General features: G+C 69.0%; 91 protein-coding genes, 1 tRNA gene and 1 riboswitch (1 of these 93 running past the window's edge). Of the genes, 56 read left to right on the forward strand and 36 right to left on the reverse strand.

Annotated elements, in window-relative coordinates; genetic code table 11:
- Positions 1–145: 145 nt before the first annotated feature.
- Entirely contained in the window at positions 146–610 is a 465-nt protein-coding gene (locus tag ACFO8M_RS18380; RefSeq protein ID WP_387978228.1) for a GNAT family N-acetyltransferase, read from the forward strand.
- Here ACFO8M_RS18380 and ACFO8M_RS18385 read toward each other — a convergent pair.
- On the reverse strand, positions 607–1,914 hold the full coding sequence (locus ACFO8M_RS18385; RefSeq protein WP_387978230.1) for an NUDIX domain-containing protein: 1,308 nt from the start codon (positions 1,912–1,914) through the stop codon (positions 607–609). The genes ACFO8M_RS18380 and ACFO8M_RS18385 overlap by 4 nt on opposite strands.
- A 144-nt stretch (positions 1,915–2,058) precedes the next feature.
- Between ACFO8M_RS18385 and ACFO8M_RS18390 the strand changes: the two genes are divergently transcribed.
- The 3 genes from ACFO8M_RS18390 to ACFO8M_RS18400 are packed head-to-tail and all read left to right on the forward strand — an operon-like array spanning position 2,059 to position 3,074.
- Positions 2,059–2,541 (forward strand): DUF2975 domain-containing protein, encoded by a 483-nt coding sequence (locus ACFO8M_RS18390; RefSeq protein WP_387978232.1) that lies wholly within the window; start codon positions 2,059–2,061, stop codon positions 2,539–2,541.
- Positions 2,541–2,756, forward strand: a complete 216-nt coding sequence (locus ACFO8M_RS18395; protein ID WP_387978234.1) for a helix-turn-helix domain-containing protein — start codon at positions 2,541–2,543, stop codon at positions 2,754–2,756. The genes ACFO8M_RS18390 and ACFO8M_RS18395 overlap by 1 nt, the downstream gene beginning before the upstream one ends.
- Before the next feature lie 21 nt (positions 2,757–2,777).
- Complete coding sequence (locus ACFO8M_RS18400) at positions 2,778–3,074, forward strand: hypothetical protein (protein ID WP_387978236.1); 297 nt, start codon at positions 2,778–2,780, stop codon at positions 3,072–3,074.
- 172 nt (positions 3,075–3,246) lie between these two features.
- Here ACFO8M_RS18400 and ACFO8M_RS18405 read toward each other — a convergent pair whose 3' ends face one another.
- On the reverse strand, positions 3,247–3,909 hold the full coding sequence (locus tag ACFO8M_RS18405; RefSeq protein WP_387978238.1) for a hypothetical protein: 663 nt from the start codon (positions 3,907–3,909) through the stop codon (positions 3,247–3,249).
- A gap of 177 nt (positions 3,910–4,086) precedes the next feature.
- On the opposite strand from ACFO8M_RS18405, the gene ACFO8M_RS18410 reads away from it, so the two are divergent.
- Positions 4,087–7,035 carry an AfsR/SARP family transcriptional regulator gene (locus ACFO8M_RS18410; protein ID WP_387978240.1) on the forward strand — a complete coding sequence of 983 codons (2,949 nt, stop codon included), beginning with the start codon at positions 4,087–4,089 and terminating at the stop codon, positions 7,033–7,035.
- Positions 7,032–7,457, forward strand: a complete 426-nt coding sequence (locus tag ACFO8M_RS18415; protein WP_387978241.1) for a hypothetical protein — start codon at positions 7,032–7,034, stop codon at positions 7,455–7,457. Before ACFO8M_RS18410 ends, ACFO8M_RS18415 begins: the two co-directional genes overlap by 4 nt.
- Before the next feature lie 41 nt (positions 7,458–7,498).
- Here ACFO8M_RS18415 and ACFO8M_RS18420 read toward each other — a convergent pair whose 3' ends face one another.
- The 8 genes from ACFO8M_RS18420 to mqnB all read right to left on the reverse strand — a co-directional run bounded on the left by ACFO8M_RS18420 (position 7,499) and on the right by mqnB (position 18,870).
- Entirely contained in the window at positions 7,499–8,491 is a 993-nt protein-coding gene (locus ACFO8M_RS18420) for a hypothetical protein (RefSeq protein ID WP_387978243.1), read from the reverse strand.
- Positions 8,492–8,657: 166 nt separating this feature from the next.
- Positions 8,658–14,327 (reverse strand): pullulanase-type alpha-1,6-glucosidase, encoded by a 5,670-nt coding sequence (pulA, locus tag ACFO8M_RS18425; RefSeq protein WP_387978245.1) that lies wholly within the window; start codon positions 14,325–14,327, stop codon positions 8,658–8,660.
- 153 nt (positions 14,328–14,480) lie between these two features.
- On the reverse strand, positions 14,481–14,717 hold the full coding sequence (locus ACFO8M_RS18430) for a hypothetical protein (protein WP_387978247.1): 237 nt from the start codon (positions 14,715–14,717) through the stop codon (positions 14,481–14,483).
- A gap of 22 nt (positions 14,718–14,739) precedes the next feature.
- Entirely contained in the window at positions 14,740–15,186 is a 447-nt protein-coding gene (gene yidD / locus ACFO8M_RS18435) for a membrane protein insertion efficiency factor YidD (RefSeq protein ID WP_387978249.1), read from the reverse strand.
- Between the two features lie 534 nt (positions 15,187–15,720).
- The gene (gene larE / locus ACFO8M_RS18440; protein ID WP_387978251.1) at positions 15,721–16,665 is read right to left on the reverse strand and encodes an ATP-dependent sacrificial sulfur transferase LarE; all 945 of its coding nucleotides are present in this window, start codon (positions 16,663–16,665) and stop codon (positions 15,721–15,723) included.
- Between the two features lie 206 nt (positions 16,666–16,871).
- A complete protein-coding gene (locus tag ACFO8M_RS18445; RefSeq protein ID WP_387978253.1) occupies positions 16,872–17,270 on the reverse strand; it encodes a cold-shock protein in 399 nt (132 codons plus the stop codon).
- Between the two features lie 124 nt (positions 17,271–17,394).
- Complete coding sequence (locus ACFO8M_RS18450; RefSeq protein ID WP_387978499.1) at positions 17,395–18,213, reverse strand: 1,4-dihydroxy-6-naphthoate synthase; 819 nt, start codon at positions 18,211–18,213, stop codon at positions 17,395–17,397.
- A 42-nt stretch (positions 18,214–18,255) separates the two neighbouring features.
- The gene (mqnB, locus tag ACFO8M_RS18455; RefSeq protein ID WP_387978255.1) at positions 18,256–18,870 is read right to left on the reverse strand and encodes a futalosine hydrolase; all 615 of its coding nucleotides are present in this window, start codon (positions 18,868–18,870) and stop codon (positions 18,256–18,258) included.
- Between the two features lie 277 nt (positions 18,871–19,147).
- Between mqnB and ACFO8M_RS18460 the strand changes: the two genes are divergently transcribed.
- The gene (locus ACFO8M_RS18460; protein ID WP_387978256.1) at positions 19,148–19,927 is read left to right on the forward strand and encodes a DUF3027 domain-containing protein; all 780 of its coding nucleotides are present in this window, start codon (positions 19,148–19,150) and stop codon (positions 19,925–19,927) included.
- Positions 19,928–20,123: 196 nt separating this feature from the next.
- Here ACFO8M_RS18460 and ACFO8M_RS18465 read toward each other — a convergent pair whose 3' ends face one another.
- A complete protein-coding gene (locus tag ACFO8M_RS18465; protein WP_387978258.1) occupies positions 20,124–20,453 on the reverse strand; it encodes a DUF2530 domain-containing protein in 330 nt (109 codons plus the stop codon).
- Between the two features lie 221 nt (positions 20,454–20,674).
- On the opposite strand from ACFO8M_RS18465, the gene sepH reads away from it, so the two are divergent.
- From sepH to dacB, 6 genes are all read left to right on the forward strand, one after another.
- The gene (gene sepH, locus ACFO8M_RS18470) at positions 20,675–21,697 is read left to right on the forward strand and encodes a septation protein SepH (protein WP_387978260.1); all 1,023 of its coding nucleotides are present in this window, start codon (positions 20,675–20,677) and stop codon (positions 21,695–21,697) included.
- Between the two features lie 346 nt (positions 21,698–22,043).
- Complete coding sequence (locus ACFO8M_RS18475; protein ID WP_387978262.1) at positions 22,044–23,372, forward strand: MFS transporter; 1,329 nt, start codon at positions 22,044–22,046, stop codon at positions 23,370–23,372.
- Between the two features lie 313 nt (positions 23,373–23,685).
- Positions 23,686–24,345 (forward strand): RNA 2',3'-cyclic phosphodiesterase, encoded by a 660-nt coding sequence (thpR, locus tag ACFO8M_RS18480; RefSeq protein ID WP_387978264.1) that lies wholly within the window; start codon positions 23,686–23,688, stop codon positions 24,343–24,345.
- Positions 24,346–24,458: 113 nt separating this feature from the next.
- Positions 24,459–26,375 carry an outer membrane protein assembly factor BamB family protein gene (locus ACFO8M_RS18485; RefSeq protein ID WP_387978266.1) on the forward strand — a complete coding sequence of 639 codons (1,917 nt, stop codon included), beginning with the start codon at positions 24,459–24,461 and terminating at the stop codon, positions 26,373–26,375.
- Positions 26,376–26,511: 136 nt separating this feature from the next.
- The gene (gene glmS / locus ACFO8M_RS18490; protein ID WP_387978268.1) at positions 26,512–28,380 is read left to right on the forward strand and encodes a glutamine--fructose-6-phosphate transaminase (isomerizing); all 1,869 of its coding nucleotides are present in this window, start codon (positions 26,512–26,514) and stop codon (positions 28,378–28,380) included.
- A 143-nt stretch (positions 28,381–28,523) separates the two neighbouring features.
- Positions 28,524–30,080 (forward strand): D-alanyl-D-alanine carboxypeptidase/D-alanyl-D-alanine endopeptidase, encoded by a 1,557-nt coding sequence (gene dacB / locus ACFO8M_RS18495; protein ID WP_387978270.1) that lies wholly within the window; start codon positions 28,524–28,526, stop codon positions 30,078–30,080.
- Positions 30,081–30,196: 116 nt separating this feature from the next.
- Here the strand turns inward: dacB and ACFO8M_RS18500 are convergent, their stop codons facing one another.
- Positions 30,197–31,363 (reverse strand): DUF418 domain-containing protein, encoded by a 1,167-nt coding sequence (locus tag ACFO8M_RS18500; protein WP_387978271.1) that lies wholly within the window; start codon positions 31,361–31,363, stop codon positions 30,197–30,199.
- Positions 31,364–31,441: 78 nt separating this feature from the next.
- Here ACFO8M_RS18500 and ACFO8M_RS18505 point away from each other — a divergent pair, with 78 nt between their 5' ends.
- The 3 genes from ACFO8M_RS18505 (at position 31,442) to ACFO8M_RS18515 (ending at position 33,996) form a co-directional block, all read left to right on the forward strand.
- Positions 31,442–32,038 carry a TetR/AcrR family transcriptional regulator gene (locus tag ACFO8M_RS18505; RefSeq protein WP_387978273.1) on the forward strand — a complete coding sequence of 199 codons (597 nt, stop codon included), beginning with the start codon at positions 31,442–31,444 and terminating at the stop codon, positions 32,036–32,038.
- A 100-nt stretch (positions 32,039–32,138) separates the two neighbouring features.
- Positions 32,139–32,510, forward strand: a complete 372-nt coding sequence (locus ACFO8M_RS18510) for a holo-ACP synthase (RefSeq protein WP_387978274.1) — start codon at positions 32,139–32,141, stop codon at positions 32,508–32,510.
- 28 nt (positions 32,511–32,538) lie between these two features.
- Positions 32,539–33,996, forward strand: coding sequence for an NAD(P)H-hydrate dehydratase (locus ACFO8M_RS18515; RefSeq protein ID WP_387978276.1), 1,458 nt, complete (start codon positions 32,539–32,541; stop codon positions 33,994–33,996).
- Positions 33,997–34,121: 125 nt separating this feature from the next.
- Here ACFO8M_RS18515 and ACFO8M_RS18520 read toward each other — a convergent pair whose 3' ends face one another.
- Positions 34,122–34,613, reverse strand: a complete 492-nt coding sequence (locus tag ACFO8M_RS18520) for a cysteine dioxygenase (protein WP_387978277.1) — start codon at positions 34,611–34,613, stop codon at positions 34,122–34,124.
- A gap of 345 nt (positions 34,614–34,958) precedes the next feature.
- Between ACFO8M_RS18520 and ACFO8M_RS18525 the strand changes: the two genes are divergently transcribed.
- Positions 34,959–35,915: a C40 family peptidase gene (locus ACFO8M_RS18525; RefSeq protein ID WP_387978279.1), complete on the forward strand. Its 957-nt coding sequence runs from the start codon at positions 34,959–34,961 to the stop codon at positions 35,913–35,915.
- A 67-nt stretch (positions 35,916–35,982) separates the two neighbouring features.
- Here ACFO8M_RS18525 and ACFO8M_RS18530 read toward each other — a convergent pair whose 3' ends face one another.
- Positions 35,983–38,064, reverse strand: a complete 2,082-nt coding sequence (locus ACFO8M_RS18530) for a SpoIIE family protein phosphatase (protein ID WP_387978281.1) — start codon at positions 38,062–38,064, stop codon at positions 35,983–35,985.
- A gap of 422 nt (positions 38,065–38,486) precedes the next feature.
- Here ACFO8M_RS18530 and ACFO8M_RS18535 point away from each other — a divergent pair, with 422 nt between their 5' ends.
- The 6 genes from ACFO8M_RS18535 to ACFO8M_RS18560 all read left to right on the forward strand — a co-directional run bounded on the left by ACFO8M_RS18535 (position 38,487) and on the right by ACFO8M_RS18560 (position 47,111).
- On the forward strand, positions 38,487–42,941 hold the full coding sequence (locus ACFO8M_RS18535) for a HAMP domain-containing protein (RefSeq protein ID WP_387978283.1): 4,455 nt from the start codon (positions 38,487–38,489) through the stop codon (positions 42,939–42,941).
- A complete protein-coding gene (locus tag ACFO8M_RS18540) occupies positions 42,938–43,492 on the forward strand; it encodes a response regulator (protein WP_387978285.1) in 555 nt (184 codons plus the stop codon). Before ACFO8M_RS18535 ends, ACFO8M_RS18540 begins: the two co-directional genes overlap by 4 nt.
- 311 nt (positions 43,493–43,803) lie before the next feature.
- On the forward strand, positions 43,804–44,238 hold the full coding sequence (locus ACFO8M_RS18545; RefSeq protein WP_387978287.1) for an STAS domain-containing protein: 435 nt from the start codon (positions 43,804–43,806) through the stop codon (positions 44,236–44,238).
- A complete protein-coding gene (locus ACFO8M_RS18550) occupies positions 44,235–45,587 on the forward strand; it encodes a PrsW family intramembrane metalloprotease (RefSeq protein ID WP_387978289.1) in 1,353 nt (450 codons plus the stop codon). Before ACFO8M_RS18545 ends, ACFO8M_RS18550 begins: the two co-directional genes overlap by 4 nt.
- A gap of 472 nt (positions 45,588–46,059) precedes the next feature.
- A complete protein-coding gene (locus tag ACFO8M_RS18555; RefSeq protein WP_387978290.1) occupies positions 46,060–46,566 on the forward strand; it encodes a tRNA adenosine deaminase-associated protein in 507 nt (168 codons plus the stop codon).
- A gap of 14 nt (positions 46,567–46,580) precedes the next feature.
- On the forward strand, positions 46,581–47,111 hold the full coding sequence (locus tag ACFO8M_RS18560) for a nucleoside deaminase (protein WP_387978292.1): 531 nt from the start codon (positions 46,581–46,583) through the stop codon (positions 47,109–47,111).
- A gap of 140 nt (positions 47,112–47,251) precedes the next feature.
- Here the strand turns inward: ACFO8M_RS18560 and ACFO8M_RS18565 are convergent, their stop codons facing one another.
- Complete coding sequence (locus ACFO8M_RS18565; RefSeq protein ID WP_387978294.1) at positions 47,252–49,399, reverse strand: (Fe-S)-binding protein; 2,148 nt, start codon at positions 49,397–49,399, stop codon at positions 47,252–47,254.
- Between the two features lie 189 nt (positions 49,400–49,588).
- On the opposite strand from ACFO8M_RS18565, the gene ACFO8M_RS18570 reads away from it, so the two are divergent.
- From ACFO8M_RS18570 to ACFO8M_RS18585, 4 genes are all read left to right on the forward strand, one after another.
- Positions 49,589–52,669, forward strand: coding sequence for an FG-GAP repeat domain-containing protein (locus tag ACFO8M_RS18570; protein ID WP_387978296.1), 3,081 nt, complete (start codon positions 49,589–49,591; stop codon positions 52,667–52,669).
- Between the two features lie 206 nt (positions 52,670–52,875).
- Entirely contained in the window at positions 52,876–56,460 is a 3,585-nt protein-coding gene (locus ACFO8M_RS18575; RefSeq protein ID WP_387978298.1) for an FG-GAP repeat domain-containing protein, read from the forward strand.
- Between the two features lie 255 nt (positions 56,461–56,715).
- Positions 56,716–58,413, forward strand: coding sequence for an FG-GAP repeat domain-containing protein (locus ACFO8M_RS18580; RefSeq protein WP_387978300.1), 1,698 nt, complete (start codon positions 56,716–56,718; stop codon positions 58,411–58,413).
- Between the two features lie 74 nt (positions 58,414–58,487).
- Entirely contained in the window at positions 58,488–60,191 is a 1,704-nt protein-coding gene (locus tag ACFO8M_RS18585) for an FG-GAP repeat domain-containing protein (RefSeq protein WP_387978302.1), read from the forward strand.
- Positions 60,192–60,245: 54 nt separating this feature from the next.
- Here ACFO8M_RS18585 and ACFO8M_RS18590 read toward each other — a convergent pair whose 3' ends face one another.
- The 5 genes from ACFO8M_RS18590 to ACFO8M_RS18610 form a co-directional block, all read right to left on the reverse strand.
- Positions 60,246–61,325 (reverse strand): LacI family DNA-binding transcriptional regulator, encoded by a 1,080-nt coding sequence (locus tag ACFO8M_RS18590; RefSeq protein WP_387978304.1) that lies wholly within the window; start codon positions 61,323–61,325, stop codon positions 60,246–60,248.
- Positions 61,326–61,357: 32 nt separating this feature from the next.
- Entirely contained in the window at positions 61,358–62,776 is a 1,419-nt protein-coding gene (locus tag ACFO8M_RS18595) for a GH1 family beta-glucosidase (RefSeq protein WP_387978306.1), read from the reverse strand.
- The gene (locus ACFO8M_RS18600) at positions 62,776–63,708 is read right to left on the reverse strand and encodes a carbohydrate ABC transporter permease (RefSeq protein WP_387978308.1); all 933 of its coding nucleotides are present in this window, start codon (positions 63,706–63,708) and stop codon (positions 62,776–62,778) included. The genes ACFO8M_RS18595 and ACFO8M_RS18600 overlap by 1 nt, the downstream gene beginning before the upstream one ends.
- On the reverse strand, positions 63,705–64,640 hold the full coding sequence (locus ACFO8M_RS18605) for a carbohydrate ABC transporter permease (RefSeq protein WP_387978310.1): 936 nt from the start codon (positions 64,638–64,640) through the stop codon (positions 63,705–63,707). Before ACFO8M_RS18605 ends, ACFO8M_RS18600 begins: the two co-directional genes overlap by 4 nt.
- Positions 64,641–65,017: 377 nt before the next feature.
- Positions 65,018–66,355 (reverse strand): ABC transporter substrate-binding protein, encoded by a 1,338-nt coding sequence (locus ACFO8M_RS18610; RefSeq protein ID WP_387978312.1) that lies wholly within the window; start codon positions 66,353–66,355, stop codon positions 65,018–65,020.
- A gap of 516 nt (positions 66,356–66,871) precedes the next feature.
- Between ACFO8M_RS18610 and ACFO8M_RS18615 the strand changes: the two genes are divergently transcribed.
- A complete protein-coding gene (locus ACFO8M_RS18615; RefSeq protein WP_387978313.1) occupies positions 66,872–69,484 on the forward strand; it encodes a glycoside hydrolase family 48 protein in 2,613 nt (870 codons plus the stop codon).
- 307 nt (positions 69,485–69,791) lie between these two features.
- Here the strand turns inward: ACFO8M_RS18615 and ACFO8M_RS18620 are convergent, their stop codons facing one another.
- A complete protein-coding gene (locus ACFO8M_RS18620) occupies positions 69,792–70,283 on the reverse strand; it encodes a DUF1349 domain-containing protein (RefSeq protein ID WP_387978315.1) in 492 nt (163 codons plus the stop codon).
- Between the two features lie 573 nt (positions 70,284–70,856).
- Between ACFO8M_RS18620 and ACFO8M_RS18625 the strand changes: the two genes are divergently transcribed.
- From ACFO8M_RS18625 to ACFO8M_RS18665, 9 genes are all read left to right on the forward strand, one after another.
- Complete coding sequence (locus ACFO8M_RS18625) at positions 70,857–71,294, forward strand: hypothetical protein (protein ID WP_387978317.1); 438 nt, start codon at positions 70,857–70,859, stop codon at positions 71,292–71,294.
- A 206-nt stretch (positions 71,295–71,500) separates the two neighbouring features.
- Positions 71,501–73,348: a molecular chaperone DnaK gene (gene dnaK, locus ACFO8M_RS18630; protein ID WP_387978319.1), complete on the forward strand. Its 1,848-nt coding sequence runs from the start codon at positions 71,501–71,503 to the stop codon at positions 73,346–73,348.
- Positions 73,345–74,157, forward strand: coding sequence for a nucleotide exchange factor GrpE (locus tag ACFO8M_RS18635; protein WP_387978321.1), 813 nt, complete (start codon positions 73,345–73,347; stop codon positions 74,155–74,157). The genes dnaK and ACFO8M_RS18635 overlap by 4 nt, the downstream gene beginning before the upstream one ends.
- A gap of 41 nt (positions 74,158–74,198) precedes the next feature.
- A complete protein-coding gene (gene dnaJ, locus ACFO8M_RS18640) occupies positions 74,199–75,332 on the forward strand; it encodes a molecular chaperone DnaJ (RefSeq protein WP_387978323.1) in 1,134 nt (377 codons plus the stop codon).
- A gap of 421 nt (positions 75,333–75,753) precedes the next feature.
- Complete coding sequence (locus ACFO8M_RS18645; RefSeq protein WP_387978501.1) at positions 75,754–76,161, forward strand: heat shock protein transcriptional repressor HspR; 408 nt, start codon at positions 75,754–75,756, stop codon at positions 76,159–76,161.
- 158 nt (positions 76,162–76,319) lie between these two features.
- Positions 76,320–77,690, forward strand: a complete 1,371-nt coding sequence (locus ACFO8M_RS18650) for a hemolysin family protein (RefSeq protein ID WP_387978324.1) — start codon at positions 76,320–76,322, stop codon at positions 77,688–77,690.
- Positions 77,687–78,706, forward strand: coding sequence for a hemolysin family protein (locus tag ACFO8M_RS18655; RefSeq protein ID WP_387978326.1), 1,020 nt, complete (start codon positions 77,687–77,689; stop codon positions 78,704–78,706). The genes ACFO8M_RS18650 and ACFO8M_RS18655 overlap by 4 nt, the downstream gene beginning before the upstream one ends.
- Positions 78,707–78,904: 198 nt before the next feature.
- Positions 78,905–80,278, forward strand: coding sequence for a hypothetical protein (locus tag ACFO8M_RS18660; protein WP_387978328.1), 1,374 nt, complete (start codon positions 78,905–78,907; stop codon positions 80,276–80,278).
- Between the two features lie 216 nt (positions 80,279–80,494).
- Entirely contained in the window at positions 80,495–82,123 is a 1,629-nt protein-coding gene (locus ACFO8M_RS18665; RefSeq protein ID WP_387978330.1) for a beta-N-acetylhexosaminidase, read from the forward strand.
- A gap of 197 nt (positions 82,124–82,320) precedes the next feature.
- Here ACFO8M_RS18665 and ACFO8M_RS18670 read toward each other — a convergent pair whose 3' ends face one another.
- The gene (locus ACFO8M_RS18670) at positions 82,321–83,256 is read right to left on the reverse strand and encodes a C40 family peptidase (protein ID WP_387978332.1); all 936 of its coding nucleotides are present in this window, start codon (positions 83,254–83,256) and stop codon (positions 82,321–82,323) included.
- Between the two features lie 8 nt (positions 83,257–83,264).
- Positions 83,265–83,435, reverse strand: a riboswitch (cyclic di-AMP (ydaO/yuaA leader).
- A gap of 189 nt (positions 83,436–83,624) precedes the next feature.
- On the opposite strand from ACFO8M_RS18670, the gene ACFO8M_RS18675 reads away from it, so the two are divergent.
- The 8 genes from ACFO8M_RS18675 to ACFO8M_RS18710 all read left to right on the forward strand — a co-directional run bounded on the left by ACFO8M_RS18675 (position 83,625) and on the right by ACFO8M_RS18710 (position 87,176).
- Positions 83,625–83,984 (forward strand): metal-sensitive transcriptional regulator, encoded by a 360-nt coding sequence (locus tag ACFO8M_RS18675; protein WP_387978334.1) that lies wholly within the window; start codon positions 83,625–83,627, stop codon positions 83,982–83,984.
- Positions 83,985–84,001: 17 nt separating this feature from the next.
- Positions 84,002–84,247: a heavy-metal-associated domain-containing protein gene (locus ACFO8M_RS18680; RefSeq protein WP_387978503.1), complete on the forward strand. Its 246-nt coding sequence runs from the start codon at positions 84,002–84,004 to the stop codon at positions 84,245–84,247.
- A 94-nt stretch (positions 84,248–84,341) separates the two neighbouring features.
- Positions 84,342–84,524, forward strand: coding sequence for a hypothetical protein (locus tag ACFO8M_RS18685; RefSeq protein ID WP_387978335.1), 183 nt, complete (start codon positions 84,342–84,344; stop codon positions 84,522–84,524).
- 104 nt (positions 84,525–84,628) lie between these two features.
- Positions 84,629–85,060, forward strand: coding sequence for a YbaB/EbfC family nucleoid-associated protein (locus tag ACFO8M_RS18690; RefSeq protein WP_387978337.1), 432 nt, complete (start codon positions 84,629–84,631; stop codon positions 85,058–85,060).
- Positions 85,057–85,371: a type VII secretion target gene (locus ACFO8M_RS18695; RefSeq protein ID WP_387978339.1), complete on the forward strand. Its 315-nt coding sequence runs from the start codon at positions 85,057–85,059 to the stop codon at positions 85,369–85,371. Before ACFO8M_RS18690 ends, ACFO8M_RS18695 begins: the two co-directional genes overlap by 4 nt.
- Positions 85,372–86,085, forward strand: coding sequence for a WXG100 family type VII secretion target (locus tag ACFO8M_RS18700; protein WP_387978340.1), 714 nt, complete (start codon positions 85,372–85,374; stop codon positions 86,083–86,085).
- A gap of 15 nt (positions 86,086–86,100) precedes the next feature.
- Positions 86,101–86,694: a hypothetical protein gene (locus ACFO8M_RS18705; RefSeq protein ID WP_387978341.1), complete on the forward strand. Its 594-nt coding sequence runs from the start codon at positions 86,101–86,103 to the stop codon at positions 86,692–86,694.
- An 8-nt stretch (positions 86,695–86,702) separates the two neighbouring features.
- On the forward strand, positions 86,703–87,176 hold the full coding sequence (locus tag ACFO8M_RS18710; RefSeq protein ID WP_387978343.1) for a hypothetical protein: 474 nt from the start codon (positions 86,703–86,705) through the stop codon (positions 87,174–87,176).
- A 1,459-nt stretch (positions 87,177–88,635) separates the two neighbouring features.
- Here the strand turns inward: ACFO8M_RS18710 and ACFO8M_RS18715 are convergent.
- The 5 genes from ACFO8M_RS18715 to ACFO8M_RS18735 all read right to left on the reverse strand — a co-directional run bounded on the left by ACFO8M_RS18715 (position 88,636) and on the right by ACFO8M_RS18735 (position 94,429).
- Positions 88,636–88,902, reverse strand: coding sequence for a hypothetical protein (locus ACFO8M_RS18715; RefSeq protein WP_387978345.1), 267 nt, complete (start codon positions 88,900–88,902; stop codon positions 88,636–88,638).
- Positions 88,899–90,539, reverse strand: a complete 1,641-nt coding sequence (locus tag ACFO8M_RS18720; RefSeq protein WP_387978347.1) for a hypothetical protein — start codon at positions 90,537–90,539, stop codon at positions 88,899–88,901. The genes ACFO8M_RS18715 and ACFO8M_RS18720 overlap by 4 nt, the downstream gene beginning before the upstream one ends.
- A 174-nt stretch (positions 90,540–90,713) precedes the next feature.
- Complete coding sequence (locus ACFO8M_RS18725) at positions 90,714–91,613, reverse strand: sugar ABC transporter permease (protein ID WP_387978349.1); 900 nt, start codon at positions 91,611–91,613, stop codon at positions 90,714–90,716.
- Positions 91,610–93,157, reverse strand: a complete 1,548-nt coding sequence (locus ACFO8M_RS18730) for an ABC transporter permease subunit (RefSeq protein ID WP_387978351.1) — start codon at positions 93,155–93,157, stop codon at positions 91,610–91,612. Before ACFO8M_RS18730 ends, ACFO8M_RS18725 begins: the two co-directional genes overlap by 4 nt.
- A gap of 39 nt (positions 93,158–93,196) precedes the next feature.
- The gene (locus tag ACFO8M_RS18735) at positions 93,197–94,429 is read right to left on the reverse strand and encodes a sugar ABC transporter substrate-binding protein (protein ID WP_387978353.1); all 1,233 of its coding nucleotides are present in this window, start codon (positions 94,427–94,429) and stop codon (positions 93,197–93,199) included.
- Between the two features lie 153 nt (positions 94,430–94,582).
- On the opposite strand from ACFO8M_RS18735, the gene ACFO8M_RS18740 reads away from it, so the two are divergent.
- From ACFO8M_RS18740 to ACFO8M_RS18755, 4 genes are all read left to right on the forward strand, one after another.
- On the forward strand, positions 94,583–95,581 hold the full coding sequence (locus ACFO8M_RS18740; RefSeq protein WP_387978355.1) for a LacI family DNA-binding transcriptional regulator: 999 nt from the start codon (positions 94,583–94,585) through the stop codon (positions 95,579–95,581).
- A 14-nt stretch (positions 95,582–95,595) separates the two neighbouring features.
- On the forward strand, positions 95,596–97,149 hold the full coding sequence (locus ACFO8M_RS18745) for a glycoside hydrolase family 13 protein (RefSeq protein WP_387978357.1): 1,554 nt from the start codon (positions 95,596–95,598) through the stop codon (positions 97,147–97,149).
- 115 nt (positions 97,150–97,264) lie between these two features.
- The gene (locus ACFO8M_RS18750) at positions 97,265–97,501 is read left to right on the forward strand and encodes a FitA-like ribbon-helix-helix domain-containing protein (protein ID WP_387978359.1); all 237 of its coding nucleotides are present in this window, start codon (positions 97,265–97,267) and stop codon (positions 97,499–97,501) included.
- Between the two features lie 139 nt (positions 97,502–97,640).
- Positions 97,641–97,886: a type II toxin-antitoxin system VapC family toxin gene (locus ACFO8M_RS18755; RefSeq protein ID WP_387978361.1), complete on the forward strand. Its 246-nt coding sequence runs from the start codon at positions 97,641–97,643 to the stop codon at positions 97,884–97,886.
- A 49-nt stretch (positions 97,887–97,935) separates the two neighbouring features.
- On the opposite strand, the gene fbaA is transcribed toward ACFO8M_RS18755, so the two are convergent.
- On the reverse strand, positions 97,936–98,958 hold the full coding sequence (gene fbaA / locus ACFO8M_RS18760; protein ID WP_387978363.1) for a class II fructose-bisphosphate aldolase: 1,023 nt from the start codon (positions 98,956–98,958) through the stop codon (positions 97,936–97,938).
- A gap of 185 nt (positions 98,959–99,143) precedes the next feature.
- On the opposite strand from fbaA, the gene ACFO8M_RS18765 reads away from it, so the two are divergent.
- Positions 99,144–99,347: a hypothetical protein gene (locus ACFO8M_RS18765; protein WP_387978364.1), complete on the forward strand. Its 204-nt coding sequence runs from the start codon at positions 99,144–99,146 to the stop codon at positions 99,345–99,347.
- Positions 99,348–99,439: 92 nt separating this feature from the next.
- Here ACFO8M_RS18765 and ACFO8M_RS18770 read toward each other — a convergent pair whose 3' ends face one another.
- A complete protein-coding gene (locus ACFO8M_RS18770; protein ID WP_387978366.1) occupies positions 99,440–101,524 on the reverse strand; it encodes a S9 family peptidase in 2,085 nt (694 codons plus the stop codon).
- A 150-nt stretch (positions 101,525–101,674) separates the two neighbouring features.
- On the opposite strand from ACFO8M_RS18770, the gene ACFO8M_RS18775 reads away from it, so the two are divergent.
- Together ACFO8M_RS18775 and ACFO8M_RS18780 are read left to right on the forward strand one after the other, a co-directional pair.
- A complete protein-coding gene (locus tag ACFO8M_RS18775) occupies positions 101,675–102,574 on the forward strand; it encodes a hypothetical protein (RefSeq protein ID WP_387978368.1) in 900 nt (299 codons plus the stop codon).
- Positions 102,571–104,427: a YhgE/Pip family protein gene (locus ACFO8M_RS18780; protein WP_387978370.1), complete on the forward strand. Its 1,857-nt coding sequence runs from the start codon at positions 102,571–102,573 to the stop codon at positions 104,425–104,427. The genes ACFO8M_RS18775 and ACFO8M_RS18780 overlap by 4 nt, the downstream gene beginning before the upstream one ends.
- A gap of 51 nt (positions 104,428–104,478) precedes the next feature.
- On the opposite strand, the gene ACFO8M_RS18785 is transcribed toward ACFO8M_RS18780, so the two are convergent.
- Positions 104,479–105,225, reverse strand: a complete 747-nt coding sequence (locus ACFO8M_RS18785; RefSeq protein ID WP_387978372.1) for a TetR/AcrR family transcriptional regulator — start codon at positions 105,223–105,225, stop codon at positions 104,479–104,481.
- An 81-nt stretch (positions 105,226–105,306) separates the two neighbouring features.
- On the opposite strand from ACFO8M_RS18785, the gene ACFO8M_RS18790 reads away from it, so the two are divergent.
- On the forward strand, positions 105,307–105,708 hold the full coding sequence (locus ACFO8M_RS18790) for a VOC family protein (protein WP_387978374.1): 402 nt from the start codon (positions 105,307–105,309) through the stop codon (positions 105,706–105,708).
- A gap of 433 nt (positions 105,709–106,141) precedes the next feature.
- On the opposite strand, the gene ACFO8M_RS18795 is transcribed toward ACFO8M_RS18790, so the two are convergent.
- Positions 106,142–107,389, reverse strand: coding sequence for a glycoside hydrolase family 27 protein (locus tag ACFO8M_RS18795; RefSeq protein ID WP_387978376.1), 1,248 nt, complete (start codon positions 107,387–107,389; stop codon positions 106,142–106,144).
- Between the two features lie 237 nt (positions 107,390–107,626).
- Between ACFO8M_RS18795 and ACFO8M_RS18800 the strand changes: the two genes are divergently transcribed.
- Positions 107,627–107,700, forward strand: a tRNA-Phe gene (locus ACFO8M_RS18800).
- Positions 107,701–107,946: 246 nt separating this feature from the next.
- Positions 107,947–108,882, forward strand: a complete 936-nt coding sequence (locus ACFO8M_RS18805; protein ID WP_387978378.1) for an SAM-dependent methyltransferase — start codon at positions 107,947–107,949, stop codon at positions 108,880–108,882.
- Between the two features lie 26 nt (positions 108,883–108,908).
- Here ACFO8M_RS18805 and ACFO8M_RS18810 read toward each other — a convergent pair whose 3' ends face one another.
- Genes ACFO8M_RS18810 through ACFO8M_RS18820 form a run of 3 tightly spaced genes read right to left on the reverse strand, consistent with a single transcriptional unit; the run spans position 108,909 to position 110,560 of the window.
- Complete coding sequence (locus ACFO8M_RS18810) at positions 108,909–109,877, reverse strand: NAD(P)-dependent alcohol dehydrogenase (protein WP_387978380.1); 969 nt, start codon at positions 109,875–109,877, stop codon at positions 108,909–108,911.
- Positions 109,874–110,110, reverse strand: coding sequence for a helix-turn-helix transcriptional regulator (locus ACFO8M_RS18815; RefSeq protein ID WP_387978382.1), 237 nt, complete (start codon positions 110,108–110,110; stop codon positions 109,874–109,876). Before ACFO8M_RS18815 ends, ACFO8M_RS18810 begins: the two co-directional genes overlap by 4 nt.
- A gap of 3 nt (positions 110,111–110,113) precedes the next feature.
- Entirely contained in the window at positions 110,114–110,560 is a 447-nt protein-coding gene (locus ACFO8M_RS18820; protein WP_387978384.1) for a hypothetical protein, read from the reverse strand.
- 215 nt (positions 110,561–110,775) lie between these two features.
- Here ACFO8M_RS18820 and ACFO8M_RS18825 point away from each other — a divergent pair, with 215 nt between their 5' ends.
- Complete coding sequence (locus ACFO8M_RS18825) at positions 110,776–112,926, forward strand: serine/threonine protein kinase (protein ID WP_387978385.1); 2,151 nt, start codon at positions 110,776–110,778, stop codon at positions 112,924–112,926.
- Between the two features lie 13 nt (positions 112,927–112,939).
- Here the strand turns inward: ACFO8M_RS18825 and ACFO8M_RS18830 are convergent, their stop codons facing one another.
- Both ACFO8M_RS18830 and ACFO8M_RS18835 read right to left on the reverse strand, forming a co-directional pair.
- Positions 112,940–114,142 carry a sulfotransferase family protein gene (locus tag ACFO8M_RS18830; RefSeq protein WP_387978387.1) on the reverse strand — a complete coding sequence of 401 codons (1,203 nt, stop codon included), beginning with the start codon at positions 114,140–114,142 and terminating at the stop codon, positions 112,940–112,942.
- Between the two features lie 352 nt (positions 114,143–114,494).
- Positions 114,495–115,343 carry the 3' portion of a haloalkane dehalogenase gene (locus ACFO8M_RS18835; protein WP_387978389.1) on the reverse strand. The gene runs 18 nt beyond the window's last position, so only the last 849 of its 867 coding nucleotides appear in the window; its start codon lies beyond the right edge, outside the window — the gene reads right to left on this strand; it ends in the stop codon at positions 114,495–114,497.

Below are 115,343 nucleotides of genomic sequence, written 5' to 3' on the forward strand. Positions count from 1 at the left end.
TGAACAGGCGAACCTACAAAGCCACCCTCGACATCGCCATCATCGCCAGCCCTTAACTGAACGGCATTGCCGCTAGGCCGCGGTCAAGGGGCCTGGGCCGCTGAAGCCGATGTCTCCGTGCGCCCGTATCCGTAGACTCCGCTTGGTGGACATCGAATACCGTTCCGCCCGCGCCGATGAAGCACCGCTGGTCTCCGACCTGGCGATGCGCTCCAAAGCGCATTGGGGCTACAGCGCCGACTTCCTGGACGCGATCCGCGACGAGCTGACGTACTCGCCGCAGGTATGCGGCTCCGGCGGGCTCGTCGTCGCCGAGCAGTCGGGTCGACTCCTGGGTTTCTATCGCCTGATCGAGAGCGTCCCGGAATGCCGCCTCGAATCGCTGTTCGTGGACCCGCCCGCCATCGGCACCGGTGTGGGCCGGGCCCTCCTCGAACGCGCGCTTCGCGCCGCCGAAGCGATAGGGGCCCAATCGGTCACGCTCGAAGCCGACCCGAACGCCGAATCGTTCTACGCCAAGTTCGGCGCGGTCCGCATCGGTGAGCTCCCCAGCGAGTCCATCCCCGGAAGGATGCTGCCGCACATGCGGTTCGACCTCCCCGGTGCTTAATCGCGGCCCGAGATGCCAGCGGCCAGGAGCGGACCCGCGACCCGCAGGGTTTCCGTCCGCCTCAAGTGAATCCGGGCCTCGGCCGCGATGGGACCGCCCGCCGCGACGGTCGCTCCGGCGGCGGTCAGATCCGCGAAGGCCACGCCCTCGCCGATCTGCGCCCCTGCCTTGAGCGGCATCCAGACCAGGGCGGCGATGTCCGGGTCGTCCGGTGTGAACGCCACTTCCTCGTCGACGAACTCGGCGAGGAACATGCAGAAGTAGGTGAACGGTCCGGCCGGAAGGTCAGGCCGAAACGGCGTGGTCGGATCGGCATTGCGGACACGCTGCAGGATGAACGGTGCCGGTGCATCGTCCGTGCGCGCTTCGCGCAGCTCGTCACCGTCGATGTCGTGCAAGTAAGTCCGCTCCGACGGCACGAGCCGCACCGGCACGCCGAGCTCCTCGCGGGCTTCGCGAAGCGCGCAGTCCCAGATGTCCTCACCTGGCTCCTGCCCACCGCCGACACCGCCGACGAACCAGTCGGTGCCGCTCGCGTCCACGGCATCGACCCCGTCGGCGGCCAAGGTCGTGAGCACCCTGCCATCGCGCACCAGCAGGACCCCCGCGCAGAACGGCCGCCCGCCGGTGAGCCGACGAACCTCTGCAGTTCCCGAATCGGCTTCCCGCCAAAGCCGTTCATCGACCGAATCGGTGTGTTCGCCAAGCCGGTCCAGCCATGGATGCTGCCCGTACGCCTTGGTCATCGTGCCGCGAAGCCATTGGCGCTGTTCCGCAGTCAGAACCGGCAGCACTGCCGCGAAGTCCTCCTCGTCCTTGGGGCGCAGGCCGTGCGACTTGTAGAACAGTTGGATCTCGGGGGCCAGGTATGGGAGGCCGTCGGCACTGGTGCGGCCGATCTCCGCGATCGGGCGCCGGATGCGCGGGTCGCGGCGCGAGACCCATTCCTCGCCGTCGGCCTCATCGAGCATGAACTGGAAGCACCACGGCTCGTCCGGGCCCCGGCGACACCAGATGTCGTGGACCTCGGGCGGCAGGATCTCGCCAGGCGCCCAGGGCCGCAGCGTTCCTGGCGGGTCGGCGGCCCACCACTCCCAATCGGGCAGCGCGCGCTGCGCCTCGAGCTGGTCTCGGCGGAGCAGCAGCACGTCGACGTCGCCGTGCTCGCGGAACGGCTCGCCGACCGCGAACTCGATCGCGTACCCGCCGGCGATCCACCACGGCGCGTCGACCGCCGCGAGCAGATCCCGGACCTCGTCCGGGGTGGCAGGTTCCCATCGCCCCAAGGGATTCGCTTCAGTCATGTCCACATCCTGCCCGCCAGGGCGCCTGTGCCGCGACCGGATTGCGGCAATCCTTGTCTCCCAGTGCAAGTCGATCGCTCCCGGTTTCGTGCCAACCGGACGACACCTATTGATTTTCGATAGAAATCGATCGATAATCGATGCATGAGCAAATTCTTCACCATCGTTCTCCGCGCCGGCATCGCCGCGCTCTTCCTCTTCAGCCTCTTCGGGCAGGCCATCGTCATCCCGAACTCCGGCGTCGACGAGCTGCGCCGCTTCCTCCCCGAGCGCTACGTCACGGCCTACCTGGTACTTGGCATCCTCGGTGTCGTCTGCGTCCAGGTCGCGATGGCCGCGGTCTGGAAGCTCCTCGCCATGGCCGAACGCGACGCGATCTTCAGCCCGAAGGCCTTCCGCTGGATCGACATCATCATCGGCGCAGCGGTCGCCGCCACGGCCCTGTCGTTCGGCGTCGCCGTGCACCTCATGTTCACGGACATGACCGAGATGGCCTTCATCAGCGCCGGACTCCTCGCCGTCGCCTGCGCTGCGGGGGGCGCCTGCCTGGCGATGCTCATGGTCGTCATGCGCGGCCTCCTCCGCAAGGCCACCGACCTCGAGACCGAGATGGCCGAGGTCGTCTGATGCCGATCATCGTCGACCTCGATGTGCTTCTCGCCGAACGCAACATGTCGGTCGGCGAGTTCGCCGCGGCCGTGGGGATCACGCCCGCCAACGTCGCGGTCCTGAAGAACGGCAGGGCCAAAGCGGTCCGCTTCACCACACTTGAGGCGATCTGTCGCGTCCTCGAATGCCAGCCCGGTGACGTCCTCCGCTGGGTTCCCGACGACGAGGCCTGACGCCGGGGCATCATGGTCCCCATGACCGACGCCCCGATCGAGCTGTGCTGCCTCCTCCGCGCCCTGCCCGGCGCCGAGGTGGCCATGGCCGCATACGAAACCAAGGTGACCGCGCTCGTCCCCGAACACGGGGGCGAGCTCGTGTCACGCGCGATCGGCGACGGCGCGGACGGCAACCCCCACGAAGTCCACGTCTACCGCTTCCCGAACCAGGCCGCCATCGACGCCTACATGGCCGACCCCCGCCGCCTCGCCCTCGCCGAGGAACGCGACCGCACCGTGGCGAGCACGGTCCTGTTCCCCGTCCGGATCGCCTGAGCCGGAGGGCTAGGGCCTGTCCTGTGAATCCGGCCGGGCGGTGTCCGGCCCATTCGCCCGCTCGCTGCGTTGTCGGGCCTTCGAATACAACACCGGTATTCGAAGGCCCCTCCGCCTTGCGAGCGAACAAATGGACTCGGATTCCACCTCGCCTGGATTCACAGGACAGGCCCTAGGCGAGGATCTCGCCGAGGCGCTCCACCGCTTTCGCCTGCGCGGTCTGGATAGTGGCCGTCGCCTGCACCGACAGGTCCTCGCACTCGGTGTCGAGGGTCGCGTTCGGGACCAGGAACTTGAACTCGGTCAAGCGACCCTCCACATTGACCTCCGCAGAGCACAGGTCGTCGTCGGTGGTGTGCGCGAAGCGCTCGTGCGAGCAGCGGGCGATGCGGTCGCGGAGCTCGTCGCCGCCGCTGTCGGGGACGCGGGCCGCGATCAGATCGGCGTGGGTGCGTTCGAGATGCAGCACGTGCTCTGAGCGTGCCGCCTCCGCCGACGTCCAGGCCGCCTGGATCGCGTCCGCCACCGCAGGGTTGCTCAAGCGGTCAATGGTCGGGCTCAGCGACAGCGACTGCAAGCGGCCCAGGTAATCCAGGCGCAGCCACGCCACCCGGTCCGGGTCGGTGCCATCGAAGCCCCGCTGCGCCAGCTCCTCCGCCAGCGCCTGCGCGCGCTCGGCCAGGTCCGCGGCCTGCTCGTACCGCTCGCGGCTCGGGGCCGCCTCCAGAGCGCGGTCGACCCCGTCGCGCACCGCCCCCGCGGGCAGCCTGGCGGCGGCGTGGCGCCCCGCGGCCAGGCGGTCCTCGTAATCCTCGGGGATCTCGATCCGGTTCATCGGCTTTCCTCCTCATGCACGACAAAGGCGCTGACAGAAGGCATCGTGACCGGCCCGCTCACGGATCGGTCACCGATCGGTCATGCCCCGCCGCCGCCGTCTCGAGGAATGCGTCACTTATGGCGTTGTGGGAGACTGGATGTCCCCGTGCCCTGGTTCGAGTGAAGGCGGAACACCATGGAGAACCTCGACGTGCGCCTCCTAGGGCCCCTTGAGGTCCGGGTCGCCGGCGTCCCGGTCGCGATCCCGCGCGGGAACACCGCGACCGTGCTCGCGATCCTCCTCGACGAGGCGAACAGCGTGGTCCCGCTCGAGAACATCGTGCGCGCCGTCTACGGCCTCGACATTCCGCAGGACCCCGAGACGCAGGTCCAGAACACCATCGGCGTCCTGCGCCGCAAGCTCGGCGCCGCCCGCGACCGGGTCGAGACCATCGGCCGCGCCTACCGCTTCCGCATCGACACTGCCGAACTGGACACGTTGCGCTGCAGGGCGAAGGAGGACCGGGCCCGAAGCCTGCGCGTGGACGGACGGCTCGACGAGGCGGTCGCCGCCCTGCGCGAGGCGCTCGGCGAATGGCGCGGCCCGGCGCTCGCCAACCTGTCGGGCAACACCGTCGACGCGATCCGGCGCCGCTACGACGAGCACCGCCTCGCCCTCCTCGAACGCCGCATCGACCTCGACCTCGAGCTGGGCCGCGCCGCCGAGGTCGTGGACGAGCTGCGCCAGATCGTGGCCGTCCACGGCACCCGCCAGCGCTTCACCGCCCTCCTCATGCGCGCCCTGCACGCCTCCGGGCGCACCGCCGAAGCGCTCGAAGCCTATGCGGTCCTGAAGGAACGCCTCGCCGATGAACTCGGCGCCGACCCCGATCAGGTGCTGCGCGAGCTCCACACCGCGATCCTCCGGGACGGTCCGGCGCCCGCCGGTTCCGGCACGCCGTTCGTCGCCTCTGAACCGGCGTTTCCGCGCCGCGTCCCCGCGATGCTTCCGCGCGCCAACACCCGTTTCACGGGCCGCACCGACCAGATGCGCCTGCTGGACGGCTACCTCCAGGCAGCCGAGGGCGCGGCCGGGCTGGCCGTCGTCACCGGTATGGGCGGCGTCGGCAAGACCGCGCTGTCGGTGAGCTGGGCGCACCGGGTCGCGCACCGCTTTCCCGACGGCCAGTTGTACTTCAACCTGCGCGGCTTCGATCCGCTCGCGCCCGGCGCCGACCCGAGCGCGGTCCTCGGCGAGGCCCTCGTCGCCCTCGGCGTCGAGGCCCACCAGCTACCGGCGGGGCTCGACGAGCGGATCGGCCTGTACCGCACCGTCCTCGCGGGCCGCAAGGTCCTCGTCGTCCTCGACAACGCCCGCGACGCCGCCCAGGTTCGCCCGCTCCTGCCCGTCGCCCCCGGCTCGTTCACGCTCGTGACCAGCCGTGACCGCCTCGCCGGGCTCGACGCCACCGAAGGCGCCGACGCCGTCCCGCTCGAGCTGCTCTCCGATGCCGACGCGTGGGCGCTCCTGGTGCGCCGCACCGGGATGGACCGAGCGATTGCGGAGGAGCGCGCGGTCCTGCGCATCGTCGCCTCCTGCGGCCGCCTCCCGCTCGCGCTCACCCTGATCGGTGCGTGGGCGGCGGCCCATCCCCAGTTCTCGCTGGCGTCCCTCGCCGACCGCCTCGACACCACTACGAACGTGTTCCGGGTGCTCACCTCCACCGACCTCGCTTCGGATCCGCGCTCGGTCTTCGCATGCTCCTATCAGGCCCTCGGCGGTCGTGCGGCCCGCGCGTTCCGTCTCTTCGGCCTCCACCCCGGTCCGGACCTCACGGTCGCGGCGATGGCGAGCCTCATGGGCGTGCCCCCCGCCGATGCCGAAGCGGCCCTGCACGAACTCGCCGACGTGCACCTGGTCGACCAGCCACGCGAGGGCCGGTACACGATGCACGACCTCCTGCGCTCCTATGCGGCCGAACGCTTCAAGGACGAGGTGGCCGATGCCGAGCGCGCCGCCGCCGAGGCCCGCCTCATCGACTACTTCATCCATTCCGCGAACACCGCGGACCAGCGTCTCCTGTTCCACGGCAGCACCATCGACGTCGGCGAGCCCGTCCCCGGCGTCACCCCCGAACCCATCGCGGACCTCCCCACCGCCGCCAACTGGTTCAGCACCGAGTACGAGGTGTTGCTCGGGCTCCTGCGCCGCGAGCCCGCGCCGGGAGGTGACGGGAGGTTCTGGCGCCTGGCCTGGTGCACGGCCGGGTACATGCTTGACCGCTCGTTCGGCGCCGACCTGATCGAGACGCAGACGGCGGCGTTCGCGGCGGCCGAGCGCATCGGCGACGGCTTCGGCCAGGTCATTTCCCTCGGCTACCTCTCGGCCGGGATGATGCTGCACGGCGACCAGGAGCAGGCCGCCCGACTCATCGAGCGCGCCTTGGCCCTCGCCGACGATGTCGAGGAGCCGTGGGCGAAGGGCTTCGTGGCCTTCGGGATCGCCGTCCACGCCGCTCGGGAAGGCGACGACGCCGAGACCGTCGAGTACGCCGCCAGGGCCCTCGACCTGTTCGAGGAGGCGGGCGATCGCATCTGGGCGTACCGCGCGAGCTGGGTCGTCGGCTGGCACACCGCCGAACTCGGCGATCTCGACGCGGCTCGGAGACGGTACGACGAGCTGATGGCGGCCTCGCTCGAAGTCGGTGCGCCGCTTGCGGTCGCGCACAGCCATCTCGGGTACGGCCATGTCGCCCAGCTCGACCGGCGTTTCGACGATGCGCTCCGCCACTACGCCCTCGCCCGTGAGGGGTTCACCGAGTACGGGCAGGAGGCGAACGTCGCCTACGTCGACGAGCTCGTCGGCGACGTCCTGGCGTCACTGGGCGATGAAGAGGGTGCGATCGCCCGGTGGAGGGCGGCCGAGGCCGTCTACCGCGAATACCGGGCGCACCACGAGTTCGCGCGCGTCCGCCGACGACTCGAGGCCCCCGGGAGGGGCCAGGCCGCCGTCGAGGGCGGGCTGATCGCCCTGGATTCGCCCGACGGGCACGAGCGGGTCGAAGCGGCCGTGCAAAACGCATTGCACGCGTTCGGGTATGAGGTCTTGGAACCGGCGTCCCCGTTCGAGAGGGCCGATCAGTGAGCGACGCGACCCCCGAGGGCGCTCAAGGATGGCGGCGCCTGTTCAAGTTCGGCCCGCAGCAGTCGGGCCGGGCCGTGGGGCTCGGGGACATCGCCAAGGTGGTCGAGGCCCGGCCGCGACAGGATGCGGCGTCGGCCGTCCCGCCCGGTCTCGACCGGGACCAGGTGACAGCGGTCGTGAGCCTGATCGATGCGCTGCAAGGCTATTCGGAGGCGGTGGTCAGGCTCGGTCCGCTGATCGTCACGAAATGCGGCGTGCAGCTGCGCGCGTACCACCTCACCGAGGACGAGGCCATGCACCTGCAGCGGCACCCGGAGGCCCTGGAGTCGGCGGCGGAGCTGATCGGCCTGTTCGACGAGCTGCGGGACGGGCGCGAGGTGCCGCCGGATGGGCCGCGCAAGGGCCGACACCGCCGTCTTTGAGCCGCGCCCGAAGGCGCGGCCCTTCGCAAAACCCTTGTGGCTTAAGCGGTCTCGGCGTCGAAGTCGGTCGCCAGGAGCGCTTCGACCGCCGGGGCGTACATCGTCTCGGCCGACTGGGAGACGCTGGCGATGCCGACGAACCCGTTCACGCCGTCGACGTCCACGACCAGGACCGCGGTGTCCTCGTACAGGTCCGCGGTGTCGGGGGACGAGGTCCAGGCGTTGCGCCACTCGGCGAGCACGCCGGGGCGGCCGTCCACTTCGACTGCGGTGTAGGTGATCTCGCCCTGCTGGTAGCCCTCGACGGTGTCGAACCCGTCGGCGAGCCAGACCTCTGCGGCGCCCGCAACGGTCGTGTTCAGGTCGGTCGGGTCGTAGGGGGCCGCTGCGCCGTTGAACACGCCGACCCCGAAGTAGGAGATCCAGTCGCCGCCGTGGGACAGGAGGTAGCCCTCGGAGTCGTTCATCAGGCCGTAGGGCTCGCCGGGTCCGTACATCCAGGTCCAGCCCTCGCCGGGGATCGGCGTGACCGAGCCGAGCGAGGCCACCGCGAGGTGGGTGCCGGAGGGGGCGGGCGCCGACTCCTCGTCGGGGTCCTCGCCGCCGCCCTCCTCCTCTTCGGGCGCGGTGCTCTCGGAGGTGGTGCTGTCGTTCCCGGCGTTCAGTTCGCCCGTGTCCTTGTCGTCGCCGAGGAGGAAGTATCCGGCGACGCCGCCGATGATCATGAGCAGGACGACGCCGATGACGAGGATGGTGGTGCCGGCGCCGCTCTTGGCGGGCTCCTGCACCGGCGGGGCGCCGTACTGGGCGTAGGGGTTCGGGTATCCGGCCGGGTCGTAGCCGGGCTGCGCGTAAGGCGACTGGCCCGGCTGGCTCTCGGGCTGGCCCGGGTACTGGGGCTGCCCGGGCAGATGCGAGGTCGGATAGGACTCGCCGCCGGCCTGCCCTGGGGCGTAGCCCCCCGCGGGCGGCTGCGCGCCCGGCTGGGACTGCCCGTACTGGCCGCCGGCGGGGTCTTGCGGGGGGTACGTCATGGACCGATCGTAACCGGCACCCGCGACGACTGTCCCCCTCTGTCTTGTTGAGAAAACGCTGAACCGGGACGGGTGTCGCACCCGCCCCGGTTCCAGGGATCCGTAACTAGTCCCTAGTATTCCCGCCTTGTCAAGGCTGGTTTCGTTAGCGAATCATCACCATTCTTTAGCTTGCGAACACCGCGACCGTGCGGCCCGGAACGGTGAAGGTCCCTGTCGCGTCATCGAACGCGGCTTCGGCGAACGCCGGGTCGGCGGAGTCCTGGAGCACCGGGTGGAGCTCCGAACCCGAACCGGCCGTGTCGGCGATCGTCTGCGTGACCGCGGCCGGGCTCGCGTTGAACACCACGGTGACCGACTTGAACGCGTCGTCGAGGCCGTCGAGGTCGATGCGCATGGTGATCACGCCGGGCGCCTCGTCCTCGGTTCCCGAGAGCGGGAACGAGACCCGCTCGGCCACTTCCTCGGCGTCGCCGAGGTTGAACGCGCAGGTCGAGGACGAGATCTCGAGCAGCTCCAGGTACCGCTGGTTCGCCATCTCGATGTCCGCACATGAGGGCTGCGCGACCGCGGCGATCGCGTCCTCCGCATAGGGCCACTTGGCCTCTGACGTCCACTGCGGCGGCAGGCCGGCACCGAAGCCGTTGCTGGAGGAGCCGAATCCCTCAGTGCCCTCGCAGTTCCAGCGGATGGCGTTGAACCAGTCGCCGGAGTCGTACGAGTCGCGGTCGAGGGACTTCGAGCGGAGCAGTTCCGAACCGGCCGTGGAGAACCCGGTGCCCTGGCTGAGCACCGCCGTCGCCATCGAGAGCACCTGCATCTGCGTGCGCTCGGTGCCGGTCACCTCGGCGTCCAATTTGTAGGCCAATGCGTCGAACAGGATCTCGTTGTCATGAGCGTCCACATAGTTCACGGCCTCACCGGGCTGGGCGGTGTACCCGGCGCCGGTGCCGTTGTAGTCCAGCTCGGCACCGGTGGTCTCGGTGCCGTCCGAGGCGGTGAACGCGTAGTCGGCGAGGTTGCCGACGAGGCCGAGTTTCGTGAGGTCCTGGGCGTGCAGCAGCGCCGCCAACTCATCATCGGTCGCTTCGCCGTCGTTGTCGTCGGTCCACGCGCCGGAGCCGAAGCCCTGCGTGGTCGGGTCCCCGTCGAACGGGCCCCCGCCGCGCACGGCGTCGCGCATCCGGTCGTTGAACGTCCCGATCCCGGTGCCCGCCATGTTCACCTGCGTGGCCTGCTCGAACAGGGCGTCGTTCGCGACCTCCCCGAAGTTCCAGCCCTCGCCGTACAGGAGCATGTCCTCATCCAGAGCGGCTTGCACCGCAAGGAGGTTCGACTTCGGGTGGTGCCCCATGAGATCGAAGCGGAAGCCGTCCACGTGGTAGGCGTCCTGCCACAGCACCGCGGACTCGACGATGAACTTGTCGAACATCGGCCGCTCAGTGGCGGTGTTGGCGCAGCACGTCGAGGTCTGGACCTCGCCGTTCGCGTCGAGCCGGTGGTAGTAGCCGGGTACGATCCGGTCGAGCACCGACTTGTCGGCGGTGCCCGAGGCGGCCGTGTGGTTGTAGACCACGTCGTTCACCACGCGCAGACCGAGTTCGTGCATGGCCTGCACCATCTGCCGGTACTCCAGGATCCGCTGCGTCCCATCGGCTTCCGTGGCGTAGGAGCCTTCGGGGGTGTTGAAGTGCAGCGGGTCGTAGCCCCAGTTGAAGGCGTCGTCGGTGCGCACGGCCCCGACGCAGGCCTGCTGCTCGGTCGAGTTCGCCGCCATCAGGTCCATTTCGCAGTCGACGGTGGCCTGACTCGTCTCGGGGATCGAGGCGATGTCGAAGGTCGGCAGCAGGTGCACATGGGTGAGCCCGGCCTCGGCCAGCTCCGCCAAGTGCTGCACCGAAGTCGAGTCCTCCTGCGTGAACGCCGCATAGGTGCCGCGCAGCGCTTCGTCCATGGACTCGTCGGCGATCGAGAAGTCCCTGACGTGGAGCTCCCACACCTGTGCCGCGGCCGTTTCGACCTCGGCGGGCGCGTCCTCACCGTCCCAGCCGTCCGGCTTGAGGTCGGCGGCGTCGAGGTTCACGATCTGGCTGTGCGTCGAATCCGCCGCCAGCGACAGCGAATTCGGGTCGGTCACCGAGTACGACTCCACCGCTTGGGAAGCGGGGTGCCAGACCTCTAGGGCGAACCGGTAGTACTTGCGGTCCCAGTCCTTGGCGCCCGCGACGGACCAGACGCCGGTGCGCTCGGAGAAGTCCATCTCGTGCACGCTCGGCTCGGTGTCCTCGGGCGAGTCGAACAGCTCGAGGCTCACCGACTGCGCCGAAGGCGCCCAGAGCGACACGGTCGGCTTCTTCCCCTTCCAGGTCACGCCGAGGTCGGCGTCGAGCGCGTCGTCGTACACCGCGTCGAGCGCCCCGGCGGTCTGCACGCCCGTCGCGTACCAGGCCGTCCCGGTGTGATCGCGCTCGACGGCGACGAGCTGCCCGCGCAGGGCCTCCCGGATCGCGTCGCCGTCCGCGTTCACCTTGAACGCCTTGTAGTCCCAGTACTGCGGCCACGCCTGACGCTGTGCCTCGGTCAGGCCGCCGGCGGCGGTGAGGGCGATGCTCTCGTACGACCCGGTGAGCGCCCCGTCCTCGGCGGCGATCGATCCGTCGGCGCTCGAAAGCAGCTCGAAGACCTTGCCGTCGGTCGGGGCGACGTCCATCGCGATCGTGTCTGCGTCGAGCCAGATCGCCTGCTCCGCAGCGAGATCGAGATCCTGCGTGCGGTCCGTTGAGGCCCCGGCCGGGCGCACGTAGCCCTCGGTCGCGGCGGTGATCCACACTTCCTGGCCGTACTCGGCGAAGTCGAGCCGCTGGTCGGTGGGGAGGTCCTTCTCGTCGCCGCGGTGGATCACGTACGAGAGCGCCTCGGCGTCCTCGGTGAGGTCCACTTCGTACACGGCCCCGAACGCGTCGGTGCGCGCGGGCTCGAGTCCGGCGGTCCAATCGGTCGGGTCGGCCGCGCCCTCCCAGGTGTGGAGGGTCCAGCCGTCGAGGTCGCCGTCGGGGCGCTGGTAGTGGATGACGGCCTTGCCGTCGGCGGCGGCCTGCGAGGCGTGCGCCCCAGTGGAAGTCACCCAGGTCTCGCCGAGGGTGGACGGCTTGAGGATGACATCGGATTCGGCGAGCTTGGCGTCCCCGGAGTGGACGATCAAGCCGAGATCGGCGTCGAAGTCGTCAACGGGCACATGCCAATACAGACCCCATGCATCAGTCCCGTCGGGCGCGCGCGGCGCGTCCCACTCGGTGCCTGCGCCCTCTGCGAGCGCGTCACCCCAGAGGTGCAGGCCCCAGTCGGTGCCGTCATCGGGAGCGTGGACGGTGACGTACCCGTTGGCCTCGGCCAGCGAATAGGCGACGTCCCCGGAGCCGGCACTGAGCCAGATCTCCGGTGTCGCACTCGGATCGAACGTGCGGTCCGAGGCGTAGTCCTTGTTCCCGGCCTCGTCGATCACCAGGTAGCCGACGGAACTCGCGTCCTCGGCGAGCCTGAGCGACGCGAAGGACCCGTAGGAGTCCTCGCCCGCGAAGGCGTTCGTCTCGGGCCAGGTGGTCTGCGAGGACTCGGCGATGTCGCCCCAGGCGTACAGGCCCCACTTGGAGGCGTCCCCGTCGTAGTGGACGTTGGCCCAGTTCAGGGAGCTGCCCGCCTGTTCGGGGGTGGCGACGGTGGTGGTCGCCTTGGCGGAGGCGCTGCGGCCCTCGCGGTCGAGGACCACGGCCTTGAACTCGACGGACCGGCCGCCGGCGAGACCGTTGAGGTCGTAGGCGATGCGGTGGTCCGGGCCGGGCGAGGTGCCGACGTAGGTCCATTCGCCGCCGTCCACGGAGGCCGCGAAGGCCACGCGCGCAAGCGGATCGCCGGATACCGTGGCGTCGACGTACGCGGTGGTGGCCGATTCGGCGTCGACCGTGAGGCTCACCGAAGGAGCATCGGCGGCGCCGATCACGTTGTCGGCCTTGAAGACCACGGCCGAAAGCGGGGGCACGGTGATCTGGGCGGCGCCGTCGGCGGCCTCGATCGAGCCCTCGCCGTACACCGACGTGAACGTGTCTGAGTAAGTCTCCACGTCGACGGTCTGCGCTTCGGTCGAGTTCGACACGGCGACAAGGTATTCGACGCCTTCTTCGGACTTGACGCGCGAGAACGAGAAGACCCCGTTCTCGGCGGCACGGCTCACCTGGACGCCGTTCGCAAGGGCCGGGTGCTCCGCGCGGAGCTGCGAGAGTTCCGCGATCGCCTGGTAGATCGGGTGATCGGTGTCGTAGTTGTCGACGGCGTGGGTCGCGTCGGTGCCGATGAGCTCGTCGTCCAGGTAGTCGTCGACCTGCGAGGCGAACATGGTCTGGCGCGAGTAGTCGTCGCCGCCCGAACCGGTGAAGCCCTGCTCGTCGCCGTAGTAGACGACGGGCTGGCCGCGGGTGAGGAACATCAGCTGCTGGGCGAGGATCGCGCGATCGGTCCAGGTGGCCTCGTCCGTGGTCTCGACGATGTTCCGGCCGACGCGGCCGATGTCGTGGTTCGAGACGAACGTGGGCATCGCGAGGGCGTCGGTCCCGTCCGAGGTGAACAGGGCGTCGGACTGATAGAGGGTCGAGAGCCCCTCGGCCCCGGCCGCTCCGGTCGCGAAGCCGGTGGCGGCGCCGTGGAAGCCGAAGTCGAGCACGGCGTCCAGGTCGCCTTGGCGCACGTACGAGCTCGTCAGGTTCGGGTCGCCGGAGTAGACCTCGCCGAACGCGAAGAAGTCGATGCCCTTCGCGTCGGAGGCCTCCCGGATTCCTGCAAGAAATTGCGGCCAGAACTCAAGATTCACGTGCTTCACGGTGTCCATGCGGAAGCCGTCGACGCCGGAGTCGGCGATCCAGTCCGAGTAGACGTCGATCCAGCCGTCCACGACCTCCGGGCGCTCGGTCCACAGGTCGTCCAGGCCGGAGAAGTCGCCGTACGTCGAGGACTCGCCGGTGTAGGTCGAGTCGCCGCGGTTGTGGTACATCTGCGGGTCGTTCAGCCACTCAGGCGATTTCAGCTCGGTCTCGTCGTCCTCGAGCACCGGAGTGTAGGCCGAGGAGTCCGCGTTGACCTCGGGGAACTCATCGGAGGTCGCGTAGTTCGCGTCCTCGAAAGCCCGCCCCTCGGCATCCGTATAGGGAGAGTCCTCTTTCGCCACATAGGCATTCGAGCCCTCGGCGTACTCCACCGCGTCGGCGGTGTGGTTCACGACGATGTCGAGGTAGATCTCCATGCCGCGGTCGTGGGCGGCGTCGATGAGGCTCTGGAGCTGGGCGTCGTCGCCGAGATGCGGGTCGACGGCGGTGAAGTCGGTGCCCCAGTAGCCGTGGTAGCCGGCGCCGGTCCAGTTGTCCGTGACCTGCACGGGCTGGTTCACGACCACGGGCGTCAGCCAGATCGCGGTGGTGCCGAGGCCTTCGATGTAGTCGAGCTGCTGCTCGACTCCGGCGAGGTCCCCGCCCTGGTAGAACATCCGCTGCGTCGGGTCGTAGCCCGTGGTGAGGGAGTCGCCCTCCTTCGGCGAAGCTTGCGAGCCGTCAATTTGACCAGCGGCCCCGGTGTTGTTCGACTCGTCGCCGTCGGCGAAGCGGTCGGTCATGACGAAGTAGAACTGCTCGGCCTCATCAGTGGTGGCCTGGGCGAGGGAGGCCAGCTGGGAATCGGTCGGCTCGTCGCTCCACGAGCCGTCGTCTCCGGGTGGCCGATCAGGGGTGGTGCAGGCGGTCAGTACCAGGGCAGAGCCCAGCACTCCCGCCGCGATGCGGGCGGTACGCGGCATTGCGCTTCTTCCTCCGGGGTTGAACAGGGGGACGGGGCCCGCGTCTCGGCTGCTGAACGTGCGACGAGACGCGCACCCCGTGTGCGCAAGAACATACCACCTATGAAATTTTCTTACAATGCCTTCGCAATCTGTTGCGGCTGCGGATGAGGCCTAGTGGCGCTCGTCCTCCAGGATGCGCGTGGCGACCGGGCCCGTGTACTCGTAGTGGATCGTGCGGGCCGGCAGCGGGAAGGCGGACTTGCCGAACGGCGACGAGGCGCCGATGTGGCCGGACGTGAACTCACCGACCTCCAGGTGTCCGGGCTTGACGGCGCGGCTGCGGATCTTGGCCACTTCGATGTCGGATGCGCTGCCGGACGGCCTGCCGGCGATGTTCGAGTCACTCATGCGCTGGATTTTATCGGTCGGCTCAGCGGCCGAACACCGGATCACGGGTGCCGGGTGTCACCCCCGGTCGGCAGCGCAGCACCCGCCCGAGAGCGAGCCGTCCGCCGACCCACAGGCCGTAGCGCGATACGGCCCGAAAGCCGAAGCCCGAACAGCTCGGCACGAACCGGCACTGCACCGGGACGCGAGGCGAAAGCCACCGCCGGTAGCCCGCGATGAGATGCAGCCCCAACCGCCGGGGTCCGGGCCGATGCCGCTCTCTGGCCGTCGCCAACCGCTCTGGTGTGAGCCGCTCGAACCCGAAGAGCGACAGGCCGAGCGAATGCAACGGGCCCGGGTCGGTGGCGCCGCCGCAGGGCGCCGCGCAGGCATTGCAGGGACCGCCGGGGTTGCAGGAGGCGGCCAGGGGCGCGCCGCATCCGGCCGAGCAGCTCGGCTGGTAGGCGCTGGAGCAGCACGAAACCTCCACAGGACTGTTCTACACGCCGAACCGGGGCGTCGGGAACGATCCGAGGAGACAGGAGGCGGCGGTATGGGCACGTGGTCCAGATCAGATCGGGAGAGTGTCGATTGGGGATGGTTAAGGCCGACCACGATCCGAAGTGGTCACACTGTCCGTTATGGGTTGAACACCCCTATATCAGGAAATTGCCAGGGGCGGTTCAGTGCGCGCTCAGGCTCAAGGCCCACGGTGGGGGCCTCGGGGAATGAGGGGTTCCCGAGGGGTTATGGACCCGGTGAGGCGGATCTTCGGACTCATCCTCCACTGACGATCGCCGCTGGCCCGTCTCACCGGGCACTCTCCAGTTCCGCCCCGCTCGTATTACCGAGCGTTCCTCTTGAATCACTTGATGTCACACCCTGATGTCAGGGTTGTTGACCGGGGGCCCATCGCTCGGAACATATCCGGAATATCCGGATAGTCTCGCCCGTCAGGCCTTCACTGCAGGGCCGCCAAGGCACTGCCATCCGCTCCACCGTCAATGCGGCCAGGACCCTCGGCTCAGCGGAACCGCTCAGGATTCGGCAGCAGCTCGTTCATCGCCCCGGACCGGAAGCCCTGCGCATCGAGCCGCACTTCGGCAAAACCCTCCACCGCCGCGAGCACGCCGGGCCGTTCGGCCACGGCCGCAACGAGTTCGGCGTCGATCTCGACCTTCGCGGTGTCGTCGCCCATATCGCGCACCCGCAGGTTCCGCACCGGGATCGCAGCCTCGGCGAGCGCGCGGCGCAGCGCGTGCTCGGCTTCGGCGACGCGTTCGAGTCCGTCGGCGGTGACCTCGATGCCGTAGGCGATGCGGCTCGCGAGGCAGGCGGCGGCCGGCTTGTCCCAGGTGGGGAGGCCCCAGGCCTTCGAGGCGGCGCGGATCTCGACCTTGGTGAGCCCGGCGTCGGCCAGCGGAGTCAGCGCCCCCGCGTTCGCGGCGGCGCGGATGCCGGGTCGGAATCCGGCGCGGATGTCGTCGGCGTTGGTGCCGGTGGCGACGGCGGCGATGCCGCGGTCGGCGGCGAGCGGGGCGACGACGCTCATGAGCTCGGTCTTGCAGAAGAAACAGCGGTCTCCGGCGTTGGCGCGGTAGCCCTCCCTGGAGAGCTCGTCGGTGGCGGGGGCGTGGTGCGCGACCCCGAGTTCGGCGGCGAACTCCTTGGCGCGATCGAGTTCGATGCGCGGCAACGAGGGCGAGACGGCGGTGGCGGCTTCGACGCGTTCCGGGCCGAGCGCTCGGACGGCGGCGGCGAGCAGGAACGCCGAGTCGGCGCCGCCGGAGAACGCCACCATGAGCGAGGGCAGTGCAGCGAGCCGGTCGAGCAGAGCGGCGACCCGATCGGCGAGTGCGCCGCCGAGGTCGCCTGAAGCATCGGCACGGTCGGTCGACGCATCGACGAGGTCGTCGGCGGTGTCTGCGGCGTCGGTCGCCTGGGGAGTCGCCTGAGCCTGGGAGGTCACCTCACAGAGCCTATCCCGCCACGAGTCGCGGACCGTTTTCTTGGGGCATTCCGGATATGTCCCAACCGATGGGCCCCCGGTCGACAACCCTGACATCGAGGTGTGACATCCGGTGATTCTAGAGGAACACTCGGTAACGCGAGTCGCGGCGAGAAGCGACGTGGGACGGCGCGGAGCGCCGTCCCACGTCGGAAGCGTTGGTGCGTCTACTCGAGGTCGCTCGCGACGGCTCGGAGCATTTCGGCGATCTTCGCGCCGGTCTTGCGGTCGGGTCGCCGGCCGCGCGAGAGCGGGGGCATCACCTGCTGCTCGAGGACGCCGATCATGTCCTGCAGCAAGCTGTTCAGTTCTTCGGGCGAGCGCTTGGGCGTCTCGGCCGCCGGGGCCGCGCCGTTCTGCGGGGTGGCGACGACGTGCAGGCCCATCGCCTGGACTCCGCGGCGCGTGTCGATGATGCTGTACTCGACCTTCGTGCCCTTGGCGAGTTCTTCGACGCCCTCGGGCAGCGCGTCGCGGTGCACGAACACGTCTTTCTCGCCGTCATCGCGGGAGACGAATCCGAATCCCTTCTCGGCGTCGAACCATTTCACTCGACCACTGGGCACCGCTGAACCTCGAACTTCTCGTCTGCAGGGAACTGATGAGTCCGTCAAGCCTAGCGTGGCATGAGACGGACGGGATGGAACGATCGGGTCACGAGCCCGCTACGCCCCACGGTTCCGGTGAACCTTAAGGGATCGCCATCGTGAGCTTCGGGACCAGCCCCAGTTCGGCCGCGCCGCCGAGGAGCCGCTCGACCGCGAGCCGGCCCTCGTTGCCCAGGTCCCGCGAGAACTCGTTGACGTACAGATCGATGTGCATGCGGCACACCTCGTCCGACATCTCCTGGGCGTGCTCGGCCACATAGGCGCGGCTGGCCTCCGGGTGCGCCCAAGCGTGGTCGAGCGAGGCCCGGATCGCCGCGGTGATGGCGTCGGTGTCGAGATGGGACTTCGCGACGATGGCGCCGAGCGGGATCGGGCAGCCGGTGCTCCCCTCCCACCATTCGCCGAGGTCGACCAAGGACTGAAGGCCGTACTCGCCGTAAGTGAACCGGGCCTCATGGATCACCAGCCCGGCGTCGAAGCGGCCGGCCTGCACCGCGGGCATGATCTGGTCGAACGGCACGACCTCCCATGTCACCTCGGGCGAGCCGAGGTCGCGCAGCCACAGGTTGAACAGCATGAACGCGGTGCTGCGGTCCGAGGGAACGGCCACCCGCTTCCCCGCGAGATCGCCGATCTCGATCCCGCCGCCGGTGAGGACGAGCGGACCGCATCCGCGGCCGAGCGCGCCGCCCGCGGGCAGCAGCCGCCACTCGTCGCCGAGGTAGGGCAGGGCCGCGTAGGAGACCTTGGCGACCTCGAATTCGCCTCGCGCGCAAGCGGTGTTGGTGATGTCGATGTCGGCGAACGTCAGCCGCGTCGCCGGTGCGCCGTCGATGAGGCCCGAGGTCCACGCATGGTAGATGAAGGTGTCGTTCGGGCAGGGCGAGTGCGCCAGGTGCAGCGCCTCGGCCCGCACGGTGTCCGGGTTCGGTGCGTTCACGGCCTACAGCTCCCGCATCCCGGTGGTCAGCGTCTTCAGGGCGCCGGTCCAGTCCCATTTCTCGACGTCGCGGTCGCCGATGTAGTTGGAGACGGCGCGGATCTCGGCGAACGGCAGGCCCGCCTGCTGCGCGGCCGTGGCGACGCCGAAGCCCTCCATGGCCTCCCCGATCGCGTCGGGGTAGCGGTGGGCGAGGTTCGCGGCGAGCCCGTCGGAGCCGGTGATCGAGGAGAGGGTCAGGATCTCGCCGCGCACGCCCTCGACGGCGACCGTCAGGACGGTGTTGCAGCCGATCCGGTTGGTGCCGAAGCCGATCTCGTCGATCGGCTGGAACCGCCAGGGGAGGGCGACGCCGAGTTCGGCGGCCACCGAGTCGGTGGCGATGAGCAGGTCGCCGATCCGGGCCCGGCCGCGGAACGCACCGCAGATGCCGGCGTTCACGACCACGTCGTAGGCGCGGCCCATCTGGCTGTTCTCGGCGATGGTCCGGGCGGTGGCGGCCGCGGCGGCGGCCGGCCCGACCCCGCAGACGAGGACGTCCAGCTCATGACGGAGCGAGCGCCCGGCCTCAATGGCTTGGGCTTCCTCCGCTACCGCGCACACGACGAGAATTCGCATGGCCCAAACCTACCGGGCGTCCGGTGCGGACGGCCGCCACAGGCATCGTGGCGATCGCCTCGCGGACAGCGCAAAGCGGGCAGTTTGGGCGGGTCTTGCGTTGTAAGTGTGGGTCCGGCCTCGGTGAAGCTTGCGAGCCGTAAATTGGCGCTGCCTAAACCCTGACGCGGGGGTGCGACACTTCCGGGCCGTTCAGCTGTGGACTGTGGTGTATTCCGCTTCCCTCTCGGTGTACCGACCGCCGGGTACCGCCACTAGCTGACCTATGCTTGAAAGCGTGCCTGACACCTCTACCGCCGCCGCCAAGGCCCGCAGCCGCAAACCGCGCCTGGACCGGGTCCTCGCCGACGCCCTCGACCTGGCCCGCGAGGCCGCCGAAGAGGCCGGCGAGGGAGTCGGTGAGCACCTAGGCGTCGAAGCCGAGACCGAGCGGGTCGTCACCCACTACTTCGACTGCACCCTGTCGGGCTACCGCGGCTGGCGCTGGGCCGTCGTGCTCACCCGCGCGCCGCGCGCCCGCGTCGCCACCGTCTCCGAGTCCGCGCTCCTGCCCGGCCCCGAGGCCCTCCGCTCCCCCGCCTGGGTGCCGTGGGCCGACCGGCTGCAGGGCGGCGAGGTCGGCACCGGCGAAGTCCTGCCGACCGAGGACGACGACGACCGCCTTATGCCCGCCTACCAGCTTTCCGACGACGAGGCTGTCGAGGACCTCACGTTCGAACTCGGGCTCGGCCGCGAACGCGTGATGAACCGCGAAGGGCGCGCCGAGACAGCGCAACGCTGGTACGACGGCGACCGCGGCCCGACCGCGCCGATCTCCGAGGCCGCTCCCGCGGCCGCCCGCTGCGGTACCTGCGGATTCTTCCTGCCGCTGGCCGGTTCGATGCGCCTGGCATTCGGCGCCTGCGCGAACCTGTACTCCTCGGAGGACGCCCGCGTCGTCTCCGCCGACCACGGCTGCGGCGCGCACTCCCAGATCAGCGAATTCGTCGACACCACCCCGCAGGGCGTGGACAAGTCCGAGATCATCTACGACGACGAGGGCTCCGAGGTCCTCTGACCGCAGGCACGGCCGCGCCTTCTTTCAGCGGCCGCGCGTCGGCTTCCAACTGAGCTTCAGGTTCGGTTCCGCTTCGCTCCACCACTGAGCTTCAGGTTCGGTTCCGCTTCGCTCCACCACTGAGCTTCAGGTTCGGTTCCGCTTCGCTCCACCGCTGTGCCTCAGCTTCGGTTCCGCTTCGCTCCACCGCTGTGCCTCAGCTTCGGTTCCGCTTCGCTCCACCGAAGTGACGCCTGTCGGCCACCACCATCGCGGCCGTGCCGAGGAGCCCGATGATCACGCCCGCGAGGGCGCAGGCGCCCCACCATTCGCGGCCCGAGTCCGCCAGTTCCTCGTTGAAGAGCTGCGTCAGCACCAGCGCGACCACCCACAGTAGAGTCCCGGCTGCCGCGATCGGCGTCATCCGTATCTGCACCGCCTCCGGGGCGGGGAGTTCCGGGGTCCGCTTGACGCGCTTGTACGCCTCCCGAGGGGACGCCGACGACCCGGACGAGGCCGGTGGCTGGGAAGTTCCGTCGGTGGACACGCTGCCAATGTACGCTGCGACAGTGCCTGCGACAATCGGTCACACTGACATGAAACAGTGTCGCGTCGACATGGTCGAAGCGGGGCGCCGCGAGAAGCGTTCGAGCCGAGGCGATCCGTTATCGGCACCCCGCCGGTTGTGGTCCGCCGGTAGGGTTGGGCGTACGCTCGGATGAGCTGGCGATGCGGCGCTGACAGAAGACACGCGAGGGGTGGAAAGGCATGAGGCCGGTACGGTTCGTAGCCCTCTCAGAGGACGGTCATGCGCTGGTGCTCGCCGACGAACTCGGGAGGCTGCTCGCGCTGCCGATCGACGAGCGTGTCGCCGCCGTGGTCGACGTCCCCGAAGGCGGCAAGGCCCTCCGCGCCAAAGTAGAGGGTGCGCAGGGCAAGCCCGAGGCTTCCCGGCGTCCCATGCCGCAGCGTCCCGCCGCCGTCAGCCTCTCCCCCCGGGACATCCAGACCCGCATCCGCTCCGGTGAGAGCGCTGAGGACATCGCCGCGTCCGCGCAGGTCGCGGTCGATCGGGTCCTGCGCTACGCCGGGCCGGTGCTCCAGGAGCGCGCGATGCTCGCCCAGGCCGCCCGCCGTTCGCGGCTGGCGACCTCGGAGCGCGGCGAGCGCATGTCCAATGTGGTCGACGTGAAGCTCGGGACGCACGGGGTCGACCCCGAGGCGGTCTCGTGGGACGCCTGGCGCACCGAGGACGGCTCGTGGCTCGTGCAGGCTTCGTGGTCGTCGGGCAAGACGACCGCCAGGGCGCGCTGGAAGCTCGACCGGGCCCGCCAGACGGTGACGCCGGACGACGAGATGGCGCAGTTCCTCTCGACGCCGCTGCCGCAGCAGGTCCCCGGCCACCAGGAGACGATCTCGGAGCTCGGGGTGCGCCCGGGCGATCCGGTGCGGCCTTCGCGCGACCCGATGCACGGGCTGCGCGATCGCGACGACGACTCCTCCCATCCCGACCCGCTGCGGCGCGACCGCCTGCGCGAGGTGCTGGAGCGGCCGCTCGACGACATGGCGGGCCGCGGGAAGCGGACCTCGCAGCTGGGCCTGCCGGGCACGTCCGCGCCGGAGCAGCGCGAGACGCCGGAGGTGCCCTCGCTCGCGGTGCTGCGCCCGGGCAAGCGCTCGTCGGCCGAGGACGACATGAACACGCCGCCGCTCGCGGCGGCGGGCTCGAAGCCCCGCAACCAGCTTCCGGGCTGGGACGACGTCCTGTTCGGCGGAGCCGACCAGAAGTAGAGCGGCGGAGCCGACCAGAAGTAGAGCGGCGGAGCCGACCAGAAGCAGGGCAGCGGAGCCGACCAGAAGCAGCGCGGCTCCACCGACAACCGGCACACGCAAGCGAATCTGACGAAGGCTCGCGATCTGTTCGATCGCGGGCCTTTGTCGTACCCGTATGGGAGGGTGTCCTTTTCACTGGTAGTGGTGAAGGTGGGAACGGGCGGGTACCCGGGGCCACCCGTACGGCCGGCGGGCGGACCTTCGGGGCCGCCCCATTTTCGTGCCCGCGCACCGCCCCCGGAATTGCGAGAAGTCGGTCACGGTTACTGGCTAGCCGACCGGTAAGTAGATATTCTTGCATCTAATGTCCCCGGTCATCAGCAGCCAGCTGCATCGCACGTTCCGTGCTCTCGCCTACCCCGGCTTCCGCATCTACGCCGCCGGGCAGCTCCTCGGCACCCTCGGATTCTGGCTCCAGACCACCGCCGTCAGCTGGCTCGTCCTCGAACTCTCCGGGAACTCCGGCACCGCCCTCGGCTGGACCCTCGCCCTCCAGTTCGGCCCCTACCTCCTCTTCGCCCTCCAAGGCGGCAAGATCGCCGACAGCTTCGACAAGCGCCGCGTCCTCCTCCTGTGCTCCCTCGGCTCCGCCGCCGTCACCGCCGGACTCGCCACCGTCGTCCTCACCGGGCACATCGAGCTGTGGATGGTCTACGTCGGCATGTTCGCCTTCGGCTCCGTCGCCGTCGTCGAAGGCCCCGCCCGCCAGGCCTTCTACTCCGAACTGGTCGACCGCGATGCCCTCCCCAACGCCGTCGGCCTCGGCAGCGCCATCTTCAACATCAGCCGCATCGCCGGGCCCGCACTCGCCGGGGTGCTCATCGCGCTCACCTCCACGGGCACCGTCATCGTCATGTGCGCCGTCATCTTCCTCGGCCCGGCCCTGGCCTGCGCGGTCCTGTTGCGCCGCAGCATCTCCAACCCCGCACGCCGCGACGCCGCGGCCGGCGGGATCCGGGACGCCCTCCGCTACGCGGCCGCCCGCCCCGACATCATCGCCGTCCTCGTCGTCTCGCTCCTGGTCTCGGGCTTCACCTTCAACTTCGCGCTGACCCTCTCGATGCTCGCCCGCACCGAGTTCGAGACCGGCGCCGACTCCTACGGCCTGCTGCTCACCGCGCTCGCGGTCGGCGCGCTCGCCGGATCCCTCGCCTCCGGGCGCCGCTCGACCCGCCCGAGCCTGACGACGATGCTCACCTCCTCGGCGCTCCTCGGCGTCGGCACCCTGCTCGTGGGCTTCGCGCCCACCCTGTGGTCGGCGATGGCGCTGCTCGCCCCCACCGGCTTCGCGATGGTCTACTACGCCCAGGCCGCCAACCAGCGCGTCCAGATGGGCGTGCGCGCCGACTTCCGCGGCCGCGTCCTCAGCCTGTACATGCTGGTCTTCCTCGGCTCGACGGCCGTGTTCGCGCCCATCGTCGGCTCATTCATGGAGGCCTACGGGGCCCGCGCGGGCCTGTGGCTCGGCGGCCTCGTCGGGATCGCCACGCCGGTGGCGCTGGCCCTCGCCAAGCGTGTCCAGATCAAGCGCCGCGCGGCCTTCGACGAGGCGAACGAGCCGACAATGCGCCCCTTCGGCGACGCTTGCGAGCCGTCAATTGGCACTGCGCTGACCGGAAAGGCCATGCCGTAACCGCGTCCGGGAGTGCCGTTCACTCTTGTCCGGTGAATTCCACAGGCTGAGCTGAGCCCGCTCCGCTCGCGGCGCGAATCGTCCGTGTGCTCCCGCGCTACCCGGAACCTCCTGCGCCTCCACCGCCTCAGCAGTGCACACGAGTGTTACTTCTGCGAAATTACTGTCTCGTCCAGTGGGATTTCACTGAATGAACTGCTGAGGTTGCTGCGAGGATAGGTCACATCGTGACAGCCCCGACCGCGCCGCGTCGACACACCTCTCGCCGCAGCTCGTGTCACTGACCCCGAGTAGAGCCCCTGGAGGGAATCCAGTGAGTGCCTCCGCCACAGCGGTCCCGCAGGCCGCGACCCAGGTGCGTACCGAGCGGCTCTTCGCCGCCCTGCCGCTTCCGGACAACGCCGTCGCCGACCTCGCCGAAGTCGTCTCCGATCTCAACATCGCACGCCGCGGCGTCCCCAGCCGCCCGGGCGCTTCCGGTCCTCGGCCCGCCGCGACGCGGCTCGTCCGCTCCGGGAACTGGCACCTGACCCTCGCCTTCCTCGGCGAGGTCCCCGCCGACCGCTGCGCCGAGACCGCTGAGGTCATCGCCGCCGCGGCGAGCGAATCCGAGCCGATGCGGCTGTGCGTCTCCGGCGGCGGCCGGTTCGGACGCGGACGCTACTCGGTGGTCTACGCCGGGCTCGACGGTGACGTCGCGCCCCTGGTCGACCTCGTCCACCGCATCCGCGCCGGGCTCATCGCCGGCGGCCTGCCCGTCGACCAGAAGCAGTACCGCCCGCACGTGACCCTCGCCCGTCCCGGCGACCGCGTCACCAACCAGCAGGCCGCCCAAGACCTGCTGACCCTGCGCCGCTACTACGGCCCCAGCTGGACCGCCAGCGAAGTCGTGCTCTACCGGTCCGACTTCGGCAAGGGCCCGGTCGGCGTCCAGCCCCTCTACACGCCGATCGCGGCCGTCCCGCTCGGTTGAATCCGGAGCCGCCGGTCCCCCCGCGGACCTGCCCGCGCGGCTTAAGGGAGAAACCGCCTCGCGATCTGTGCGAAAGCACGGTTCTCGGCAGCGGTGACCGGTAGAAAGAGGGCATGTCCCACAGCGCCACCGGCACCGGCCGCCACAGCCACGTCGCGCCCCCCGCGACCCCGCGTGCCGGGAGGCCGCTCGCCCGGGTCTTTCTGCGCTCCGCCGGGATCACCGCCCTCGTCTGCTGGGCCGTGCTGCTCGTCTGGGCCTCCTTCGGGAACGGCGTGAGCTCCGGCTCCTCCGGCCTCTACATGATCGTCGGCACCGTCGGCTCCGTGCTGCTCGTCGCCGTCGTCATCACCACCGCTGCCACTCACGCCGGGCTGCGCACGATCATCACCGCGCTTCTCGCGGCGGTGTGCGCCGCGTTCGCCGGCTGGGCCGTCTACTCCTCCATGCCCGAGGCCGGACCGGGCCAGTTCATCACCCACCGCGCGGGCGTCGCGGCCCTCGCCTACGGCTTCGGTGTCGTCGGCGGCGGCCTCCTGGCCCTGTCCGAGTTCGTCGTGGAAGGCTATTCGGGCGGGCGGGCCCCCGCCCCGAAGCAGTTGCGCCGCAAGGTCGGCGTGCTCGCCGCCGCCATCGTCCTCATGCTCGCCGCCGCGTTGGCCCCCGCCATGCAGCTCTGGGCCGAGCTCGCCAACCAGGACGTGCGGGTCGGCGACGCCGCCGCCGCACAGCGCGACCCCGACGCGGGGGTCGACGGGCTCGCCGACCTCGCCGGGGTCGAGCGCTTCACCCACACCCCGTACGGGCTCCTGCGCACCGACCACCCGGCCGAACCGACCCCGCAGGCCGTCACCATGCTCGACCCGACCACGGGCGACGCGGTCTGGTACCACCGCCGCTGGAACTGGCTCTCCGCCCAGCCGCTGGTGCTCTCGCAGGCCCAGGACCTGGTCGCGATCGTCGGGCCCCGTGCCGACGGCAACGGCGACTTCCAGACCCGCATCTTGCGGACCCGCGACGGCGGTGAAGTCGACACCGCCGACTTCGACGGCTCGCCCGGCGTCCTCCTCGCCCTCGCCGAGGACCGCCTGCTCTTCGCCGAGGACGACAGCGAGGTCTTCACCGTCTACGACTTCGGCGGCCGCCTGCTCTGGGAGGCCGAGATGACCAACGGCTGCGAAGGGACCGCGGCCCAGGTCGCCGGCTCCCGCGCGCTCATGCTCGCCGACTGCGTGCCCGCCCCCGAACGGGCCGTCGCCCGCGACGTCGTGCTCGCCTTCGACCTCGACGACGGCACCATCGCCTGGCAGCAGGAGATCCACAAGAGCGCCCAGGTCGTGCCCGAGTCGTTCCTGGTCACCGAGGACACCATCGTCCTCGACAGCCGCATCGAGCACCGCGTCACCGACGGGCCCTTCTCGGCCCGCAAGTTCGAGCATCAGCTCATCTCCTACGCGATCGCCGACGGCGAGGAGCGGTGGCGGGTGGAGGGCCAGTCCTTCGGGTCCACGAACTCCTCGGCGTGCGCCGGGACGCTGCACCTGTCGCAGCCGACCGCCGCGCCCGCGCCCGGCCTGGCCGCAGACGGGGACGCGAAGGCGCAGGCCCCGACCGCGGAGCGCCGCACCATCCAGATCATCGAGTGCTTCACCGCGAAGGACCGCGAGGGCTCCTGGCTCGGCGTCCGCGCCTACGACGCCGACTCCGGCGACCCCCTGTACCGCGCCGCGGTGCAGCTGGGCTACACGCCGCTGGACCCCGAGGTCGCGCGCGGGTGGGCGACGGTGCTGCCGGACAACCGGGCGATGCTCGCCGCCGACCTCTCGCTCGACCCGACCAACCCGGACTGCCACCTCTACGAGGTCGCGGAGGGCGAGGCGACGGAGGTCGAGTTCGCCGCCGAACGGGCCGACGGCGCGGTGATCCCGGCGAACTGGTGCCACGACGCGCAGCTCAGCCCGGTCGGGACCGGCTCGGCCGTCAGCTTCGTCAAAGAGGACGGGACCCGCAGTATCGCCGTTGTGAAGTAGGCGCGGCCCGGGCCGGCGGAACGCGCGATGTCTTGGCGGTGAACGGATCCCGAACGTGTTGAATGATCAAACGGTGTGATCAGTAGACCGTCATCCGCGCATGAGTGATGCGCGAAACTGCTGTAGGGTTCTTCGCATGTGTGGAATCGTTGGATACGTCGGGGCGCGCAGCGTCGTCGACGTCGTGCTCGACGGCCTTCGCCGTCTCGAATACCGCGGCTACGACTCGGCGGGCGTCGCCCTCGTCTACGCCCCGGAAGGGGCCGACTCCTACCTGGAGTTCGACAAGAAGGCCGGGAAGCTCGCCAATCTCGAGGCGGTCCTCGCCGAGCAGGACCGCCCGCTCGAGGCCGCCTGCGGCATCGGGCACACCCGCTGGGCGACCCACGGCGTCCCCTCCGACCGCAACGCCCACCCCCACCTCTCCGCGGACGGGCGCATCTCGCTCATCCACAACGGCATCATCGAGAACTTCGGGCAGCTGCGCGCCGAGCTCGAATCCGCCGGGATCGAGTTCCTCTCCGAGACCGACACCGAGGTCGCCGCCCACCTCCTCGGCCGCGAGTACGCCGTCGACGGGGACCTCACCGAGGCCATGACCCGCGTCTGCTCGCGCCTCGAAGGCGCCTTCACGCTCCTGGCCGTGGCCGCCGACGACCCCGACACCGTGGTCGGCGCCCGCCGCAACTCCCCGCTCGTGGTCGGCCTCGGCGACGGCGAGTACTTCCTCGCCTCCGACGTCGCGGCGTTCATCGCCTATACGACCGACGCGATCGAGCTCGGCCAGGACCAGATCGTCACGATCTCCCGCGAGTCCGGCATCGTCGTCCGCGGCTTCGACGGCCAGGCCTCCGAAGGCAAGCCGTTCTCCGTGGACTGGGACATCGCCGCCGCCGAGAAGGGCGGCTTCGAGACCTTCATGGCCAAGGAGATCCACGAGCAGCCCCAGGCCGTCGCCGACACCCTGCGCGGGCGCATCGACGAGACCGGGCAGATCGTCCTCGACGAGGTCCGCATGTCCGACCAGGACTTCCGCGACATCGACAAGGTCTTCATCGTCGCCTGCGGCACCTCCTACCACGCCGGGCTCGTCACGAAGTACGCCATCGAGCACTGGACGCGCATCCCCTGCGAGGTCGAGCTCGCCAGCGAGTTCCGCTACCGCGACCCGGTGCTCGACCGCTCCACGCTGGTCGTCGTCATCTCGCAGTCCGGCGAGACCATGGACACGCTCATGGCCCTGCGCCACGCCAAGGACCAGAAGGCCCGCGTCCTCGCCATCTCCAACACCGTGGGGTCCACGATCCCGCGCGAGTCCGACGCCGTGCTGTACACGCGCGCCGGGATCGAGGTCGCCGTCGCGTCCACGAAGGCGTTCCTCACCCAGCTCGCCGCCTGCTACCTCGTGGGCCTGCACCTCGCACAGGTGCGCGGCATCAAGTACGCCGACGAGGTCTCCGCGATCCTCGACGAGCTCGTGGCCGCGCCCGGCAAGATCGCCAAGGTCATCGAGAACCTCGAGCCGGTCCGCGAGATGGCCCGGGCCAGCGCCGGGAAGGACCGCGTCCTGTTCATCGGCCGCCACGTCGGCTACCCGGTCGCGCTCGAAGGCGCGTTGAAGCTCAAGGAGCTCGCGTACCTGCACGCCGAGGGCTTCGCCGCCGGCGAGCTCAAGCACGGCCCGATCTCCCTGATCGAGGACGGCACGCCCGTCGTCGCGATCGTGCCGAGCCCGCGCGGGCGCTCGCTGCTGCACGACAAGATGATCTCCAACATCCAGGAAGTGAAGGCCCGCGGCGCGAAGGTCATCGCGATCTGCGAGGAGGGCGACGCGATCACCGCCTCCCATGCGGACTTCGTGATCGAGACGCCCGCGTCGCCGACCCTGCTGGCCCCGCTGCTGACCACGGTCCCGCTGCAGGAGTTCGCGATCGAGCTCGCCACGGCCCTGGGCCGCGACATCGACCAGCCGCGCAACCTCGCCAAATCGGTCACTGTGGAGTAACGGCCGAACATGTATGGGGCGTGCGACATCGCACGCCCCATACGCATGTGCGGGCCATTCGGTTGTCTCGCGCCCCTGCAATTTCCGGCACTTGGGCCGGTATATACGGGAGTCACTGGATTCGTCGGACTACGCTCGCGTTCGTGAGAAAACGCACCCTTATTACAGGCGCCGTGGCGGTCACCGCCGCCGGCGCCATCACCATTTCCGGAACGCTTGTGGCGCAAGCCCAAGAGACCGGCGACGAGGCCCTCGGCGCCGCCATCGACGCGATCCTGACCGACCCCAAGCTCGTCGACTCCCAGGCGAGCATCGTCGTCAAGGACGCCGCGACCGGCGAGGTCGTCTACGACCACAACGGCAACCAGCGCGCCATCCCCGCCTCCAACAACAAGATCGCCACCGTAGCGGCCGCCTTCGAGACCCTCGGAGCGGACTACACGTTCACGACCGAGGTCCTCGGTGACCGCCCCGTGGACGGCGTCGTCTCCGGCGACCTGTACCTGCGCGGCTCGGGCGACCCGTCCATGCTCCAGGCCGACTACGAGCAGCTCGCGGCCGACCTCGCCGACCTCGGCGTCTCCCAGGTCGACGGCGACCTCGTCGCCGACGACACCGCGTTCGACGCCGCCCGCCACGGCGACGAATGGGCCTGGGGCGACCTCCAGTTCAAGGACGCGATGGAGATCTCGGCGCTCACCATCGGCTCCGGCGACGACCACGCGGCCGGCACCGTCCGCGTCTTCGTCGCCCCCGGTGAGGCCGCGGGCGATCCCGCGAAGGTCACCACCGTCCCCGAAACCGACTACGTCACGATCGAGAATTCGGCGACGACCGGCACCGCCACCAGCGTGTCGATCAACCGCGACGAGCACTCGAACACGATCACCGTGTCCGGCACCGTCGCCGCCGAGACCTTCGGCACCCGCTCGGTCATCGAGCCGACCGCCATGGTCGCTGACGTCTTCGCCGACGCCCTGGCCGACAACGGGATCGAGCTCACCGGTGACATCCGCACTGGCGAGGAGACCCCGCAGGGCCCCGAATCGCTCGCCTCGCACGCGTCCGCGCCGCTGTCCGAACTCGCCGCCGCCTTGATGAAGCCCTCGAACAACTCCTACGCCGAGGCCTTCTTCAAGGCGGTCGGCCTGGCGAACACGGGTGAGGGCACCTTCACCACCGGCAAGGAGGGCGTCTACGCCGCCATCGAGAAATACGGCGTGAACACCGACCCGATCCGCCAGGTCGACGGCTCCGGCATGTCCCGCTGGGACGAGGTCACCCCGGACATGGTCACCGACCTGCTCATCGGCGCCAAGGACGCCTCCTGGTTCGACGCCTGGTACGCCTCGTTCCCGGTGGCCTGCACCGACGGCACCCTGCTCAGCCGCATGTGCAACACCGAGGCGGCGGGCAACGTCCGCGCCAAGTCCGGCACGCTCACCTCCGTGTCGGCGCTGTCGGGCTACGTGACCGACGCCGACGGCCGCGAACTGGTCTTCAGCGTCCTGTTCAACGACCACATCGCCTCCTCGGTCAAGTCCCTCGAGGACCAGATCGCCGTCGCGATCGCCAGCTACAGCCAGGACTCGACCGAAGCGGAGATCATGACCTTCGCCGAGGACGAGTCGGTCACGGAGCCCGCCAAGGAGATCCCCGGCGACATGGAGTGCTCCTCGTACGAGCCGAGCGTCTGCTAAACGCTTGAGGCACAACTGAACACGAATCGAGAGCCCGGCCGCTGCGAAGCGGCCGGGCTTCTCGTCTCTTCAGGATCCCTCGCCGAACGGTCGGGTCTGCGGGCGGCGTCCCGGGTTTAGCTGCGGCCGTAGGTGAGTCGGCGCAGCAGGACCTCGAACGGGCCTCGCATCCCCACCTTCGCCATCCATGCGGCGAGTGCCACCGTGGCGGCCCAGATGAGGACGGCGATGCCGGAGGCCGCGGCGTCGCCGAGGCCCGCTCCGAGGTTGCCGAACATCGGGGTGAAGAGCGCGGTGAACGCGACCGATTGCAGCAGATAGCAGGTGAGGGAGCGTCGGCCGCACGCGGCGAGGGCGTTCGCGATCGGTCCCCGGGCGCGGCCGGGCCGGGAGGCGATGCGGGCGATGAGGGCCGCGTAGCCGAGTCCGGCTGCGATGCCGGTGACGCTGTGCAGGGCGTAGAAGCCGATGGCCGCAGCCTGATCCGGGTGCCGCAGTTGTGTGTCCACGAGCATGAGCGGGAGTCCTCCCGAGATGCCGATCGCGATGCCCCACAAGGCGGTCCGCCGCAGGAGCGGGAGGTGGCGGCCGGGTTCGTCGAGGACGCGGCGCCGGGCGGCCCAGATGCCGAAGGCGAAGGCCGGGAGGACGCTGACGACGTAGAACGTGGCGGTCAGGGCCGACCAGACGGCGAGGCGCATCGCGACGGCCTCGAGCGGGTCGGCGATGAGCGTCGGCGAGGAGTTGGCGTGGCCCGCGGCCTCGGCGGAGGCGCCGAGCGCCGCCACGACGAGGACGTGGGCGGCGGCGGTGATCCAGGCGGTGCGGATGAGGACGTGGTCGCGGCTCCACAGGAGCCCGGTGAACACGAGGCCGATGAGGCCGTAGGCGGCGAGGATGTCGCCGAAGAACAGCAGCAGCGCGTGCGCGAACCCGAAGACGAGGAGCCAGGCACTGCGGCGGCGTACGAGCCGTTTCGCTTGGGGTGCTTCGACTCCGGCGCTCTGGCGGCGGTCGGCGAGTCGGGCGAGGCCGTAGCCGAAGAGGGCGGCGAACATCGGCAGGGCCCGGCCGTCGACGAAGAGGACCTGGAGCCCGGTGACGGCGCGGTCGAGGGCGGTGCCGTCGACGGCGTAGCCGCGCCAGCCCGTGGTCTCGTGGGCGAGGAACATGTGGGCGTGTGCGAGGGCGATGAGCAGGAGCATCAGGCCTCTGGCCAGGTCGGGTGCGAGGGAGCGTTCGCGGAGCGGGGTGCTCATAATGGCGGGCGGGGAGAGGGTCATCTCGCCTCCAAGTTTTAGGTACAGGACTGTATCTAAAATTGTAAGATACACGAATGTAGCTAAAGGGCGGGGCGGCACATGGCCGAAGGACAGACGCGCAGGCGCGGCAAGGCACTGCTCGACGCCATCTACGCCGCCGCCGTCGAAGAAGCCGCCACCGCCGGACCCGGCCGACTCACCATGGACGCCATAGCCAAACGCGCGGCCACTCCCCGCTCCACCCTCTACCGCCGCTGGTCCGACCCCACCGACCTCCTCCTCGACGCCCTCGCCGACCTCCACCCCGTCGAGCAGCCCGACCCCGGCGCCGACGACCTCCGCGGCGACCTCATCACCGCACTGCGCCTCATGTGCGACTGGGCCTTCAGCCCCGCCGGACGCGCCGTCATGGCCATCGTCGCCAACCCCGCCCGCGACCCCGCCGCCGTCGACGCCCTCTTCCAACGCGTGTTCAGCGAACGCGGCGGCACCTTCACCCAGACCGTCCTGCGCCACTACGCCGACCACGGCCACCTCGACCCCGCCCGCCTCACCCCCGTCGTCCTCGACATCGGCGAAGCCCTCGTCACCAAGCGCATGATGGACACCGGCGCCGACCCCGGCGACGCCTACCTCGCCGCCATCGTCGACCAGGCGATCCTCCCCGCCGTCGGCCTCGAACCGCCCGCCGCCTAACGGATCCGGAACCCCAAGCAGGGGAGGGCAAACCATCACTCGATGCAGTGAACCGTCCTGAAAGGGGGCGGGACGCCCGATCCCGTGGCACTCTTGGGGGGTGATCGTCGCCGTGGGCATAGATGTAGTGGCAGTGGACCGGTTCGAGCGCGTGCTCGAACGGACCCCCCACGTCGCGGAAAAACTGTTCACCGAGGCCGAACGCCGCACCCCCGACGGCCGCGCCCGCCGCACCGAATCCCTCGCCGCCCGCTTCGCCGCCAAAGAAGCCGTGGCCAAAGCCCTCGGCGCCCCCGGCGGCATGCACTGGGCCGACTGCCAAGTGCTCTCCCTCCCCGACGGCCGCCCCACATTGACCATCACCGGAACGGTGGCGGCAGCGGCCCAACAGCGTGGCGTCTCGCGCTGGCACGTGTCGCTGTCGCATGATGGCGGTATCGCTACAGCGGTGGTGATCGCCGAAACGGCATGACGGCCCACACGGCCTGAGAGGGAAAGCCATGGACGGTGCCTGGTCAGCAGCGGCGGTCCGCCGCGCAGAAGCCCAACTGATGGCGCACGTCCCACCGGGCACCCTCATGCAACGGGCAGCCGCCGGACTCGCCATCGAATGCGCACGGATCCTCAAGCGCCGCAACGGAGGCGTCTACGGATCCACGGTGGTCGTCCTCGCCGGACCCGGTGACAACGGCGGCGACGCCCTCTTCGCCGCGGCCCGCCTCGCCCAGCGCGGCGCGCGCGTCTTCGCCGTACCCGTCATGGGCGAACGCGTCCACCCCGTCGGCGCCGCCGCACTCACCCGCGCCGGCGGCCGCCTCGTCTCCTTCCCACCCGACCACTGCCACCTGCTGCTCGACGGCGTCCTCGGCATCGGCGGCAGGCCCGGCCTGCCCGGCCGCGCCATCGACCAGCTCGCCCACATCGACGCCGACACCATCGTCGCCGTCGACGTGCCCTCCGGAGTGGACGTCGACACCGGCGCCGTCCCCGCCAGCGCCGTCACCGCCGACGTCACCGTCGCCTTCGGCTCCCGCAAGCCCTGCCACGTGCTCGGGCGCGCCGCGCTCCTCACCGGCCGGCTCGTCTTCGTCGACATCGGACTCGGCCCGTACCTCGACCCGCACCCGGCGGTGCGGGTCGCCTCGGACGGCGACATCGGCCAGTGGTGGCACGAACCCGGCCCCGACGACGACAAGTACACGCGCGGCGTCGTCGGCGTGGCCGCCGGATCCGAGCAGTACCCGGGCGCGGCCGTGCTCGCCACCGGCGGCGCGCTCGCCGGCCCCTCGGGGTACGTGCGCTACGCCGGTTCCGCCGCGGAGTACGTGCGCCGCAGGCATCCGGAAGTGGTGTGCACCCAGGAGGTCAAGGAGGCCGGACGCGTCCAGGCCTGGCTCGCCGGGCCCGGCTTCGGGACCGACGAGACCGCCCTCGCCGAACTGCGGCACGTGCTCGAATCGCCCGCGCCCGCAGTGCTCGACGCCGACGCGCTGACGCTCATCGGCGAATACCCGTCGGTGCTCTCGCAGCGGGAGGCGCCGGTGGTCCTCACCCCGCACGACCGCGAGTACGAGCGGCTGTACGGTTCGCGGCCCGCCGAGGACCGGGGCGCCGCCGCGGCGGCGCTGGCGAAGCGGCTCAACTGCACCGTGCTGCTCAAGGGACACCACACGGTGGTCGCTTCGAGCGACGGCGAGGTGTGGGCGAACCCGACCGGGCGCCCGCAGTTGGCGACGGCCGGCTCGGGCGACGTGCTCGCCGGGTTCATGGTCTCGCTGCTCGCCTCGGGCATGGACGGCGTGAAGGCGGCGGTGGCCGCCGCATACCTTCACGGCCGAGCCGGAGGCATCGCAGCGGCAGGCCACCGAACGGTGACCGCCTCGGACGTGGCAAAGGCGCTCCCCGAAGCGGTCGGCGCGGTCCTGACCGCGGCCGGCACGCCCGAGGGGCGCCGCTGACCGGAAACGGTGTCGTACCCATAGGTCAGGGTTGAGGCTGTGCCAATATACGGCTCGCAAGCTTCGCCGAGGCCGGGCCCATCGATGTCCGATTTGCGGTAGGCCCTCCGTTCGCGTTCGGCGCGTTACCAGTCCTCGCCCGCGCGCATGATCTTCGAAGGGGCCAGGCCGGTCTCGTCGAGCAGGTAGGTGCGCATCGCCTCGAGTCCCGGCGAGTAGACGTGGAGGCTCACCGCGGGTTCGCTGGAGAGGTTGCGCATGCCGTGGACGGTGCGGTCGTCGACGACCGCGACCTCGCCCGCAACCAGCCGCTTTCGTTGCAGGCCAGGGAAATCGCCCGGCTGGACCGTGAACTCGGTCAGTTCGCCCGCGACCACCGCGACCGCCGCGGCCGCGGGGCGGGCGACGCCGCCGTGGTCGTGGAGATCGGTGCCCTGGCCGGGCAGCCAGGCGAGGAGCCAAGCCTCGTGGCCGGGGCCGGCGAGCACCTTGCGGGCCCACCGGCTGCCCTTGGTGAAGCGCGGGTTGAGTGTGAGGTTCGCGGCATAGAACGCGGCGAGCGCCTCGAGGCGCTCGGTGGCGAGGGAGGCGGGCGGCAGCAGCAGGCTGGAGCTCATGCGGGTGATTCGACTTTCGATGTGTCGGAACGGTTGTCGGCCGAGGGCGCGCTGAGCGGCGTGAAGAGGCTCAGCGCTGGTGACAGCGGCGACAGCGACACATCGGGAAGGTCATGCGGGCAATGGTACCAATTCCCAGCCAACTCACAGGAGCGACACACCATCGGTGGAATGCTCGTTACGCTGCGAATTTGTCACTCCCTGGGTCTTCCCGGGTGAATAGGTGCGCGCTAGGCTCATGTTCGGCCTCCCGGCGGCGCTCGTGCGCCGTGCATCCGACGGGCGGCCTCGCGCGTGTGTGTATGAGTGCACCCCGTCTCCCCATCCCGAAGGAGCGCCCTCCTCGTGAAGCAGTCGCCTGTTCTACGCAAGTGGACTTCCGCCGCCGTTGTCGGCGGTCTCATGGTCGTGGTCGGTTCCGGCCCGGCTTGGGCACAGGACTCGCCTGAGGACATCAACGACGAGATCGACGCCATGGACGACGACCTCGCGGTGGCCGTCGAGGAGTACAACCAGCTCGCCCAGGAAGTGGACGACAACCGCCAGCTCATCGACGACACCGAGGCGAACCTGCAGACGGCCGAGGCGGAGCTGAACGTGTTGCGCGACCAGCTCGCGGACTTCATCGGCGAGACCTATGTGGACCAGGGCATCGGGGACGCGGCGATGCTGCTCGACTCGGGCACCCCGGAGGCGTTCGTCGAGCGCCTCGACAGGCTGAACTCCGCGAACCTCTACAACTTCGACCTCATGGACGACCTGCGGGCCGCCTCCGAGGAGTACTCGGCCCAGGTCGACCTCCTCACCGACCTGCAGGCCGACCTGGAAACCGAGCAGGCGGAGCTGCAGAAGGCCGCCGACGACCTCACCGAGCGGATGTCCGATCTCGAAGAGGAGTGGAAGACCGCCGCCGGCGAGGAGGTCGTCGAATACGACCTGCCGCACATGTCGAACGAGCAGTGGACCGTCGTCGACTTCGCGCTCGACCAGATCGGCGAGCCGTACGTGTGGGGCTCGGACGGACCGGACTCGTGGGACTGCTCGGGCCTCATGCTCGGCGCCTACGCGCAGGCCGGGATCAGCCTGCCGCACAACGCGGCCGCGCAGTGGAACGAGGTCGCGCACATCAGCGAGGACGAGCTCCAGCCGGGCGACTTCGTGTTCTACAACGGCCTCGCGCACGTGGGCATGTACATCGGCAACGGCCTGATCGTGCACGCCCCGAACTCGACCACCGTCGTGAAGGTCGTCGAGGTCCACCACGGCAACAGCTACTACGGCGCGGGCACGCTCCTGCACTAGCCGACAAGACGGTTCAGGCCCCGCGATCTGATCGCGGGGCCTTTTCCTTGTCCTGGAAGGCGAGCCGTCACCTGGGCCGGCGAGAGCCCTTGATTCGGCCCCTTGGCGAGGCTTGCGGGCCTAAGCTCGGGTCGCAGCGGACCACGAGGATCGCGATGTCGTCCCGGGGCGATTCGGGGGAGAACGCCTCGACGGACTCCAGGAGCGCCGTGGCGATCTGTCTGGCGCCCTTGCCCGCCGCGTCGCGCACCGCACGCTCGATGCGCTCGTGGCCGTACATGGCCGCGCCGTCGCGGCGCTCGGTGACGCCGTCGGTGAAGAACACGAGGGCGTCCCCGGCGTCGAGGCGCACCTCCACGGGGTTGACCTTCACGTCGGGGAAGAGCCCGACGGCGGTGCCCTCCTTGCCGACCCAGGCGGTCTCGCCGTCGGCGCGCAGCAGCAGCGGCTTCTCGTGGCCCGAGAGGCACAGCGTCGCGTTGAGCGAGCCGCTCGCGTCGCGGTCGAGCAGAGCCGAGGCGATGGTCGCGTAGCGCATGTCGCCGGGCTGCTCGAGGAGCGTGGCGTTGAGCAGTTCGAGGGCGCGCGGCAGCGGGCGGCCGTCGCGGGCCATGACCCGCAGGACGTCCCGCACGACGCCGGTGACCGCGGCGGCCTGCGCGCCCTTGCCGCACACGTCGCCGATGGCCACCCACAGGCGGTGGTCGGGCAGCTCGGTCGCGTCGTAGAAGTCGCCGCCGACCTCGGTGCCGATCACCGGGCCCGGCCCGGACCCGGGCTGGCGGCGCGCGGTGGCGGGCAGGTATTCGGCGGCGAAGGACACCCCGGTGACGTCGGGGAGCGAGCCCGGCATGAGCGCCGCCTGGAGTTCGTGGGCGACGGCCTGGCGTTCGGCGTGGATGCGGGCGTTGTCGAGGGCGAGCGCGCTGCGCTTGGCGAGGTCGGCGACGACGGCGCGCTCCTCGGAGGAGTGCTGGCGTTCGACGTGCCGCCCGACGGTGAGGACCCCGATGGTGGCGCCGCGCGCCGACAGGGGCACGGCGATGCCGTCGAGGCCGCGCGGCACCGGCAGCTCCATGCCGGTCCAGCCGTCGGTGGCGAGTGCGGCGGCCAGGGCGGGGGCCGCGCCGTCGAGCTTGAGCCGCAGGTGCTCCAGTTCGGACTCTTCGGCGTGCGTGAGGGACGCGAGGCCCAGGTCGCCGCCGTCGCCGGTGAGGTGGACGGCGGCCCAGCGGCCGAGCTGGGGGACGATGAGCTGCGGGATGAGCGCGACGGTGAGGTGCTCTTCGAGTGAGTGGGCGAGGAGCTCGCCGGCTTCGGCGAGGTAGGTGAGCCAGCCGGAGCGGCGCTGCTCGTCGGTGCGCATCCGGTCGATCTGGACGGCGAGGGCGATGCGCTCGGCGACGAGTTCGGCCAGGGGCCGCCAGGACGGCTCGGGGTCCCCGGCGAGGAGGAGCTTGCCGCAGGCGGGGGCCGTGAGCGGGAGCGGGACGGCGACGGCGATGTTGCCGACGTCGCCGAACTTCGCGAGGATCTGCGCGCCCGTGCCGTCCCCGGCGTCGTATTCGATCGCGCCGCCGGCCGCGGCCGTGGCGTCGTGGCAGCGGGCGAGGAGCTCGGTGACGATCTGGTCGACAGGCAGCCGCGACTGGAGCGCGGGGGCGACGGTGAGGAGCGCGGCGAGCTGGTTCAGGTCCGGCAGGCCGGCGTCGGTCTCGGCGTCCGGGTCGGGGCGGGTGGCGGGGCGCGCGTCGGGGTCGCGGTCGATGCGGAACCAGATGGACTTGCCGGTCTGGTCGTGCGTGGTGCCCCAGGAGGACGCGAAGCGGTCGACCAGGAGCAGGCCGCGGCCGCCCTCGGCGGTGACCTCGGGCATCGCGGTGTCGAGCGTGTCGATGCCGCCCGAGCGGTAGTCGGTGACGGTGACGCGCACGCCGATCGGGTCGGCGGCGACGGTGAGGTTGATGTCAGTGCCGGCGTGGACGACGCCGTTGGTGGCCAGCTCGGTCGTGAGCAGCAGGGTCTCGTCGAGCAGCTCGGTCAGGCCCGCTTCGGTGAGCACCGCGCGCACGGCGGCGCGGGCTGCGGCGGGGGAGCGGTCGTCGGCCGGGAGCCGGAGGCGCCGGGCGAACCTCTCGGGGTACGTCACGGGCCCCAGTCTATGCCGTTCCGGGCGCCGCCCGCGCCGCCGCGTCGCAGTCCTGGACCGCGAGTGGAGGCCCGGTGGAGGGCCCGGGCGGTGTCTTTGGGCGGCATAGGGAAAGCGAAGCGGCGGCCGCCCGGAGGGGCGGCCGCCGCTCAGGAGTCGATCCGTGCGCTCTCGTACGTCACTGGATCTGGACGGCGTCTACTCCCAGTCGGCCCGCGGTCCTCCACTGAACTCGGACTCCGCGGGCGCGCCGCAACCAATCACACGCACCACAGGAGACAGCGGTTGCGAACTTCTGTCAGTTTTGTTTCGATGACGTGGGGTGACGGAACACAATGCCCTGAGTAACCTGCCTTCACGTTTGCCCCATTCATGTGACAACCTGTTAGTCAAGCCTGTCTCCGCAGCTGAGGAACCACGCCATGACGGACACCGTTTCCCGTACAGCGAGCCCCACCGATGAGTCCGACCTGCTCCGAAGCCTGGCCGACGCGCTCGGCGCCGTCGAGCGCGGCGACTTCTCAGTGCGGCTGCCCCGGGGCGAGGGCCTGGCCGGGGAGGTCGTCGACCGGTTCAACGCCGTGGTCGAACAGGCCGACCGGCAGACCCGCGACCTCGCGCTCATCGCCCGCGCCGTCGGGCAGGAGGGCTCCTGGAACCACCGGCTCGTCATCGAGCACCTCGACGGCGGCTGGTCCGAAGGCGCCGCCAGCGTCAACCGCCTGGTCGAAGAGCTCGTGCGCCCCACCATCGAGCTGGGCCGCGTCCTCGAAGCGGTCGCCGCGGGCGACCTCACCCAGGAGGCCGTGCTCGAGATCGAGGGCAAGCAGCTGCGCGGCGAGTTCCGCCGCCTCGGCGAGACCGTCAACCAGATGGTCGGGCTCCTGCGCTCCTTCGCCGGGGAGGTCACGCGCGTGGCCCGCGAGGTCGGCACCGAAGGCCAGCTCGGCGGGCAGGCCGACGTCCAAGGCGTCTCCGGCACCTGGCGGTCCCTCACCGACGCCGTGAACACCATGGCCTCCAACCTCACCGAGCAGGTCCGCTCCATCTCCACGGTGACCCAGGCCATCGCCGCGGGCGACCTCGGCCAGACCATCACCGTCAAGGCCTCCGGCGAGGTCGCCGAACTCGCCGACACCATCAACTCCCTCACCGCGACCCTCCGCGTCTTCGCGGGCGAGGTCACCCGCGTCGCCCGCGAGGTCGGCACCGAAGGCCGCCTCGGCGGCCAAGCGGACGTGCCGGACGTCTCCGGCACCTGGAAGGACCTCACCGACTCGGTGAACGACATGGCCTCCAGCCTCACCGACCAGGTCCGCGACATCGCCAAGGTCACCAGCGCCGTCGCCCGCGGCGACCTGGGGCAGAAGATCGCCGTGCCCGCCCAGGGCGAGATCCTGGAGGTCAAGACCACCGTCAACACGATGGTCGACCAGCTCTCCAGCTTCGCCGACGAAGTGACCCGCGTGGCCCGCGAAGTGGGCACCGAGGGCCGCCTCGGCGGCCAGGCGCAGGTGTTCGGCGTCTCCGGCACCTGGCGCGACCTCACCCAGAACGTGAACCAGCTCGCCTCCAACCTCACCGAGCAGGTCCGCTCGATCTCCAACGTGACCGCCGCCGTCGCACGCGGCGACCTGACGCAGAAGATCGCCGTCGACGCGCAAGGCGAGATCCTGGAGGTCAAGACCACCGTCAACACGATGGTCGACCAGCTCTCCAGCTTCGCCGACGAGGTCACCCGCGTGGCCCGCGAGGTCGGCAGCGAGGGCCGCCTCGGCGGCCAGGCGAACGTCCAGGGCGTCTCCGGCACCTGGAAGGACCTCACCGAGAACGTGAACCTGATGGCGTCGAACCTGACCGCCCAGGTCCGCAACATCTCCTCGGTCGCCACCGCCGTCGCCACCGGCGACCTGTCACGCCAGATCACCGTCGACGCCCGCGGCGAGATGCTCGAGCTCAAGACCACCATGAACTCGATGGTCGCGCAGCTCTCCCAGTTCGCGGACGAGGTCACCCGCGTGGCCCGCGAAGTGGGCACGGACGGCCGCCTCGGCGGCCAGGCGAACGTCCAGGGCGTCTCCGGCATCTGGGAGGCGCTCACCGACAACGTGAACTCCATGGCCTCCAACCTGACCGCCCAGGTCCGCAACATCTCCTCGGTCGCCACCGCCGTCGCCCGAGGCGACCTCAACCGGCAGATCACCGTCGACGCGCAAGGCGAGATGCTCGAACTCAAGACCACCATGAACACGATGGTCGCCCAGCTCTCCCAGTTCGCCGACGAGGTCACCCGCGTCGCCCGCGAGGTCGGCACCGACGGCGTGCTCGGCGGCCAGGCGAACGTCCAAGGCGTCTCCGGCACCTGGAAGGACCTCACCGAGAACGTCAACTCGATGGCCTCCAGCCTCACCAGCCAGGTCCGCGACATCGCCTCGGTCACCACGGCCGTCGCCCGCGGCGACCTGACGCAGAAGGTCACCGTCGACGTCCAAGGCGAGATGCTCGAACTCAAGACCACCGTCAACACCATGGTCGAGCAGCTCTCCAGCTTCGCCACCGAAGTCACGCGCGTCGCCCGCGAGGTCGGCGTCGAAGGCAACCTCGGCGGTCAAGCCGAAGTCGCCGGCGTCTCCGGCACCTGGCTCGCCCTCACCCGCAACGTGAACTCGCTCGCCGCCACCCTCACCCTCCAGCTGCGCGCCATCGCGAACGTCGCCCACGCCGTGGCCCGAGGCGACCTCACCCAGTCCGTCGACTTCGAGGCCGCCGGCGAGATCGCCGACCTCACCGAGTCGATCAACCAGATGATCACCGCCCTGCGCGACAAGACCCGCCAGAACACCGACGCCGACTGGCTCAACTCCAACCTCGCCCGCATCTCCTCGCTCCTCCAGGGCCGCAGGGGCGTCGAAGAGGTCACCCGCATGGTCCTCGACGAGGTCACGCCGCTCATCGACGCGCAGACCTCCACGTTCTACGTCCGCCACGAGGACGTCTCCGGGCACGTCACCTACCGCCTCAACGCCGTCTACGGCCACCCCAACCCCGGCGAGAAGAAGCTCATCGAGGACAACGAGGGCATGGTCGGCCAGGCCGCCGCCTCCAAGCGCACCATCCACCTGCACGACATCCCCGAGGGCTACCTCGAGATCTCCTCCGGGCTCGGCCAGGCCACGCCCACCGACCTGATCATCCTGCCCGTCCAGTTCGGCGACAAGGTGCGCGGCGTCATCGAGTTCGCCTCCTTCAACACCTACTCGGGGCTGCACAAGCGGTTCCTGGACGCCCTCGCCCCGAACGTCGGCGTCACGCTCGCGACGATCGAGGGCAACGCCCGCACCGAGGTGCTGCTGCGCGAGTCCCAGCGCATGGCGCAGGAACTGCGGGCGCAGTCGAACCGGCTGCAGGAGACCAACGTCGAGCTCGAAGAGAAGGCGCAGCTGCTCTCGGCGCAGAACAAGGCGATCGAGCTGAAGAACGAAGAGGTCGAGACCGCCCGCAAGGACATCGAGGAGAAGGCCTCGCAGCTCGCGCAGGCCTCGAAGTACAAGTCGGAGTTCCTCGCGAACGTCTCGCACGAACTGCGCACCCCGCTGAACTCGCTGCTGCTGCTCGCGCGCCTCCTGTCAGAGAACTCGGACGGGAACCTCTCGGAGCGCCAGATCGAGTTCGCGCGCACGATCTACAACGCGGGCACCGACCTCCTGACACTCATCGACGACATCCTCGACCTGTCGAAGATCGAGGCCGGCCGCATGGACGTCTCGGTGCACCCGGTGGACCTCGCCGAAATCCTGGGCGACATCGAGTCCGCGTTCCGGCCGCAGGCCGAGGACAAGGGCCTGGAATTCGCCGTCGACGTCGGTGCCGGTGTGCCGCAGCTGATGCAGACCGACGGGCAGAAGTTCCAGCAGGTCCTGCGGAACCTCCTGTCGAACGCGGTCAAGTTCACCCGGGTCGGATCGGTGACGCTCGCGGTGCGGCGCGTCCCGGCGGACCTGCGCTTCGACGCCCCGCACCTGAACGCGGCCGGCGAGCGGCTCGCGTTCAGCGTCATCGACACCGGCATCGGTGTCGCCGAAGGCAAGAAGGGCATCATCTTCGAGCCGTTCCAGCAGGCCGACGGCACCACGAGGCGCACGTTCGGCGGCACCGGGCTCGGGCTCTCGATCTCGAAGTCGCTCTCGCTCATGCTCGGCGGCGACGTGTACATCGAGCACACCGGCGACGCCGGCTCGAAGTTCACGTTCGTCGTGCCCGTAGAGATCGACGCCGACGGCGACTACACGCCGATGCGCTCCGAACTGCCGGTCGTCCGCGAGCCCTCCCCGGGGATCCTCACGGGCGCACCGGAAACGCCGTCCTCCTCAGCCGCCGCCCAGCACCTCGAAGGCGCAACGGTCCTCATCGTCGACGACGACATCCGCAACGTCTTCGCCCTCACCGCGGCGCTCGAACTGCACGGCATCGACGTGCACTACGCGGAGAACGGCGCGGACGGCATCGACGCGCTCCAGCACCACCCGGGCATCGACATCGTCCTCATGGACTCGATGATGCCGGGCATGGACGGCAACGAGACCACGCGCGTCATCCGCCGCATGCCGCAGTTCGCGGACCTGCCGATCGTGTTCCTCACCGCGCAGGCGCTGGCCGAGCAGCGGGAGAAGTCGGTGGAGGCCGGCGCGAGCGCGTACCTGACGAAGCCGGTGGACCTCGACCTGCTGCTCGACACCATGTCGCAGTGGATCGGGACCGAGCCGGGGGCGAACGGGCGCCACGCTGCGCGAGGCGGCGCACACGGGGCCGCCCCCGGTCGTGGGCACGCGGGCTCCGAACGCGACAATGGCGAACCGACCGTTGGAGGCACCGCATGAGCACCGCCCGCGTCCTGCTCGTTGACGACCGTTCCGAGAACCTCCTCGCACTCGAGGCCATTCTCCAAGGGCTGCCGGTGAACACGATCGCGGTCACCTCCGGCGAGGAGGCCCTCAAGCGGCTCCTGTCGGAGGATTACGCGGCGATCCTCCTGGACGCGCAGATGCCGGGCATGGACGGGTTCGAGACGGCGCGGCACATCAAGCAGCGCGAGAAGACCCGCCACACCCCGATCATCTTCCTGACCGCGGCCGACCGGGACGCGCACCTGGCGATGCGCGGGTATTCGGTGGGCGCGGTCGACTACATCACGAAGCCGTTCGACCCGTGGATGCTGCGCACCAAGGTGAAGGTCTTCATCGACCTGTGGTCGCAGGGGCAGGCGCTGCGCCAGACCTCCGAGCGCACCAAGGACCTGCGCGAGCGCGAGGGGCACCTGACCCGGCGCCTCGACCAGGCCCGCGACGCCCTCGCCGCCTGGCGGGAGGGCCGCGAGGCCGACCCGGAGATCGACCGGATCTTGGCGCTGCTGGAGACGAGTTCGGCTTAGGCGCATACTGAAGAGGTTCGACCGCGGAATGGGCCCCCGGTTCAAACCCTGACCCACGGGTACGACATCCCTGGTCGCGCGGTGTTCGAACAGCGCCAACCGAACCGGTGGGCAGGCTGAAGAGGTTCGACCTCGGAATGGGCCCGGCCTCGGCGAAGCTTGCGAGCCGTGCATCGGCACGGTCTTAACCCTGCGTCGCGAGTACGACACTTCCACTCAGAGAGTGTTCGAACGGTAAGCGGGACAAGGTTTCCCGTTCTATCCGCCGCCGGGCCTCCTGCTTTCGGGGGAAACCGGTTAGGGTAGGTCCCGTGGTGCACCAAAAGCTCGACATCTCGGTATACCGCGAGGCGAACGAGACGATCGTGGTGCTGACCGGCGAAATCGACCTGCATACGGCGCCGCGGCTGTCCGCGGCCGTTGACGACGCGCTCGCGGACGACCCCGTCCGGGTCGTCCTCGACATGCGCGGCGTGACGTTCTGCGACTCGCGGGGCCTGGGCACGCTCGTCATCCTCGCCCGCGCGGCGGCCCGCTCCAGGGCCGTCCTCGTCCTCGCGAACCTCGGCGACTTCCTCAAACGCCTCCTCGCCGTCTCAGGGATCGGCGAGCACTTCGTCATCCGCGAGCCCGCCCCGGAGGCCGCTGACGGCCCCGTCCTGGGCCTCAGCGACGTCGAGGAGACCGGCACCGACAGCGGCCAGACCTACGGCAGGCCCGACACCGGCCAGGAGCCCCCGCGATGAACCTCAGCACGACGGCGCAGGCGATCCTCGCCGCCGCCGGGATCCTCGCGCTCGGCGGCATCGCGCTCGCCTGGATCGGCCTGGCCCGCAAGGCCCGAGGCGTCCTCATCGCCGGCACCCTGCTCCTCTTCGCGGGCGGCGGCACCGTCCTCGCCTGGGCCATCGTCGAAGGCGCGGGCGCCCGCGCCGCCGCGGTCGGCCTCGTCGCGGCGCTCCTGCCCGCCCCGATCCTCGTCGGCACGTTCCTGTGGCTCGGGCGCTACCGGCGCCGACCCTGGCTCATCCTCGCGTTCTGCTTCGGCTGGGGCGCGTGCGTCTCGACCGCGATCTCCCTCGCCGTGAACACCGGCGCGGCCGTCCTGCTCGAGAAGAACGACCTCGACCAGAACCTCGCCGCGGTCGTCTCCGCGCCCGTGATCGAGGAGATCTCGAAACTCCTCGGTCCGCTCCTGGTGTTCTGGTTCGCCCGCCGATACCTCACCGGCACCCTCGACGCCATCGTCTACTGCGGACTCGCCGGCGCCGGGTTCGCCGTCTCCGAGAACGTCCTCTACGCCTCCGGCGCCTACCTGTACGGCGCCGAATCCCTCGACGCCGCCGCCGGCGTCGCACAGGTCACGATCCTGGTCGTCGTCCGCGGCCTCGCGACGATGTTCGCGCACCCGCTCATGACCGGCCTGTCCGCGATCGGCCTCGGCCGCGCCGCGCGTCGCCCGGGCCGCAAGGGCCGCCAGACGGCCTGGATCATCGGGATGCTGCTGTGCGGCATGGGACTCCACGCCCTGTGGAACGGCTCGTCCGTGCTCGGCGTCAAGCTCGACATGCCCGCGCTGTGGTTCGCGCTCTACCCGGCGTTCCTCGCCCCTCTGTTCTTCACCATGGTCGGCGCGGCCCTGTGGCTGCGCGCCGCCGACGCCCGCCGCACGCAGACCGCGCTCGCCCCGATGGTGGCCGCCGGCCAGGTCTCGCCGCCCGAGCTCGCGTCCCTCGCCACGTTCTCGCGCCGTGCCTCGGCGCGCGCCTGGGCCCACCGCTTCGCCGGGCCGAACGGCGAGGCCGCCATGAAGGAGTTCCAGCGGGCAGCCTCCGACGTCGCCGAGCAATACGACCTCGCGTCGATCGGGCGGCCCTGGGACGAGCGCTACGTCGAGCACGCCGTGCACCGCATGCACGCCGCCCGGGCCGTCTACACCGGCGCCGACCCGAACACGCCCCCCGCGCTCTGGGACGGCCGCAAGTACCACATCACGTTCCCCGACGGCCAGACCCGGCCGGTAGAGCCGCCCGCGCAGCCGGTGATGCCGCTACCGTTGGCGCCGCCGCCTGCGTACCCTGTCCGTTATGCATGAGGGACCCATAGGACCAACCTCCTGGACCCGTCCCGAAGCGCACCCGCCGCGCTCGGGCAGGCCCCGCTGGAGGGAGCCCCATCCCATCCGCGTCGGCCCTGTCGCGGTCGGCTCGGCCCTGTCCGGGCTGTGGGTCCTGTTGTGGCTCTTGGCGTACTCCAGAGGCACCGGCGATGCGGCCCCGACCGGGGCGGGCTTCGCCTGGGTGACTTTGGCCGCGAGTACGATCGGAGCGGTCGCCGCAGCACTCCTGGCGCGCTACGGTGACCGCGGTGCAGCGGTCGGCGTAGCGGCGGTCGCAGGCACCGCCGCTGGGGTAGCAGGGCTCTCGTGCGAGCTGTATCTTTTGCTGACCGGCGATTGGATCCTGTGGTTACATCAACCGCAGATCGCCACATCCTTCAGTAGGTCGTATCGAACGGCTGCCCAATCGGGCCGCAGGTTCCATTGAATGAGAAGACGGGGACGGATCGTGTCGTATTTCGCTGTGGCTGTGGGCCGCGAGGGCGACGAGTGGGAGGCCGCGGAGGTCGACCTCGACGCTGTTGCCGATGTAGAGGACGCGGCCGAGGTCATGCGTGAGGCTTTCCCTGACGCCGACCTGACTCTGCTGTTCGTCGACGCGGACGACGAGTACTTGACGGTGATGCGCCTCGACAACGGCGACGACCTGCGCACCTTCGGCTCCGATGCCGAATACGCGTCGCAGTCGCGCCTGGGCGAGGCCCTCCTGGGCGATCTCGAGCCCGAGGACACCGAGGAGATCGACACCGAGGACGAGGAGTCGATCTCGGCCCGCCCGACCGAGCTCGACGCCGAGCCCGTGGGCGAAGCGGACGTGCTGGGCGACCTGGGCGTGCCCGGTTCGACCCTGCTGGCCCTGTGCGCCAAGGAGGGCATGATGCCCTCCGACGTGGTCTCCGAGGTCGCGAAGTCGATCGGCTTCACCGAGGCCCTGGAAGACGCCACCGGCTCCTAGCGCCGAAGCCCCCGATGCAGTCCCGCCGAGAGGTCCACGAACACTGGATGCGCCGCGCCCTCGAGGTCGCGCGCACCGGAGGCCTCCCGGCGGACCCGCCACCCCGGCCGGGCGACCCCGTACATCCGGCCGTTCCCCCGAGTGCCGCCGCGCACCGACTCGACCTGCCCGTGGGCGCCCTCGTCATCGGCCCCGACGGACGCGAACTCGCCGCGGCGGCCAATGCCCGTGAGGCCCTGGGCGACCCGACCGCGCATGCCGAGGTGCTCGCACTGCGCGAGGCGGCGTCCGTCCACGGGGACGGGTGGCGGCTCGAAGGCTGCACGCTCGTGGTGACGTTGGAGCCGTGCACGATGTGCGCGGGCGCGGCCGTGCTCGCCCGAGTGGGTGAAATCGTGTTCGGCGCCTGGGAACCGAAGACCGGTGCGGTCGGCTCCCTCTGGGACGTCGTGCGCGACCCGAGGCTCAACCACAACCCCGATGTCTACGGCGGCGTCCTGGAACTCGAGTCGGCGGAGCTGCTCCGCGCTCACTTCGGCCGCTGAAGACTGGCCGCCCAATTTTCCGCATTCCTAGCGCTAGCCTTCAAAACGGACAACTAAAGGACCCCCGGCCTCGGCGAAGCCTTGCGAGCCGTGAATGTGCACGGCCAAGGGTGGCACGGGGGTCCGACATTGCTTTGCGCCTATTCGGCGGCCACGGCCTTCTCTGCGCGCTTCTCCTGCGTCCTGGCCAGCAACTGTGCGATGTCGATGACCTCGACGTCCTCCCTGCCGGCGTCGTTGACGCCGTCGCGGAGCATCGTGGAGCAGAACGGGCAGCCGACGGCCACCGTGCTGGCGCCGGTCGCGACCGCCTCGTCCGCGCGCTCTCGGTTGACGCGCTTGCCGATCGGCTCCTCCAGCCACATGCGGGCGCCGCCGGCGCCGCAGCAGAACGAACGCTCCTCGGTGCGCGGCATCTCAGTGATCTCCGCGAACGAGCCGAGCAGTTCCCTTGGCGGCGTGAAGATCCGGTTGTGCCGACCGAGATAGCAGGGGTCGTGGTAGGTCAGCTTGCCCTCGTGCTCCTCGACCGGCGTGATCTTCCCGGCGTTCACCAGGTCGTTCAGCAGCTCGGTGTGGTGCACGACCTCGTACTTGCCGCCGAGGTCCTCGTACTCGTTGCCGATGGTGTTGAGGCAGTGCGGGCAGGTCGCGACGATCTTCACCGCGCCGACCTCGTTCAGCGTCTCGACGTTCTGCTCGGCGAGCATCTGGTACATGAACTCGTGCCCGATGCGCCGCGCCGAGTCGCCCGTGCAGGTCTCGGCCTCGCCGAGGACCGCGAACTTGACGCCCGCGTCGTGCAGCAGGGTCGCCACCGCGCGAGAGGTCTTCTGCGCCTTGGGGTCGTAGGCCCCGGCGCAGCCGACCCAGTACAGGTACTCCCATTCGCCGCCGGCTTCGGCGATCGGCACCTCGAAGTCGAGCGGCTCGGCCCACTTGAGGCGGTGGGCGGGGTTCTCGCCCCACGGGTTGCCCTTGTTCTCCAGGTTCCGCAGCATGGTCTGGGCTTCCTCGGGGAAGTCCGACTCCATCATCACCATGTTCCGGCGCAGGTCCAGGATGGTGTCGACGTGCTCGATGTCCACCGGGCACTGCTCCACGCACGCACCGCAGGTGGTGCACGCCCACAGCACGTCGGGGTCGATGACCGAGCCGATGATGTTGATCTTCTCGTGCGGGTCGGGCTGGCCGCCGCGCTCGGCCGCGAGCGAGGCCGCCTTCAGGTACGGCGCCTGCTCGTACAGGTGGTCGCGCAGGTCCGTGATGAGCTTCTTCGGCGAGAGGGGCTTCCCGGTGTTCCATGCGGGGCACTGCGACTGGCAGCGGCCGCACTCGGTGCACGTGGAGAAGTCGAGCAGGCCCTTCCAGGAGAAGTCCGCGATCGTGGCGACGCCGAACGGCTGCGTCTCGGGGTCGGCGGTCTCGAAGTCGGCGGGCTCGCCGTCGATGAGCATGGGCTTGGCCGGGCCGAGCGAGACCGCGCCGTCCGCGTTGCGCTTGAAGTAGATGTTGAAGAACGCCGTGACCCGGTGCCAGCCGATGCCCATCGACGGGATGAGCGCGAGCATGAGGAAGAACGTCCACGACACGAGGATGTCGAGCCCCGCGGTGAGCGTGATGGCGCTGAGCAGACTGTCGTGCGACGCGCCGCTCAAGCCCCCCGCGAAGAGGGCCGAGACCGGTGAGGCCCATTCCGGGGCCTCGCCGAGCGAGACCTTGAAGACGCGGACCGCCATGTGGGAGAGGACGATCGTGAAGATGGTCGCCTCGATGTAGAAGGCCATCCACTGCCTGGAGCCCTCGAACCGGGACGACGAGCGCCGCTGGCCGGCCTCCGAAGCGGTGCCCTGCGGCGGTACCTGGTGCGTGCGCGGCTGCCGGAACATCCGGATGCCGAAGAGGGCGAGGATGGCCAGCCCCGTGAGCACGGTGAGGATCTCCGAGAACAGCAGCCACGGCCCCCAGTGCCCGACGATCGGCAGGGCCCACTCGGGGTTGATGACCTCGAAGTACGACTGGGCGAGGGCCGGGGCCAGCAGGAAGAACCCGAAGAACACCGCCCAGTGCGCGAGCCCGACCCAGGTCCACTGCAGCATCCTGGTGTGCCCCAGGGTCTCCCGCAGCATGGTCTTGACCCGCGTCCCGCGGTCGCCCTTCCGGGTTCTGTCGGGCGCGCCGAGCCTTATGAGCTCGAGCATCCCCAGCCCGGCTCGGACGAACAGCCCGATGGCGACCGCGGTGTACGCGAACGCGACCGTGGCCGTGACGATTTGGACGACTCCCATGGCGACCTCTCGGCAGTGCGGTGTTCCCGATCACGATACATGTTACTGGTCGGTAATGATCCTGTCGACAGGGCCGCCGGGGCATCCGCACATCGGACATGCAACCGGTTCCATGCACAAGGCGTGTAGTCAGCGCAGAACACTCCAACACCCCCGAGGAACCCCTCCTCAAAGTGAACAAGGAGCCCCATGTCCCCCGAATCCCCCCGGGCTCGGCGAGTAGGCGCACGCCTGGCCGCCGCGGCGGCGGCCGGAGCCATCGTCGCGGCCGCGTTCGCGGTTCCCGCGTCAGCAGTCGAAATCCCCGGAATCGTCGGCGACCCCTACACCGACGTATACGTTCCCGCTGAGATCTTCGCGGGCGCAGTGCCCAAGGACGCCGGCTTCATCATCATGTACGAACCCGCCGCCGGTCACGAGGACGACCCCCACGAGGTCGCCGTCGACCTCGTGTTCGAGGGCAGCGCTGACGTCCTCGACTTCGGCGAATCCGAGGATTGCGAAGCCACCGGAGGGCTCCACGTCGTCTGCTCGTACCCCACGGTGAGCGACGGATACTGGCAGTTCGTCATCGACGTCGCAGCCGATGCCGCGGCCGAGGGCCAGGTGTTCCCCTACACCGCGACGGTCACGATCGACGGCGTGGAAGTCGAACAAGTCCAGAGCGGCCTCGAGCTCTACGCCGCCGGCACCACGCTGCCGCACAGGCCCTTCGTCCATGGGGACATCACCCTCCCCGCCACCGCGCCGGGCACCGTTGCCGAGGTCTCACCGGTCTTCCAGCAGAAGACCGCATTCCTGGAGTCGGCCGCCGCCGTCGTCATCTCATTCCGCGACCCGGAGTCGGTAATCGGCCTGGATCTCGAAGGGGCTGAGGCCGTCGCCGACTACGACAACTGCGTCGAACGACGCAACAGCTACGACAAGAGTGTGAAGTGCGTGGTCACCGACTTCACCGAATCCGTCGGCTCGCTCTTCACCCTCAGTGACTCGGTCGGCTACGCGTTCGGAGCCGACACGGCCGGACCGCTCGACATGTGCCACTGCTCCTACAGCGTGTACACGATCAATGCGGCGACGCTCGCGAACGAGTTCGGCGACCTCACCTGGGATCCGGACTCGGCGAACCTGGTCGGCCTGGTCCCCGCCGAGACGTGGGACGGTCCGACCGAGTCGAACCGCAGGCTCTTGGGCGTCATCAACATCGCGAGCACCGAGAACCCTTACGACCTCCAAGTCGAGGACTCGGCGTTCGAAGGCATCGTCGGCGACAAGGACACCGTCACCACCACGATCACCAACAACGGCCCGGCCTCGGCACCGATGCGGGTCTACGACATCAACGGCGTCGGCCGCGGCTCCTACTCGGTCCGCGTCGAACTGCCCGAAGGCCTCGCGCTCGCCGGTATCGACAGCGGGGCCTCCGACGACTGGCAGTGCCTCGACGCCAACCAACGCGAGGAGGCCTACGAAGACGAAACCGACACGGCCCTCAGCCGATTCGACCTCTACTGCTACACCGACCGCCTCGGCGCCGGACAGTCGATCGACTTCACCTACACCGTGAACCTCATCAGCGCGACCTCCGACTCCGGACTCATCGAGATCGATGCCGACTACGACAGCCCTTATGCCGACACGCTCGACAGCGATCCGGCCAACGATCTCGCCGCCGTGGTCAACAGGGCGGAGCCCAACCCCGATGCGGGCGTGGTCTCCCGCGACTACAACGCCGACGGGTTCGAGGACCTCATGGCCGCCCCCAAGTCCGACGGGGCGCTGATGTTCTACGCGGGCAAGGGCGACGGGACCTTCGCCGCCGATGCCGAATACGTCGGATTTACGGGCCCCGATGTCGTGATGGCCGGGGACCTGAACAGCGACGGCAGGGCCGACCTCCTCGCCCGCAACGGGATTGGCATTCTCGAAACCTACCCGGGCAACGGCTCCGGCGACATGGGCACCCCGATCACGGCCGGCACCGGCTGGAACACCATGGGCGCGTTCACCTCTGCCGCCGACTTCAACTCCGACGGCAAGCTCGACCTGTACGCCGTGGGCAAAGCCGACGGCAAGCTCTACTTCTACCCCGGCCAGGGCAACGGCAAGTTCGGCACCCGCACCGCGGTCGGCACCGGCTGGGGCGTCATGGACACGCTGGCCTCGGTCGGCGACCTCGACGACGACGGGAATCCCGACCTCCTCGCCCACAGCTCCCGCACCGGCCAGTACTTCCTGTACAAGGGCGACGGCGCCGGAAGGGTCGGCGGCCGCGTCACGATCGCGGCGTCGCTGGACGGCTCCGGCTCCGACCGCTACAACCAGATCGCGGCCGCCGGCGACCTGGACGGCGACGGCAAGGAAGACCTCCTCGCCGTCGACTCCCGCACCGGCGAGCTGGAACTCCACTCGCTCAATGGGAACGGCACCGCCGTGCACGCGGGCACGGTCGTCGCGACCTCCTGGGGCGCCAACCGCCTCGCGGCCGTGAACGAGGAACGCACCTACGACTACAGCGGCGACGGCAAGACTGACGTGCTCGTGCGGCGCGGTTCGGACGGGAAGCTCTACTTCTACTCGGGCAACGGCACGGGCGGCTTCGGCCCGATCGGCTCCTGGGGCACGGACCTGAAGAACCTCAACCTGATCGAGACCGCCGGGGACTTCAACGGCGACGGCTTCTCCGACCTGATCGGGCGGGTCGCCTCCACCGGTTCGCTGTACCTCTTCCCCGGCAAGGGGGACGGCACCTACGACTACGCGGCCCGGAAGCGGATCGGTACCGGCTGGAACTCCATGGGCAGCATCGTCTCCGGCCACGACTTCAACGGCGACGGCACGATCGACGTCGTCGCCCGCGAGAAGTCCACCGGTTTCCTGTGGTTGTACTCCGGCAAGGGCGATGGCACGATCGGCTCCCGGATCAAGATCGGTTCCGGCTGGAATGCGCTGCGGCACAACACGGCCTCCGACTTCACCCATGACGGGATCGCCGACCTGATCGCGATCCGCGGTTCTGACGACTGCATGTACTTCTACAGGGGCACCGGCGAAGGCACATTCTGGGGCGGCGTCCAGATGAGCTGCAACTGGGCCGGATACGACTCGTTGGCCTCGGTCGGGGACTTCAACGGGGACGGCAACGCCGACTGGATCGCCCGCAGGCAGTCCGATGGGGCCCTGTTCTTGTACAAGGGCGACGGTTCCGGCGATTACAGCTCGCGCACCCAGATCGCGTCCGGCTGGACCTGGGCGAACGCCATCGCCTAGCAATCGATCCGCTCACTGAGGCCGCGACCGGAACCCGGTCGCGGCCTCAATCGTCTGCGGCGAATCCGTACCCGCACGACGCCGAGCATTGTGTCCTGACTGATCGTGCCCTGGATGCAACCGGCTTCACGCGATGCGCGTGTACACCCCGGCACCATCGGTGCCACATAACCCAGAACCCCTCGGCATCCCCCCAGGACATCTGAATGAACGAAGCTTCCCCCGAGAAGCCCCGCCGCCGCGCCATAGGCCGCACAGCGGCAGCCACGGCGGCCGTACTAGGCGCGACCCTGCTGGCCTATCCAGGCGCCGCCTCCGCCCAGACGATCGACTGCACGGCGCTTGGCGACAATCCCAGGAGGAGCGGTATCAGCGCTGCCCTCGACGCGGCCATCGCCTGCGATGTCGAGGTGCGCGTCACCGCTCGGGCCTGGAACCAGCTGACCGTATACGCGACCCCTGCCGGGGAGTTGCACCTCGTCGCTACGGCTGAAGCGGTGCAGGAGTACCTCGATTTCGGACCCTCCGACCCGACTTTGGAGCTATTTGAGGGGACACTCGCCCAGACGACCTCCCAATGGTGGGCACTCCTCTCCTACGACGACCCGGAAGCCCCGCTGCTCGACACCCCGGTCGGAACACTCGACTGGGCGGGTGAGATCCCGGTCCCGACCTTCGCCGGCACCACCGCCAACTATGAGGCGCTGGCGCCCGGTCTCGACCTGACCGCCGACGTCGGTTCCACCGTCGTCGGGTTCCGATTCACGGCTGCCGACCTCGAAGCCTGGACCGCGCTCGCCACAGGCTTGCGAACCGACGCCGGCAGGGTCGAGGTCGTCGATGGCTCGCTTCGCATCAACGACACCGACTCCAAGCCGGACACTGAGTGGACGACGCCGTTCACCGTCCGCGACGCCGAGGGCGCGACCTACCGGGCCGACCTCGACCTCGCCGAGGACGGAGCGCTCACCGTTGACCTCCCGGACGGAACGCTCGCTGAGGCGACGTTCCCGCTGACTCTTTCGACCCAATGGGCGGATCGCTCCTATCGGTCGAACGAGTGGGGCGCCGTCACTTCGGCTGCCCCCGACTCGACCCTCTACCGCGGTGACGCAGGCCTTGACGAGCCGTACTTCGTCGCGGCCGGGCAAGCCGCCGACGCGGTCAGCGGAGCCTACTGCGACACCCTGGCGGGTGCCGAGTGCACCGAGGAACAAGCAGCCGCCTACTGGAACTTCGAATGGCCGATGCTGAGCGGACTCAACCCGGATACGCGCTATGCGTTCGACTATCCGGTCGCCTCTGCGGTATTCAGCGTCGGCGCCGCCGAGGGCGAGGACTGCACCGCTCCCGGTCTGAACCTCACGGAGGAGTACTCCACCGCGACCACCTGGAACGACCGCCCTGCGGTCGTACGGTCCGCGAATGCGGGAGCGTGCGAAAGCGGTACCGCCGTCTACGACCTGACCGAGGCCGTCGCCAGCGTCTGGGGCGACCCGGTCGCGGCCGAATCGATCACCCTCGGCACCGCGGACGGCGCCGAGACCGCCCGCTTCGACGGGGGTTCCGCCCGTCTCGACGTCTACTTCGACATCGCGGGTCTTTCCTACGCCGGCCCGCACTACTCGATTTGCGACGACACCCTCGCCACCGCGCCGTTCTTCAAAACTGCCACTCCCGTCTACGGCGACACCCTGGTGAAGACTTGGCGTTCCGAGACGCTCGATCTCGGGCTCACGTGGACCGCGACCTTCACCGACGCGACCACTGGAGCGGTCGTCCTGACGACCGCCCCGCGGGAAGTGCCGCTCGGCGACAGTCCGTCCTACACCCTCGCCGATCCGCTGCCCGACGGCAAGTACCGCATCGAATACGACTTCACCTCGGACTCGGTGAACTTCTCTTACCGGTCGGCCCCCTGCCACCTCGTCGTGGACACGGCCGCACCCGAGTTCCTCGACGTCAGCGTCGAATCGGGGCAGCGCTATGTCGGCGACACCATCGGCGTCGAGGTCAGCACTGCAGACGAGGGATTCCCCGACGGACTCAATGCGCTGACGGTCGGCTGCGACACCAATGCATGCAGTGAAATGCAGACTGTCCTGACCGAAAACGGCGACTTCTCCTTCGACTTCCAGGTCTACGAGACCGATGAGGTGTTCGGGCTCTCCCTGCGCGACAAGGCGGGGAACTTCGCCGAGCGGAAACTCATCCATTTGCCCGCGACTCACTCGCGGAACGACTTCGACGGCGATCGCCACCAGGATCTGATCACCGTGCGCAAGTCCGACGGGGCGCTCCTGTTCCACGCCGGCAGGGGAGACGGCACCTACGCCGAAGCCGCGGTGCTCGCAACGGGATGGGGTCACATGGAGGTCACCCTGGCAGGCGACCTCACCTCCGATGGGCTCCCCGACCTTCTCGCCCGAGACAACAGGACCGGGAACCTTTATACATACCCTGGCGACGGGGACGGCGGCCTCGGCACCCGGATCAAGTCCGGTTCAGGGTGGAACTCGATGCGACTGTTCACCACTGGTGAATTCGATACGCTCGGGAACCTGGACCTGATGGCCGTGCGCAAGTCCGACGGTGCGCTGGTCAGCTACCGCGGGAACGGAGACGGTTCGTTCGGGGCCGCCTGGGTGCGCCCCGGCCAGTGGAACGGCAGCGTTGACATGCTTGTGAACGTCGGCAACATCAGCGGTTCCGACGTGGACGAATTCATGGCGCGAGACGCCCGCACCGGCAAATACCGGATCTACCACCAGGCCGGCGTATTGGCCGACCTCGCCGACCTGGAAGCGAGCTCCTTCAACACCCGGACCTTCAGCCAAGTGGTGAACGCGGGCGACGTCGACGGCGACAACTATGTGGACATCGTCGCGGTCGATGCCGCCACCGGCGAGCTGGTCCGTGAGTCCTGGCACTACGACTATGGGCTCCACGCCATCACGCTCGACAAATCCGTGGGCTCCGGCTGGGGGCGGATCCGGCTCCCGACCGTGCGGTCCGAAGACACCTACGACTACAGCGGCGACAGCAAGTCCGACGTGCTCGTGCGGCGCGGCTCGGACGGGAAGCTCTACCTGTACACCGGCAACGGCTCAGGCGGATTCGGCCCGATCGGTTCCTGGGGGACGGACCTCAAGAACCTCAACCTGCTCGAGACCGCCGGCGACCTGAACAGTGACGGCTTCTCCGATCTCATCGGACGGGTCGCCTCGACCGGCGCGCTCTACCTTTATCCCGGCAAGGGGGATGGGACCTACGACTACGCGGCTCGGAAACGGATCGGTATCGGGTGGAACTCCATGAGCGCCATCGTTTCCGGACACGACTACAACGGCGACGGCAAGGTCGACGTCATCGCCCGTGAGAAGTCCACCGGCTACCTCTGGCTCTATGCGGGCAAGGGCGACGGCACCATCGGCTCCCGGGTCAAGATCGGCACCGGCTGGAACGCACTGCGCGACATCACGGCCGCCGGAGACCTCGACCACGACGGTCGCGCGGACATCATCGCGATCCGCAGTTCTGACAACTGCATGTACTTCTATGGCGGGAAGGGGAACGGGACGCTCAAGCCCGGCGTCAAGATGAGCTGCAACTGGGTCGGGTACGACTCGGTCGCCGCGGTCGGGGACTTCAACGGCGACGGGCACGCCGACTGGGTGTCCCGCCGCAAGTCCGACGGGGCCCTGTATCTGTACAAGGGCAACGGCGCCGGCGGCTACAGCTCGCGCACCCAGATCGCGTCCGGCTGGACTTGGGCGAACGCCATCGCCTAGCGGATAGTGCAGCAGGGCCGGGGAAGTCGCACCAGCGATTTCCGCGGCCCTGCCTCTTCGGTTTACGGGCTGACATTCAGCGGACCCAGCGTCGTGATTTCTCTGCCTACAATGGGGAAACGCTTGCAACCCGTAGCACCTCGGCGACGTGTTGCCAGTGTCGCTGAGCGGCGATCCATAACCCCCCGAAGACTCCAGGACAACTTTATGAACCGAGCTGCTTCCCTCGGGCGGCGTGCCTCTGCACTCAAGCGAATGGCGTCGGCTTCGGCCTCCGTATTCGGCTTGGCGCTGCTGGCCGCCACCGGTGCCCCTGCCGGGGCCTCCCTCACCCCGGACGACACGAGCGGTCACCCCCAAGCCGCGGACGCCGCATCCCTGAACGATTTCAACGGCGACGGCTTCCAGGACCTGATGGCGGTGCGCGAATCCGACGGGAACCTGCTGTTCTACGCGGGCAACGGCGACGCCACGTTCGACGCGGCGGTCTCCCGCGGCGCGGGCTGGGGCAGGATGGACATCGTCTTGCCCGGCGACCTGACCGGTGACGGGATCCCGGACCTGCTGGCCCGCAACAACCAGACCGGAACGCTCTATACGTACCCCGGCAACGGCTCGGGCGGTCTCAAGGCCCCCATCACCGCGGGCACCGGCTGGAACAGCATCAGCCTGATCGCCAGCGCGGGCGACTTCAACGCCGACGGCCACTCGGACCTGTACGCCGTTCGGAAAGCCGACTGGAAGCTCTACCTGTACCAGGGCAACGGCAACGGCACCTTCGGCACTCGATACCTCGCCGACGACACCTACCGCGGCTGGGACGACGCCGACACCCTGATCACGGTGGGCGACACCGATTCCTGGGGCAGAGACGAACTCCTGATCCGGGAGACGTCAGGACGGTACGTCATGATCTCCGGCGGAGGATCGACCCAGAAGCAGAACGCCGACTCGGTGCTCGACGGTTCCCTCGGCCAGCGCACTTCCACCCGGTACAGCCAGGTGGCCCCGGTCGGCGACTTCGACGGCGACGATGTCCCGGACGTGGTCGGCATCGACTCGCGAACCGGAGAACTGGAACTGCACACGGTTTCGTTCTCCGAGACCGACGGGACTGCTCGCCCGCTGCGCACACCTGTGGTCATCGGCAGGGGCTGGGGCAAGATGCGCCTGGCCTCTACCGACACCGACCGCACCTACGACTACGACGGCAACGGCGTCTCGGAAGTCGTCTACCGCCAGACCGATGGGTCGGTCTGGACGCAGGGCCCCCAACACGGCTCCTGGTGGAACTCCGAGCCGTGGGGTACCGGGTTCAAGAACATGACGCTCCTGGAGACCGCCGGCGACCTCACCTCGGACGGCTTCTCCGATCTCCTCGCCCGCGACTCCTCCGGCAACCTGTACGCGTACCCCGGCAACGGGACCACGGCAGGGGCGGTGCCCCGGATCCTGATCGGCGGTGGCTGGAACACGATGAGCGCCGTCGTCGGTGGTCAGGACTTCAACGGGGACGGCAGGACCGATGTCGTCGCCCGCGAGAAGTCCACCGGGTATCTGTACTTCTACCCGGGCCTGGGGACCGGGAAGGTCGGCTCTCGGGTGAAGGTCGGCATCGGCTGGAACGCGATGCGGGAACTGACCTCGGTCGGCGACCTGAACCACGACGGGCACGCCGACGTCCTCGCGATCCGCGGTTCGGATAACTGCCTGTACTTCTACGGCGGGAGAGGGACCGGGACCCTCAAACCCGCGGTCCAAATCGGCTGCGGGTTCTCGGGAATCCAGAACTTCGCATCGGTCGGCGACATCAATCTCGACGGCCACGCCGACTGGGTCGCCCGCCGCAGCTCGGATGGCCGCACCTACTTGTACCAGGGCGACGGCAAGGGCGACTACCGGTCGACCTCAGTCCTCATCGACGACTGGACCTGGATCAACCTGATCGTCTGACCGGCCGCCGGCTTCCCGACGCCGTCCCGCGGCGGCTGAAATCCGGCATCCCCTTGAGCACCACAGGACCGCACATGAATGAAATCTTCCGACCGAAACGGCGCGTTGCCGAGCGGATCGCGGCCTCGGCCGCGATGGTCCTCGGCGCAACCCTACTGATCTCTCAAGGCGCCGGGACGGCACAGGCCGCCGAGACCGCGGGCGACCACTACGACTACAACGGCGATGGCTTCCAGGACCTCTACATGGTCCGGAAGTCCGATGGCCACCTGCTCTTCTCCGCGGGCGACGGCGGCGAGACACTCCCGGCCCCGGTCTCCAAGGGAGGCGGCTGGGGCAAGATGGACATCGCCATGGCCGGGGACCTCACTGAGGACGGCCTCCCCGACCTTCTGGCAAGGGACGGCAAGACCGGCAACCTCTACACCTACCCGGGCGACGGCAGCGGCGGTTTTGCAGCTCGAATCCTGGTCAGCGGCGGTTGGAACACCATGGTCGCCTTCAGTTCCGCAGGCGACTTCGACGGTGACGGACTCCTCGACCTCTACGCGGTCCGCAAGGCCGACGGTCTGCTGTACTTCTATCCGGGCGAGGGCGACGGCACGTTCGGCGCTCGGACCGTCGCCGTCGTCGATGAGGATCTCGGCACCGGATGGGCCGTGTTCGACTCCATGACCACGGTCGACCACGGCAATGGACCCGAACTCCTCCTGCACAGCATCACCGCCGGCAACTACCTGCACCTGGAATCCGACGGGGAGGGCGGGTTCGAGCCGTACCCGTCCTATTACACGGGCTCGCTGTACTCCGATGCCGACCCCACCCGGTACCGCCAGGTGGTGGCGGCCGGAGACCGGAACGAGGACGGTTACCAGGACTTCGTCGCCATCGGGCGGCAGTCCGGGGAGCTCCTGCTCTTGGAGGGCGACGCCTACAGCAACGCGCGCTTCAAGACCAGGCTCGCGACCGTCGGCACCGTGTACCGGCTTCCCGCGACCACTTACGAGCACGCCTATGACTACGACCAGGACTACGCCTCCGACCTCGTCGCCGTCAGGTCCGCGACCCCGGCGGACCTGACCTTCTACCCTGGGACCGGAACGGGCGGCTTCGGTTCGCGTCGCAATCTGTATTTCCAGATCGACGGCATGACGCTCGTGGAGTCCGCGGGCGACATGAACGGGGATTTGATTCCCGACCTCCTCATTCGCTCCGACGACGGACTGCTGGAGATGCACCCCGGCCACGAGGTCAACTTCCTCAACGGCCAGATCGTCGCGATCGGCAGCGGCTGGAACTCGATGAGCGCCATCGTGGGTGGTCAGGACCTCAACGGGGACGGCAAGGTGGACATCGTCGCCCGCGAAAAGTCGACTGGATACCTGTGGCTGTACCCCGGCAAGGGGGACGGCCGTGTGGGCACTCGGGTCAAGATCGGCACGGGCTGGAACGCGATGCGAGAGATCACGGCTCCCGGGGACCTCGACCATGACGGCCACGCCGACATCCTCGCGATCCGCGGTTCCGACAACTGCATGTACTTCTACGGCGGTCGCGGGAACGGGACGCTCAAGCCCGGGGTCAAGATGAGCTGCAACTGGGTCGGCTACGACTCGGTGGCCGCTGTCGGGGACTTCAACGGCGACGGGCACACCGACTGGGTCGCCCGTCGAAAGTCCGATGGAGCCTTGTTCTTGTACAGGGGCAACGGCGCCGGTGGCTACGGCTCGCGAGCTCAGGTCGGCACTGGCTGGAACTCGATCAAGTTCATCGCCTGACCGCAACGAGGAAGGGCCCGGCTCTAATAGAGCCGGGCCCTTCCTCGTTGCGTCTTAAGCGGATTCGCGGACCACGATCCTGGTGCCGAGGATCGTCACGAGCGGTCCGGCCTCCTCGCCGCGGATGCGGCCGCACAGGAGGCGGGCCATTTCGCGGCCCATGGTCTCGGTGGGCTGGTGGACCGTGGTGAGCGGCGGCTCGGCGACTTCGGCCAGGGGGGAGTCGTCGAAGCCGACCAGGGCGAGGTCTTCGGGGACGCGGATGCCGCGTTCGCGGGCGACGCGGAGCGTCGCGATCGCGAGGGGGTCGGAGTGGGCGAAGACCGCGTCGAGGTCGCCGGCGGTGTCGAAGAGGTGGCGGGCGGCCTTGATGCCGCTGGCCTCGTCGAAGCCTTCGGCGACCGATACGAGCGACTCCTCGACCGGGAGCCGGTGGCCGCGGAGGCCGTCGCGGTAGCCGCTGAGGCGGTCGACGCCGACGGCCATGTCCTGCGGACCGGCGATGAGGCCGATCCGCTTGTGGCCCTTGTCGGCCAGGTACTCCACGGCCTGCCGGGCGCCCGAGCGGTTGTCGCAGTCGACGTAGGCGATCGGGCGGAACCCGGCGGGGGTGCCGCAGAGGACGATGGGGATGCCGGCCTCTTCGAGGCGTTCGGGGAGCGGGTCGCCGGAGTGGCTCGAGACCATCATGACGCCGTCGACGTGCTGGCCCATGAGGTAGGACTCGAGGTCGGCCCGGTTGCCGTCGCGGGGCGCGAAGGTGAGCATGAGCCGCATGTTCTCCTCGGCGAGCTGCTCGGTGATCCCGCGCAGCACGCCGGCGAAGAACGGCTCGCTCCAGAGCCACTCCTGCGACTCCGTCACCACCAGTGCCACGGTGTCCGTGCGCTGGGTGACGAGGGTCCTGGCCGCCTGGTTGGGGACGTACCCCAGTTCCTTGATCGCGGCCAGGACCGCCGCCCTCGTGTCTTCGGCGACTTTGGGGGAGCCGTTGATGACGCGCGAGACCGTGCCCCGGCCGACCCCCGCGTGGCGGGCGACGGTGTCGAGCGTCGGCCGGCCGCCGGAGCGGCGTCGGCGCTCGGTTCTGACCGGCGTCGGTTCGCCGGGCACCTCAAGCTGGGTCTCGGTCATCGTGCATCACCTCGGGCAACGGTTGTGTGGATCTATTCTGCCTCACGGTTCGAACGGGCCCGTCGCACCAGGTCGCCGTACCAGCGCCCGGAGTCCTTGACCGTGCGCTCACCGGTCTCGAAATCGACGTACACCAGTCCGAACCGCTTCGTGTAGCCCCAGGCCCATTCGAAGTTGTCGGCGAGCGACCAGGCGAAATAGCCCACGAGCGGGACCCCGGCATCGAGGGCGTCGGCGCACGCCTCGAGGTGGCCCTGCACGTACTCGAGCCGCTCGGGGTCGTGAATCTCGCCGTCCTCGATCTTGTCGGGGTAGGCCGCGCCGTTCTCGGTGACCGCGAGCTTCACGCCCGGATAGCCGGCGTGGAGGCGCCGCAGCATGTCGCTGAGCCCGGAGGGCTCGATCTCCCAGCCCATGTCGGTGACGGGGAACCCGGACGAGACGAACCCGATGTGCTCGTTGGCGGGCCACGCCGAACCGGCCCCGGTGGGGGCGGCGGAAGCCGAGGTCGCACCACCGTTACCGGTAACGGTGAAGCGGCTGTAGTAGTTCACCGAGAGGATGTCGACGGGGGCGTGGATCGTCTCCATGTCCTCGTCCTCGACGAACGAGAAGTCGGTGACGGCCTTGAAGTCCTCGACGATGTCCTCGGGGTAGACCCCGAGCAGGGCCGCGTCGGTGAACCAGCGGTTCTGGACGCCGTCGACGCGGCGCGCGGCGTCGAGGTCGACGGGGGTCTCGCTGGCGGCGTGCACGGGGTAGAAGTTCAGCCCGATGCTCACCGTGGCCTCGGGGTCCGCGGCCTTGATCGCGCGGGCGGCGAGGCCGTGGCCGAGCATGAGGTGGTGCGCGGCGGCGATCGAGGCGGCCGGTTCGCGCCGCCCTGGGGCGTGCTCGCCGGAGGCGTAGCCGAGGAACGCGGCGCACCAGGGCTCGTTGACGGTGATCCAGTGCTTGACGCGGTCGCCGAGCGCCGCGTGCGCGATCTCGGCGAACTCGCCGAAGCGGAGCGCGGTGGCCCGCTCGGGCCAGCCGCCGGCGTCTTCGAGCGACTGGGGGAGGTCCCAGTGGTAGAGCGTGATCCACGGGGTGATGCCCTCGGCGAGGAGGGCGTCCACGAGGTTCGAGTAGTAGGCGAGGCCCGCCGCGTTGACCCGGCCGTCTCCGTCGGGGCAGATCCGGGGCCACGACAGGGAGAACCGGTAACTGTTGAGGCCCAGGGCCTTGATGGCGGCGACGTCCCCCGGGATGTTGCGGTAGGAGTCGATCGCGGTGTCGCCGTTGGAGCCGTCGACCACCCGGCCCGGTTCGTTCACGAACGCGTCCCATATGGACAGTCCGCGGCCGTCGGCCGTGGTCGACCCCTCCACCTGATAGGAGGAGGTCGCCGCGCCCCAGGTGAAGCCGCTTGGGAATCGGGTCGCCAACGACCCGTCGAAATCGTTGCTCATTACTTGCCAGAACCTTCCATGATGCCGTGGACGATCTGCCGTCCGAAGACGACGAACAGGACCGCGATGGGAATGATCGAGATCAGGGTGCAGGTGAAGACCATCGACATGTCGGCATTGAACATGGCGGTCGAGGCCTGGCGGATCGCCAGCTGGATCGTGGGGTTCTCATCGCTCAGCACCATGAACGGCCAGAGGAACTCGTTCCAGTTGAGCATGAACGTGAGCAGCCCGAGGACGACCATCGCCGGGCGCAGGGCCGGAAGCACGATGCGCCACCAGATGCCGATGGTGGTGGCGCCGTCGATGCGGGCGGCCTCGATGATCTCGTCGGGGACGGCCTGCTCCACGTACTGGCGCATCAGGAAGATGCCGAAGCCGTTGACGATGAACGGCAGGATCACGGCCTGGAGGGTGTCGATCCATTCGAGCTCGACCATGATCATGTACAAGGGCACGATGCCCAGCTGCTGGAGCGGCACCATCATGGAGAACAGGACCGTGCCCATGAGGATCTTGGAGCCGCGGAACCGCAGTTTGGCGAACGCGAAGCCGCCGAGCGTCGAGATGAGCACCACCGAGAGCGTGACGGTGCCGGTGATGATGAACGAGTTCCGCAGGCCCAGCAGCAGGTCGGCCTCGGGGTGGGCGAAGGCCGCCTGGACGTGCTCGCCGAGGTTGCCGCCGGGCAGGAGCGCGGGCGGGAAGCCGGCGGCGTCGGCGGTCGTCCGGGAGGCGATGACGATCATCCAGTACAGCGGGAAGATCGACAGGAGCGCGACGAAGGCCAGCCCGATGCGCGTCATGACAGTGGGGGCGAACACCCCGTCGGACTCGATCTGGCCCTTGCTTCGCCTGCGCCGCGGGGGTTTGGGCGTACTGGGCCGCTGAGCGGTCGAGACGGTGCTGCGCGGGGCGGTTGCGGTGCTCATTTGTTCCCCTGAATGCGGTTGACGACGAGGAAGTTGACGGCCGCGACGATCCCGATGACGACGAACAGGAGCCAGCCGGCCGCGGAGGAGATGCCGTAGTTGCCGTGGGTGCGGAGGATGTCGACCAGGACCATCGCGGTGGTCTGGAACTGCCCTTCGGGGCCGCCGTTGAGCGCCCCGCCGCCGAACATCATCGGCTCGACGAACATGGTCATGCCGCCCACGGAGGACACGAAGACGGTGAAGATGAGGACCGGCTTGAGCTGCGGGATCGTGATCTTCCAGAACTGCTGCCGGGGCGAGGCGCCATCGACCGTGGCGGCCTCGTACATGCTCTTGGGAATGGTCTGCATGGCGGCGAGGAAGATCAGCGCGTTGTAGCCCATCCAGCGCCAGTCCACCATGGAGGAGATGGCGAACCAGGAGGAGAGCCGCTCGCCCTGCCAGTTGACGCCGTCGATCCCGATGAACTCCAAGGCGCCGTTGACCATGCCGTATTCGTTGCCCCAGATGCGGGCGAAGATGACGCCGACGGCGACCACGGAGGTGACGATGGGCGCGAGGATGAGCATCCGCCACAGCATGGGGCGGCGCAGGCGCTTGTTGAGGGCGTTGGCGACCATCATGGCGCACACGATCTGCGGCACCGTGGCCATCACGAACATGCCGAGGGTGTTGACCACGGACCAGTTGAAGCGGTCGTACGTGGTCAGCAGGAACGTGTAATTGTCGAGCCCGACGAAGGTGCGCTCGGGATTGCCGATCTTCCACTCGTGCAGCGACGCGTACAGCGTGTAGCCCATCGGGAAGACGCCGAAGACGGCGAACAGCAGGAAGTACGGGGATACCAATGCGTACGGGGTGATCTTGATGTCGGCGCGGGTCAACCGCTCTCGCCAGGTCAGGCGCGGTGCCGTTTTCTGGGTGGTCATGGGGGCCTTCCTTGCCAAATGACGGCTCGCGGGTTTCGCCGAGAACGGGACGGGTCGGTATGGCGCCTGCCGAGCCGTCTCGCGGCCCTCACGACGGACTCCTGCGGGTCCTCGGTTCAGGACTTGCTCGCGCGCCGGCTTCGCAGCGGCTGAATGTTCGTTTCGGGGGAGCCGGCCCGCCGCGGGTTGGGGCGCGGCGGGCCGACACGGTGCCGCCGATGCCGGGTACCGGTCCTGGGGGACGCGTCGAACGGTTCCGAGGAACCACGACGCCGGTCCTTATCGGCGGCATTGGATCTGGCGGCACCTGAGAAGGCGCCGCCGGATCCGGGCCCGGCCCGGCGGAGGCAGGTTCCGCCGGGCCGGGCCCGCCGGGGCTACAGGCCTGCGCCGGCCAGTTCGATGGCGTCCTCAGCGGCGGACTTGATCGCGTTGTGGGCGTCGCCCATCTCGATGGAACCGTCGACGATGCCGTTGATCGTGGTCTCGACCGCGCCCTGCACCGGCGGGTGGAAGTACGAGTACTCCAGGGCCGGGAAGGTGGCGAGCGAGTCGATCAGGATCTGGCTGGACGGAGCGTCGTTGAAGTAGGCGCTGGAGTAATCGGCGACCCGCGGGTCCGCCTGAGCGGCGGGCGAGGACGGGAAGTTGCCGACGGCCTCGAAGACCGCGATCTGCTGCTCGGGCTCGGTCAGCCACGAGGCCAGTTCAGCGGCCTCCTCGGGGTGCGGGCCCTTGGCGGGGACGGCCAGGAACGAGCCGCCCCAGTTGCCGGCCACGCCGGGAACGGCGGTCATGTCCCACTTGTCGGCGTTGTCCGGGCCGGAGGTGGGTTCGATGATCGCGCGGGCCATCCAGCCCGGGCACGGCATGACGGCGTAACCGCCGGCGGCCATGGCCGCGTTCCACTCCTCGCCCCATGACGGGAAGTTGCCGACGGCGCCCATCTCGGTCAGTTCGAACACCAGGTCGAGGGACTTGGTGGCGGCGTCCGAGTCGAGGGTCAGGTTGCCGTCGTCGTCGACGTACATCGCGCCGTCGCCTTGGCCGGCAAACTGGCTCAGCAGCATGTTCTGCAGCTGGGTGCCGTTGTCGAGGAAGGCGGCGTCGACGTCGGAGTCGACGAACTGCTGGGCGACGGTCTTGAAGCCCTCCCAGTCCGCCCATGCCGCGGCGACCTCTTCGCGGTCGGTCGGGAGCCCGGCCTCGGCGAACAGGTCGGAGCGGTAGCACATGGCCATGCCGCCGATGTCGGTGCCGAGGCCCACGAGCTTGTCGTCGGGCGTGTGGCCGAGGTTCCAGGTGTTCTCGTGGTAGTCGCCCGAGCGGCCTTCATAAGCGGCCAGGTCGTACCAGTGGTCGCCGTTCTGGAACAGCTGCGGAGTGGCCTGCTCGTCCATGGCGACGACGTCGCCGAAGCCGGAGCCGGTGTCGAGCGCGGTCTCGAGCGCGGTGCGGTACTCGCCGAACTGGACGCCGTCGCCTTCGAAGACGACGTCGACGTCCGGGTGGTCAGCCTCGTACTTGGCTTCGAGTCCGGCCTGGACGTAGCCGAACGTGTTGAACGTGGAGACGGTGAGCTTCATCTTGCCGTCTTCGCCGGTCGCGTCGTCACCGCCGCCGCCGTTGCCACTGCAGGCGGCCGTGACCGCGAGCGCTCCTGCGGCGACGGCCGCGAGGGCGACCCGGCCGTTCTTGCGATTGAGGAAATGCATCTTTGCTGGTTCCTTCCGAGCGCCTCGGCGGCGCGATGTGCTTTCAGAGGGGTTGAGGGACTTAATTCCGTTGGCGCACATGGCGGCTGGGGTGCGGGCCGCCGTGGGTGCACGGCGGCCCGCGGACTGAAACCGCCGAGGCGATCGCCCTTGGGAGCGATACCAGGATCGTACGGGAGCGTGTTCCACGGCGCAAGTCCGGGTGTGAGGGTAGTTACTCGTTTGTTACAGCGCCGCCCACGGTCGGGAAATCGAAGGTCGCAGATCTATAACTGTGCGTCGAACTGAACAAGGCGATGAGCTGGCGAAATGTTTGCCAATTAGCGATGATTCGTCCGGTCCGGGCATAAATTTAGAGATGTCGATGTATTGACATTCAGGTACGAAGCTTGGCAGCATGACTTGGGAGCGCTTCCGCAAAGCGGTCCGATTCGTTCCACTCGTGCGGCTCGAAGGCGGCCGTCCCGGCATGAGCGCTCCCACGAAAACGGACACACCACCCACAGGAGTAGCCAAATGGAACTCGACAATCTGGCCCCGCCACGGCCTCGGCGCCGATGGCGCCGCGCCGCGGCGGTGACGCTGCCGGTCGCCCTCGTGGGGACCTTCGCCGCGGTGGCCGCCCCTCAGGCCTTCGCCGCCGAGTACTGCGGCGGGGTCCAGTACAACGTCGTCTCGACCTGGGGCGGGGGCTTCCAGGCCAACGTCGTCATCACGGCGGGCGACGCCGGCCTCAACGGCTGGGACATCGAATGGGACTTCCCGACCGGCACCACCGTCTCCAGCGCGTGGAACGTGGACTGGAGCCAGAGCGGGGGCCACTTCACCGGTTCTGACGTGGGCTGGAACGGGTCGGTGAGCGCGGGCCAGAGCAAAGAGGTCTTCGGCTTCATCGGTTCGGGCCAGGCCACCGCGCCCACCGGTATCACCGTCAACGGCGAGTCCTGCGACGGCTCCGAGGAGCCGGTCGAGCCCGAACTCGAAGTCTCGCGCGCGAACGTGGTCGTCGACGCCGGCTCCACCACCTCGATCGACGTCGGCTTCTCGGCCGCCACCGAATCGGCGGCCACGGTGACCACGGCGCGGACCTCTGGTTCGACCGCCATCTCGGTCGCTTCGGGCGCTTCGCTCAGCTTCCCGGCGGGCGCCCCGGCCACCAAGCCGGTCACGTTCAGCGCGGCGGCCGACGCGGCCCCGTCGGACTCGGCCACGTTCACGGTCTCCTCGCCCGGCTTCGAGCCGGTGCAGGTGGTCGTCACGGTCGCCGACCTCGGCGAGGTCACGCAGAACGAGGAACGCTTCCTCACGATGTACGACCAGCTCGCGGGCGCGGACTCCCCGTACCTGCACGAGACGGGCGTCCCCTACCACTCGGTGGAGGAGCTCATCGTCGAGGCGCCGGACTACGGCCACGAGACGACCTCTGAGGCCTTGAGCTATCTCCAGTGGCTGGAGGCCGCCTACGGCCAGGTCACCGGCGACTGGTCGGGTTACAACGAGTCGTGGGACATCACGGAGCAGTACGCGATCCCGGACCTGAACCCGACGAACTACAACCCGAGTTCGCCGGCGTCGTACGCGCCGGAGTCGGGCGACGTCACGGACTACCCGACGCAGCTGGACTTCAACGCTCCGGTCGGCGACGACCCGCTCGGTGCGGAACTGCGCAACACTTACGGCAGCAACCAGGTGTACGGCATGCACTGGATCCTGGACGTGGACAACGCCTACGGCTTCGGCGAGTGCGGCGACGGGACGACCGAGCCCGCGTACATGAACACGTTCCAGCGCGGCTCGCAGGAGTCGACGTGGGAGACGGTGGCGCACCCGTCGTGCGAGACCTTCGACTTCGGCGGTGAGAACGGCTTCCTCGACCTGTTCGTGGGCGACTCGCAGTACTCGCAGCAGCAGCGTTACACCGACGCCCCCGACGCCGACGCGCGCGCCGTCCAGGTCGCGTGGATGGCGCAGCAGTGGGCCGCCGAGCAGGGCGCCGAGTCGCAGATCTCCGGATCGCTCGACAACGCGTCCAAGATGGGCGACTTCCTGCGGTACTCGTTCGCGGACAAGTACTTCAAGCAGATCGCGGGCGACTGCATCGGCATCAGCACCTGCCCCGACGGCAGCGGCAAGAGCTCGTTCCACCACCTGATCTCCTGGTACTACTCCTGGGGCGCGGGCATGAACGGCGACTGGTCCTTCCGCATCGGCGGTTCCGGTGTCCACCAGGGCTACCAGAACCCGATGGCCGCGTACGCGCTCTCCGAGGGCGGGCTGGCTCCCGACTCGCCGACCGCGGCGGCCGACTGGGCCGCGAGCCTCGACGCCCAGCTGGAATTCCTGGAGTGGCTCCAGGTCCCGCAGGGTTCGCAGGGCGCGGGCGCCATCGCCGGCGGTGCGACGAACAACTGGGGCGGCAACTACGGCACTCCGACGACGAGCGCCGAGTTCGAGGGCCTGTACTACGACGAGCAGCCCGTGTGGCACGACCCGCCGTCGAACCGCTGGTTCGGCTTCCAGGTCTGGGGCATGGACCGCACGGCGCAGTTGTGCTACGCCACCGGTGACGAGCGGGCCTGCGGCCTGCTCGACGAATGGGTCGCTTGGGCCCTTTCGGAGAGCGAGATCAGCGCGACGGACTACAGCCTGCCGGGCGACCTGGAGTGGAACGGCGAGCCGGGGGCGGGTCTTACCGCCACGGTGAGCACCATGTCCAAGGACCCGGGTGTGGCCGGTGCGTTCGCGAAGATCCTGGCCTACCACGCGGCGGCCACGGGCGACACCGCGTCGCAGACGGCCGCTTCGAACCTCCTCGACGGCCTGTGGGCGGTCAACGACGGTGTCGGCGTGACCCAGACCGAGGGCCGGGCGGACTACTGCCGCTTCGGCGACGAGGTCTACATCCCCGAGGGGTGGACGGGCACCATGCCGAACGGCGACGTGCTGGAGAACGGGGTGTCGTTCATCGAGACCCGGTCCTTCATGAAGGAGTTCGAGGGCTGGGACCAGGTCCAGGCCTACATCGACGGCGGTTGCACGGGTCCGGCTCCGGAGTTCCAGTACCACCGCTACTGGCACCAGGTCGAGGTGGCGACGGCGTTCCAGCTGTACGCCTCGCTCTTCGAGTAACGAGATGACGCGGCGCCCGGTGACCAAGCCGGGCGCCGCATTGACAGATACGCAGTGAACGGCGCGATCGGTTGCATGAGCTTCCGGTCGCGCCGTTTTTATTCGCGCTGTTCGCGATGCGCCGCTGTCGTTCGCCGCTTCGCTTGTGCCGCAGTGCTGCTTCTCGTTGTGAGTCCGCTGCTGAGCACACAGGTCGGGTCCGCCGGACGGGGTTCGGTTTCGGCCCACCGGGCCCGACCTCTATGCTCAGCGCTTTCCGGCCCCCACCGCCAGTGCGCTGAATGTTGTTGTGGCAGTCCGTGTCCGGTCAGTCGACGTCGATGTCGAGGTCTTGCAGAGCGTCCCAGAAACTCTCGGTCACGGGGCGCGTGCTGGCGATGCCGGCCATGGCGGGTAGGCCACCGGGGAGGTAGGTCGAGGCGATGGTGGTGTAGTCGACGCCGTCGTCGGCGTGGGCCACGGTGACGGTGCCTCCGGCGCGGATGAGCCGCAGCCAGATCTCGTCGGATTCGGTGTCGACCGGGGAGAGCGACCAGTTGGTGTGTTCCCTGGTGGTCACCGTGGAGACGAGGTGTTGTCCCCCAAGGTATTCGGCGCCGGTCTTGACCCAGTTGGAATCGTCGACGCGAATGGTGAGGGAGGCCTCGGCGTGCTGGTGGCGGTGTTCGGGACGGAATCGCATGGCGATCTCGCCGTCGCCTTCGAGCTCGAGGCCGTAGATGTAGACGTGTTCGCGCAGGTGCTCGGTGCCTGCGCTGCGACTGAAGGTGGTCTTGATCTCGAAGTAGGGAGTGATCAATCCACCGTCAACCGTCCATTGTACTTCTTCTGAAGGAGACTGCATAATCCTATGATGCCACACGCGATCGGGGCGTTTTCGGGCAAAGCGGACGGCGTAACCCAAAGTTAATCCAGTCTTCGGATCCGTCACATTCCTGAAACCCCAGCTCAACCAGGCTATGCAGCGGTAAGTGCGGCTTCCGTTACGCTCCTTGGAGAGCGTACGGCCTAAGGCTCCGGCGGCCCGCCGAAGCGCTTGTCGCCCAAAGCGTCGCATAGCGGCGCGGTCCATGGGCCGATGCGGACCAGGGTACCCCCGCATTGCCGGATTGCAAACAGCCCCAATGCGGCTTTACCGGCTCTGGGCCCGCATCATCGGTGAAGCTTGCGAGCCGTGAATGGGCATGCAAATCGTAGAGAATTTCGTGTTGCATGTGATCCGGAATGGCCCGCGAGTTCGCCGCTGTTCGCATAGGCGACAGGCGGACTAGAGTGCCGAGTGCTCATACCCGTGTCCTCGCGGCCTGCTCGACCGTTAATCCGGATAGAGGAGTACGCAGTGCACGGAAGCGAAGGCGAATGAGGAGATAGCGTGAGCATGCAGCATTCAGCGAGGCCGGCGCCGCACGACGCCGACGCGCCCGAACCGGGGCGCGGCGTGCCGCGCCAGGACCGCTCCGCGCCGCCACGCCGATCGCGGCACACCGCCGAATCCGCCCCGTCCGCGCCTGATCCGGCTTCGATGGTCGTGCCGATCCCGGCCCGCTCGCGCCGCTCCCGCCGGGACGGCCCTTCGAAGCTCTTCTCGCTCGAGCAGCCCCCGCCGCTCGACGCGCCCCTGGGGATCACCGAGATCATGGGCTGGTCGCTCGCTTCGGCGATGTGGCGCGACCACCTGCCCGAGCAGCTGCTCGGCATCGACTGCGCCTCCTGCAAGCAGGCCTGGCCGTGCGACACCTGGAAGATCGCGGACGACCTGCTCACCGAATGCTGCGAGGCCGCGGGCGGGACGCCCGCCGGAGCCCGATAGCCCCATCGTTCGCAAAGTTGAGTCGACCCGACTCAACTTTAGTGCGGTCCGTCACAATTCCCCTGATCAACTTGACAGTCGATACCCGCCGGTCGAACATTGAGTCTATCCGGCTCAACTTGGTTCGGGGTTCCCGCCCGGCCGCTTGAGACAGAGACTCGTCTCCAATCCCGGAGGCATCTGTTCGACTACGTCAGGAGATCAACATGGCACGTGCGGTCGGTATCGACCTCGGCACGACGAACTCCGTGGTCAGCGTCCTCGAAGGCGGGGAAGCCACGGTTATCACCAATGCTGAGGGGGCCAGGACCACCCCGTCCATCGTCGCCTTCGCCAAGAACGGCGAAGTGCTGGTCGGCGAAGTGGCCAAGCGCCAGGCGGTCACGAACCCGGACCGCACCATCCGCTCCGTCAAGCGCTACATGGGCACCGACTGGACCGTCGACATCGACGGCAAGTCGTACACCGCGCAGGAGATCAGCGCGCGCATCCTCATGAAGCTCAAGCGCGACGCCGAGGCCTACCTGGGCGAGAACGTGACCGACGCGGTCGTCACCGTTCCGGCCTACTTCTCCGACGCGCAGCGCACCGCCACCAAAGAGGCGGGCGAGATCGCGGGCCTCAACGTCCTGCGCATCATCAACGAGCCCACTTCGGCGGCGCTCTCCTACGGCCTGGACAAGGGCGAGGAAGAGCAGACCATCCTCGTCTTCGACCTCGGCGGCGGCACCTTCGACGTGTCCCTGCTGGAGATCGCCGACGGCGTCATCCAGGTCAAGGCCACCTCGGGCGACAACCACCTCGGCGGCGACGACTGGGACGACCGGGTCATCCAGCACCTGGTCAAGACCTTCAACGGCCAGTACGGCGTCGACTTGTCCAAGGACAAGATGGCCATGCAGCGCCTCAAGGAGGCCGCTGAGAAGGCCAAGATCGAGCTTTCCTCGGCCACGCAGACCTCGATCAACCTCCCGTACATCACCGCGGGCCCCGACGGGCCGCTGCACCTCGACGTCTCGCTCTCGCGCGCCGAGTTCGAGCAGATGACCTCCGACCTCCTCGACCGCTGCAAGAAGCCGTTCGAGCAGGCCGTCAAGGACGCCGGGATCAACGTCGCCGAGGTCGACCACGTCATCCTCGTCGGCGGCTCGACCCGCATGCCGGCCGTCTCGGACCTGGTCAAGCGCCTCATCGGCCGTGACGCGCACAAGGGCGTCAACCCGGACGAGGTCGTCGCCATCGGCGCGACCCTCCAGGCCGGCGTCCTCAAGGGCGAGGTCAAGGACGTGCTGCTCCTCGACGTCACGCCCCTGAGCCTGGGCATCGAGACCAAGGGCGGGATCTTCACCAAGCTCATCGAGCGCAACACCACGATCCCGACCAAGCGCTCGGAGGTCTTCACGACCGCCGACGACAACCAGCCGTCGGTGCTCATCCAGGTCTTCCAGGGCGAGCGCGAGATCGCGGCCTACAACAAGAAGCTCGGCACCTTCGAGCTCACCGGTCTGCCCCCGGCGCCGCGCGGCGTCCCGCAGATCGAGGTCACCTTCGACATCGACGCGAACGGCATCGTGAACGTCTCCGCGAAGGACTCCGCCACCGGCAAGGCCCAGTCGATGACCATCTCCGGCGGTTCGAGCCTGGCGCAGGACGACATCCAGCGGATGATGGCCGAGGCGCAGGAGCACGCCGAGGAAGACCGTCAGCGCAAGGAGGAGGCCGAGGCCCGCAACATGGGCGAGTCGCTGGTCTACCAGACCGAGAAGCTGCTGGCCGAATCCGGCGACAAGATCCCCGAGGACCTCAAGGGCCGCATCAACGAGGCCACCGGCACCCTCAAGGGCGCCTTGGGCGGCAGCGACATCGAGGCGATCAAGACCGCCACGGAGGAGCTCTCCAAGGTCAGCCAGGAGGCCGGGCAGGCCATGTACGCGGCGGCGCAGGCCGAGCAGGGCACGCAGCCGACCGGTCCGGCTTCGGACGCGCCGGGCGCTTCGGGCGCCGATGACGTCGTCGACGCCGAGATCGTCGACGACGACAAGGACCAGAAGTGACGGACGAAGGCAACAAGGAAGCCGACGACGCGGCTACGCCCGAGCCCGGCGGCGACGCCGAGGGCGCCGAGGCCGAGCTGACCGTGGACGACATCCTCGCGGCCGCTTCGGATGACGGCCAGGCCGCGGATGACGCGGTGGCCGTCCTCCAGTCGACCATCGAGGAGCGCACGCGGGACCTGCAGCGGATCACCGCCGAGTTCCAGAACTACCGCAAGCGCGTCGAGCGGGACAAGGCCCGCGCAAGCGAGCTGGCCACGGCCGGGGTGCTGCAGAGCCTCCTGCCGGTGCTCGACGACATGGACCGGGCGCGGGAGCACGGGGACCTCAACGGCCCCTTCGGTGCCGTGGCCGAGCAGCTCCACAGCGCGCTCGCCAAGCACGGCCTGGAGTCCTTCGGCACGAAGGGCGACGCGTTCGACCCGCAGGTCCACGAGGCCGTGGCGCACATGCAGATGCCGGGCGTCGACGGCCCGACCTGCATCGACGTGATGCGCTCGGGCTACCGCCTCGGCGACAAGCTGCTGCGCCCCGCGCTGGTGGCGGTCGCCGAGCCGTCCGACGAAGCGGAACCCGTTGCGGCGGAAGCCGAGCCGGAGACCGAGGTCGCTGACGAGGTAGCGGGCGAAGTCGTGGACGAGATCGTAGAGGCCGAAGTGCCGGAAGCGGAACCGGAAGCGACGCTTGACGACGAGGCCGAGCCGGAAGCGGTTGAGGGCGAGGCTCCCGAGGAGTCGGAGGAAGCTGCCGAGGCCGCTTCCGAGGACGACCACAAGGGCAAGCGCAAGGGCAGACCGAAGAAGCCGTAGGCATGCGGATCGCAATACGATTGCAGTGAAGGAGGCGTCCCGTGGCATCGCAAGAGTGGCTTGAGAAGGACTTCTACGCCATACTCGGCGTGCCGCAGGACGCCTCCAAGAAGGACATCGAGAAGTCCTATCGCAAGCTCGCCCGCGAACTGCACCCCGACCACAACCCGGACCCGGCCGCCGAGGAGCGCTTCAAGGGCGTCTCGGAGGCCTATTCGGTGCTCCACGACGACAAGGCCCGCGCCGAGTACGACCAGATCCAGCTGATGAAGTCCGGCCGCGGCGGCTTCGGCGGCATGCCGGGTGGCGGCATGCCCGGCGGCGGCGTCAACTTCGAAGACCTGTTCGGGAACACGGGTACTTCGGGCGGGTTCACGGACCTGTTCGGCGACCTGTTCCGCGGGGGCGGCTCGCACCGGCGCCGCAGCGGCGCCCAGCGCGGCAACGACCTGCGCACCCACATCACGCTCGACTTCGCCGACGCGGTGCAGGGCACCACCGCCGAGATCCGCATGCGGGCCCCGGGCGAGTGCGCGACCTGCCACGGATCGGGCGCGAAGCCCGGGACGGCCCCGAGCACCTGCCCCCGTTGCGGCGGCAGGGGACTGGTCACCGAGAACCAGGGCGCGTTCAGCTTCGCGCAGCCGTGCCCCGAATGCGAGGGCACCGGCACCGTCGTCACCAACCCGTGTGTCGACTGCGGCGGCACGGGCGCGACCACGCAGGACCGCATCATCACCGTGCGGGTCCCGGCCGGCATCGGCGACGGCCAGTCGATCCGCCTGGCCGGCCGCGGCGCCCCGGGCGAGCGCGGCGGGCCCGCCGGCGACCTGCTCGTGAAAGTGACCGTGCGGTCCCATCCGCTGTTCGCCCGCGACGGCGACAACGTGACGCTGCGCCTGCCGGTCACCTTCCCCGAGGCCGCGATGGGCGCCAAGGTGAAAGTCCCGACGCTCGACGGCCCCGTGACCTTGAAGATCCCCGAGGGGACCCCGACCGGGCGCGTCCTGCGCGTCAAGGGCCGCGGCGTCCCCGGCAAGGGCGACCTGCTCGTCACGGTCGACATCGAAGTGCCGCACGCCCTTTCGGCCGAGGCCCGCGATGCCCTGGAGAAGTACGCGGCCGCGTCGCCGACGGCCGATCGCTCGAAGCTGGAAGAGCTGACGGGCCAATGACAGTCATGGCGAAGTTTGCGAGCCGTAAATCGGCACTGCAGAAGGTGCGCTTCCGACTCGCCCGCGTTCCGTGGGCGAAGGAAGCGCCCGCGCCAGGCGGAAGCCGAGCGGCCGTACCCGGCACCCGCGCCGGGGACGCGGCCGCGGCGACCGACCGGCCGCTCGCGAGACGAGCGACCGCGTCGCATCCGGGTTCCGGCAGCCGCCGGAGCGCCGCGGCGACACGTAGGACGAGTACCGAGCGAGGGAGGGAACCGTGACCGCTTCGGACCGCACCGGCTCGAGCCCGGCCTCTGGGCCTGGCCGTCCCGATGACCGCTCCACCGACCGCACCGCCCGCCGTTCCGGCGACCGCACTGTCGACAGTGCCTTCGACGGCGCGCGCCACCAGGTGCGCATCGAAGTCTCGTACGCCCGGAGCATGCCCGGCGGCGAAGTGATCGACTACGACGCCAAGATCCTCGCGATCTCGGCCGCCGCGGAGATGGCCGGGATGCACCCGCAGACCCTGCGCCAGTACGACCGCCTCGGCCTCGTCGAGCCCGGCCGCACGCCGGGCGGCGGCCGCCGCTACTCCGTCCGCGACGTCTCCCGCCTGCGCGAGATCCAGCGCCTCAGCCAGGACGAGGGCGTCAACCTCGCCGGCATCAAACGCATCATGGACCTCGAACGCGAAGTGCACGCCGTGCGCGCCGAAGCGAACGCCGCCGTCGAGGAGCTCGTGGAGGAGCTCCACCGCACCCGCGCCCAGCTCGCGGAGCTGCGCGCCATGGCCGGACCGTTCGGCCGATCGACCGACATCGTCCTGTGGCGCGGTGAACAAAGATGACCGTCGGCCCCGGCCTTCCGTCCCGTTAAGATCGGCTCCATGCGACGAAAACGACGCTCATTTGCGGCTCGCAAGCCGCGCCGAGGGCGACATCGAAGTCCCCGGCCCGGCGGCGGCGCACCGCTCCGGGCATCGGAACCCCACATAGGGCGTGAGCCATGCTCATAGCCATCGGTCTGGTCATCATCCTGGCCGTCACCGCCGCCACGGGCTTCTTCGTGGCGCTCGAATTCGCCTACACCGCCGTCGACCGCTCCCGTCTCCAGGACATCGCCAACGACGGCGACCCGCGCCGGGCCGCCCGCGCCCGCCGGGCCCTCAAGATCTGCACCTCCCTGTCGTTCGCCCTCTCGGGCGCCCAACTGGGCATCACCGTCACCGCCCTGTTCGTCGGCTTCTTCGCCGAGCCGTACCTAGGCCAGGGCCTGGCCGACCTCCTCGGCGTCGCCGGCGTCCCGACCGCCGTCTCGGTCACCATCGGCGTCACCTTCGCGTTCCTGTTCGCGAACGTCGTCCAGATGATCCTCGGCGAACTCGGCCCCAAGAACCTCGCGATCGCCCGCACCGAAGCCCTCGCGCTCGCGCTGGCCGCGCCCACGCACGCCTACCTCACCGTGTGCGGGCCGATCATCAAGTTCTTCGACTCCGCCTCCAACAAGCTCTTGAAGCTCTTGGGGATCCAGGCGATCGAAGAGCTCGACCACAACGCGACCCCTGAAGACCTGCACCGCATCATCGACGTCTCCCGCGACGAGGGCGCCCTCGACCGGGGCCTGTCCGACCTCCTCGACCGCGGCCTCGACTTCTCCGCGACCGTGGCCGACCAGGCCATGACCCCGCGCGTCAACGTCCAGACCCTCTCGGCCGAAGCCACCGTGGCCGACGCCGTCGAGGCCCTCGCCGGGGGCCACTCGCGCTTCCCGGTCGTCGGCGACGACGTGGACGACCTGCGCGGCGTCGTCGGCCTCGGACAGATCATCGGCGTCCCCCGCGAGGACCGCGCCAGCGTGCGGGTCGGCGAGATCGCCGACCCGGCCCTGCTCGTGCCCGCCTCGCTGCCGCTCCCCACCCTGCTCGAGCGCATGCGAAGCCAGCACCGCCAGCTCGCCTGCATCGTGGACGAGTTCGGCGGCTTCGCCGGCATCGTCACCCTCGAAGACCTCGCCGAAGAACTCGTCGGGGAGATCCGCGACGAGCAGGACCGCTTCGAGGCCGTCCCGGTCTCCCTCGCGGGCGGCGCCTGGCTCATCCCCGGGCGCTGGCGCATCGACGAGGTCGCCGACGCCACCGGTATCGAACTGCCCGAAGGCGAGCACTACGAGACGATCGCGGGCCTCGTGATGGCCCAGCTCGGCCGCATCGCCCACCCGGGCGACACGGTCGACGTCGACGCCGTGCCGCGCGTGGGCGACTCCGAAGACGACGCCGACAGAGCCCCCCGCCGGGTGCGCATGGTCGTCGTCTCCTGCTCCCGCCATGTGCCGCAAGCGATCGAGCTGCGGCCCCAGTCCGTGGAGGTGGACGCGTGAGCACCGGTCCCGCACTGCTGATCTCCGTCCTCCTGCTGGGCGCCAACGCGTTCTTCGTGGCCGCCGAGTTCGCCCTCGTGGCCTCCCGGCAGCACCGGCTCGAACAGGACGGCTCCCGCGCCGCCCGGGCCGCCTTGCGCGGCACCAGGAACCTGTCGCTCATGCTCGCCGGCGCCCAACTGGGCATCACCGCCTGCACCGTCGGGCTCGGCGCGCTCGCCGAACCGGCGCTGGCGCACGCGATCGAAGTCCCGTTGGAGGCCATCGGCCTTGAAGCGGCGGCGCATCCGATCGCGTTCACGCTCGCGCTGCTCATCGTGGTGTTCCTGCACATGGTCGTGGGCGAGATGATGCCCAAGTCGTGGGCGATCACCCACCCTGAGGCTTCCGCGATGGCGCTGATCTGGCCGTTCACCGGCTACGTGTGGCTGACGAAGCCGATCCTGCTGGGCCTCAACCACGGTGCGAACGCGATCCTGCGGGCGTTCGGGGTCGAGCCGGCCGACGAGAAGGCCCAGGCGCACTCGCCGGAGGAGCTGCGGTACCTGCTGCGGTCCTCGGCGGAGGCCGGGATGCTCGGCGAGCCGGAGCACCAGATGCTCACGCACGCCATCGAAGTGCAGCGCCGCCCGGTCGGCGAGCTGTCGATCCCGTGGGCCGAGGTCGTGACGATCCCGTCCGGGTCGACGGCGGTGCAGGCCGAGGAGCGCAGCCGCGACACGGGCCGTTCGCGCCTGGTCGTGGTCGACGCGGACGAGCGCCCCGTCGGGCTCGTCCACGTGCGCGAGGCCGTGCAGTCCGAACCGGGGGCCGCGGTCGCCGATCTGGCCGCCGCGCCGCTGCTCGTGGGCGCCGACACCACGGTCGCTGCCGCCGTCGCGCTCATGCGCCGCCAGCGGGCGCAGCTCGCGCTCGTCCACGGTCCGGACCGCGAGGTCACCGGCCTGGTCGCCATGGAGGACCTCCTCGAGGAGATCATGGGCGACTTCGAGGACGAGACGGACAAGGCCCGCTAAACGAGTCGAACACAGTAGAGGGCCTCGACAACTGTCGAGGCCTTCTTGGCGAAGCTTGCGAGCCAAGCATTCGCCCAGCGGTATCGCTGGAGTAGACGTTTTTGCCGCGACACGCGGCCCGGGCGTGTTCGTCGCCGGTTTCGAGCCTTTCAGGCGTGATCATGATTCATCAACCGTTTCCTGTGACTCTGGAAGAGCATGTCGAAATTCTTCGAGGAATCCGGGCCGGAATTCGCTGTCGCCATGCGCGGCTACGACCGCAATCAGGTCGAAGAGTTCACTTCCCGGCTGTACCAGAACATCAAATCCCACGAGCAGTACCGCGACGAGGCGTCGCGGGCATTGGAGGCCGCGGAGCAGCAGCTCCGCCGCGCGGAGGAACGCATTTCCGCGCTGGAACGCCGTGTCGCCGACCGGGCCACGCAGATCGCCGAGGCCGAGGCCCCGACCCTGGCCGGGCTCGGCGCGCGCGTCGAGAAGATCCTGCGCGCCGCCGAGCAGGACGCCGGGGTCCAGAAGGCCGACGCCAAGCGCATGGCCGCGTCGATGCTGAACGAGGCCCGTGCCGAAGCCGAGTCGATGGTGCGCTCGGCCCACACGGAGGCCTCCGAGATCACCGCCACCACCGACCAGGACGTCACCGAGATCCGCGCCCGCGCGGTCAACGAGACCACCGAGTTGCGTGAGAACGCCCGCCGCAACCACGATCTGGCCATAGCCGACTCGCACCGCGAGGCCCAGACCGCGCAGACCCAGTCGCGCGCCGAGGTCGAGAAGATGCGCTCGCAGGCCGAACGCGAGATCGCGGTCCAGCGGGCCACGGCCGAACGCGAGGTCACCGAGCTCAAGTCGCACGCCGCCCGCGACTCGGACGAGCAGCGCAACGCCGCCCAGCGGCTTTTGGCCGAGGCCGCCGAGCACCGCAAGAAGAAGACCCAGGAGCTCATCCTCGCCGAGGCCGACCGGCGCGAGCGGGCCCAGAAGGAGGAGGCCGACCGGCACCAGCAGGCCATCGCGACCGCGCAGCGGATCGTCTCGGAGGCGGAGGACCGCCTCGCGCTCGCCGAGGAGCGCACTCGCAGCTCCGAGAACCGGGCCGTCGAGCGCCGCGAAGAGGCCGACCAGCAGGCCAAGGACGCCGTGCAGCGCGCGGTCGAGCAGGTCAAGGTCGTCAAGGCGGACGCGGTCAAGGAGGCCGAGCGCCTGCGCCGCGCCGCCGAGGAGCGGGCCGCCGAGCGCGTGCAGCCGTTGGCCGAGGAGGTCGCGGCGCTCTCGCGTCAGCGCGACAGCGCCGGTTCGAACCTGACGGACCTGCGCCGCCAGCTCGGGCTGGTCTCCGGCGAGGAGGAGCTCCGGATCTTCCCGGCGTCGAGTTCCTCGAGCAGCGACTACGACTCGCCCACGACGGGCAGCGAGTTCGCTGCGCCTTTCACTGGCAGCGGGTTCGATTTGCCTGAAACCTCGGGTTCGGCGAGCGGGGTCTTCGAATCCGAGTCGGCGCCGCTGCCGCTCAACAAGCAGCGGGACGGCTCCGACATAGACCGGACCCAGCAGCTGCCGGTGGTCCGCTGAGGCCCAGTGCCTCGCAAATGAACATGCACGGCCGCGCGCCGCGGTCGACCGGGACGAGAGCGAAAACGCTCTCCGCACTGGCCGACCGCGGCGCGGCCCTATATTATAAATAAACTGAACTAATTCGGTGGGGACGCTACGCCGCCCCCGCACACCCCGGGCCCGCGAAGCCACGCGAGCCGCACACCAGCTCAACCAGCACAGGAGCCCCCGCACATGCAGCGCCGCATCTCGCTGATCCCGCAGCCGCAGCAGCTCACCGCCGCAGACGGCGACCTCGACCTGAGCACCCTCGGCGCCATCGCCGCAGCGCCCGACCTGCACCCCCTGGCCTGGCTCCTCTCCGACCTCCTCAACCGCGGCACCGGCCTGCGCCTCCCCGTAGTACAAAGCACCGCAAAGGACCCTGCAGGAGGCCGCGTCCTGCGCCTCGCCCTCGAAGGCCACCGACCCGAAGACTTCACCACCGCCGCCGAGGCCTACCGCCTCGACGTCACCCCAGAAGGCGTCGACCTCGTCGCCGCCCACCCGGCCGGCATCGCCCGCGGCATCGCCACCCTCCGCCAGCTCCTGCCCGCCGACGCCCTCCGCGAAGCCCCCGCCGCCGAGCCGGTCGTCCCGCTCGTCCAGATCCGCGACGAGCCGCGCCTGCGCTGGCGGGGAGTCATGCTCGACGTCGCGAGGCACTTCCAGCCCAAGGACTTCGTACTCAAGATGATCGACCGGGCCTGGCTCCACCGGCTCAACGTGATCCAGCTGCACCTCACCGACGACCAGGGCTGGCGCTACGAGATCCCCTCCCGCCCCAAGCTCACCGAGATCGGCTCCTGGCGGGCCGAGACGGTGATCGGCCACGCCCGCGAGGACCGCGGCTTCGACGGCACCCCGCACGGCGGCCACTACTCGGTCTCGGACCTGCGCGAGATCGCCTCGTACGCGCGCGAGCGCCACATCATGATCGTCCCCGAGGTGAACCTGCCCGGGCACGCCCGCGCGGTGCTCGCGGCCTACCCCGAACTCGGTGCGGGGCAGAACAAGCCGGTGTCGCCGACGTTCGGCGTCTTCGAAGAGGTCCTCGAGCCCACCCAGGCCGCGCTCGACTTCGCGCTCGAGGCCTACACCGCCATCGGCGAGGTCTTCGACGGCCCGTTCGTGCACATCGGCGGCGACGAAGTGCCCATGACCCAGTGGGAGTCCTCGCCGATCGCCAAGGCGCTCATGGAGAAGGAGGGCCTGGAGGACGTGCGCGGCGTGCAGGCCTGGTTCACCGAGGCGTTCTGCGCGCACCTGCACGCCATGGGCAAGCGCGTGATCGGCTGGGACGAGATCCTCGACGGCGGCGCCCCCGCCGAGGCCGCGGTCGCCGTGTGGCGCACCCAGGCCTACGTCGAGAAGGCCCTTGAAGCCGGGCACGAAGTGCTCGTGAGCCCGCAGTCCCACGTGTACTTCGACCACTACGAGGGCGAGGACGAGGGTGAGCCGCTGCGCATCCACGGCCTCACGTCGGTCGAGAAGGTCGCCGGCTGGGATCCGGCCCCCGACGGCGTCGACGAGTCGAAGATCCTTGGCGCCCAATGCCAGCTGTGGTCGGAGTACCTGCCGCACCCGCGCGACGTCGAGTACGCCGCGTTCCCGCGCATGGCCGTCTTCGCCGAAGTCGCGTGGACCAGCCGCGAGGTGCGCGCGGCCGAACCGGTCCTCGACCGGCTCCCCGAGCACCTGGAGCGCCTGCACGCCATGGGCATCGGCTACCGGCCGCTCGAAGGCCCGAAGCCCTGGCAGCAGGGCGGCTCGGGCCGCTACCGCCGCTTCGACTGGGCGTTCACCGAGCCTGAGGCCGAATAGCGGCCGAATCGTCTTGGGGTGAAACGAAACCCGTGCGGGCCGCCGAAGCGGCTCACACGGGTTTCTTTACTATGAGTAGGTCCCCGACGGCGGCATCGGCGCATTGCGGGTCAGCAGCAGGGTCAGCAATCGAGACCGCCGGTGCCGTCGCCGGGGAGTCTGCGTCCGGGCCCCGAAGGGCCCGGAGGTCCGGGTCGCTAGGGGCGCCCGTAGCCGACGATGGAGCCGCCGTAGTCGATGTCGACGATCTTCACCACGGTCGTCGAGTTCGGGGCGTGGATGATCTCGCCGTTGCCGATGTACATGCCGACGTGCGCCAGGTCGTTGTAGAAGACCAGGTCGCCGTCTTGGAGCTCGTCGCGGGAGATCCGCGCCGTCTCGTCCCACTGCATGGCCGCGTTGTGCGAGAGGTTCACGCCGACCGCGCCCCACGCGCCCTGCGTCAGGCCCGAGCAGTCCCACGAGTCCGGACCGTCCTCGCCGTACACGTACGGCTCGCCGAGCTGGTCCATCGCGAACTGCACCGCGCCGGACGAACCTTCGTAGTCGTATTCGGGAACGTTCTCCTCGGCGTACTGGTCCTCGTACTCCTCTTCGAGGTCGGCGATCTCGGCCTCGATGTCTTCCTGCTGCTGCTCCATCTCCTCGAGGATCTCGTCGGCGCTGGACTTGAGGGTCTCGAGCTCGGTCTTGCGGGTCTCGAGCTCCTGGACCTGGGCGATGTTGGCCTGCAGCTGCTCGTTCTCGGCCGCCGTGAGGTTGTCGAGGTACAGGAGGCGGTCGGCGAAGTCGGAGGGGTCGCCGGCGAGGACCGAGTTCATCATCGCGAACTCGCCGCCGGTGTAGGCCGCGGAGGCGTAATCGGCGAGGGCTTCGTTGGCATCGGCGGTCTCGGCCTCGAGGGCCGGCAGCTGAAGCTCGATCTCGGCGATCAGGTCGTTGGCGTCGTTGAGCTCTTCGCGCTTGGCGTTGTAGTCCTCGATGACCTTCTCGAGCGCTTCGTGGCGCTCGTCGATCTCGGCCTGGATCTCTTCGCTCGTCTGCGCGTTCGCCGTGGAGGTGGTGAACAGCGTGGCACTCACGGGGAGCAGTGCTGCGGCCGTGAGGGCGGCAGCGATTCGCCGGGTACGCACCAGGGAGGCGCTCCTTCCTTTGGCCGCCTACCGGGTTAGCTGTCGGGTTCGGGCGGAAGGAAGGGTCGCCCTACGCGCCCGAGGACGCGATTCACCCCGTCGGCCCTGCGTTCGATGCCGACTGCTGGTTCCCCGGTTCAGTGAAGCTGGGGGCTTCGCCGACTCGGCGGTGCCGCGCGGCGGGTGCGGGGTGCACCCGAGTTTCCGATGCGACGGGTTCACGTTAGAGGCGGTTGTGGCCCTTGACAAGGGCAGAGGGAGAATTTCTCGCACAATGGCACGGAATACTACGGGCCGCTGCATCGACATGACGAGCAGTTGCCGATATACCCCTTAGGGGTATACACTGACGTCCGGAGGGAAACGACATGGCGAGCGATCAGACCGACCCGGTTGCAACCGGCACCGTCGAGCCGACTGAAGGCTCGCACGGCCACGACGAGCACTACTGGTACCACGGTGACAAGGCCGCGCTCACGCGCCGCCTCAAGCGCATCGAGGGCCAGGTTCGCGGCATCCAGCGGATGGTCGAAGGCGACGAGTACTGCATCGACATCCTGACGCAGATCTCGGCTTCCACCAAGGGACTCCAGGCCGTAGCGCTCAACCTCCTCGAAGGCCACCTGGCCCACTGCGTCGCCGAAGCGCAGACCTCGGGTGACCCGACCGCCGCCGCAGCCAAGGTCAAAGAGGCCTCGGACGCGGTGGCCCGACTGCTCAGAACCTGACCACTCACCCTGAGCCGATTCATGGCTCGCAAGCATCGCCAAGAGGAGAAGAAATGGAAACCGTGTACGTCGTCAAGGGCATGACCTGCGGACACTGCGCCGGAAGCGTCACCCAGGAACTCTCCGCGCTCCCCGGCGTCGAAGGCGTCGACGTGGCCCTGGACACCGGCAAGGTCACCGTGAAGAGCGAAGCCGCCCTCACGGAGGACGCGGTCCGCGAGGCCGTCGACGAAGCAGGCTACGAACTCCTCGGTGTTGCCTGACCCCCGTCGTACTCAGGCCCTGAGCGTCCGTTCACCGGGTGTTCAGGGCCGCTTCATTGCCCAATCGCGGACCTCCTGAAGTAGAGTCGACGGCATGGCACTCTCCGACGAAGAACGTTCCGTCGAACTCGACGAGGACTTCTCGGTGCTCCCGGACCAGACCACCGACGACACCGACCGCGGCTGGGGCGAGGCCCCCGTACGGCGTCCCAAGAAGTCCGAGTTCTCGGCGCGCGACCTCGACCTCATGGCGGAACGCCCCCCGCACTGGTCCTGAGGTCGCACCGGCCCGCTCCGGTGTTCTCAACACTGTGATCACGCGTTCGCACGCGCCCCATAGGATGCTTCACGTACGAATCCATCCCGTGGAAGGACCGGCGCTTGAACGACGCAGCACCTCGGCCGCAGCTTTCCGGGCTGCCCCGTTCCCTCGACATGGAGGCCGCCCGCGCCCGCCTCGAGGAGCGCCGGGCCCGCTTCGAGCAGATGGCCGCCCAGACGCAGGCCATGGCCGACCAGATGAAGTCCTTGTCGGCGACGGCGAGCGACCCGAACGGCCTGGTCACCGTCAAAGTCGACTCCACGGGGAACCTCACCGACATCGAGCTCTCCGCTCGTACGCAGCGCGTGGCGCCCGATGTCGTCTCCCGCGCCATCATGGACACGCTCGCCGAGGCCAAGCGGCGCATCACCGATCAGACCGGCGAGGTCATCGCCGCGACCGTCGGGGCCGACTCCGAGACGGGTAAAGCGGTGGCGGCCGACCTCAAAGAGCGGTTCGGCTCGGGCGAGGACGAGGAGCCGCGGCGGTGAGCGGCATCATCAACGTCGATCCCCAAGAGCTGCGCACCCACAGCGCCCACATTCAGGACCTGGTCTCCAGGATCGAGTCCGTGCGTTCGGCTTCGAGCGCCATCTCCCAGGCCGACGACGCCTTCGGGCCGCTGTGCGCGTGGATGGCCCCGATCCTCGAAGAGAAGCACGGCGAGACCGACACCCTGATCGACCAGGCCAAAGCCAACCTGGAGACCCACGTGACGGAGCTCGGCGCCACCGCCGACGCGTACGAGGAAGCGGACGCGGCCGCCGCGTCCGACTTCGACGGCCTCTCAGGGGAGATGTAGATGGGCGACAACTCCCTTGTGGCCGACGTCCAGGATTCCCACCGCTGGTACACCGGCTCGGGCATCGGCGAGAGCATCGCGGACGTCGTCACCGCCATCGACGGCGGCAACTGGGTCGACGCGCTGCTCGCGGGCTTCATGACCGGGCTCGAAGGCGTCGGCGGGTTCCTCGACCCGCTCGGGACGATCGCGTCCACCAGTGTCTCCTGGATCATGGAAGCGGTCGAGCCGCTGCGCGAGTTCCTCGACGACGTGGCCGGTGACGCCGACATCCTCACCGCCCACGCCCAGACCTGGACCAACATGGCGACCGAGCTGCTCGCGGTCAAGGACGAACTCGACGGGTTCGTCGACGCCGACCTCGGGGCCTGGGTCGGCTCGGCCTCGGACGCCTACCGGCAGAAGATGGATTACAACGTCGAAGGCCTCGACGGCCTCTCCGGGCTGTGCGCTGCGATGGCGGCCGCCACGCAGGGCGCCGGAACGCTGGTGACCGTGACCCGCGAGCTCGTGCGCGAGATCATCTCCGAACTCGTCGCCACCCTCCTGGTCCGTCTCCCGGTGTGGCTCGGCCTGGTCGCCACCGGCGTCGGCATCCCGGCCGTGGCCGCCCAGGTCACCGGCATGGTGCTGCGCGTGGCCTCCACTCTGATCGGCGTGATCGTCGCGCTTGTGCAGAGCTTCTCAAGCCTGCAAGCGCTCCTCGACAGTTAGGCACGGGCGAACCCCATGAACGGCATCGTCAAACTTCTGGTCGTGGCCGTCATCGGCCTGGCCTTCATCAAGCCCGGACCCCCGAAGCCGCGCAAGCCCGGCGGCGGTCCGACGCCCACGCCGCCGGTCGGCGGCTTCAGCTCGGGCAGGGCCGCGACCGCGAGCAACCTCGACAAGGGCGCCGCCGGCGGCAAGACCCCAGAGGAGATCCAGGCGGAGATCGATGCGGCATACGATGCCGCACGGACCGACAAGGGCTCTGAGGACGACGCGTACGACGAGCGCGACGGCGACGATGCGGACGATCCGGACGACGACGGCGTCGACCCGAACGGAACGGACCTGTCGAACGAGCAGGTCGCCGACAGGATCGCCGCGCACGCCGATCAGCGCTCGATCCCGGGCGTCCCCGATGACCAGGTCGCGGACTACATCAAGAACATCATGAGCGTCCCCGGGACGAAGATGCGTCCCACCCCGAGCGGCACACCGCGTTGGGGCTGGTGGGACCCGCAGACCGGTACCATGATCATCCGCGAGGGGAACAACGGCACCTTCATGCAGCCGAGCCGCAAGTACGAGTATTACCAAGAACAGGTTCAGGAATAGGGGTCGGAATGCGGTACGACAATCCGCTCACGGAAAGGCTGTGGGCCGGGCTCGACGCGGAAGAGCTCGCGCACATCGCAGCGGTCGACGCGGAACGGCTCGAGTACGAGCGGGAAGGTCTCGCGGAGCAGTTCCGCCACAACTTGACCACCCCCACGTACGCGCTCAAGAAGCGCTTCGCGATGTGGGAGACCCTGGCGTACAAGATGGGGAACCACTGGCCGCCCGACGGCTACTACCTCATCGACGAGTACGTGAACGACCTGTTCAACCGCGCCGAGACCGCGACCGCGATCGGCAAGCTCCCACACGCCTTGCAGGCGAAGCTCAATGCCGTCCTGTTCGCGATCGACGAGCAGTTCAATCGTTTGACCGTCCCGGATGGAGGAGCGGAGTTCGACCGCTGGGGCCAGCGGCGTCCGGCCGATGTCCCTCCGGCCCTGTGGGAACGACGTCCGATCAACCTGCCGTGGGAGTCCTGACGCCCACCGGGCACCCGGCCACGGACCCTAGCGGCGGTTCCAGGCCTTTGATCTGAGGCAATGCCCTTCAGCGACAAGGCCGAGGACCGGTTGCGCCGCATCGCACTCTGGTCTGCCAGTCTTGGGCTTCGGCCCGGCCGCTCGGCCGCGTTTCGGGTGAGCTTCAAGCAGTCAGCGACGGCGAGGTGGGAGTCGGCCGGGGAGTTCGTGGCCGGGCGGGTGGCGGTGACGGCCTGAGGTTGGGGGATGGTGCCGGTGGGTGCCGCCGGCTCAGCCTCGTTTCGGGTGGGCTTCAAGCCGTCAGCGACGGCGAGGTGGGGGCTGAGCGGGGATTTCGTGGCCGGGAGGCGCTCCGGCGGTGTTGGAGCCGGGCCGAGTGGGCGGTGCTGGTCGTTCACGCTTCCTGGTCTCGCTTTGCTTGCGCTGCAAGCAGTCAGCGATGGCGGGGTCGGATCCGGGCCTGGGTCGTGTGGCCGGGGCCGGGTCGGTCGTTGCCGCCGCCTTGCTGGCCGGGTGGTGCCCGTCGGAGAGGGCCGGTCGGTCGTGCTTCGGTTGGGCCGCAGCCGGTTGGCGTCGGTGCGGTCGGAGCCTGTCCGGGTGTTCGGGGCGTCAGTGATGGCCGCTGCGCCCTCACCGGGGCCGATCGCCGCGCTCAGGGCAGCCCTGCGCGCCGTGGCGGTGCCGATCGGCATCGTCTGCTTGGCCGCGTGGGTTCGTTCGTGCAGCGGCGCACTGGGCATCGTCGTGTCAGTCGTCGTGATGGTCGTGTCACCTCCTTCCAACATCCAGGTTCGCGCTTCGGTCGTGTCTTGCCTTGTCTTGCTTGGAGTCGACCCGTTCCTGTGGGCCGTCTCGCGGTGGGGTGTCTGCTCCTTCATGGTCGTGGTTGCCTTGGAATGTCCGGCCTGTGAGTGTCGGTCGGTCATCTCGCCTCGAGTCGGCTTATCCGCCTTCGGGACCTCGACGGGGGCAATGGCACAAGCATGGAAGCGGTCGGATCTCTACGCTTCTGCAGCGCGGGCGACTGATGCTTCTACGTGGTCGACGGAGTATCTGGCCAGAGGCTCATGTCGTAGTCTGCTTACCACCAGACTCTACGTCTACTGTGTTCGGATTTCGCATCCTTGTGCGTACTTTCAATTATCCACGCCTCCAACGCCACCCGCATCACCCACAAGACGAGAAGGGTTTCACGTTCCTGGTCCTCACCACGGACCGACCGGCAGCGCCCCAACGGAAATCGTGCCGTCGCCAGTCGCCGCCAGACAGCAGCGCCGCGACCCCGATCCTCTCCAACCTTCTGTCGCTGCCTGTTTGAACGCCGATCACCGCCACACCAGGCACCGAGACCAAAGCCAGTTCCCGATACATGATGATCGGGCCACGATCCGAATGGATCACGGCCCGATCGCGTGTCAGCCTTCGTCGTGTTCGTGGTTGATGGTGGGTCGGAATGCGGTCATCCGTCGCATTCGCGGGTGATCTCGGCCCAGATTCGGCGTGCGTGGGCGATGATCGCTTCGTGCTGCTCGTTGGCCCACTCGGCGTGGAGCGGCGCTGAGACCCGAAGGCCTGCTTGGTCGGTGTCGAGGCTGATGACCGAGCCGAGGGTTTGCGGTTCCGTCCCGGTGAGGATCACGCGCAGGCGAGGCTGCTTGAGCACGGGTTCGAAGCGGAGCAGGCGCCCGTCGACCCAGGCGGTGGCCATGAACTGCAACCGATTCACAGCACCGCCACCTCCCCGAACGCCCGGTGCGCGTCGAACGCCTGCTCCCACCGGGCGATGTAAGGCAGCGGTGAGGGGCGGGGCCGCTCCTCGCGGGGCCGACCGCGCCAATGCGCGGCACCCCGTTCCGCTTGCACTGCTCGACGATCCGTCTTGGACTGGCCCGATCGCGCTTCGCGAGCGGATCTGGTTTGATCAGGCTGCGCAACTCGGCGAGCCGTCTCGGACTGATCCGATTGTGCTTCGCGCGCGACTCCGACCTGATTCGCTTGCGCCGCTTCGGGAGTCGCCCCGCTCTGGTCTGCTCGTGTCTCGCGGGCGGCTACGGCGAGCCGTACTCTTGCGGCTTGCACGCTTCGGATCGCCTGCGCCATTTGCGCGCCCGGAAGCGACTGCTCCTCGTGCGCGGCCCGGCGGGAGTTCTCCCGCGACTGCGCCGCTTCGACGCCTTGCGTCGACCACGCCGCCTCGGCGGTTTGCGGTGCTCGATCCGCCTGCGGCTGAACCTGCCGGGGCACCGGCACCGACCGCGGGGCTCGGACCGGCGCGGGTGCTTCGTTCTCCCTGTGGCCCTTGAACACCGCCGTCAACCATCGGAACATCCGCAGCAACACTGCAATCGGCCAACGGTGCTGGCACTCCAAGGCCCGCCGGTCCGCCCAATGGGAGGCCGCGAGCTCGGAGGACTTGATGACGAACCGGTCCCAGGCGTCCTCGCGCAGCTTCTCGAACCTGTATGGCTCCTCCTGCGTCGCTACGCAGTCCGCCTGGCCCGACTCGTCTTCCTGGTCGTCGTCCGCCCAGAAGCGCGTCCGCTTGCGCGGTGCGGTCGAGGGGTAGTCGGGCACGATTCGCAGGTTGCTGCAACGGGAACCACCGCCGGAACCGGCCCCACCGCCACGGGCGTTGCCACCACCACCGTCTCGGTTCCCGCCGCCACGGCTCCCATCATCGCGCTGGTTACCGCCACCGTGACCGCCGCTTTCGCCGCCGTCGTCGCAGGAGTCGCTGCGTCTCGTATTGTGCTGCAACGAGTCCGACCGCTCCGCTGCGTCCCTCGCCTCGGCCTGCTCCCAAGGCGGGGTCGGGTCGGGCAGCTCGTCTCGGCGGTGGCGGCCGGTGCGGGGGTCCGGTCGCCACCCTGGGGACCCGAACGGGCCCGGGTCGTCGGGGTCGTGCGGGCGGGCGCGGTCGATGATCCAGGTGTCGCCTGGTCGGTGCCGCAAATGCGGCGGCTCGTACCTCGGGCTCCACGGGTCGGAGTCGGGGGCGTCGAGATCGGTGAGATCCGGCCGGGTCTGGTACCGGTAGGCGCCCGGCGTCATCGGATCGGGTGAGCCGTCGGCAAGGAACAGGCGCCGGCCCGCCCAGTCGAACCAGCCGTCGACCTGCTCGAACAGGCCCGGGTTCTCGGGGTGCGGGTAGGCGCGGTTGTGTCGGGGGTCGTCGGGTTGCGCGTTTCGGCCTACCGGCTCGCGCCGGTTTCGGCGTACGCTGACAGAGACCATGGAGGGTTTCCTTCCTTGGTTGGGAAGGTGGGTCGCCTCCAGAGGCCAATCTAGATCGGCGACCCACCGGTTCCTATTCAGTTGTTGCGGAATACGCCCACTGGGCGCTTCTTTCACATTGACACACACGTGTGATGGATGCCAGCTAGCGACACGCCCCCATGCAAAAGCGTCTAGATGTCCCTCCTCACCTGTGCATGCGAAAGGCCCGGATCTCAGAGAGGGAGGCTCTCCTTGATCCGGGCCTTCGTTCACCTGCCCTGGGGGACAGGATCTCTGTGTCGAGCAGTGGTCGTTCTCGTCTTAACCCTTCACTGCTCCGCCGGTCAGACCGGACACTATGTAGCGCTGCAGGCTCATGAACACCGCGACCGTCAGGATCGAGGTCAGCAGCGTTCCCGCCGCGAAGATCCCGAAGTAGCTCGCCGGCGAGTTCTCCGCCGTCAACGTCTTGAGCCCCACCGCGAGGGTCATTTCCGGGCGGTCCGTGAGGAACAGGCTCGCGAGGATGAAGTCGTTCATGGTCCCCACGAACGCCAGGATCCCCGAGATCGCGATGATCGGCGCCGCCAGCGGCAGGATCATCCCGAAGAAGATCTGCGCGTGCGTGGCCCCGTCGATCGTCGCGGCCTCGTCGAGCTCCTTCGGGATCGTGTCGAAGAAACCCTTCATCAGCCACGTCGAAACCCCAAGGGCCCCACCCATGTACACCAGCATGAGGCCGAGTTTCGTGTTCAACCCCGCCACCGGGTAGAACTCGCCGATCGTCCCGAAGATCAAGTACAGCGCCACCACGGCCAGGAACGCCGGGAACATCTGGATCAGCAGCAGGATCAACAGCATCGGCCGCCGCCCCTTGAACCGGAACCGGCTGAACGCGTACGCGGCCAGCGACGAGATGAAGATCGAGATGAACGCCGCCGGAACCGCGATCACGATCGAGTTCAGGAACCACTGCCCGAACGGCACGTTCGGGTCCGTGAACAGCTTCTGGAAGTTGCCGAAGCCGAACGAGGTCGGCAGCAGACTCGTCGACGACAGCGTCCCGTTCGGGTTGAACGCGGCCGACACCACGTACACGATCGGCACGAGCCCGAACACGAGCACCGCGACCGCGACCACGTGCCGCCAGCCGAACTCCCCGACCCACTTGATGAACGGGTGCTTCCCCTTGCGCTGCGAGCGCGCCCCAGACACGGTCATGAGTACACGTCCTCCTGGTTGCGGGTGAAGCGGAACATGACCGCCGAGATCGTGGCGACGATGAGGAAGATGAACACGCTGATCGTGCTGGCGAAGCCGTAGTCGGCGCTGGAGGAGCCGAAGGCCTGGCGGAACGCGTAGGTGATCAAGAGGTCGGTGCCGCCGACCGAGTCGCCGGCGGTGAACGGGTGTCCGCCGCTGAGCAGTTCGATCGCGTTGAAGTTGTTGAAGTTGAACGCGAAGCTGGAGATGAGCAGCGGCGTCAGGGCGATGAGCAGGAGCGGCAGCGTGATCTTGCGGAACGCCGTCACGCCGGTGGCGCCGTCGATCTTGGCCGCTTCGAGCGAGTCGGAGGGCAGGGCCTGGAGGGCGCCGAGGCAGATGAGGAACATGTAGGGCCAGCCGAGCCAGGTGTTGGCGATGAGGACCATCGCCTTGGCCGACCAGGTGCCGCCGTACCAGTTCACGTCGAGGCCGAAGAGCTCGTTGATGAGTCCGAAGTCGCGGTTGAACATCTGCGCCCACACCAGGAGCATCGCGAAGGACGGCATGGCGTACGGCAGGATCATGAAGGTCCGGTAGAACTTCGTGCCGCGCATGTCGGGTTTGTTGAGGGCCATGGCGGTGCCGAGGCCGATCGCGAAGGTGAACAGGACCGATCCGGCGGCGAACGCGACGTTCCAGGTGAAGATCCCCAGGAACGGGCCGCGGATGTCGGGGTCGGTGATCACTTTGAGGTAGTTGTCGGCGCCGATGCCGACCCGCCAGCCGACGAGTGCGGCCTTGCCGTCTTCGGTGAGGAACGAGCCGGTCTCGTTGTCGGCGTACCAGATCGTGCCGTCGGCTGAGTCGGTGATGCAATCGCAGGTCTCGTTGTAGGAGATGGTCGAGACGCCTTCGAAGGCGGAGAGGCCCTGGACTTTGATGCCGGTCTCGGACCCGGTGGGGACGGCGAGTTCGGCGAGTTCGGCCTGGCGCTCGCCCAGTTCGGCGAGGGTCCAGACGGTGTAGCCGGGGGCGGCGGTGATCCGCCCGGAGGCGTCGACGGTGGCGTCGGCGAGCTCGGTGAGGCCCGCTTCCGTTCCGGCCCAGGTGGAGCCGTTGGTCTGGTCGGTGAGCAGGAGCGTCAGTTCGCCGGAGGCGGATTCGCCGACGGCGAGGAAGTAGTTGGCGCCGCCGGTGGTCGGTTCGACGCCGGTGGCGATGATCGCCTCGATCGCCTGGTCCTTGTCGACGCGGTGGCCGTCTCCGTAGTTGGAGAAGGAGGTGCCGATGGTGAGGGCGACCGGGAGGATCTGGAAGGCCAGGAGCAGCAGGGTGCCGGGGATGAGGTATTTGAGTTGGATGGCCCGGCGCTGGAGGTAGACGTAGAAGAGGATGGCGACTACGGCCGCTTCCAGCGCGAGGCCCCACCAGGCCTCGGCGTTGATGAGCGGCAACGCCGCCCAGACGGCCAGCGCGGCTACCAGCGCGAGCACGGCGATCTTGATGATCAGGCCCGCGGCAGTGGCTGAGCCGGCCGTCCGGGAACGTTGGTCGAGCACAGTGGATTCCTTCGCTCGTCGAGGTCGAACCGGGTGGGCCTAGGCGCCGACGGCGTCGCGGATGGCCTGCGCGGCGGTCGCTGCGGCGGTCGGGCCGTCGGAGACGGCGTCGATGGCGTCGGCTTCGGCGCGGCCGAAGGGCTCCCAGACGGCGTTCATCGCGGGGATGTTCGGCATCGGGACGGCGTTCTCGCCGGCGGCGGCGAAGCCCTGGACGTCGGCGTTGTCGGCGGCGTAGGCCTCGGCGGCGGCGGTGAGGGCCGGGAGGCGCCCGCCGGCTTCGGCGAGCTTGAGCTGGAGGTCCTCGGTGAGCACGTAGTTGGTGACGAACTCCTGGGCGAACACGGCGTTCTTGGCGGTGGCCGAGACGTAGAAGCCCTGGACGCCGAGGAACGGGGAGGCCGGGCCCTGGCCTTCGAAACCGGGGATGGCGGTGACCTCGTAGTTGAGGCCCGCGCCTTGGACGTCGGTGAGGGCCCAGGGGCCGGAGATCATGAAGGCGGTCTTGCCGTCGACGAAGAACGGGATGGTGTTGGTCGCGTCGATGGTGGTCTTGAGGATGCCCTCGGCGCCGAGTTCGGCGAACTTGGAGAACGCGGCGATGCCGCCTTCGGAGTCGACGCCGACGTCGGTGGGGTCGAGGGTGCCGGTGCCGTCGTCCTTGAAGAGGTAGCCGCCGAAGGAGGCGAACAGCGGGTAGGCGCTGTAGGCGTTGCCGTCGACGCCGACCTCCATGGTGAGGACCTCGTCGGTGCCGGCGGCCTGGCCGGCGGTGACGAGCTCTTCGAAGGTGGCGGGGGCGGTCGGGGCCAGGTCGGTGTTGCGGATGAGGGCGAGGTTCTCGACCGCGTAGGGGACGCCGTAGACGTTGCCGTCGACGGTGAAGGCCTTGACGGTGGTCTCGTTGAGGGCGGCCTGCTGGTCGGCGTTCAAGGTGACGGGGCTGATGACGCCGTCGGCGGCGAACTGGCCGGACCAGTCGTGGGCGCCGACGATGATGTCGGGGCCCTGGCCCTGCTCGGCGGCGGTGAGGAAGTCTTCGCGGAGGGTCTCGACGTGCTCTTCGACGGTGACCTTGACGCCGACGCTGGTCTCGAAGTCCTTGACGAACTCCTTGAGGACGGGGGTGCGGGTCTCGTCGGCCCAGATGACCAGCTCTCCGGAGAACTCGGTGGTCTCCTCGCCGGTGTCGCCGTCGTCCGAACCGCAGGCGGCGGCCGCGCCGAGAGCGGCGGCCGAGACGGCGGTGATACCCAGGGTCCTTCTGCGCATGTCTGTTTCTCTCTTCATTGAGGGGCCCCGGGGCGGGGGCCGGTGACCGGGGGCTCGCGCCCCGACTTCCTCGAAGGTTAGCAAGATGTTTCAGAAACAGGAAACCCTTGCAACCAAACTGTTGCCTAATTTCAGATAGGCTACGCTGTCATCATGCGGCTTCGACTCTCTGACATCGCCCGGCAAGCCGGGGTCAGTGAGGCAACGGTGTCCCGGGTGCTCAACGACAAACCCGGCGTGGGTCAGCAGACCCGACAGTCCGTCCTCACTGCTCTCGACGTGCTCGGTTATGAACGCCCCCAGGCGCTGCGCAAGCACGCGATCGGCCTCATCGGCCTGGTCGTGCCCGAACTGGAGAACCCGATCTTCCCGCTCTATGCGCAGACGATCTCCAATGTGCTGGCCGGCTCGGGCTACACGCCGGTGCTGTGCACGCAGACCCCCGGCGGGGTCTCGGAGGACGAGTTCGTCGAGATGCTCCGTGAGCGGGCCGTCGCCGGCATCATCTTCGTGTCCGGCCTCCACGCCGACACGATGGCGAGCACCGAGCGGTACCAGGAGCTCAAGGACAAGCGCTTGCCCGTGGCGTTCGTGACCGGCCACCCCGAGGGCGTCGAGGCGGCCTCGTTCTCGTGCGACGACACCGTGGCCGCGCGCATCGCCGTGGAGCACCTGGCGGGCTTGGGCCACACCAGGATCGGCCTGGTCTCGGGCCCGGACCGGTACTGGCCGGTGCGCCGCAAGATCTCGGGCTACCGCGCCGCGATGCAGGGGGTCGGCCCCGAGCTCATCGAGCTGACCCTGTTCGGCGAGCAGGGCGGGTACGCCGCGGCCTCGCGACTCATCGACCGCGGCGCGACCGCCGTGGTCTGCGGCTCGGACATGATGGCGCTGGGCGCGATCCGCGCCGCCGAGGAGCGCGGGCTCAACGTCCCGCAGGACTTCTCGGTGGTCGGCTACGACGACTCGCCGCTCATCGCGCACACCAACCCCCCGCTCACGACCGTGCGGCAGCCGGTGCGCGACATCGCCACCGCCGCCGCCCGGGCACTGCTCGACGAGATCGCCGGGCAGCCCACGCCGTCGTCGGAATACCTCTTCCGACCCGAACTCGTCGTACGCGGTTCCACCGGTGCGGCCCCCCAAGACTGAAAGGGAACTCCCCGATGAGTGAACACTGGTGGCGCGACGCGGTCATCTACCAGGTGTATCCGCGTTCCTTCGCCGACGCGAACGGCGACGGCATGGGCGACCTGGAGGGCATCCGCTCCCGCATCCCGTACTTGGCCCAGCTCGGGGTGGACGCCATCTGGCTATCGCCGTTCTACGCCTCGCCCCAGAAGGACGCGGGCTACGACGTGGCCGACTACCGCGCCATCGACGAGCGCTTCGGCGACCTCGAGGATTTCGATCGGATGCTCGAAACCGCCCATGCGGCCGGGATCCGGCTCATCGTCGACCTCGTTCCCAACCACACCTCCTCGGACCACGTCTGGTTCCAGGCGGCCCTCGCGGCGGCTCCCGGCTCGCCGGAGCGAGAGCGCTACCACTTCCGCGACGTGGACCCGGCGAAGGCGGACACCCCGCCGAACAACTGGCAGTCGATCTTCGGCGGCCCGGCCTGGACCAAGACCCCAGACGGCAAGCAGTGGTACCTGCACCTGTTCGACTCCTCGCAGCCGGACCTGAACTGGGACAACCCGGAGGTCCACGCGGAGTTCCAGTCGATCCTGCGGTTCTGGCTCGACCGGGGCGTCGACGGCTTCCGCATCGACGTCGCGCACGGCATGGTCAAGGCCGAGGGGCTGCCCGACACCGGCGGCGACGGCACGATCGAGATGATCGGCACCACGCAGGCGCCGTTCTTCGACCAGGACGGCGTGCACGACATCTACCGCACGTGGCGCCCGATCATCGAGGAGTACGAGGGCGACCGGATCTTCGTCGCCGAGGCGTGGACCGACTCGGCCGAGCGCCGCGCGCTCTACCTGCGCCCCGACGAGCTGCACCAGGCGTTCAACTTCGACCTGGTGCTGGCCCCGTTCCAGGCCGCGGACTTCCGCAAGGCCATCGACTCCGAGATCGCCAACAACGCCGGCGTCGGCGCGCCCTGCACCTGGGTGCTGTCCAACCACGACGTGCAGCGCCACGTGACCCGCTACGGCGGCGGCGAACTGGGATTGGCCCGCGCCAAGGCCGCCACGCAGCTCCTCTTGTCCCTGCCGGGCGTCGTGTACGTCTACCAGGGTGAGGAACTGGGCCTCAACGAAGTCCTCGACCTGCCCGCGGAGGTCCGCGAGGACCCGACGTTCTTCCGCACCAACGGCGAGCAGATCGGCCGCGACGGCTGCCGCGTCCCGCTCCCGTGGACGAAGGAAGGCGCCTCGTTCGGCTTCGGCACGGGCGGCTCCTGGCTCCCGCAGCCGGCCGACTGGTCGGCGCTCTCGGCCGAGGCCGAAGACGGCGTCCCCGGCTCCACCCTGGAGTTCTACCGCGCCGCCCTCGCCCTCCGCAAGAACCACAAGGCGACCGGCCTGACCTGGCTCGCCGACCCGGGCGACAACGCGTTCGCGTTCGACAACGGCGCCCTGGTCTGCGTCGTCAACTTCAGCGACGAACCGGTCCCCGTCGCCGGCTACGGCACCGACGTCCTCCTCGCCAGCGCCCCCCTGGACAACGGCACCCTCCCCGCCGGCGCCACAGTCTGGTTCGCCAAGTAACCCAAGCGAACACCGGGCCCGGAGCTGTTGCTCCGGGCCCGCTCGCGTTTACCGCACTGTTCGACACGGCGCGCCGAAACATGAAATCCGATGACAGGTCGCTTAGCCTTGATGCATGGCAACAGTTGAAGTCCATGACCTGCCGGACGACCTCGTCGCGAAACTGCGTGAGCGCGCAGCGCGATCGCATCAGTCCTTCGACGCCTATCTCAGGAGCATGTTCGAGCGTGCTTCCCAAGTCATCAGCGTCGAGGAAGCCATCGCCCGGGGACGGGAGATCGCGAAGGGCAGCGGCGTCACGGCCGATGATGTCGTCGCCGCTCTTGAGGAGAACCGGGCGGCGCGCGAGTGATCGTTGTCGACACATCGGCGATGGTCGAGCTCCTCATCGGTGAGGATGAACGGGCCGAGAAGGTTCGCGAGGCCGTTACGGGCGAGCGCTTGCGGCGCCGCAAGCGATCGACCTCGAGTTCACCTCGGTCCTTCGCGGCATGACCCTCGGTCGAAAGCTCTCCAAAGACCGAGCCGAAGCGGCCCTTTCCACCCTGGAACAGCTCGACCTGCGGAGGTACGACCACACGTGGTACCTGCCCCGGATCTGGGAATTGCGGGCGAACATGTGGCCGTACGATGCGGCATTCATCGCGCTCGCGGAGGCGCTGGGGATTCCGTTGCTCACGGCCGACAAGAAGTTCGACGGGGTTCCCAAGACCGGATGCGCGATCATTACGGTCTGAGGAGACGCCAAGGGCCCGGCCGCATCGCGGCCGGGCCCCTCGTCCTGCCTTACTTGATCTTGTTGCCCGCGGAGCGAAGCTGCTGGCAGGCTTCGACGATGCGGGCGGCCATGCCGGCTTCGGCGAGCTTGCCGTAGGCGCGGGGGTCGTAGGCCTTCTTGTTGCCGACCTCGCCCTCGACCTTGAGCACGCCGTCGTAGTTTCGGAACATGTGGTCGACGACGGGGCGCGTGAACGCGTACTGGGCGTCGGTGTCGATGTTCATCTTGATGACGCCGTGGTCCACCGCGTCGCTGATCTCCTGCGCGGTCGAGCCGGAGCCGCCGTGGAAGACCAGGTCGAAGGGCTTGTCCTTGCCGACCTTGGCGCCGACCGCGTCCTGGATCTCCTTGAGGATCTCGGGGCGGAGGTGGACGTTGCCGGGCTTGTAGACGCCGTGCACGTTGCCGAAGGTCAGAGCCGTCATGTAGCGGCCCTTCTCTCCGGCGCCGAGGGCTTCGACGGTGGCGAGGCCGTCTTCGACGGTGGTGTAGAGCTTCTCGTTGATCTCGGCTTCGACGCCGTCCTCTTCGCCGCCGACGACGCCGATCTCGATCTCGAGGATGATGTTGGCCTTGGCGGTGCGGGCGAGGAGTTCCTGGGCGATCTCCAGGTTCTCCTGCATCGGCACGGCGGAGCCGTCCCACATGTGGGACTGGAACAGCGGGAGCTCGCCGCGGGCCACGCGCTCTTCGCTGATGGCGAGGAGGGGGCGCACGAACGAGTCGAGGTTGTTCTTCGGGCAGTGGTCGGTGTGGAGGGCGACCTTGACCGGGTAGTTCTTGGCGATCTCGTGCGCGGCGGCGGCGAGGGCGACCGAACCGGTCACCTTGTCCTTGATGGTCGGCCCGGAGAGGTACTCCGCGCCACCGGTCGAGACCTGGACGATGCCGTCGGATTCGGCCTCGGCGAACGCGGCGAGCGCGGCGTTGAGCGTCTGGGTCGAGGTGACGTTGATGGCCGGGTAGGCGAAGGAGCCGGCCTTCGCCCGGTCGAGCATCTCGTTGTATTCCTCGGGTGTTGCGATAGGCATGCTGCCAGCTCCTTAGACAAGTCGTTGATTGCTCCCCGACCGGGGGCGGGACTCAGACGCCGCTGTCTGATGGCCTCGAACTATTGCGTCGAGATGAAGTATTGCCCACAGCCGTGTGAAGGCATAACTCAGGCTACCTGGTGGTTCGCAGTCCGGGAGGGCTCGGGCGGGACTACGGTGGTTATATGAGCTTTCAGCAGGAATGGGCGGACGACTTCGAGGAATCGTCCGAGTTCGACCTGGCGGACTCGGCCGAACCCCCGGCCGAGGACGATCCGGAGGCTGCCGTCGAGGAGTCGGCGGAGGAGGTCCCGGACGAGGTCGATCCGGCGGACGCGGCCGAGCAGCGGCAGGAGGTCCCGCCGGAAGAGGACGAGCGCCCGGAGTAACCGGAGCGACGACGAGCCGAAGGCCCGGCCCCGCCGACGGCGGGACCGGGCCTCGTGCGTTGCGGGACTAGGCGGCGTCCGAGCGCTGTGCTTCAGGCAATCTGGGCTGCGCCCAGCTTGTCAAGCACCCAGGCGAGGTTGAAGGCCTCTTCCTCCCAGGCGTCGTAGCGCCCGGAGCGGCCGCCGTGGCCGGCCTCCATCTCGGTCTTGAGCAGCACGTCGGATTCCGGGCTCTCGTGGCGCAGCTTCGCGACCCACTTGGCGGGCTCGTGGAAGCCCACGCGGGTGTCGTTGAGGCTGGTGACGGCCAGGATCGACGGGTACCGCACGTCCGTGATGTTCTCGTAGGGCGAGTACGACTTCATGTACTCGTAGACCTCGGCCGACTCGAGCGGGTTGCCCCACTCCTCCCATTCGATGACCGTCAGCGGCATGGTCGGGTCGAGGATCGTGTTGAGCGCGTCCACGAACGGGACGTCGGCGAGGACGCCGGCGAACCGCGCGGGGGCGAGGTTGGCGACGGCGCCCATGAGGAGGCCGCCGGCGGAGCCGCCGCGGGCGACGATCCGGTCGGGTGCGGCCCAGCCGACGTCGACCAGGTGCTCGGCGCAGTCCACGAAGTCGGTGAACGTGTTCCGCTTGTGGAGGAGCTTGCCCTGCTCGTACCACTGGCGACCCATCTCGCCGCCGCCGCGGATGTGCGCGATCGCGAAGACGACGCCGCGGTCGAGCAGGCTGAGGCGGGCGATGGAGAAGTACGGGTCGATGGAGTGCTCGTAGGAGCCGTAGCCGTACAGCAGGCACGGTGCGGTCCCGTCGGCGGTGACGCCCTTCTTGGCGACGATGGAGATCGGGACCTGTGTGCCGTCGGCGGCGGTGGCCCATTCGCGGTACTGCACGTAGTCGGCGGGGTCGAAGTCGCCGAGGACCGGCGTCCGCTTGCGCAGGTGCAGTTCGGCGGTGTCGATGTCGTAGTCGTACACCGAGGACGGCGTGACGAGCGAGGTGTAGCCGAGGCGGATCTGGCGCGAGTCGTAGTCGGGGTTCTCCCCGAGGCCGACGGCGTAGATCGGCTCGTCGAACTGGATTTCGGTCAACTGACCGTTATCCAGAATCGCTACCTGCGAGAGCCCGGCGCGGCGCATCGAGACCACGACGTGGTCGGCGAAGGCGTCGGCGGATTCGAGCCGGACGGCCTCGTCGTGCGCGATGACCTCGTGGAACTGCGTGGTGTCCTCGACGGGGGTCCAGCCGAGGGTGAAGTTCTCTGCGTCCTTGTTGTGCAGCACCCAGAACCGGTCGCCCTGGTGGTCGACGGAGACCTCGACGCCCTGGACGCGGCCGTTCCCGAAGACGGCGAACTCGCCGGTGGGGTCGGCGGCGTCGAGGTAGCGGACCTCGGTGGTGATCTTGGATCCGGAGACGATGAACAGGTACCGCTCGGAGCGGGTGAGGTCGATGCCGGTCCAGAACCGCTCGTCGTCCTCCTGGTGGACCAGGACGTCCTTGTCCTCGTGCTCGCCGAGGACGTGCCGCCACACCTGGTACGGCCGCCACGCGTCGTCCACTTTGGTGTAGAAGAACACGGAGCCGTCGAGCGACCAGGAACCGCCGTAGAAGACGTTCGGGATGTCGTCGGGGAAGTCCTCGCCGGTGCGGAGGTCCTTGAACCGCAGGGTGAACCGCTCGTCGCCGGAGTAGTTGACGGCGTAGGCGAGGAGGTTCCCGTCGGGGGAGACGTCGCAGGTGCCCAGGGAGAAGAAGTCGTGGCCCTCGGCGAGTTCGTTGCCGTCGACCAGGATCTCCTCGCCCTCGACGGCCGTGCCGGCCTCGATCTCGGGCGGGGTGTCGCCGTCGGCCTTCAGGCGGCACTGGATGCCGTACTGCTTCCCCTCCTCGGTGCGGCCGTAGTACCACCAGCCGCGCTTGCGGACCGGGACGGAGAGGTCGGTCTCCTGGGTGCGGCTCTTGATCTCGCCGAAGATGCTTTTGCGCAGCGTCGCGAGGTGGGCGGTGCGCGATTCGGCGAAGGCGTTCTCGGCCTTGAGGTATTCGACGGTGGCGGGATCCTCGGGATCCTTGAGCCAGGCGTACGGGTCGTTCACGGTGTCGCCGTGGTGAGTGCGCGGGTGATCGCGGCGGGGCGCCGTGGGTTTCGCTGGTTGCATTTCCGACATGTCTCAACTGTAAGGGCCGCGCGCGGGACGCGCCGGTCACAGCACGGCTGCCTCACTCCGCACATAAGTTACTCGTGGGTAACATCTATGCGGTCATCAACCCGCAAAATCGCCCGAACCAGGGCGCACCGGCCTGTGAGGATAGTGTCCATGAGCGACAGGAGCGACGAGGCGAGACCAATTGACGGCTCGCAAGCTTCGCCGAGGGGGCTAATTGACGGCTCGCAAGCTTCGCCGAGGCGGCCAACGCCCGAAACGCCCGCAAGTGACGGCGACTCCGGAAGCGGCGGAAGCGAAACCGCCCCACTGCCCACCGTCGGCGAAACCCCGCCCACCGCAACCCTCGAACACACCGCCGTCCCCGACCGCCCGGTCGGCACCCCCTTCCTCACCGCCCGAGGACTCACCGCCACCGGCCGCCAAGGCCCCATCTTCACCGACGTCACCCTCACCGCCGGCCTCGGCCAACTCGTCGCCATCTGCGGCGACGGCGGCGACGGCCGCTCCTCACTCCTCCTCGCCCTCACCGGCCGCTTCCCCCACCGAACCGGCGCACTCGAAGTCGACGGCCAGACCAGACCCGGCCACATCCGCCGCCGCTTCACCATCGCCCAAGCCGGACCGCCGATCCGCTTCGACCCCTACGCCACCGTCGGCGCCTGCATCAAAGAGACCACCACCGTCTCCAAAGGCACCGCCACCCGCGCCAACATCAACGCCTGGCTCGACCGCCTCGCCCTCACCATCGACACCGGCGACACCTTCGGCTTCCTCCCCCGCATCGACCAGATCCGCTTCGCCATCGCCTGCGCCGCCGCCGCCCGCACCCCCGCCATCGCCGTCGACGACGCCGACACCGGCCTCGACACCTGCGGCTCCGAACGCGTCTTCGAAGCCCTCCGCACCGTCGCCGACGCCGGACAACTCGTCCTCGCCGCCTGCACCAGATCCGACCCGCCCGCCGACACCATCATCGACCTCCGCGCTCAAGAACCACCCGCCGCCGACGAACGCCGCCACGGCCGCAACCGAAAAGGAGCGCACAGTTGAGCCCGTTCAAACTCGCCGCCACCGAACTCCGGCGCTTCCGCGGCCACCCCATCCGCACCGCCGCGCTCGTCGCCATCATCCTCATCCCCCTCGTCTACGGCGGCCTCTACCTCTGGTTCGCCTGGGACCCCTACGGCGAACTCGACCAGATGCCCGTCGCCGTCGTCAACGAGGACACCGGCGCCACCGTGGTCGTCAACGGCGACACCACCCAGATCAACGGCGGCGACCAACTCGTCGACCAACTCAAAGAAGACCGCATCTTCGACTGGCAATTCGTCACCGCAGGCGAAGCCCAACGCGGCCTCGAAGACGGCGACTACTACATGACCATCACCGTCCCCGAGAACTTCTCCGCCCGACTCGCCAGCCTCTCCGGCACCGACCCCGAACAGGCCACCGTCGAATTCGACCTCAACGACGCCAACGGCTACGTCGCCGGCATCATGGCCTCCACCGTCGAATCCGAACTCCGCAACCAGATCAACACCGCCGTCTACGTCACCTTCGCCACCACCATCTTCGGCGACCTCACCGAACTCAACCAAGGCCTCACCCAAGCCGCCGACGGCGCACATCAACTCTCCGACGGCATCGGCAGCGCCCAGACCGGCGCCGCACAACTCGAAAGCGGCCTCGGCGACCTCACCGCCGGCGCCAACGAAGTCGCCGACGGCGCCGACCAGGTCAGCGACGGCGTCGACCAAGCCGTCGACGTCGCCCAACCCGTCGTCCAAACCCTCGCCGACAACTGGACCCAGATCCAAACCGGCGCCGCCTCCGCCGCCGACCTCGCCGACCGCGCCAACAGCGACCTCGACACCGTCTACAGCACCCTCTGCGGCGCCGACACCGCCGACGCCGACGCCTGCGCCCAGCTCCAGACCTACATCGACGACGCCGACGAGGTCAACAACGACATCCAAACCGCCAACACCACCGTCCAGGACACCTCCACCGACACCCTCGACCAAGCCTCCAACGACCTCACCGACCTCAAAACCGGCGCCGCCGACGTCGCCACCGGCGCCAACCAGGTCGCCGACGCCGCCGCCACCGCCCAAACCGGCGCCGGCGACCTCGCCGACGGCCTCCCCGAACTCCAGGACGGCGCCGACACCCTCGCCACCTCCCTCACCGACGCCGCCGAAACCGTCCCCAGCACCAACCCGGCCGACGACGCCGACAACGCCGAGGCCTACGGCAGCCCCGTCACCGTCCAAGAGGACAACCTCAACCCCGCCGGCACCTACGGCCGCGGCCTCTCACCGTTCTTCATCGCCGTCGCACTGTGGGTGTTCGGCCTCATGGCCTACTTCGTCCTCCGCCCGATCAACGCCCGAGCGCTGGCCGGGCCGCTGCGCTCGGTGCCGGTGGCGATCGGCGGCTGGCTGCCGAGCGCGGCATTGGGCGTGCTCAGCGCCTTGGTGCTGTACGTGGTCGTCGACCTCGGTCTGGGCCTCGACCCGAAGTACGTCTTGGCGACGATCGGGGTGTCGGTGCTGGTGATCCTCACGTTCTCGGCGATGGCGCACCTGCTGAAGCTGGCGCTGGGAACGGCGGGGAGCCTGCTCATCGTGGTGCTGCTGATGCTGCAGCTGACCAGCGCCGGCGGGCTGTACCCGGTGGAGACGACGCCCGCGTTCTTCCAGTTCCTGCATCCGCTGCTGCCGATGAGCTATGTGGTCGACGCGCTGCGGGTGACGATCAGCGGAGGCGAGGTCGCGCACGTGGTCAGGGCGCTGCTCGTGCTGGGCGCGTACCTGGTCGGCTCGCTGGCGGTCTCGTCGGTGGTGGTGGCTTCCCGCCGCAAGTGGAAGCCCGACGGCCTCAACGTGCCGCTCCAGGTCTGAGCGGCAGTCGGCCCGGTCGCCCATGGGCGACCGGGCCGACTGCCGTTTGTGTCACCGTTCGATGAGGACGGCGAGCCCGTCGAGCGTCCGCGCCAGACCGAACGCGAACGCGTGTTCGGCGTCGTAGGCCGCGTCGTGCGCCTCGCCCGCGGCCTGTCCGACGCGGACAGCGGTCGGGAAGCGCTCGGTGTCGAGGACCTTCGCGAGCAGGGGCCCGTTGGCCTCCCACCACTCCTGATCGTTCATGCCGCTGGCCTCGCGCTCGGCGTCGGACTGGGCCGCGTCCTGCGCGGCGGTGCGCACGAACGCGAGCAGGTACGCCAGCGCGTCGTCCATCTCGATGTCGCTGAGCCCCAGGTCTTCGAGGGCCTGCAGCTCGTGCTCGTACTTGGCGCACTGGCCGGGCCCGAGCGGCGGCCGGCTCGGCGATGCGGCTGCGGCCCATGGATGTTCCCGGTAGAGCGCGTAGTTGTCACGGGCCACGGCGGTGAGCCGGTCCCGCCAGGCTCCCGAGACCGACTTCCGCTCCATGGCCTCGAACAGCGCGTCGAGCATGAGCGCGACGAGCTCGCTCTTCCCCGGCACGTAGGTGTAGAGCGTCATCGGAGCCTTCCCCAACTCCTGGGCGAGGCGGCGCACGGTGACCGCTTCCAGCCCTTCGGCGTCGGCCAAGCGGATGGCGGCCTTGACGACCTCGTCGACGGTCAGCTGCTTGCGGGGCCCGCGCGCGGTTTCCGGCGCGGCCCTCCAGAGCAGTTCGAGCAGGTTCGGCTTCGGTGTATCAGTGGCGGCAGTCACGAGGAAATCCTATCCGAGAAGCTTGTACGCTGTACATCGTACGTTGTACAATATACAACGTACGAAGAAAAGGAGCCGCACATGCGCATCACCTCATCCGCCGTCTCGCTCAACGTCGCCGACCCGACCGCCTCGGCCGACTTCCTCAAGCGCCACTACGGCTTCGCGGAGGACATGGCCGCGGAGGGCTTCGTCTCGCTCTCGCGTCCGGACGCCGGCTTCAACGTCATCTTCCTGAAGACGGGCCTGCCCACCTTCAAGCCCGAGAGCGCCAAGGGCCACGCCGACGGCCTCCTCCTGGCCTTCGTCGTGGACGACATCGACGCCGAGTACGCCCGGGTGCAAGCCGAGGGCGTCGCCATCACCACGCCGATCGAGACCGAGGAATGGGGCGAGCGCTACTTCCAGACCGCGGACCCGAACGGCGTCATCATCCAGCTCGTGCAGTGGATGACCGACCCTGGGCAGTCCACGGGATCCTGACCTGCGTTGATGGCGACATCCGCAAAGTTATCCACAAGAGAAGAACTCACGGTTGTCGATCGGATGCAAGCCGTGACACCGTGGTGGGATGCGTCAGATGAACCTCGCCAGCGGTACCGCGGACACCGTCCACAAAGCTGCCACCCGTGGGAAGTCCGTTGCACCGGAAGTTATCCACAGGCGGAAACTTTCTGTTGTCGACCGATTGCAAACCGTGTCAGCCTTGGGGCAAAAAGCCATCTGGCCCTGCGGGATGGCGGCGATAGAGGGGATTCGCGAACGCCACCATACCGAGACCGCGCGCGGGAACCCACCCGCGCGCGGTCCCCGCAGGACCAGCTTTTCCGCGGAATACGGGGCGGCCGGGCACACCAGCCCGACCGCCCCGCACCGCTACTTCCCGACCTCGGGACGGCTATCGGCTTGCCATGACTCAAGACAGCCGGAACAGCGCCGCACTATGCGGCTGGAGCTTTGCCCGGAGATGATCCCCGGGCACGATGTCCGAGCGGTTCCAGCAGTCCCGCACCCGCTCGGGCTGTGCCACGCCGAGGGTTGACCACGGCAGCTGCAGTTCGGCAGCCTCGGTGGTCCGGTTGAAGACCGCTGCGAAGGCCCCGTCCTCCGAGGCCCAGGCCACGTGCCGGCCCTGGCGCCAGACTTCGCGGGCGCCTGCGGGGTGTCGTTGGGCGGCGAGGACTTCGGGGTTGGTGAGCAGTTCGATCGTTTCAGCGCTCGACGTGGGCAGGTCGGCCCCGACCATGAGGGGGGACCTTGCGATGCACCACAGGGTGAGCATCGTGCGCTGCTCATCGGGGGTCAGCAGGCTCTGCCGGGGCTCGCCGACTTCTGCTCGGATGCCCATGTGTCCCAGTGGAAGCATGTCGGCGTCGGGCCAGTGTCCCGGGCCGGCGTGCGGGGCCCAGGCGCGGAGGAGGTCGAACTGGGCGTCGATGTCGCGCCAGCGGTCCCACAGGTCTGCCGAGATCCGCCACAGGTGCGAGTGCTGCTGGAGGTGCTGGGCGTGCTCGGTCGAGAGGCTCATGCCGGGCGAGAGGCTGAGCACGATGTCGCGGTCGGCGCGGTCGACCGCGTGCCAGAAGGCCTCGACCTCGTCCTCCCAGTAGGGGGCGATCATGTCGTCGGCCTTGATGTAGTCCACGCCCCAGTCGGCGAACTGGCGCACCAGGGAGTCGTAGTAGGCCTGGCCGCCGGGGTGGGAGTGGTCGATGCCCCAGTTGTCGTCGATCCAGGAGGAGAGCCGCTCGCGGTCGGGGATCTGCGCGGCCGTGTATTCGCTGCCTTTGATGGGGGTGTTCGCGGCGACCGCCTGGCGGGGGACGCCCCGGAGGATGTGGACGCCGAACTTCAGACCCAGGGAGTGGACATAGTCGGCCAGCGGCTTGAATCCCGCGCCGCCGGCCGCGGAGGGGAAGCGGTTGGGGGCCGGTTGGGGGAGCCCGTACTCGTCGAGGACCAGCTTGGTGCCCAAGTTGTAGCCGCCAGCGCGGGCCGCGGGGTCGTACCACTGGATGTCGACGACCACGTACTCCCAGCCGAGTTCGGCCATGTGCTCGGCGATGAACGCCGCGTTGGCGCGGGTTTCGGCTTCGGTCACCGAAGTGCCGAACACGTCCCATGAATTCCAGCCCATGGGGGGCGTGGCAGCGAGTCGGGTCACAGAATCCTCCTCGGGGGTTAGGTCCCATGTACGCTACCCGCGCTCACCGGCGCCCTTGATCACGCCTCCGGAAGGGGTTGCGGCCCTTGGGTTTAACCTGCTCAGGCGCCTGGAGGGCCGGTCTGGGCGGGGTCGGGTGGGGGCGGGGGTCGCGGTTGCGTTCGCGGTAATGCCGCATGGAGCGCGTGACCGGCGGTGCTGTACAGTGTTCACGGCGGTGCGCGCGATGCACCTCTTGGCCAGGTAGCTCAGTTGGTACGAGCGATCGCCTGAAAAGCGATAGGTCGCCGGTTCGATCCCGGCCCTGGCCACCGCAGAGATATCCCCGTCTACCAGGACTTGTGCTGGAGGGCGGGGATTTCCCTTTTACGGGGGCAGTCCTTGATTCGGGGCGGGCCGTTCGGGACCGGGTGTTCATCGCGGCAATCGACTAGTGGAACTTCGAGGGAATCGGCATGGCATCGCGAAAGTCTCTGATCTCCATGGCGGCGGATTCCTGGCCGGTCGCGAAGGAGGAGATCCTCCGGTACGTCGAGGACGTCGTCGAGGTCCGCAGGGTGGGCGAGGAGTCCGCCATCGTCGAGACCGGGAAGTCGACGGCGAGGGACCTCGCTGAGCTGGTCGAGCGGGTGCCGATGGTGTTCCCGCGGCACCTCACGAATGTGGTCGCCGAGTTCGATCATGCGAATGCCGGTTTGGATTCGGTGATCGACCTGGTCGATGCCGCCGTTCGTGAGCTGGGCGGGCGTGAATTGGGCCCTGAGTCCGAGATTTCTCTGCAGATCTGGTTGAGCGGCAAGGTGTCGTACAAGTTCAGTCGGCACGACGCCTGGGAGCGCGCGGCCGAGGTGCTGAGCGGTCGCGGGTACCGGGTCACTCGTGCCGGTAGTGCGGTCGTGGTGTCGATCTGCTTCACTCCGAAGTCCGCGATCGTCGGTGTCAACCGGGTCGCGGACAGCCTGAGTTCCTGGCCGGGCGGCGAGGTCCGCTTGTCGAAGACCCCGGATCAGGTGTCGAGGGCCGAGTTCAAGCTCGAGGAGCTGTTCAAGGTCTTCCCGATCGAGGACGGCGGGGACGCCTTGGACTTCGGTGCGGCCCCGGGGGGTTGGACCCGGATTCTGGCGGGCCGCGGTTTCAGGACCACCGCGGTGGACCCGGGCGATCTCGATCCACGCGTGCTGCGGTTGCCCGGGGTGGTCCACGAGCGGACCACGGCCGGCAATTTCGTGCGGAGCGGCAAGGGCCGTTTCGATCTCATCGTGAACGACATGAAGATGAGCCCGGACCGCTCGAGCCGGTTGATGTGCGACGGGGCGGCATTGCTCAAGCCGTTCGGGCTGGCGATCACGACTCTGAAGACCGGGACTCATCATGTGCTCTCGCAGCTCGATGAGGCGTTCGAGATCCTTGGATCCGAGTACGACATCGAGTTCGCTCGTCAGTTGCGGCACAACCGGAACGAAGTGACCGTGGTGCTTCGCCGCTTCGGCTGATTCCCGGAGCGCGGCGGGCGGTCCGGCTATTGGACCGTGACCACGGTCCGGCCGACCGTGGTGCCTTTCGTCCAGCGCTGCAGGGCTTCTGGGGCCGCTTCGAGGTTTTCCGCGGGGGTGGTGACCGGGTGCAGGCGGCCTTCGGCCAGGTATCCGGCGAGCGTTTCGAGTTCGGCGCGGTCTTCGGCCGCGATGAGGGAGCCGAGGCGCCGAGTCGTGAACGGCGACAGGAGTGCGGCCCTGAGCTGGCGGTCGACGCCGCCGAGCCAGCGGCCACCGGTCTCTGAGCCGACGATGACGGCGGTGCCGCGAGGTGTGAGGGCGCGGTGCAGGACGCGGAGGGGCCGGTGGCCCGCGGTGTCGATGATCGCGTCGAAGGGCGCGCCGGTGTCGAAGTCCGAGCGCGTGTAGTCGATGACGTGGTCCGCGCCGAGGTCGGCGACCAGGTCGGCCTTGGCGGGCCCGCACACGCCGGTGACCTCCGCGCCGAGGATCTTGGCGATCTGGACGGCGAACGAGCCGACGGCGCCGCCCGCGCCCAGCACCGCGACGCGTTGGCCGGCTTGCACTTCGGCCTTGTCGCGCAGGGCCTGGAGGGCGGTCACCCCTGAGATCGGGGTGGCGGCCGCGGCTTCGAATCCGACGTTGCCGGGGAGGAGCGCGAGTTTGTCGGCCCGGGCGCGGGCGGTTTCGGCGAGGGCGCCGAGGCCGGTGCCGAAGACCCGGTCGCCCACGGCGAGGTCGTGGACGCCTTCGCCGATGGCCGTGACGTGTCCGGCGAGGTCGAGGCCCGCGATCGTCTGGTGCGGGCGGCGGAGTCCGGCGACGAGCCGCACGGGGTAGGGCAGGCCGGTGGTCAGGTGCCACACGTCGGCGCCGAGGCCCGCGGCCGCCACTTGGACGAGGACTTCGCCCGGTCCCGGCGCGGGGGTGTCGATGTCGGCCACCTTGAGCGATTTCGGCGGGCCGTAGCCGTGCTGGACAAGGGCTTTCATGAGGGTTCCGTTTCCCGGTCGGGCTCGTAGCCGAAGACCTCGTCGAGGGGGGCGCCGAAGACCCTGGCGATCTGGAAGGCCATCTCCAGTGAGGGGGAGTATCGGCCTTGTTCGATCGCGATGATCGTCTGGCGGGTGACGTCGATGCGGTCCGCGAGTTGCGCCTGGGTCATCTCGCCGTTGGCGAAGCGCAGGGCGCGGATGTTGTTGGTGACGTTGGTGCGTTTGCCCACAGGTCACCATCCTCGCCGGTAGGCGGCGATCTTGACGATCGATTCGGCCACGGCCGAGAGCACGAACGCGAGGTAGAGCGCGTTGGCGATCCAGAACGGCGAGGCTTCGAGCGAGGTCACCGCGAGTGCGAGGACGGCGCCGAAGATCAGGGTGCGGTAGGCGGCGGCGGCTCCGCGGCGGTCGATGGCGATGTCGCGTTCGTCGCGACGGTCGCGTCCGCGTTGTGGTGCGGGGGCGAGGAAGACGTTGAGGGCTATGGAGATGCCGATGGCGAGCAGCAGCGGCACTTGGAAGTCGATCTGCTCGGCAGGGGTGGAGCCGAGGCGGTCGAGCATGATGGCGCCGTAGACGATCGGTACGGCGATGGCGGTGGTGAGGTAGCCCCAGGCGTGTCGTTCGCCGTAGGTCATGGGGGGTCTCGGTTCGTTGTCGTCAAGGGGTTGGTTCATGGCGGCACGCCTCCTGATGTCAAGAGTTCTTTACATCATTGAGAGTAAAGCACAGCTAACATGATGTCAAGGATGCTTTACATGGCGGCTCGGTGGGCAAGGCCGCGATCGTGGCGTGAATTGGGGATATAGGTCCCGACCGGTCATGACAGAGTTGTGACGGGGGGTTCTAACGTTGCGATTCGTTGGGATACGCCGAGTTCAGGAGCCGTCGCATGAAGCCACTCCGCGATGACGAGCCGCGGGAGATCGGGCCCTACCGGGTGCTCGCCGAACTGGGCGAGGGCGGGATGGGCCGCGTCCTCCTCGCCGCCGCAGGGGACGGACAACTGGTGGCGCTCAAGGTCATGCGCCCGCACCTCCTGCACGACGCCCAGTTCCGCTACCGGTTCCGCCGCGAGGTCATCACCTCCCGCGAGGTAGCCGCCAGCCGCTGGACCGCCGCCGTGCTCGCCTCCGACGAACACGCGCCCGAACCCTGGCTCGCCTCCGAGTTCTTCCACGGCCCTACGCTGGCGGAGGCGGTGAACGCCAACGGGCCACTGGACGAGGCGTCCGCCCGGCGCCTCATGCACGGGCTCGCCTCGGCGCTTGCCGAGATCCACTCCTACGGCGTCGTGCACCGGGACCTCAAGCCCTCCAACGTGATCCTCACCGAGGACGGCGTGCGGATCATCGACTTCGGCATCGCGCGCATCCCCGAGGAATCCGGGGGCGAAGCCTCGATCACCCAGACCGGCGCGCTCATCGGCGCCCCGGCCTTCATGTCCCCCGAGCAGATCACCCGGCAGTCCATCGGCCCGGCGTCCGACCTGTTCTCGTTGGGCACCACGATGATCACGGCGAGCACCGGCGCGAACCCGTTCGACGCCGAGGCGCTGTACGAGATCATGAACCGGGTCGTCGACGGCGACCCGGGCCTCGAACGGCTGCCCGAGGGCCTGCGCTTCCTCGTCGAGCCGTGCCTGCGCAAGCAGCCTGAGGAGCGCATCAGCGCCGCCGAACTCGTCACGCGCATCGGCGAGCCGCTCGCGGCCCCGTGGCCGCCCGGCGTCGCCGCGGTCGAGGCACTCCAGCGCGTCCAGGTCGCCGACCTGGCGCGCCGTCTCGGTTGGGAAACCTCGGTGCGCCCCAACAAGACCGTGGTGATGTTCGGGCCCGGCATCGCGGCTGCGCAGCCCAATCCGGTGCAGTCCAATCCCCTGCAGCCCAACCCCGTGCAGTCCAATCCTGTGCAGTCCAATCCCATGCGGGCTGAGCCGTCCACGATCGGCTATCCGTCGGCTCCGCCGACCTCGTATGCGCCTGTGTCACCCGGGTTCTCGCCCATGCAGACGGGGCCTTCTCCCGTGACTTCGGGGTATCCGCCTGCGCCGCAGGGGTATCCGCCGATGGGGGCGCCGATGCAGCCGGGCGGTCCGATGCAACCTGGCGGCCCGGTGCTGCCTCCGGGCGGTCCCTACCTGCCGCCGCAGGGGCCGAAGACCGATCGGACGGTGCTGTACGGGGTGCTCGCGGTGCTGGCCGTGGTCGTGATCGCCCTGATCGTGATCCTCCCGGGGCTCGGCGACGACGACAAGGATCCGACGATCACCTCGGGCAATGAGACCGCCGACGCCACCGGCGGCGGGGACGAGACCGGTGGGGGCGGCAGCGAGACCGACCCGGTCGAGGAGGTCACGGACCCCGTCGTCGACGCGGTGGTCGGGGACTGCTTCTGGGACTACGGCGACGAGACGACGGCCGACTTGGAGCCCTCGTATTGCGAGGACGGCAGCTTCGAGGTCGTCGAGATCGTGAACGACACCCAGGATCTGTCCTCTTGCGACTCGGTCGATGACGTGACGACCAGCGTCTCGTCGCCGACGGGGAACCTGGTGCTGTGCCTGAGCTACCTGCACCCCAACGGGGACGCGTACCACGCCCAGGTCGGCGAGTGCGTGTTCGGCCCGAACGACAGCGTCTCCGCGTGGTACGGGATCGAATGCCAGGAAGGCGCCTTCGAAGTGCTGGAACGCCTCGAAGGGCAGTCGGACCCGGCCGCGTGCACGGAGTCGGTCTACTACAACCAGAACTACACGTTCACCACCTCCCAGACCTATCTGGACGTGGTGCTGTGCCTGAGCATGATCTACCCCGACGACATGGGGTACGCGACCCAGGACGACTGCATGTCGATGAGCGGCGACCCCGACGCCGGGACCGCGCTGTTCTATTTCTCCGACTGCGACAGCGCGAACACCTACGTCACCGGCCGCATCGACGAGTACGAGAACCTGGACTGGTGCGGGGACGACGGCTGGAGCACCTGGATCAGCAACGACTTCCCCGACCACGCCTACACGGTGTGCTGGCGGTACCTGTAAGGGCTGCAACGGTTCAGCGTTTGAGGTCGGCGACCCTCTCGCGGTAGTCGCCGAACGCCTCCTCGACCGCGTCGGCGCTCAGCCCGAAGCGCTCGAGGGCGTACGTGCGCGCCGGAGTGCGGCCGGGCGGTCCCGCGATCGCGTTGAGGCCGTCGCGGTCCCGGTGGGTCCACGGCGCGCCGACGCGTTCGAGCAGTTGCGGTGCAAAGCGATGCGGGTCGGAGGCGAGCCGATGGCTGCTGACGTCGACGACCGTGTCGTCGGGGAGCGCGCGGCGCAGCTTCCGGCCCCGGGCGATCGATTCGGCGAGGATGCCGAGCCAGGTGCGGCCGATCGCGGCCGGGTCGGTCCGCTTGCAGTGCACGCCATTGAGGGTCTCGACGAGGGAGCAGAACGAGGCGGCGGCCGCGACCGGGTCGCGGTGCGTCCAGACGAACCGGGCGTCCGGGAAGACCTGGCGGATCACGTCGAGATGGGCGACGTGGCCGGGGAATTTCAGGATCCAGCGCCGCCGTGTACGTCCATATTGGAGTACTTGGAGCGCCTGTTTGAGGTATTCGTAGTCGGCGGTGAGGTCGGCTTGGTCGATCCAGGCGCGCCAGTCGGGCAGCGGTGCGCAGCTGAGCGGGAAGTAGGTGCGCCACATGAGCGCGATCGACTCCTCGGGCCGGTCGGCGCGCAGCGGGTGCATCGCGGCGTAGTCGGGTGCGAGCCGCGTGAGCGCCTTGGCGTCGCGTTCGACGGCGCGGCGGGCGCGGGCGGCGCTCGCGTCGTCCTGGTCGAGGCCCGTGCGCTGGAGCTCCCAGAGCAGCGGTGCGCGGTGGGGTTCGGCGCCCGCGAGGACCCGGTGGACGACGGTGGTGCCGGTGCGCGGGAGGCCGACGATGAAGACGGGCCGTTCGATCGGTTCGGCGCCCACGTGGGGGTTCTGGGTGTGGATCGATTTGATGCGCAGGCGGTTCGCGAGGCGCTGCTCGGCGCTGCGCAGCTGCACGGTCCAGCCGAGCGGGGTGAGGTCGGGGACGCGGGCGAAGCATTGGAGCAGGAAGCCGAGGTCGTCGGTGAACGCCTGGTCGTCGGGGGCGAGGGCGTCGCCGATGTCGGCGGCGGCGCGGACCGCGGCGGCCCGTTCGCGCCAGACCTCAAGGGCCGCTTCGGGGTCGCGGCGGGCCCGCGTTGAGCGGGCGAGCGCGGCGTTGAGCACCGTACGTCGCATCGAAATCCTCTCGACACTATGTCCCTTAAGGAATTCGTATCCCCGAATGGAACGGAATGTCACCGCCAAGGGGCACAATATAACCGATCGGAGCTGCCCAGGTACAGACTGGCGCGCCGTGGCGCCTATCGGAATCGATCGAATGCAAGTCCTTTATGGATTGATCGGGTTCGCCGTTGTATACAAATTCGTTGGGACCGTTGGCGATCCGTGTGCACCGGCCCAGCTCTAGCGCGCGCAAGTGGCTTGGTACGATCATTGCAAGCTTGTCTTCGAGGGGTATGGGCCCTGGCCGACTTCACCGTCGGCCAGGGCTCTTTTTTCTTGCTTGAGCGCCGTCGTCATTCGGCGGTCACGCAAGGCGCGAGAGCAGACCCAGCACCGCCTCGGCGATCGCCTCAGGGGCGTCCTCCGGCGCGTGGTGGCCGACCTCCTCGCCGATGCTCGACACCGTGAGCCCGGCGACCCGCGTCTTCGCCCACTCGACCATCGCGGGTGAACCGAGACCATACGGACTGGCCGTGAGCAGCAACTTCGGCACCTCCGGCGTCGAGACCATCCAACGGACATAGTCCTCGAAGCGCGCGGTGACCTCGGCCGGCTCGAACGGGCCGCCCGCCTCGCCGAGCGGGATCTGCCTGGGCCAGGCCAGCAGCGGCTTGCGCGAAGCCGGGTCGGGGTAGGGCTTGCGGTAGACCGCCATGTCCGCGTCCGCGATGCCGCCGTTGGTCGCGCGGATCGCGTTCTCGATGAACCAGTTCTCCTCGAGGGCCATCCGCTCGCCCGCGCCCGGGGTGCGCAGGGTCCGGAAGAACTCGACGGCGCCGGCCGGGAACTCCGCCCAGGTCATCGGCCGCAGGAACGTCTCCATGAGGACCACGCCCCGGGCCTGGCCCGGATGCCTTGCGGCCCAGTCGAGGGCGAGCGACCCGCCCCAGTCGTAGCCGACCAGCACCGGGTTCGCGACGCCGAGCGCGTCGAGGAACGCCTCCAGATAGGCGGCGTGTTCGGCATAGGAGTAGTCGATGTCGGGCTTCCCGGACTCGCCCATCCCGATCAGGTCCGGGGCGATGACGCGCGCCGAGCCGGTGAGGCGGGGGATGACGTGCCGCCAGATGTGGGAGGACGTCGGGTTGCCGTGCAGCAGCACGACAGTCGTCTCGCCCTGTCCTGCATCGATATAGGCCATGTGGGAGTCGAG

The organism is Glycomyces rhizosphaerae, assembly GCF_042647865.1.
Lineage (GTDB): Bacteria > Actinomycetota > Actinomycetes > Mycobacteriales > Micromonosporaceae > Glycomyces > Glycomyces rhizosphaerae.

Bases quoted from the DNA above. Each gene is read 5' to 3' on its own strand.
- ACFO8M_RS18385 (WP_387978230.1), bottom strand. From the start codon at position 1,914: ATGACTGAAGCGAATCCCTTGGGGCGATGGGAACCTGCCACCCCGGAC.
- ACFO8M_RS18390 (WP_387978232.1), top strand. From the start codon at position 2,059: ATGAGCAAATTCTTCACCATCGTTCTCCGCGCCGGCATCGCCGCGCTC.
- ACFO8M_RS18395 (WP_387978234.1), top strand. From the start codon at position 2,541: ATGCCGATCATCGTCGACCTCGATGTGCTTCTCGCCGAACGCAACATG.
- ACFO8M_RS18400 (WP_387978236.1), top strand. From the start codon at position 2,778: ATGACCGACGCCCCGATCGAGCTGTGCTGCCTCCTCCGCGCCCTGCCC.
- ACFO8M_RS18405 (WP_387978238.1), bottom strand. From the start codon at position 3,909: ATGAACCGGATCGAGATCCCCGAGGATTACGAGGACCGCCTGGCCGCG.
- ACFO8M_RS18410 (WP_387978240.1), top strand. From the start codon at position 4,087: ATGGAGAACCTCGACGTGCGCCTCCTAGGGCCCCTTGAGGTCCGGGTC.
- ACFO8M_RS18420 (WP_387978243.1), bottom strand. From the start codon at position 8,491: ATGACGTACCCCCCGCAAGACCCCGCCGGCGGCCAGTACGGGCAGTCC.
- pulA (WP_387978245.1), bottom strand. From the start codon at position 14,327: ATGCCGCGTACCGCCCGCATCGCGGCGGGAGTGCTGGGCTCTGCCCTG.
- ACFO8M_RS18430 (WP_387978247.1), bottom strand. From the start codon at position 14,717: ATGAGTGACTCGAACATCGCCGGCAGGCCGTCCGGCAGCGCATCCGAC.
- mqnB (WP_387978255.1), bottom strand. From the start codon at position 18,870: ATGCGAATTCTCGTCGTGTGCGCGGTAGCGGAGGAAGCCCAAGCCATT.
- sepH (WP_387978260.1), top strand. From the start codon at position 20,675: ATGAGGCCGGTACGGTTCGTAGCCCTCTCAGAGGACGGTCATGCGCTG.
- ACFO8M_RS18475 (WP_387978262.1), top strand. From the start codon at position 22,044: ATGTCCCCGGTCATCAGCAGCCAGCTGCATCGCACGTTCCGTGCTCTC.
- ACFO8M_RS18485 (WP_387978266.1), top strand. From the start codon at position 24,459: ATGTCCCACAGCGCCACCGGCACCGGCCGCCACAGCCACGTCGCGCCC.
- glmS (WP_387978268.1), top strand. From the start codon at position 26,512: ATGTGTGGAATCGTTGGATACGTCGGGGCGCGCAGCGTCGTCGACGTC.
- ACFO8M_RS18500 (WP_387978271.1), bottom strand. From the start codon at position 31,363: ATGACCCTCTCCCCGCCCGCCATTATGAGCACCCCGCTCCGCGAACGC.
- ACFO8M_RS18505 (WP_387978273.1), top strand. From the start codon at position 31,442: ATGGCCGAAGGACAGACGCGCAGGCGCGGCAAGGCACTGCTCGACGCC.
- ACFO8M_RS18515 (WP_387978276.1), top strand. From the start codon at position 32,539: ATGGACGGTGCCTGGTCAGCAGCGGCGGTCCGCCGCGCAGAAGCCCAA.
- ACFO8M_RS18520 (WP_387978277.1), bottom strand. From the start codon at position 34,613: ATGAGCTCCAGCCTGCTGCTGCCGCCCGCCTCCCTCGCCACCGAGCGC.
- ACFO8M_RS18535 (WP_387978283.1), top strand. From the start codon at position 38,487: ATGACGGACACCGTTTCCCGTACAGCGAGCCCCACCGATGAGTCCGAC.
- ACFO8M_RS18540 (WP_387978285.1), top strand. From the start codon at position 42,938: ATGAGCACCGCCCGCGTCCTGCTCGTTGACGACCGTTCCGAGAACCTC.
- ACFO8M_RS18550 (WP_387978289.1), top strand. From the start codon at position 44,235: ATGAACCTCAGCACGACGGCGCAGGCGATCCTCGCCGCCGCCGGGATC.
- ACFO8M_RS18560 (WP_387978292.1), top strand. From the start codon at position 46,581: ATGCAGTCCCGCCGAGAGGTCCACGAACACTGGATGCGCCGCGCCCTC.
- ACFO8M_RS18565 (WP_387978294.1), bottom strand. From the start codon at position 49,399: ATGGGAGTCGTCCAAATCGTCACGGCCACGGTCGCGTTCGCGTACACC.
- ACFO8M_RS18570 (WP_387978296.1), top strand. From the start codon at position 49,589: ATGTCCCCCGAATCCCCCCGGGCTCGGCGAGTAGGCGCACGCCTGGCC.
- ACFO8M_RS18575 (WP_387978298.1), top strand. From the start codon at position 52,876: ATGAACGAAGCTTCCCCCGAGAAGCCCCGCCGCCGCGCCATAGGCCGC.
- ACFO8M_RS18580 (WP_387978300.1), top strand. From the start codon at position 56,716: ATGGCGTCGGCTTCGGCCTCCGTATTCGGCTTGGCGCTGCTGGCCGCC.
- ACFO8M_RS18585 (WP_387978302.1), top strand. From the start codon at position 58,488: ATGAATGAAATCTTCCGACCGAAACGGCGCGTTGCCGAGCGGATCGCG.
- ACFO8M_RS18590 (WP_387978304.1), bottom strand. From the start codon at position 61,325: ATGACCGAGACCCAGCTTGAGGTGCCCGGCGAACCGACGCCGGTCAGA.
- ACFO8M_RS18595 (WP_387978306.1), bottom strand. From the start codon at position 62,776: ATGAGCAACGATTTCGACGGGTCGTTGGCGACCCGATTCCCAAGCGGC.
- ACFO8M_RS18600 (WP_387978308.1), bottom strand. From the start codon at position 63,708: ATGAGCACCGCAACCGCCCCGCGCAGCACCGTCTCGACCGCTCAGCGG.
- ACFO8M_RS18605 (WP_387978310.1), bottom strand. From the start codon at position 64,640: ATGACCACCCAGAAAACGGCACCGCGCCTGACCTGGCGAGAGCGGTTG.
- ACFO8M_RS18610 (WP_387978312.1), bottom strand. From the start codon at position 66,355: ATGCATTTCCTCAATCGCAAGAACGGCCGGGTCGCCCTCGCGGCCGTC.
- ACFO8M_RS18615 (WP_387978313.1), top strand. From the start codon at position 66,872: ATGGAACTCGACAATCTGGCCCCGCCACGGCCTCGGCGCCGATGGCGC.
- dnaK (WP_387978319.1), top strand. From the start codon at position 71,501: ATGGCACGTGCGGTCGGTATCGACCTCGGCACGACGAACTCCGTGGTC.
- ACFO8M_RS18645 (WP_387978501.1), top strand. From the start codon at position 75,754: ATGCCCGGCGGCGAAGTGATCGACTACGACGCCAAGATCCTCGCGATC.
- ACFO8M_RS18650 (WP_387978324.1), top strand. From the start codon at position 76,320: ATGCTCATAGCCATCGGTCTGGTCATCATCCTGGCCGTCACCGCCGCC.
- ACFO8M_RS18660 (WP_387978328.1), top strand. From the start codon at position 78,905: ATGTCGAAATTCTTCGAGGAATCCGGGCCGGAATTCGCTGTCGCCATG.
- ACFO8M_RS18665 (WP_387978330.1), top strand. From the start codon at position 80,495: ATGCAGCGCCGCATCTCGCTGATCCCGCAGCCGCAGCAGCTCACCGCC.
- ACFO8M_RS18675 (WP_387978334.1), top strand. From the start codon at position 83,625: ATGGCGAGCGATCAGACCGACCCGGTTGCAACCGGCACCGTCGAGCCG.
- ACFO8M_RS18685 (WP_387978335.1), top strand. From the start codon at position 84,342: ATGGCACTCTCCGACGAAGAACGTTCCGTCGAACTCGACGAGGACTTC.
- ACFO8M_RS18700 (WP_387978340.1), top strand. From the start codon at position 85,372: ATGGGCGACAACTCCCTTGTGGCCGACGTCCAGGATTCCCACCGCTGG.
- ACFO8M_RS18705 (WP_387978341.1), top strand. From the start codon at position 86,101: ATGAACGGCATCGTCAAACTTCTGGTCGTGGCCGTCATCGGCCTGGCC.
- ACFO8M_RS18710 (WP_387978343.1), top strand. From the start codon at position 86,703: ATGCGGTACGACAATCCGCTCACGGAAAGGCTGTGGGCCGGGCTCGAC.
- ACFO8M_RS18725 (WP_387978349.1), bottom strand. From the start codon at position 91,613: ATGACCGTGTCTGGGGCGCGCTCGCAGCGCAAGGGGAAGCACCCGTTC.
- ACFO8M_RS18735 (WP_387978353.1), bottom strand. From the start codon at position 94,429: ATGCGCAGAAGGACCCTGGGTATCACCGCCGTCTCGGCCGCCGCTCTC.
- ACFO8M_RS18740 (WP_387978355.1), top strand. From the start codon at position 94,583: ATGCGGCTTCGACTCTCTGACATCGCCCGGCAAGCCGGGGTCAGTGAG.
- ACFO8M_RS18745 (WP_387978357.1), top strand. From the start codon at position 95,596: ATGAGTGAACACTGGTGGCGCGACGCGGTCATCTACCAGGTGTATCCG.
- ACFO8M_RS18750 (WP_387978359.1), top strand. From the start codon at position 97,265: ATGGCAACAGTTGAAGTCCATGACCTGCCGGACGACCTCGTCGCGAAA.
- ACFO8M_RS18755 (WP_387978361.1), top strand. From the start codon at position 97,641: ATGACCCTCGGTCGAAAGCTCTCCAAAGACCGAGCCGAAGCGGCCCTT.
- fbaA (WP_387978363.1), bottom strand. From the start codon at position 98,958: ATGCCTATCGCAACACCCGAGGAATACAACGAGATGCTCGACCGGGCG.
- ACFO8M_RS18765 (WP_387978364.1), top strand. From the start codon at position 99,144: ATGAGCTTTCAGCAGGAATGGGCGGACGACTTCGAGGAATCGTCCGAG.
- ACFO8M_RS18770 (WP_387978366.1), bottom strand. From the start codon at position 101,524: ATGTCGGAAATGCAACCAGCGAAACCCACGGCGCCCCGCCGCGATCAC.
- ACFO8M_RS18775 (WP_387978368.1), top strand. From the start codon at position 101,675: ATGAGCGACAGGAGCGACGAGGCGAGACCAATTGACGGCTCGCAAGCT.
- ACFO8M_RS18790 (WP_387978374.1), top strand. From the start codon at position 105,307: ATGCGCATCACCTCATCCGCCGTCTCGCTCAACGTCGCCGACCCGACC.
- ACFO8M_RS18810 (WP_387978380.1), bottom strand. From the start codon at position 109,877: ATGAAAGCCCTTGTCCAGCACGGCTACGGCCCGCCGAAATCGCTCAAG.
- ACFO8M_RS18820 (WP_387978384.1), bottom strand. From the start codon at position 110,560: ATGAACCAACCCCTTGACGACAACGAACCGAGACCCCCCATGACCTAC.
- ACFO8M_RS18825 (WP_387978385.1), top strand. From the start codon at position 110,776: ATGAAGCCACTCCGCGATGACGAGCCGCGGGAGATCGGGCCCTACCGG.
- ACFO8M_RS18830 (WP_387978387.1), bottom strand. From the start codon at position 114,142: ATGCGACGTACGGTGCTCAACGCCGCGCTCGCCCGCTCAACGCGGGCC.